80 protein-coding genes, 1 tRNA gene and 3 pseudogenes (1 of these 84 running past the window's edge) are annotated in these 115,343 nt (G+C 59.4%); 44 read left to right on the top strand and 40 right to left on the bottom strand.

Features of this window, described 5'->3' with window-relative positions:
* Positions 1 to 111, bottom strand: the 5' portion of a protein-coding gene (locus AC0Z4S_RS16950) for an NIPSNAP family protein (RefSeq protein ID WP_485623836.1). It extends 195 nt beyond the left edge of the window; 111 of the gene's 306 nt are visible here — the first part of the coding sequence; the start codon lies at positions 109 to 111; its stop codon lies off the left edge, out of view.
* Between the two features lie 14 nt (positions 112 to 125).
* Positions 126 to 611 carry a serine protease inhibitor ecotin gene (gene eco, locus AC0Z4S_RS16945; protein ID WP_485623835.1) on the bottom strand — a complete coding sequence of 162 codons (486 nt, stop codon included), beginning with the start codon at positions 609 to 611 and terminating at the stop codon, positions 126 to 128.
* A gap of 368 nt (positions 612 to 979) precedes the next feature.
* Between eco and AC0Z4S_RS16940 the strand changes: the two genes are divergently transcribed.
* Positions 980 to 1,249 (top strand): DUF1652 domain-containing protein, encoded by a 270-nt coding sequence (locus AC0Z4S_RS16940; protein WP_485623834.1) that lies wholly within the window; start codon positions 980 to 982, stop codon positions 1,247 to 1,249.
* Here the strand turns inward: AC0Z4S_RS16940 and AC0Z4S_RS16935 are convergent.
* A pseudogene (locus tag AC0Z4S_RS16935) lies at positions 1,246 to 1,643 on the bottom strand (hypothetical protein). The gene AC0Z4S_RS16940 and the pseudogene AC0Z4S_RS16935 sit on opposite strands and share 4 nt — an antisense overlap.
* Before the next feature lie 89 nt (positions 1,644 to 1,732).
* Positions 1,733 to 2,002: a DUF2790 domain-containing protein gene (locus AC0Z4S_RS16930; protein ID WP_485623833.1), complete on the bottom strand. Its 270-nt coding sequence runs from the start codon at positions 2,000 to 2,002 to the stop codon at positions 1,733 to 1,735.
* Between the two features lie 480 nt (positions 2,003 to 2,482).
* Here AC0Z4S_RS16930 and AC0Z4S_RS16925 point away from each other — a divergent pair.
* Positions 2,483 to 2,783, top strand: a pseudogene (locus tag AC0Z4S_RS16925) (hypothetical protein).
* Positions 2,784 to 2,835: 52 nt separating this feature from the next.
* On the opposite strand, the gene AC0Z4S_RS16920 reads toward AC0Z4S_RS16925, so the two are convergent.
* The 19 genes from AC0Z4S_RS16920 to AC0Z4S_RS16830 all read right to left on the bottom strand — a co-directional run bounded on the left by AC0Z4S_RS16920 (position 2,836) and on the right by AC0Z4S_RS16830 (position 26,853).
* Entirely contained in the window at positions 2,836 to 3,276 is a 441-nt protein-coding gene (locus tag AC0Z4S_RS16920) for a DUF3304 domain-containing protein (protein ID WP_485623832.1), read from the bottom strand.
* Positions 3,277 to 3,280: 4 nt separating this feature from the next.
* On the bottom strand, positions 3,281 to 3,778 hold the full coding sequence (locus AC0Z4S_RS16915; protein ID WP_485623831.1) for a DUF3304 domain-containing protein: 498 nt from the start codon (positions 3,776 to 3,778) through the stop codon (positions 3,281 to 3,283).
* Positions 3,779 to 3,837: 59 nt separating this feature from the next.
* Positions 3,838 to 5,664, bottom strand: coding sequence for a hypothetical protein (locus AC0Z4S_RS16910; RefSeq protein ID WP_485623830.1), 1,827 nt, complete (start codon positions 5,662 to 5,664; stop codon positions 3,838 to 3,840).
* Positions 5,661 to 6,152 carry a DUF3304 domain-containing protein gene (locus AC0Z4S_RS16905; protein ID WP_189691490.1) on the bottom strand — a complete coding sequence of 164 codons (492 nt, stop codon included), beginning with the start codon at positions 6,150 to 6,152 and terminating at the stop codon, positions 5,661 to 5,663. The genes AC0Z4S_RS16910 and AC0Z4S_RS16905 overlap by 4 nt, the downstream gene beginning before the upstream one ends.
* Before the next feature lie 91 nt (positions 6,153 to 6,243).
* Complete coding sequence (locus tag AC0Z4S_RS16900) at positions 6,244 to 7,083, bottom strand: DUF4123 domain-containing protein (RefSeq protein ID WP_485623829.1); 840 nt, start codon at positions 7,081 to 7,083, stop codon at positions 6,244 to 6,246.
* Complete coding sequence (locus tag AC0Z4S_RS16895) at positions 7,083 to 9,176, bottom strand: type VI secretion system Vgr family protein (protein WP_485623828.1); 2,094 nt, start codon at positions 9,174 to 9,176, stop codon at positions 7,083 to 7,085. The genes AC0Z4S_RS16900 and AC0Z4S_RS16895 overlap by 1 nt, the downstream gene beginning before the upstream one ends.
* Before the next feature lie 373 nt (positions 9,177 to 9,549).
* Positions 9,550 to 10,143 (bottom strand): transglycosylase SLT domain-containing protein, encoded by a 594-nt coding sequence (locus AC0Z4S_RS16890; protein ID WP_172667863.1) that lies wholly within the window; start codon positions 10,141 to 10,143, stop codon positions 9,550 to 9,552.
* Between the two features lie 71 nt (positions 10,144 to 10,214).
* On the bottom strand, positions 10,215 to 11,153 hold the full coding sequence (locus AC0Z4S_RS16885) for a carbohydrate kinase family protein (protein ID WP_485623827.1): 939 nt from the start codon (positions 11,151 to 11,153) through the stop codon (positions 10,215 to 10,217).
* Between the two features lie 13 nt (positions 11,154 to 11,166).
* Positions 11,167 to 12,663, bottom strand: coding sequence for a xylulokinase (xylB, locus tag AC0Z4S_RS16880; protein ID WP_485623826.1), 1,497 nt, complete (start codon positions 12,661 to 12,663; stop codon positions 11,167 to 11,169).
* 138 nt (positions 12,664 to 12,801) lie between these two features.
* Positions 12,802 to 14,274: a mannitol dehydrogenase family protein gene (locus AC0Z4S_RS16875; RefSeq protein ID WP_485623825.1), complete on the bottom strand. Its 1,473-nt coding sequence runs from the start codon at positions 14,272 to 14,274 to the stop codon at positions 12,802 to 12,804.
* Positions 14,275 to 14,289: 15 nt separating this feature from the next.
* Positions 14,290 to 15,393, bottom strand: a complete 1,104-nt coding sequence (locus tag AC0Z4S_RS16870) for an ABC transporter ATP-binding protein (RefSeq protein ID WP_485623824.1) — start codon at positions 15,391 to 15,393, stop codon at positions 14,290 to 14,292.
* 164 nt (positions 15,394 to 15,557) lie between these two features.
* Positions 15,558 to 16,388: a carbohydrate ABC transporter permease gene (locus tag AC0Z4S_RS16865; protein ID WP_016774872.1), complete on the bottom strand. Its 831-nt coding sequence runs from the start codon at positions 16,386 to 16,388 to the stop codon at positions 15,558 to 15,560.
* 8 nt (positions 16,389 to 16,396) lie between these two features.
* Entirely contained in the window at positions 16,397 to 17,323 is a 927-nt protein-coding gene (locus tag AC0Z4S_RS16860; protein ID WP_471878551.1) for a carbohydrate ABC transporter permease, read from the bottom strand.
* 155 nt (positions 17,324 to 17,478) lie between these two features.
* A complete protein-coding gene (locus AC0Z4S_RS16855; protein ID WP_485623823.1) occupies positions 17,479 to 18,789 on the bottom strand; it encodes an ABC transporter substrate-binding protein in 1,311 nt (436 codons plus the stop codon).
* Between the two features lie 340 nt (positions 18,790 to 19,129).
* Positions 19,130 to 20,035, bottom strand: a complete 906-nt coding sequence (locus AC0Z4S_RS16850) for a helix-turn-helix domain-containing protein (protein WP_485623822.1) — start codon at positions 20,033 to 20,035, stop codon at positions 19,130 to 19,132.
* A 74-nt stretch (positions 20,036 to 20,109) separates the two neighbouring features.
* Positions 20,110 to 20,967: a phosphatidylinositol-specific phospholipase C domain-containing protein gene (locus AC0Z4S_RS16845; protein ID WP_485623821.1), complete on the bottom strand. Its 858-nt coding sequence runs from the start codon at positions 20,965 to 20,967 to the stop codon at positions 20,110 to 20,112.
* Positions 20,968 to 21,100: 133 nt separating this feature from the next.
* The gene (locus tag AC0Z4S_RS16840) at positions 21,101 to 22,396 is read right to left on the bottom strand and encodes a glycosyltransferase (protein WP_485623820.1); all 1,296 of its coding nucleotides are present in this window, start codon (positions 22,394 to 22,396) and stop codon (positions 21,101 to 21,103) included.
* Between the two features lie 101 nt (positions 22,397 to 22,497).
* Positions 22,498 to 26,334, bottom strand: a complete 3,837-nt coding sequence (locus tag AC0Z4S_RS16835; RefSeq protein WP_485623819.1) for a M35 family metalloendopeptidase — start codon at positions 26,332 to 26,334, stop codon at positions 22,498 to 22,500.
* Positions 26,335 to 26,469: 135 nt separating this feature from the next.
* Positions 26,470 to 26,853 carry a response regulator gene (locus AC0Z4S_RS16830; protein WP_485623818.1) on the bottom strand — a complete coding sequence of 128 codons (384 nt, stop codon included), beginning with the start codon at positions 26,851 to 26,853 and terminating at the stop codon, positions 26,470 to 26,472.
* 264 nt (positions 26,854 to 27,117) lie between these two features.
* Here AC0Z4S_RS16830 and AC0Z4S_RS16825 point away from each other — a divergent pair, with 264 nt between their 5' ends.
* From AC0Z4S_RS16825 to AC0Z4S_RS16795, 7 genes are all read left to right on the top strand, one after another.
* Entirely contained in the window at positions 27,118 to 30,591 is a 3,474-nt protein-coding gene (locus AC0Z4S_RS16825; protein ID WP_485623817.1) for a response regulator, read from the top strand.
* Positions 30,591 to 31,424, top strand: a complete 834-nt coding sequence (locus AC0Z4S_RS16820; protein ID WP_253502168.1) for a CheR family methyltransferase — start codon at positions 30,591 to 30,593, stop codon at positions 31,422 to 31,424. The genes AC0Z4S_RS16825 and AC0Z4S_RS16820 overlap by 1 nt, the downstream gene beginning before the upstream one ends.
* The gene (locus AC0Z4S_RS16815; protein ID WP_485623816.1) at positions 31,421 to 32,014 is read left to right on the top strand and encodes a chemotaxis protein CheB; all 594 of its coding nucleotides are present in this window, start codon (positions 31,421 to 31,423) and stop codon (positions 32,012 to 32,014) included. Before AC0Z4S_RS16820 ends, AC0Z4S_RS16815 begins: the two co-directional genes overlap by 4 nt.
* Complete coding sequence (locus AC0Z4S_RS16810) at positions 32,008 to 33,222, top strand: hybrid sensor histidine kinase/response regulator (protein WP_253502163.1); 1,215 nt, start codon at positions 32,008 to 32,010, stop codon at positions 33,220 to 33,222. Before AC0Z4S_RS16815 ends, AC0Z4S_RS16810 begins: the two co-directional genes overlap by 7 nt.
* Positions 33,223 to 33,266: 44 nt before the next feature.
* Positions 33,267 to 33,644, top strand: a complete 378-nt coding sequence (locus tag AC0Z4S_RS16805) for a response regulator (protein ID WP_471877742.1) — start codon at positions 33,267 to 33,269, stop codon at positions 33,642 to 33,644.
* Between the two features lie 100 nt (positions 33,645 to 33,744).
* Entirely contained in the window at positions 33,745 to 36,636 is a 2,892-nt protein-coding gene (locus AC0Z4S_RS16800) for an RHS repeat-associated core domain-containing protein (RefSeq protein ID WP_485623815.1), read from the top strand.
* A gap of 137 nt (positions 36,637 to 36,773) precedes the next feature.
* A complete protein-coding gene (locus AC0Z4S_RS16795) occupies positions 36,774 to 39,740 on the top strand; it encodes an RHS repeat-associated core domain-containing protein (protein WP_485623814.1) in 2,967 nt (988 codons plus the stop codon).
* Positions 39,741 to 39,769: 29 nt separating this feature from the next.
* Here the strand turns inward: AC0Z4S_RS16795 and AC0Z4S_RS16790 are convergent, their stop codons facing one another.
* The 3 genes from AC0Z4S_RS16790 to AC0Z4S_RS16780 all read right to left on the bottom strand — a co-directional run bounded on the left by AC0Z4S_RS16790 (position 39,770) and on the right by AC0Z4S_RS16780 (position 44,127).
* Complete coding sequence (locus AC0Z4S_RS16790) at positions 39,770 to 41,440, bottom strand: ATP-binding protein (RefSeq protein WP_485623813.1); 1,671 nt, start codon at positions 41,438 to 41,440, stop codon at positions 39,770 to 39,772.
* Positions 41,437 to 42,939, bottom strand: a complete 1,503-nt coding sequence (locus tag AC0Z4S_RS16785) for an ATPase domain-containing protein (protein WP_253502157.1) — start codon at positions 42,937 to 42,939, stop codon at positions 41,437 to 41,439. The genes AC0Z4S_RS16790 and AC0Z4S_RS16785 overlap by 4 nt, the downstream gene beginning before the upstream one ends.
* Positions 42,940 to 43,071: 132 nt before the next feature.
* Positions 43,072 to 44,127 carry a HEAT repeat domain-containing protein gene (locus AC0Z4S_RS16780; RefSeq protein WP_485623812.1) on the bottom strand — a complete coding sequence of 352 codons (1,056 nt, stop codon included), beginning with the start codon at positions 44,125 to 44,127 and terminating at the stop codon, positions 43,072 to 43,074.
* A 170-nt stretch (positions 44,128 to 44,297) separates the two neighbouring features.
* On the opposite strand from AC0Z4S_RS16780, the gene AC0Z4S_RS16775 reads away from it, so the two are divergent.
* From AC0Z4S_RS16775 to AC0Z4S_RS16765, 3 genes are read left to right on the top strand one after another with little or no spacing between them, the layout of a single operon-like run.
* A complete protein-coding gene (locus AC0Z4S_RS16775; RefSeq protein ID WP_485623811.1) occupies positions 44,298 to 46,433 on the top strand; it encodes an FUSC family protein in 2,136 nt (711 codons plus the stop codon).
* A complete protein-coding gene (locus AC0Z4S_RS16770; protein ID WP_016774855.1) occupies positions 46,423 to 46,623 on the top strand; it encodes a DUF1656 domain-containing protein in 201 nt (66 codons plus the stop codon). Before AC0Z4S_RS16775 ends, AC0Z4S_RS16770 begins: the two co-directional genes overlap by 11 nt.
* Positions 46,624 to 46,648: 25 nt before the next feature.
* Complete coding sequence (locus tag AC0Z4S_RS16765) at positions 46,649 to 47,572, top strand: HlyD family secretion protein (RefSeq protein ID WP_485623984.1); 924 nt, start codon at positions 46,649 to 46,651, stop codon at positions 47,570 to 47,572.
* 224 nt (positions 47,573 to 47,796) lie between these two features.
* Here the strand turns inward: AC0Z4S_RS16765 and AC0Z4S_RS16760 are convergent, their stop codons facing one another.
* The 3 genes from AC0Z4S_RS16760 to mexE are packed head-to-tail and all read right to left on the bottom strand — an operon-like array spanning position 47,797 to position 53,675.
* Positions 47,797 to 49,218 (bottom strand): efflux transporter outer membrane subunit, encoded by a 1,422-nt coding sequence (locus AC0Z4S_RS16760; protein WP_485623810.1) that lies wholly within the window; start codon positions 49,216 to 49,218, stop codon positions 47,797 to 47,799.
* Positions 49,215 to 52,406 (bottom strand): efflux RND transporter permease subunit, encoded by a 3,192-nt coding sequence (locus AC0Z4S_RS16755; protein WP_485623809.1) that lies wholly within the window; start codon positions 52,404 to 52,406, stop codon positions 49,215 to 49,217. Before AC0Z4S_RS16755 ends, AC0Z4S_RS16760 begins: the two co-directional genes overlap by 4 nt.
* A 15-nt stretch (positions 52,407 to 52,421) precedes the next feature.
* Complete coding sequence (mexE, locus tag AC0Z4S_RS16750) at positions 52,422 to 53,675, bottom strand: multidrug efflux RND transporter periplasmic adaptor subunit MexE (protein ID WP_039761553.1); 1,254 nt, start codon at positions 53,673 to 53,675, stop codon at positions 52,422 to 52,424.
* A gap of 370 nt (positions 53,676 to 54,045) precedes the next feature.
* Here mexE and gcvA point away from each other — a divergent pair, with 370 nt between their 5' ends.
* From gcvA to AC0Z4S_RS16735, 3 genes are all read left to right on the top strand, one after another.
* The gene (gcvA, locus tag AC0Z4S_RS16745; RefSeq protein WP_485623808.1) at positions 54,046 to 54,951 is read left to right on the top strand and encodes a transcriptional regulator GcvA; all 906 of its coding nucleotides are present in this window, start codon (positions 54,046 to 54,048) and stop codon (positions 54,949 to 54,951) included.
* A 75-nt stretch (positions 54,952 to 55,026) separates the two neighbouring features.
* Positions 55,027 to 55,854 (top strand): EamA family transporter, encoded by an 828-nt coding sequence (locus AC0Z4S_RS16740; RefSeq protein ID WP_485623807.1) that lies wholly within the window; start codon positions 55,027 to 55,029, stop codon positions 55,852 to 55,854.
* Between the two features lie 29 nt (positions 55,855 to 55,883).
* Positions 55,884 to 56,645 carry an SDR family oxidoreductase gene (locus AC0Z4S_RS16735; RefSeq protein WP_485623806.1) on the top strand — a complete coding sequence of 254 codons (762 nt, stop codon included), beginning with the start codon at positions 55,884 to 55,886 and terminating at the stop codon, positions 56,643 to 56,645.
* 6 nt (positions 56,646 to 56,651) lie between these two features.
* Here AC0Z4S_RS16735 and AC0Z4S_RS16730 read toward each other — a convergent pair whose 3' ends face one another.
* The gene (locus AC0Z4S_RS16730; RefSeq protein ID WP_225926638.1) at positions 56,652 to 57,566 is read right to left on the bottom strand and encodes a LysR family transcriptional regulator; all 915 of its coding nucleotides are present in this window, start codon (positions 57,564 to 57,566) and stop codon (positions 56,652 to 56,654) included.
* Between the two features lie 270 nt (positions 57,567 to 57,836).
* On the opposite strand from AC0Z4S_RS16730, the gene AC0Z4S_RS16725 reads away from it, so the two are divergent.
* From AC0Z4S_RS16725 to pgm, 4 genes are all read left to right on the top strand, one after another.
* A complete protein-coding gene (locus AC0Z4S_RS16725) occupies positions 57,837 to 58,859 on the top strand; it encodes a zinc-dependent alcohol dehydrogenase family protein (protein WP_471877751.1) in 1,023 nt (340 codons plus the stop codon).
* A gap of 549 nt (positions 58,860 to 59,408) precedes the next feature.
* Complete coding sequence (locus tag AC0Z4S_RS16720; protein WP_485623805.1) at positions 59,409 to 60,875, top strand: hypothetical protein; 1,467 nt, start codon at positions 59,409 to 59,411, stop codon at positions 60,873 to 60,875.
* A 49-nt stretch (positions 60,876 to 60,924) separates the two neighbouring features.
* A complete protein-coding gene (locus AC0Z4S_RS16715) occupies positions 60,925 to 62,325 on the top strand; it encodes an aminotransferase-like domain-containing protein (protein WP_485623804.1) in 1,401 nt (466 codons plus the stop codon).
* A 108-nt stretch (positions 62,326 to 62,433) separates the two neighbouring features.
* Positions 62,434 to 64,080 carry a phosphoglucomutase (alpha-D-glucose-1,6-bisphosphate-dependent) gene (pgm, locus tag AC0Z4S_RS16710; RefSeq protein ID WP_485623803.1) on the top strand — a complete coding sequence of 549 codons (1,647 nt, stop codon included), beginning with the start codon at positions 62,434 to 62,436 and terminating at the stop codon, positions 64,078 to 64,080.
* Positions 64,081 to 64,134: 54 nt separating this feature from the next.
* Here the strand turns inward: pgm and AC0Z4S_RS16705 are convergent, their stop codons facing one another.
* Positions 64,135 to 64,830: a pirin family protein gene (locus AC0Z4S_RS16705; protein ID WP_485623802.1), complete on the bottom strand. Its 696-nt coding sequence runs from the start codon at positions 64,828 to 64,830 to the stop codon at positions 64,135 to 64,137.
* A gap of 258 nt (positions 64,831 to 65,088) precedes the next feature.
* Between AC0Z4S_RS16705 and AC0Z4S_RS16700 the strand changes: the two genes are divergently transcribed.
* The gene (locus AC0Z4S_RS16700) at positions 65,089 to 67,563 is read left to right on the top strand and encodes a UvrD-helicase domain-containing protein (RefSeq protein WP_485623801.1); all 2,475 of its coding nucleotides are present in this window, start codon (positions 65,089 to 65,091) and stop codon (positions 67,561 to 67,563) included.
* Positions 67,564 to 67,612: 49 nt separating this feature from the next.
* Here AC0Z4S_RS16700 and AC0Z4S_RS16695 read toward each other — a convergent pair whose 3' ends face one another.
* On the bottom strand, positions 67,613 to 67,885 hold the full coding sequence (locus tag AC0Z4S_RS16695) for a DUF1652 domain-containing protein (RefSeq protein WP_041480416.1): 273 nt from the start codon (positions 67,883 to 67,885) through the stop codon (positions 67,613 to 67,615).
* Between the two features lie 265 nt (positions 67,886 to 68,150).
* On the opposite strand from AC0Z4S_RS16695, the gene AC0Z4S_RS16690 reads away from it, so the two are divergent.
* From AC0Z4S_RS16690 to AC0Z4S_RS16630, 13 genes are all read left to right on the top strand, one after another.
* A complete protein-coding gene (locus AC0Z4S_RS16690) occupies positions 68,151 to 68,963 on the top strand; it encodes a helix-turn-helix domain-containing protein (RefSeq protein WP_485623800.1) in 813 nt (270 codons plus the stop codon).
* Between the two features lie 52 nt (positions 68,964 to 69,015).
* Complete coding sequence (locus AC0Z4S_RS16685) at positions 69,016 to 70,422, top strand: NAD(P)/FAD-dependent oxidoreductase (RefSeq protein WP_485623799.1); 1,407 nt, start codon at positions 69,016 to 69,018, stop codon at positions 70,420 to 70,422.
* Positions 70,423 to 70,453: 31 nt separating this feature from the next.
* Positions 70,454 to 70,798, top strand: coding sequence for a cupin domain-containing protein (locus tag AC0Z4S_RS16680; protein ID WP_485623798.1), 345 nt, complete (start codon positions 70,454 to 70,456; stop codon positions 70,796 to 70,798).
* A 55-nt stretch (positions 70,799 to 70,853) separates the two neighbouring features.
* A complete protein-coding gene (locus AC0Z4S_RS16675) occupies positions 70,854 to 71,939 on the top strand; it encodes a polyamine ABC transporter substrate-binding protein (RefSeq protein WP_485623797.1) in 1,086 nt (361 codons plus the stop codon).
* A 456-nt stretch (positions 71,940 to 72,395) separates the two neighbouring features.
* Complete coding sequence (locus tag AC0Z4S_RS16670; protein WP_485623796.1) at positions 72,396 to 73,841, top strand: serralysin family metalloprotease; 1,446 nt, start codon at positions 72,396 to 72,398, stop codon at positions 73,839 to 73,841.
* A 91-nt stretch (positions 73,842 to 73,932) separates the two neighbouring features.
* The gene (locus tag AC0Z4S_RS16665; protein WP_485623795.1) at positions 73,933 to 74,361 is read left to right on the top strand and encodes an AprI/Inh family metalloprotease inhibitor; all 429 of its coding nucleotides are present in this window, start codon (positions 73,933 to 73,935) and stop codon (positions 74,359 to 74,361) included.
* 203 nt (positions 74,362 to 74,564) lie between these two features.
* Positions 74,565 to 76,340, top strand: coding sequence for a type I secretion system permease/ATPase (locus tag AC0Z4S_RS16660; RefSeq protein WP_485623794.1), 1,776 nt, complete (start codon positions 74,565 to 74,567; stop codon positions 76,338 to 76,340).
* Positions 76,337 to 77,686 (top strand): HlyD family type I secretion periplasmic adaptor subunit, encoded by a 1,350-nt coding sequence (locus tag AC0Z4S_RS16655; RefSeq protein WP_485623793.1) that lies wholly within the window; start codon positions 76,337 to 76,339, stop codon positions 77,684 to 77,686. The genes AC0Z4S_RS16660 and AC0Z4S_RS16655 overlap by 4 nt, the downstream gene beginning before the upstream one ends.
* 2 nt (positions 77,687 to 77,688) lie before the next feature.
* The gene (locus AC0Z4S_RS16650; RefSeq protein ID WP_485623792.1) at positions 77,689 to 79,059 is read left to right on the top strand and encodes a TolC family outer membrane protein; all 1,371 of its coding nucleotides are present in this window, start codon (positions 77,689 to 77,691) and stop codon (positions 79,057 to 79,059) included.
* Between the two features lie 222 nt (positions 79,060 to 79,281).
* Entirely contained in the window at positions 79,282 to 82,233 is a 2,952-nt protein-coding gene (eprS, locus tag AC0Z4S_RS16645; protein WP_485623791.1) for an autotransporter serine peptidase EprS, read from the top strand.
* Positions 82,234 to 82,306: 73 nt separating this feature from the next.
* Positions 82,307 to 85,384 (top strand): autotransporter domain-containing protein, encoded by a 3,078-nt coding sequence (locus tag AC0Z4S_RS16640; RefSeq protein WP_485623790.1) that lies wholly within the window; start codon positions 82,307 to 82,309, stop codon positions 85,382 to 85,384.
* A 58-nt stretch (positions 85,385 to 85,442) separates the two neighbouring features.
* The gene (locus tag AC0Z4S_RS16635) at positions 85,443 to 87,128 is read left to right on the top strand and encodes a polyurethane esterase (protein ID WP_485623789.1); all 1,686 of its coding nucleotides are present in this window, start codon (positions 85,443 to 85,445) and stop codon (positions 87,126 to 87,128) included.
* Positions 87,129 to 87,359: 231 nt separating this feature from the next.
* A complete protein-coding gene (locus AC0Z4S_RS16630; RefSeq protein ID WP_485623982.1) occupies positions 87,360 to 89,213 on the top strand; it encodes a polyurethane esterase in 1,854 nt (617 codons plus the stop codon).
* Between the two features lie 174 nt (positions 89,214 to 89,387).
* On the opposite strand, the gene AC0Z4S_RS16625 is transcribed toward AC0Z4S_RS16630, so the two are convergent.
* The gene (locus tag AC0Z4S_RS16625; RefSeq protein ID WP_042610041.1) at positions 89,388 to 89,612 is read right to left on the bottom strand and encodes a YgdI/YgdR family lipoprotein; all 225 of its coding nucleotides are present in this window, start codon (positions 89,610 to 89,612) and stop codon (positions 89,388 to 89,390) included.
* Positions 89,613 to 89,807: 195 nt separating this feature from the next.
* Between AC0Z4S_RS16625 and AC0Z4S_RS16620 the strand changes: the two genes are divergently transcribed.
* The 4 genes from AC0Z4S_RS16620 to AC0Z4S_RS16605 all read left to right on the top strand — a co-directional run bounded on the left by AC0Z4S_RS16620 (position 89,808) and on the right by AC0Z4S_RS16605 (position 96,313).
* Positions 89,808 to 91,460 carry a VRR-NUC domain-containing protein gene (locus AC0Z4S_RS16620; protein ID WP_485623788.1) on the top strand — a complete coding sequence of 551 codons (1,653 nt, stop codon included), beginning with the start codon at positions 89,808 to 89,810 and terminating at the stop codon, positions 91,458 to 91,460.
* Positions 91,457 to 93,787: an ATP-dependent DNA helicase gene (locus AC0Z4S_RS16615; protein WP_485623787.1), complete on the top strand. Its 2,331-nt coding sequence runs from the start codon at positions 91,457 to 91,459 to the stop codon at positions 93,785 to 93,787. Before AC0Z4S_RS16620 ends, AC0Z4S_RS16615 begins: the two co-directional genes overlap by 4 nt.
* Positions 93,780 to 95,699: a hybrid sensor histidine kinase/response regulator gene (locus AC0Z4S_RS16610; protein WP_485623786.1), complete on the top strand. Its 1,920-nt coding sequence runs from the start codon at positions 93,780 to 93,782 to the stop codon at positions 95,697 to 95,699. Before AC0Z4S_RS16615 ends, AC0Z4S_RS16610 begins: the two co-directional genes overlap by 8 nt.
* A gap of 80 nt (positions 95,700 to 95,779) precedes the next feature.
* Positions 95,780 to 96,313 carry a hypothetical protein gene (locus AC0Z4S_RS16605; RefSeq protein ID WP_485623785.1) on the top strand — a complete coding sequence of 178 codons (534 nt, stop codon included), beginning with the start codon at positions 95,780 to 95,782 and terminating at the stop codon, positions 96,311 to 96,313.
* Positions 96,314 to 96,587: 274 nt separating this feature from the next.
* On the opposite strand, the gene AC0Z4S_RS16600 is transcribed toward AC0Z4S_RS16605, so the two are convergent.
* From AC0Z4S_RS16600 to AC0Z4S_RS16580, 5 genes are all read right to left on the bottom strand, one after another.
* The gene (locus tag AC0Z4S_RS16600; RefSeq protein ID WP_485623784.1) at positions 96,588 to 96,881 is read right to left on the bottom strand and encodes a hypothetical protein; all 294 of its coding nucleotides are present in this window, start codon (positions 96,879 to 96,881) and stop codon (positions 96,588 to 96,590) included.
* 184 nt (positions 96,882 to 97,065) lie between these two features.
* Positions 97,066 to 98,409 (bottom strand): cation:proton antiporter, encoded by a 1,344-nt coding sequence (locus tag AC0Z4S_RS16595; protein ID WP_485623783.1) that lies wholly within the window; start codon positions 98,407 to 98,409, stop codon positions 97,066 to 97,068.
* A 42-nt stretch (positions 98,410 to 98,451) separates the two neighbouring features.
* On the bottom strand, positions 98,452 to 99,063 hold the full coding sequence (locus AC0Z4S_RS16590) for a Yip1 family protein (RefSeq protein WP_485623782.1): 612 nt from the start codon (positions 99,061 to 99,063) through the stop codon (positions 98,452 to 98,454).
* Between the two features lie 87 nt (positions 99,064 to 99,150).
* Positions 99,151 to 100,008 carry a glucose 1-dehydrogenase gene (locus AC0Z4S_RS16585; RefSeq protein ID WP_016774822.1) on the bottom strand — a complete coding sequence of 286 codons (858 nt, stop codon included), beginning with the start codon at positions 100,006 to 100,008 and terminating at the stop codon, positions 99,151 to 99,153.
* A 229-nt stretch (positions 100,009 to 100,237) separates the two neighbouring features.
* Complete coding sequence (locus AC0Z4S_RS16580; RefSeq protein WP_485623781.1) at positions 100,238 to 101,392, bottom strand: MalY/PatB family protein; 1,155 nt, start codon at positions 101,390 to 101,392, stop codon at positions 100,238 to 100,240.
* 317 nt (positions 101,393 to 101,709) lie between these two features.
* Here AC0Z4S_RS16580 and fdnG point away from each other — a divergent pair, with 317 nt between their 5' ends.
* From fdnG to AC0Z4S_RS16545, 7 genes are all read left to right on the top strand, one after another.
* A complete protein-coding gene (gene fdnG, locus AC0Z4S_RS16575) occupies positions 101,710 to 104,775 on the top strand; it encodes a formate dehydrogenase-N subunit alpha (protein WP_485623780.1) in 3,066 nt (1,021 codons plus the stop codon).
* On the top strand, positions 104,775 to 105,710 hold the full coding sequence (gene fdxH, locus AC0Z4S_RS16570; RefSeq protein WP_485623779.1) for a formate dehydrogenase subunit beta: 936 nt from the start codon (positions 104,775 to 104,777) through the stop codon (positions 105,708 to 105,710). The genes fdnG and fdxH overlap by 1 nt, the downstream gene beginning before the upstream one ends.
* Positions 105,707 to 106,372: a formate dehydrogenase subunit gamma gene (locus AC0Z4S_RS16565; protein WP_485623778.1), complete on the top strand. Its 666-nt coding sequence runs from the start codon at positions 105,707 to 105,709 to the stop codon at positions 106,370 to 106,372. The genes fdxH and AC0Z4S_RS16565 overlap by 4 nt, the downstream gene beginning before the upstream one ends.
* Positions 106,373 to 106,375: 3 nt before the next feature.
* Positions 106,376 to 107,302, top strand: coding sequence for a formate dehydrogenase accessory protein FdhE (fdhE, locus tag AC0Z4S_RS16560; RefSeq protein WP_485623777.1), 927 nt, complete (start codon positions 106,376 to 106,378; stop codon positions 107,300 to 107,302).
* Between the two features lie 378 nt (positions 107,303 to 107,680).
* Positions 107,681 to 109,093 carry an L-seryl-tRNA(Sec) selenium transferase gene (gene selA / locus AC0Z4S_RS16555; protein WP_485623776.1) on the top strand — a complete coding sequence of 471 codons (1,413 nt, stop codon included), beginning with the start codon at positions 107,681 to 107,683 and terminating at the stop codon, positions 109,091 to 109,093.
* Positions 109,090 to 111,006, top strand: coding sequence for a selenocysteine-specific translation elongation factor (gene selB, locus AC0Z4S_RS16550; RefSeq protein WP_485623980.1), 1,917 nt, complete (start codon positions 109,090 to 109,092; stop codon positions 111,004 to 111,006). Before selA ends, selB begins: the two co-directional genes overlap by 4 nt.
* A 5-nt stretch (positions 111,007 to 111,011) precedes the next feature.
* A tRNA-Sec gene (locus AC0Z4S_RS16545) sits at positions 111,012 to 111,107 on the top strand.
* Between the two features lie 198 nt (positions 111,108 to 111,305).
* Here the strand turns inward: AC0Z4S_RS16545 and AC0Z4S_RS16540 are convergent.
* Together AC0Z4S_RS16540 and AC0Z4S_RS16535 are read right to left on the bottom strand one after the other, a co-directional pair.
* Positions 111,306 to 111,398, bottom strand: a pseudogene (locus AC0Z4S_RS16540) (DUF6124 family protein); the annotation flags it as partial.
* A gap of 9 nt (positions 111,399 to 111,407) precedes the next feature.
* On the bottom strand, positions 111,408 to 115,328 hold the full coding sequence (locus AC0Z4S_RS16535; RefSeq protein ID WP_485623775.1) for a hypothetical protein: 3,921 nt from the start codon (positions 115,326 to 115,328) through the stop codon (positions 111,408 to 111,410).
* Between the last annotated feature and the right edge of the window lie 15 nt (positions 115,329 to 115,343).

The raw sequence follows: 115,343 nt of genomic DNA, 5'->3' as shown, positions 1-115,343 counted from the left end.
GTGATGCGTGCCGCCCAAGCGCTCAACGATGCCGAGCCACGCTTTGGCATAGGCTTCGAAAGCGGGTAACTGGTAAGGATCGATCACATATCTGACGTGGCAAGTAATCAAGGGCTGGGCTCCGGTCATTCCTGCAGGGCTGTTCCGACTTTGTCCGACGCCGACCAGATGCGATAACGCACCTCAACGTCCGAAGGCGCGTACACCACAACCGGCAACTTGCTGTTGTAGCGCAACATGAAGCCATCCCCGACGACCGGAACGAAAGCACGCTTTTTCTGGCTGCCGGGCGGGCAGGCCATCATTGTGCTCATCGGGCCGATCACTTTTTCAAGGCGATAGAACGGATAGCCCCAGCCTTGCAGATTCTTTTCATCGAGCACACCACCCAGACGCTGGCGGTTGCAATCCACTTCCAGAGTTTTGCCGGCGAGGATTTCAACCTGGAAATTCTCTTCGTGCTCTTGCTTGGGCAGATGAATGACCTGGCGGGTGAACCCGGCTTCGGCTTTGGGATACGGCGCGACGTCTTCGAGTTTGGCGGCGTGGGCGAGGGTGGAGAGGCTGGCGATGAGCAGGCCAGCGGTCGCGTAGATGCTTAAGGAATTCATGGAAGCCTCCGTGCGGGTTGAATTGCGATAGGAGGCATTCTTGCCGTCATACGGCTCGAAAGCAAATGTCCGGGGGATTGCATATTGCAGGGGACGGGTGGTTGATTCATGCATTTTGCAAATAGCAAAATACTGGCGATGCTTCCAAGTGCTTGATTTTTCAGGAGCCGAATCAACCCGACCAAAGGCACGTTTTATGCGTTATGTAAGTGCGGCGCACAGGATTTGGGCGCCTACACTCCAATGAGCATTTCGCAGTACCACCACTTGCCGCACCAGGGAAACAGCGGGGGCACACCCGTGAAGGCGCAGCAAAGGGTCAGCGTGAATACTTGATTGGCAATCGCACAGAAAGGAGAGGGTTCGCCATGTTTTTATCTGCCTTGGAATTACGCAATATCATTGAAAGCAGCTTCCTGCCGAAACGCTGCCAGTGCACGCTCACACCAGACTTGTCGATGTCCGTTAAAGTGTTTGGCGATCATCGAACAGACCAGGCCGAGCTTTACGTCAGTGGCATCGATGCCAGCGGCCTGAATAGCTGCCGTGAAATCAACAACCTGGTCGCGGGCCTGCGTTCCGATCTCGCGCAACAAACCACGACCCATCAAACCAGCGCTCGTTCTCGAGCCGTTTAACCCACCGTTTCACCCAGTTCGACCGTCACGCGCCGGGCCTGCACAAACCAAGGCCCAGCGCGAACTCGACCAGCACCGCGAGCAAAATCCCGGGGCCGGCATGGCCGTTGAGCCATTCGCCAAAACCCAACGCCGCCAGACCGAAACAGCCGACGATGAAACCATTGCTGAGCGCACTGCGTGCTACTGATGGCGGAGCATTGCGCAGCAAATAGAACATCACCCCCAGCGCCACAAACAGCACCGCGCTGCGCCTTGCGACTACGCCAGTGCCTTCCGAATAGCCAATACTCCAGATCGCCAGCAACACCTCCGGAAAAAATCCCCAGACCAGCGCCAGCAGAAAACACAGGATGGAAGTGAAGCTCGACAGCGTGCGAAACGACAACTGCATGGCCAGTCCTTGCGGCAGTAGGGAAGGCCCCGAGCATACCCGCCGACATCGCCCACGCCTATGGCCAACCGGAAAATCAGAAGCGTCTGTCAGTTCTGTTGACTGCACGCGTCAGATAATTTCCTGGAGTTGATCTCTGCTGGCTTGCCGGCGTTGTCGATGTACTTCATATCGGCCGTAACCAATTTGCACAGTTGCGTTGGTGGCTCGGTCAACGACACCACTTTGGGCACATGCAGCGGCATGCCGTACTGATACGGCATGGCTTTGGATGTGCCAGAGGTGTCATTGGCCTGGGCCAGCCCGGCAAATGCGGTGCAGGCGAGGGCGGCGCTGAGCAATAAAGGGCGAATGTTCATGAGGACTCCCTTGTGGCGGTTCTAGTATTCGGCGTGATTCACTCGAACCTGCGGCACTGGGCGACAGCCAGAATGGCTGAGGGCGTGCGGTTCAGTGGAGTTTTTGAACACGGTGTTAAGGGATGGTTAACCGAGCTGAACGCCGGCTGTTAGGGAGTGCGGCGGTTTTCTTTAGAAGGTTTGGCGAATTCCTACAAAAGCTACTCTGCTTTCGGCAGGTGGAGGGGAAGGTTGTTGTCCGGTACCGCTGCAAAATCAGTGCTTCGGGTTGGGTCACCTGAGAAAAGTTCGTTGCATATGTGCCATCATTTGCCCTGCGCGAATTTTCTGGTCCGCGAAGTGCACTGCTGTCGCGGCTGTCTGCAGGACGCCTTCGGGCGAGCTGAGTTTTGAACTGTTCTCGGTTGACCAAGCCTGTACCCGGCCGCCTCCCAACGTTTGGTCACGGCTATGGCGGTTACCTTCTAATACAGTTGAGTAATCAAAACGCCAATAATTAAGCCGCTACAAAGCCGCTATCTCCCCCCAGCACCAACGTCACCGAAACCCCGACGCTGCTCTCGACACCCAAGCGAACCCGAAAGACATCCTCGAAGCTGCCGTTCAACGCATCCGCGCCTCTGCCGATCTGCTCGAAACCTTGCATTGCCTATGCTTCAAGCACGCCGACGTGCAGGACATTCCACACCTCACCCATGCACTTTACCTGCTGACGCAGGATGGCAATGATTTGGTGCAGGTGGCGCAGCAGCAGATGTTGAGCTGGAAGGCGCCGGTTTGATGAGAAAATGATTGGAAGTGGCCACGGGAGGGAGTGAGAAACGACCCGTGTTTCAGCGTGGCAAGATTTCCGTTTCGTGACGAAGCGGATCCAGCACCGTCGATGCCCACATCAACTCGATACGATTGTTCGGAAGAAAATAGACATGCAACGTGTCATCGCCGCGGTTGCGTGAAGGTAAGTGCATTTGCACTTCGTGTCTTTCGATCTTCATCCCCTGGTCCTCTTGAGCTTTAGACATGCTCAGAATCCACGCAACTTTAGCGGTGTTGCCATCAATGCTCCAACAGCAGGTCACGCCTCCGTTACCGCCCCAGTGATCATTTACCCAATAGCTGCCGATGGGACGATCGGTGTAGTTGTGGGGTGTAAGGGCAGCACCGGGCGTACGAACACGGTCAAGAATTAGAGAAATTACAAAAGCGGCCAGCACCACTGTCACGCAGATCACTATCTTCGTGCGACTGGATATGGGCGCTTGGCTGAATCGCATATTTTTACTGCGCCTCACTGCTTTCCGACACCGTCTTGGTTGGTAGGGGTTCAAATGGGCTAAACAAGTCAGGACTCCATCCGAGCCGTACTTTATTACCCGGATCAAAGCGCACATGCAGGTACTGATCGTGCGGGCCGCGCTGGGGAAGCGAAAGCTGAATTTCATGGCGCTCTTCTACCGAGCCCTGTATTTGCTGCTGTTGGGTCATGTCCAATATCCAGGTGACTTTAGCTGTGTCTCCCTCAAATTTGGAGCAGCACATTATTCCACCGCCGCCCATTGCGAACAGATTGCCGCCCCAAAAGTCATTTATCCAAAAGCTGAATATTGGCCGATCTGTGTAATTTTCTGATGTCAGCATGGCGCCGGGCGTACGAAATAGATCAATGATTTTTGGGGTGGCGTAGCTAAGCAGCAAAACCAGTACAGCCAGGGCTATTCGCCTTCTTCGCCATGTTCGTTTTCGACGTGCGTCCGCAGCAATATCTATCAAACGCATGAAATCCAAACTAGAAAAGCAATATTCAGTCTTTGAGACTGAAATGAATCTTCCTGACTTTAGGTTGATGCACCGGGAACCTCTGCTGAAGGTTTCCGCATCATCTGTTCCAGATAGTCGGGGGCCATCCCTTTGGTTTTATTCAGGCTCGGCATATCGAACTCTCGAACGCGAAAGTATTTAGGTATCGGAATACCTGTGCCCCGAGGTATCTGTTGGATCATGTATTGATCGTTTACGTAAAATTCGAGTAGATCTTCAACGTCGAAATTAAGGCCTTTGGGAACTGGAGCAAACCACTCGTCCAACAGCGCTTTTACGGGGGCAGAGGGAAAGCTGGTTTTCAACCTCCAGGCTTCGCGGTCTACGTCCTCAAGCCAACTTAGCTCGGCGCGGAGGGCAGCCTTGCCTTGCTGAGTTTGCTTGAGAGCCTGATCGCGTTTTGCTGCTTGAGCGGCGCTTTCGCTGCTCATCCCTAGCGCTCGTGCGATTGAGCCTTGTTTGCTAAAAATAGGACGTTGCAGGCGCTCTTCTTGGTCGTCATATGCTTGATGCTGCCCACGATACAACTCCCATAAACCACGCAAACGTTGGATATACAATCGACGATGGGCTAGGAAGCTTTCAGCAGATACTTTTTTATTACCCGCTTTACTCATGTAATCTTTGCTCGCGCCGATCGCGCTTGCGCCGTTGATATGATCGTTCAGTATGAAATACTCGGCGATATCTGGCTGGCTCTCATGCAATTCGTCAAGTGTAGGAAAGGGAACTCCTGCCTTTCGGGCAGCTTGATACATTTCATGCAAACTTGCTAGTTGAAGCTCAGTGCTATGAGCGACGTCGGTTTTTTTCAAACCGCCTCCCACGTCGTAGCTCGTCCCTGGTACTAATCGTTCCTCCCATTTAGGAGTGGACGGACCAGTGCCGATCAGCCTGGAGCGGCGAGAATCCTGGCACTCATGGGCGGCAACAAGATGAAGCGCAGATTTAACGGGCCCAGCGAGGCACTCGCCGTCATCCACAATGTTCACAAACGGGATGAAATATTCCAGTAAAATAGAGCTGTCGCCGCTTCGATCCACCGCGTCAAACAATCCGGCGAAATTCACTTCGAGTTGGGCGCCTTTAAAAACATTTGTTGCGGGATCACACTCTTCGAACAGTTTATGGGTGAATGCTCGAGCAAGACTCGCCCCGAAGTCATATCCAAAGACAGAGATGGAAATACGCTTTACAGGCGCGCCACTTTTTTCTTTTGCATCAGCGAGTGTCTTTTCTACGACTTTAAATGCTGCCTCAAGTCGCGTATCAACGCCTGTTTTGAAAAAAGTAGCGGTATACTCGTTGTCTCGAGTTATTCCGAAAAGATCTAGCCCCGCCGGCGCTGCGGCTTTAATAGCTCCGGAGATGACATTGCCAACCTTCAGGTTGTTTAACAAAGATTCCCACCATTTTTTACCCGTGAGAATATCTTTTGCTGCATCAAGTGGGCTCTTACTGAAAGTGTCTTCGGGGGATTTCAAAGCACTGTCTTTGGCTCGGCTCAACGCGCCATCAATGCCAGCCCCGCTGGTAGCAGCGCCGCCGCCGAGTGACGCATCGAAGTCAGACCCTAGACCGGATATGTAGAATCTGCGGCGATCCACATTTGTTTGAATTCTGTCTTGGCCAGTGTCATCCGGATGTGCGAAAAACAGGCGGGCCACATTGCTTAGGTTACCTTCCTGAATATCGTTGACCGAATTTCGACCGAACCCATCAAAAAAAAATGAGATGTGTAGCGTGGACTCGCAGGGCAAAACTGATTTTTTCTGCCCGTCAGTAACTGCGCAAGCTTTTGTACTGACCGTCTGAGCACGATCTAGATTAGAGTTTCCGCTCATTTCAGGCTTCCTTGCTCCGGACTGGTTGAAGATCTATGGAATTTTTCGAATGGGCTAACGAGGTCAGGACTCCATTTCAGTTCTACGATATTTCCAGGAAGGAATCGTACGTGAAGAAATTCATCTGTCCTCTGACGTTCAGGTAAGGGAAGAATTCTTTCATGAGTTTCTTTTTTTACCCCTTGACGGAGTTGCTCTCCAGTTCGGCTAAGAATCCAAGTTACTTTTACAGTAGGCCCTTGAATTTTTTTGCAGCACATAGTGCCGCCGCCTCCCATTGCGGCGAGATTTCCGCCCCAGAAATCGTTTATCCAAAAGCTTAGAATAGGCCGATCCATATAGTTCGCAGATGTCAACATCGCACCCGGCGTACGAAACTGGTTATAAAGATACGATCCAATGAAAGGCAGCAGTAAAACGAATACCCCGATGACAAGATTGCGGCGACGCCAGATTTTTTGCCGCTTAGTATTCATGGCCACGGTCATTTACGTGAATTCCTTATCCAGCAATGCATCTTGAATATCCAGAAAACTTGAGACAGACAGAAAGTGCTGATCAACATGCTCCTCTCGACACTCACTCCGACAACTCTCGCATCACCACACCAAGCGGCAACTTCTCTCCAATTGCCCGTTCTTTCGCCTTTTCCCACATCGGCCAGTTCGCCGGAAATTCGCGGTCCATCAATTGCAGGCTGGCAAAGAGAGTGACGTCTTCCGCGTCTGTTAAACCTTCACTGCGGCCAGCGTCCAGCGCTTCTTTCACTTGCTTCAACCGTGCACCGTGGCAGGTGCTGGCAAACACTTCAGGCGCTTCTTTTTCCAGTTCAGTGGTGAGGCTGTAGGGTAGAGGATCGATCTCCATGTCCGTCCACAGCTTTCCGTCAAGAAAGATAGGCTCGTATCTTCCGGGCTTTTCGAGGTTGAACCCCTTCAGACACTGCCATTGATCTTCCTCTGCTGGCACCCACCATTCCTGCAGTGGGCCAAACAGCCACGCATGCCAAGACAGATCATCGCGTGCGTACAGCATCGGCACCACTTCTGGTGCGTAGCTACGAATCATCAGGACTTCGCCAGCTTCATTTTTTGCCAGCAACGCATCACTAAGGTGAGCGGCGAGCTTGTCGGCTGGGCAGTCAGTACGAATCCAACTAGCCATTGCGGTGCAGCCGGTGAATCGTTCGTGAGCGAGAAAGGCCTCAAATTCCATGTGGCTAACGTCGACCAGCCAAGGACCGTAGTTGCGCAGTTCGGAGAATTCCGGTTGCACCATCAACGGCCGTCGAGACGGATCAGCGCTGACGAACTGCAATCGAGCGGGTTCCGGCAACAGACCGGTCTCAACGATCGCGAATATCGACTGAGCGTTCTTTTGTGCTTCGCTCCAGGCTTTCGCTGCGTCACTCTTCGTCATCAATTGGCCCCCGTTTGCAGGGCGAGTTTTTCACGCATGGCTTTTTTCAGGCATTCGACGCAGATGCCGGTAGGTGCTTTGAGTTTTGGCGTCACGGCGAGGGACTCCGCCTGCATCATCTGGTTGGCGCGGGTTTGCATCAGGCGTCCGGCGTTATCAATGGCTGCGAGGCCCGGAATGAATGGTGCAAGTATCTGAATACCTGTACCTGATCCAGGCGCACCACCGGTATTAACCTTCACCTCAGCCCCGCTGATGGTCACACCACCAGCATCAACCTTCACAAAACTCCCACCAGCCTTGGCCGTGAGCTCCATGCCACCCTCAATCACTACCTTCTCACCAGCGTGATAGTGAATCTCCGTCCCGGCCTCCACAAACTGCCCAGTCCCAACCTTCACATGCTGCGTCACACCCACCGTCAGGTGATCATCCGCGCGCATCTCACTGATGCGATCCAGATGGGTAATCCGGTGTTCTTCAACCTTGAATTCACTCAACACATTGGCTTCAACGGTGTCGTGGCGTTCGTTGCCGACGCGGATTTTCTGGTCGTGTTCGATGTTTTCGTCCCAGTCGCGCTGGGCGTGGATGTAGATCTGTTCGGCGCCTTTTTTGTCTTCGATGCGGAATTCGTTGTAGCCCTTGCCGCCCGGGGAGCTGAGGGTTTTGAAGGTGCTGCGGGTCTTGTTGGCCGGCAGGTCGTAGGGGACGACGTTTTCCTTGTGGTACAGGCAGCCAGTAACGAGGGGCTGGTCGGGGTCGCCTTCGAGGAAGGTGACGAGCACCTCCATGCCGATGCGCGGGATGGCGATGCCGCCGTAGGCGGCGCCGGCCCAGCCGCTGGCGACGCGCATCCAGCAGGTGGTTTTGTCGTCGGACTGGCCGTCGCGGTCCCAGTGGAATTGGACTTTGATGCGGCCGTATTGGTCGCAGTAGATTTCTTCACCGGCAGGGCCGGTGACGACGGCGGTCTGGCTGCCGAGGACTTTCGGTTTCGGGTGTTCGAGGGCAGGGCGGTAGTGCGCGTCCCACGGGGTGGCGAGGAAGCTGTTGCGGTAGCCCTGGTGGAAATCGCTTTTGTTGTCGGTGACGTCGCTGGTGACGTTTTCGCCGAGCACCTGCGGTTGTTTGCCTTCGTGGAAGACTTCCAGCAGCAGCCACAGGTCGTTCCACTCGGCGCGCGGGTGTTCGGCGAGGGTGAGGAAATGGCCGCTGGTGAGGGTCGGTTCGTCACCTTTGCCTTCGGCGAGTTTGTAGTCGCTGCGATGGCGTTCGAGGGCGCGGGTCGAGAGGAACTTGCCGCGCTCGCGAGTCGTGAAGCGGCCGGGGTAATCGTAGTCTTCCAGATCCGGGGCGAATTCGGATTTGACCGCGCCTTCGGGCAGCAACTTGGGTTTTTCGAAATCGTAATCGCGACGGCTGACGCGGGTGGTGCGGGTTTCCAGGCGCAGGTTGAAGCGCTTGATTACCGGTTTCTCGGCGGCCATGCCGGAGTCTTGCTGATAGCTGACCGGTTTCAGTTTGCGGAACACCGTCTGGTCGTCACCGAACACCAGTTTGTGGCCGCTGCTGCTGTGCTGGAAGTGGAAGTGAATGCCTTCCTCTTCGCACAGACGCTGGATGAAATGCAGGTCGGACTCGTCGTATTGCACGCAATACTCGCGTTCCGGGTACTCGGCGCCGAGCTGGAAGCTGTAGGCGTCAGAGAGAATGCCGCGATCTTCCAGCACCTGGGCGATGATTTTCGGCACCGTCAGTTGCTGGAATATCTGCTGATCATGGTTGTGCTGCAGATAGGCCAGTTGTGGCATCAGGCTGATGCTGTAGCGGGTCAGGGTCTTGCCGGAGTCGCCCTGCTCGATGCGATAGACCTGGCCGTGAATCCTGCCTTCGCCGGTAGCGCCGAACGTCAGGCAGGCGCGCTTGTGCAGCAGCTCTTCGAGCTTCAGGTCGGGGCGGGCGCTGACCAGTTCGAGGTCGAAACGGAACGGTTCGTTGAGGGCTTCGCGACCGGTGAAGCTGAGGACTTGCAGGTCGGCGTTGGCGTCTTCGATCGAGAGGGTGATGTGGGTTGCGTTGGCGTCCAGCATGCCTTGAATTCCGTCCGTTGAATAAGCAGGTGATGGATGTTGCAGGATTAGACGGCCTCATTCAAGGCGCAAATGGCGTAGGCGTGGGACTGCGATGCCATAGGGAAAACCCTTAGGAGGGCGGTTTTGGCCAGTAAAACCGGGCATCTTGTTGGCTTTGATGGAAGTGGAACGCAGATATCGATGCGCTAGTATGGTCGGCAATGAGCGACCAGTTTCAGGTTTGGGGGAGGCGTGGCTGGTTTTGCACCATGGCTTTTTGGTGTTTCAAGGCGTGGTCCTGCTGCATCTGATCGGGCGCTTTCGCGAGCAGGCTCGCTCCCACATGGGATCTGTGGTTGTCTGTGAGAGCGAGCCCGCTCGCGAAGGGCTTCTACAACCAATGCCAGAACCGGCTCCAGAACCCGCGATTGAGGTCTTCCTTGCACCCGGCATATTGCTGCGCATACAGATCCGAACGGTTTTGCACCTTGCGTGCGGTCGGCAGTAGCCAGGCTTTGCTCGCGTAGGTCTTGTTGCGGAAGCCGCCCCAGCCTTCGTGGTAGTTCAGGTACTGGTTGTAGGCGTCGTATTTGTACACGCCGTTGATCGAGGTGGTCTTGTCCATGTACCAGCCGACGAAGTCGATCGCGTCGTCGAAGTCTTCGCGATCGGCCCAGTTGCGGCCGGTGCTTTTCTGGTAGTCGGCCCAGACCTCGTCCTTGGCTTGCGCGTAGCCGGAAGCGGTGGAGACGCGGCCCCACGGAATCACCCAGAGCAGGTATTTGCGCGGCGTCTTGGCGTCGTAGCGATAGCCCGATTCCTGATACATGATCGCGAACGGCACCTGGATCGGCACGCCCCAACGTTTCTGGGTGACTTGCGCGGCGTCGTACCAGTCGCTTTTCTCGCGGAAGATTGCGCAGATGTCTTCCGGCGAGCGGGGCGGCGAGGTGCCACAACCGCTCAGCAGAGTGGCCAGGGTCATGAGGGCGAGGATATGCCTGTGGTTCAAAAGCTGATTTCCGTCGTGCGCAAAAAGGCCGACAGTCTACGCGCTCAGCTCAATTGATGACGATAGGGCAGATCCGGACCGGTTTTGCTGCAGGTCAGCGCGGCGGCTTGCACGGCGAACCCGAGCATGGCGTCAATTTGCTCGCGACTGAGCTGCTGCACGCCTGCGACGGAGTCCAGCGAGTGCTCGGTCAGCCAAGTGATCAGCGCTGCCTGGAAGGTATCACCGGCGCCGACGGTATCGGCAATCGTTACCGGGTTCGCCGGCACCGACCATGAGCCGTGGGCGCGACTGAACACCGTCGCGCCGTCGCCACCGCGCGTCAGGAAGGCGATCTGGCAGCGATGCTCGAGCCAGCCTTCAATCACCTGCTGCGGATCCTGCTCGGGATAGAGCAGGCTCAGGTCTTCGTCGCTGACTTTGATCAGATCGGCCAGCCGCACCAGCGTGGCGATGCGCTCGCGCCATAGATCGATGTTCGGCTCGGGGTTGAGGCGCACATTGGGATCGAGGCTGATCAGGCGTTTGCCGCTTTCGCGCTGGACCAGTTTCAGCAGCGTGTCGCCAATCGGCTGCACCACCAGCGAAAACGAGCCGATGTGCAGGCCGCGAACCTCGTCGCTGAGTGTCGGCAAATGCGCCTCGCTCAACTGCCGGTCGGCACAACCCTCGCCGCGAAAGCTGTAATGCGGCGAGCCATTGGCGCCCACGGCAACCATCGCCAGGGTGGTCGGCGCGGCGAAATCCACCAGATAGTCCGGGCGCACGCCTTCGTCCTGCAGCACTTGCTGCAAGCGGCGGCCGAGGTAGTCGGTGGACAGCCCCCCAAAAAGCGCCGAGTCCACGCCCAGACGGCGCAGCCCGACGGCGACATTGAACGGCGAGCCGCCGGCAATCGCCTTGAAATTGACTTTGGAGGCCAGACCGCTGGCATCGTTTTCGCTGAAGAAATCAAACAGGGCTTCGCCACACACCAGGTACATAGTTGTTTGCTCGTTATAGGGTTGCGACATGCTGTTGATAGCGTTCGTAGGCCTGCTGGAACGCCGCGACATTGGCGGCAATCGGCAGGGTTTCACTGCGCGCGTCGAGTTTCACGCAGCGTTCGCACAGATCGGTCAGGGAAACATCGGCACCGTTCAAACGCAACGCGCACCACGCTGCCTGAATCGCTGCGCCCAATGCGGCAGCTTCACTTTGTTCGGTGCAGATCACCGGAGCGTTCATGATGTCGGCGACGATCTGCCGCCACACCGCGCTCTTCGAGCCGCCGCCGATCAGGCAGATGCGCAGGCTTTGTAAACCATTCTGACGGAGCAAATCCAGCCCGTAGCGCAAACCGAAGGTGGTGCCTTCGACGGCGGCGCGGCACAGATTGGCCTGGGTCAGATTGTCCATGGTCAGGCCGTGCAGGCTGCCGGTCGCGTGGGGCAGGGCGGGGACGCGTTCGCCGTTGAGAAACGGCAGCATGCTCACGCCTTCGGCGCCGATCGGTGACTGCGCGACCAGTTCGTTGAAGGTCGGCAGATCAAGCTTGAACAGCTCGCGAATCGCGCCGGTGGCGTTGGTCAGGTTCATGGTGCAGATCAGCGGCAGCCAACCGCCGCTGGAGGAGCAGAAGGTGGCGACCGAGGCATCGGCGCTGACCTTCGGCGCGTCCGAAAAGGCGTAGACCGTACCGGAGGAACCGAGACTCATGGTGATCGCGCCGGGCTGGATATTGCCGGTGCCGATGGCGCCCATCATGTTGTCGCCGCCGCCGCTGGAGACCACGGCGTTGGGGTTGATGCCAAGTTGTTCGGCAATCGCTGGCAGGAGGGTGCCGACTGCGGCGTGTGCGTCGATCAGCTCCGGCAGCGCGGTTTGCAAACGGCCGCTGGCGTCTATGTCGCGCAGGATCTGCAAATCCCACTGCCGCGTGCGCACGTTGAAATAACCGGTGCCGGACGCGTCGCCGTATTCGCTGCAGGCGCGGCCGGTGAGCCAGTAGTTGAGATAGTCGTGGGGCAACAGAATGCGCGCGATACGTGAGAAGACTTCCGGATGCTGCTCTTTGGTCCAGAGCAGTTTCGACACCGTGTAACCCGGTGCAATGACCACGCCGAGGCGTTCCAGCGAACCTTCCTCGCCGCCCAGTTGCGCGAGCAAGCGGTCGTTTTCCGGTGTGGTTTCGGTGTCGCACCAGAGCTTGGCCGGGCGCAGCACTGCGCCTCGCTCATCGAGCAGCACCAGGCCGTGTTGCTGGCCGGAGACGCCGACGCCGAGAATCGCCTGGCCGTCGACATTGGCCGCTTGCAAGGCCTGGCGGGTGGCGCTGACGAAAGCGTCGAGCCACTGCTGGACGTCCTGTTCGCGGCGGCCATTGGCGCCGCTGATCATCGTGTGTGGCGCGGCGCCCAGACCGAGCACCTCACCGCTGTCGGCATCGAGGATGATCGCTTTGGTGCCTTGGGTGCCGCAGTCGATACCCAGGAAGAGTTGTTGGCTGGTCACAATGAGGTCCTCAGGATGTCAGGGTGTTTCCGAGTATGGCGGCTATTCGCGAGCAGGCTCGCTCCCACAGGTCAGTGTTCCAACATCACTTGTGGGAGCGAGCCTGCTCGCGAAGACGTCAGTCGCATCGCCGCAGGATCAGGCTAGAACTCGTTCCAGAGTCCGCGAAACTCCAACCTCGCGCAAACTCTGGCAGCACCATTCGAACGCCGCAACAAACTCTGCCGACTTCGGTATCGCCGTGCCGAAAATCTCTTCCACGCCCAGCAGCCGTTCGCTGATCAACGCATCGTCCGCCACCAGTCCCTGAACGAAAGCCGCCCGCGGATCCGGAATCGAATACGTATCGCCATTCTCATCCACGCCCTTCAAATACAACGCCCACGCCGCCACGACCAGTGCCGCGCGTTTGGTCTCTTTGCCATCGGCAATCAGCCGATTGATCGTCGGCACGGTGAACTTGGGAAACTTCGACGAGCCATCCGAACACACCCGCTCAAGCTGATCGGCAATCGCCTGATTGGAAAACCGCGCTACCAGCGTGTCCTTGTATTCGCTCAGATCAATGCCCGGCACCGGCGCCAGTTGCGGGGTGACGTCGAGGTCCATATAAGTGCGCATGTAACGCACGAACAGCGGGTCGTTCATGGTTTCGTGGACGAAGCGATAACCCTTGAGAAAACCCAGATACGTCAGCGCCAAATGACTGCCGTTAAGCAGTTTGATTTTCATCTCTTCGTACGGCGATACGTCGTCGGTGAACTGCACGCCGACCTTTTCCCACGCCGGGCGGCCGCTGACGAATTTGTCTTCCAGCACCCACTGCACAAACGGTTCACAGACCACCGGCCAGGCATCGTCGACGCCGTGTTTGTCGGCCAGTTGCAGGCGATGCGCGGTGCTGGTCATCGGCGTGATGCGGTCGACCATGGCGTTGGGGAAACTGACGTTCTGCTCGATCCAGTCGCGCAGATCCAGATCACGCAGCGCGGCGAACGCCAGCAGTGCCTTGCGGGCGACCGCGCCGTTGTGCGGCAGGTTATCGCAGGACATCACAGTGAACGCCGGAACGCCCGCCGCACGACGTTTGGCCAACGCGGCGCAGAGGAAACCGAACACGGTGCCCGGCGCTTCGGGATGGGCCAGGTCGTGTTGAATCTGCGGCAGATGCGCCATGAACTCGCCGTTGCTGTCGTCGATGCAGTAACCGCCCTCGGTGATGGTCAGCGAGACGATGCGGATCTGCGGTTCGGCGAGTTTGTCGATCAGCGCCTGTGCGCCATCTTCGGCGAGCAGCATGTCGCGGATGGCGCCGATGACGCGCACTTCGGTGTCGTCGCTGTCGCCCAGTTCAAACAGGGTGAACAGGTAGTCCTGCTCGCGCAGATCATCGCGGGCGCGGCGATCCTCCGGGCGCAGGCCGACGCCACAGATCGCCCAGTCCAACGCTTCGCCAGTGTTCATCAAAGCATCGGTGTAATAGGCCTGATGCGCGCGGTGGAAGCCACCGACGCCGATGTGGGCGATGCCCTGGCGTGTGTCGCCGAGGTCGTAGCCCGGCAGTTGCACTTCGGCGGCGAGGCGATTGAGGTTCTGTTGGTTGAGTTTCATCGGATAGTCTCGAAATCAGGCGGCAGCGCGCAGTGGGCGGGTAAGCGCCACACCTTCGGTGTCGAACAGATGGCAGTGAGTCGGGTCCAGGCGCAGGCTCAATTGCTCGCCGTAACGGCTGGCCAGATCGCCGCGCACGCGCATGGTCAGGGCTTCACCGACGCTTGTGGTGACATGGCAGAAGGTGTCGCTGCCAAGCCGTTCGCTAACGTCGGCAGTCACTTGCAAAGTGCAGTCGCCGGGTTGCGCCAGCTCCAGGTGTTCGGGGCGAATACCCAGTGTCACCGCGCTGCCGACGCTGAGGTTGGCGGCGTTGAACGGCAGGGTGATGTGCGTGCCGGCGTCCAGCGCAACTTCGCAGCTCGAGCCATCGATGCGGGCGATCTTGCCTTTGAGGAAACCCATTTTCGGCGTGCCGAGGAAGCCTGCGACAAACAGGTTGGCCGGGTTGTGATACAGGTCCAGCGGCGAGCCGACCTGCTCGATCCTGCCGCCATTGAGCACCACGACTTTGTCGGCCATGGTCATCGCCTCGACCTGATCGTGGGTCACGTAAATCATCGTCGCTTGCAGGTCTTTGTGCAGGCGCAGCAGTTCCAGACGCATCTGCACGCGCAACGCGGCGTCGAGGTTGGACAGCGGCTCATCGAAGAGAAAAATCTTCGGATTGCGCACTATGGCACGGCCGATCGCCACGCGCTGGCGCTGGCCGCCGGACAGCTGTTTCGGTTTGCGCTCGAGCATCGGCCCGAGTTCGAGAATGCGCGCCGCTTCGCCGACCTTGCGCTCGACCTCGGCTTTCGGCACGCCGGCCAGATCGAGGGCGAAAGACATGTTCTTCTTCACGGTCATGTGCGGGTATAGCGCGTAGGTCTGGAACACCATCGCCAGATCACGCTTGGCCGGGCTGACTTCGGTGATGTCACGGCCATCCAGTTCGATGGTGCCGTCGCTGACTTCTTCCAGGCCCGCGATCAGGCGCAGCAGGGTGGATTTACCGCAGCCCGACGGGCCGACGAAGACCACGAATTCCTTGTCGTTCACTTCCAGGTCGATGCCCTTGATGATGGAAAAGCCTTCGAAGCCTTTTTGCAGATTCTTGATTTTCAGGTTGGCCATGAGATGGGCCTCCGCAATTTATTATTCAGATGAACCGGATCGGCTTTTCTGTGGGAGCGAGCTTGCTCGCGAAGGGGGCGTGTCAGTCACCATCATTGTTGGATGACACTCCGCTTTCGCGAGCAAGCTCGCTCCCACAGGGGATAGGGTTGGGTCCGGGGTATTCATTTCACGGCTCCGAACGACAGCCCGCGTACCAGTTGCTTCTGGCTGATCCAGCCAAATATCAGAATCGGCGCACAGGCGAGAGTCGAGACCGCCGACAACTTGGCCCAGAACAACCCTTCGGGGCTGGAGTACGAGGCAATCAGCGCGGTCAGCGGTGCGGCATTCGATGAGGTCAGGTTCAGCGACCAGAACGCCTCGTTCCAGCACAGGATCAGCGACAGCAGCACGGTCGAGGCGAGGCCGCCCTTGGCGATCGGCAGCAGCACGCGCACCATTTCCTGCCACAGCGTCGCGCCATCGAGGCGGGCGGCTTCGAGGATGTCTTTGGGGATGTCCTTGAAGTAGGTGTAAACCATCCAGACCACGATCGGCAGGTTGATCAGCGTGTAGATCACGATCAGCGCGATGCGCGTGTCGAGCAGGCCGAAACTCTTGGCCAGCAGGTAGATCGGCATCAGCACGCCCACCGGCGGCAGCATTTTGGTCGAGAGCATCCACAACAGCGTGCCTTTGGTGCGCTGGGTTTCGTAGAACGCCATCGAGTAGGCCGCCGGCACCGCGATCAACAGGCACAGGGCGGTAGCGCTGAAGGAGATCACCACCGAATTCCAGGCAAAACTGAAATAGTCGCTGCGCTCGTTGATGTGCAGGTAGTTCTCCAGCGTCGGTGTGAAGATGAACTGCGGCGGCGTGGCGAAAGCGTCGATTTCGCTCTTGAAACTGGTCATCACCATCCAGAAGATCGGGAAGAAAATCACGATCGCGATGGCCCAGGCCAGCGTACCGAGCAGCAGGCTTTGCAGGCGGCGGGATTGTTGGAGCGTCATGGCAGGCCTCACGCTTTGTCAGTCAGGTTTTTGCCGATCATCCGCACCAGAATGATCGCGGCGATGTTGGCGATGACCACGGCAATCAAACCGCCCGCCGAAGCCATGCCGACGTCGAACTGCACCAGCGCCTGGTTGTAGATCAGGTAGGCGAGGTTGGTCGAGGCGTAGCCGGGGCCGCCGTTGGTGGTGGTGAAGATTTCAGCGAACACCGAGAGCAGGAAGATGGTTTCGATCATCACCACCACGGCAATCGGCCGCGCCAGGTGCGGCAGGGTCAGGTGCCAGAAGATCGCAATCGGGCCGGCACCGTCCAGGCGTGCGGCTTCCTTTTGTTCCTGATCCAGCGATTGCATGGCGGTCATCAGAATCAGGATCGCGAAGGGCAGCCATTGCCACGAAACAATGATGATGATCGACAGCAGCGGGTAGTGCGCCAGCCAGTCCACGGGTTGCGCGCCGAACAGCTTCCAGATGTAGGCGAGAATTCCCGAGACCGGGTGGAAAATCAGGTTCTTCCAGATCAGCGCACCCACCGTAGGCATGATGAAAAACGGCGAAATCAGCATGACCCGCACGATGCCGCGACCGAGGAACTCGCTGGCCTCCAGCAATGCGCTGATCAACACGCCGAAGACCACGCTGATCAGCAACACGCTGCCGACCAGCAACAACGTATTGGTCGCGCCGGGCATGAAGCCCGAATCGGTAAGAAAATAGGTGAAGTTCTCAAGCCCTACGAATTCGTTTTCGCCGGGGTAGAGCAGGTTGTAGCGGATCATCGAAAAATAAATGGTCATGCCCAGCGGCACGATCATCCACAGCAGCAACAGCGCCACCGAGGGGCTGACCAGAAACCAGCCGGGATTGCGCACGCGCAGCTTGCGCTGGGGTTGTGCAAGGTCGATGTGGGCTTTGGCAGTTGAAGTATTCATGGCATTCACAACCGAGTCATACAGACCTATGAAGATCCCCATGTGGGAGCGAGCCTGCTCGCGAAAGCGCTGGATCAGTGTCATGTGTGTTGGCTGACACGACGCCTTCGCGAGCAGGCTCGCTCCCACAGAGGCAGGAGCAAGTCGTTCGGCGGTTACTTCGGATAACCCGCGCGCTTCATCTCACGTTCCGTGGTCTGCTGCGCCGCTGCCAGCGCCTGATCCACCGTGGTCTGGCCGATCAGCGCGGCCGAGAACAGCTTGCCGACCTGGGTGCCCACGGCCTGGAATTCAGGAATGGTCACCAGTTGAATGCCAATGTACGGCACCGGTTTGAGCGTCGGTTTGCTCGGGTCGGCGGCCTTCAGCGATTCCAGCGTCACCTTGGCAAACGGCGCGGCGCTCATGTACGCGTCGCTGTAGGTCGAAGCGCGGGTGCCCGGTGGCACGTTGGCGATGCCGTCGGTCTTGGCAACCAGTTCGCCGTATTCTTTAGAAGTGGCCCAGGCGCTGAAGGTTTTTGCTGCGTCTTTGGCCTTGGAGCTGGTCGGAATCGCCAGCGCCCACGAATACAGCCACGCCGAGCCTTTGTCGGTGACCTGATGCGGTGCGAAGGTGAAGCCGACGTGCTCGGCGACCTTGCTCTGGGTCTTGTCGGTGACGAACGAACCGGCGACGCTGGCATCGACCCAGATCGCGCACTTGCCGCTGTTGAACAATGCGAGGTTTTCGTTGAAGCCGTTGCTCGACGCCCCTGGCGGGCCGGATTTCTTCATGGTGTTGACGTAGAAATTCAGCGCGTTTTTCCATTCCGGTCCGCTGAATTCCGGTTTCCACTGCTCATCGAACCAGCGCGCGCCGTAGGCGTTGGCGACCGTGGTGACCAGCGCCATGTTCTCGCCCCAACCGGCCTTGCCGCGCAGGCAGATGCCGTATTGCTCTTTGTCTTTGTCGGTGAGTTTTTCAGCGAAACCGGCGATCTCTTCCCAGGTCGGACGCTCCGGCATGGTCAGCCCGGCTTGTTTGAACAAATCGGTGCGGTAATAGGTAATCGAACTCTCCGCGTAGAACGGCAGGGCGTACAGCGAACCCTTTATCGACAGGCCTTCGCGCACCGATGGGAACACATCGTCGAGGGCATAATTGGCCGGCAGGTCTTTCATTGGCTCCAGCCAACCCTTGCCGCCCCAGAGTGCCGCTTCGTACATGCCGATGGTCAACACGTCGAACTGTCCGCCCTGGGTGGCGATGTCGGTGGTCAGGCGCTGACGCAGGACGTTTTCTTCCAGCACCACCCAATTGAGCTTGATGTCCGGGTGCTCGGTCTCGAAAGTCTTCGAGAGTTTTTGCATGCGGATCATGTCGCTGTTGTTGACGGTGGCGATGGTCAGGGTCTGGGCGCCAAGGCTGACGCTGCTGAGGGTCATGCAGGTGAGAGCGAGCAGAGCTTTTGCAGTGGGTTGCATCGTGCACTCCTTTTCTGGCACCCGTCGGGGCAGAAGGACAGTTATTGTTTTTGTGTCTTCCGAATGCAGGAAGAATCTGCGCTGATTACAGCCTTCAATCGAAGGGCTGACAAATCATCCCTAGCACTTTTGTTGATACTTTTTTGCACTGAGGTTTGATTGGTTGAGCGCAGGGAAGGGGCACGCAGCGGACATGTTCTGTCGGATGCGTACAGGTTTTGATTTGAAATGAGCACTTGTGGGAGCGAGCTTGCTCGCGAATCGGTGTGTCAGCGTTATCTGAGTGGGCTGACACTACGCCATTCGCGAGCAAGCTCGCTCCCACAAGGGAATGATGGTGTCAGGAATGGTTTTGTTCAGTCAGACGCTGCACCGCGAGCCGCCGATAGTGCGACGGCGTCATGCCCTTGAGTTGCTGAAAGCGTCGATTGAAGTTGGAAATATTGTTGAAGCCCGACTCGAAACACACCTCGGTGACCGGTTTATCGCCATCGGCCAACAACTCACAGGATTTGCTGATGCGCAGACGATTGACGAACTCGATGAAGTTGCGCCCGGTGGCCTGTTTGAACACCCGACTGAAATAGGTCGGCGTCATTCCCAGATGCTCTGCCACTTCCTCCAGCGAAATGTCGCGAGCGTAGTGGGCGAAGATGTAATCGACAGCGCGGTTGGTGCGATCGATATTGTGCTCGTCGGCCAGCTGTGGAGTGGTGGCGCCGGACAACAATTGGAAATCATCGCTGGCGGCCAGTAACTCCATCAGAATGAAAAAGTGCCCCAGGCGCGTGATGCCCTTGCTGTCGGCGATGCGCTGCATCAGCGTCATCGCCTGACGGATTGTACGTTTGCAGCGGAACTCGATGCCGTACTGCGCGCGCTCAAGCAGTGGCGCCAGGGATTTGAGTTCAGCGAAAACCTGGTGCCCGCTCTCGAACAATTCGTCGGTGAAGTTGACCAGCATGTCGCGTTTTTCGACCACTTCATCTTCGGCCACCTGGCTGATCCAGTTGTGCGGCAGGTTCGGCCCGGTCAGAAACAGGGTTTCCGGATAGAAGTTGCCAATGTAGTCGCCGATGAATACTTTGCCGGAACTGGCCACGATCAGGTGCAGTTCGTATTCCTTATGGAAATGCCAACGTACCAGCGGGCAGGGGAAGCCGTGCTGCCGGTAGATGATGGATAACCCGTTATGGTCATCCATCAATTCGTATGAAGGGTCGGTCACGCGGGCGGTTCGGGTCATGACTGGGCGCTTTTCCTGTTCGCTGCACAAGATCATGCCCCGTTTGCCGTGTTCTGCGCCAGCACGCCTTTGGATCAGGCAGAGCGCTGGCGCGCCTTGTTCAAATTGGCCGTGTGGCAAAAATCAACAATTCGCGATTCTTCAATGAAATCCACATTAATGATGTTGCACCGCTGCGCCCAATCACTTGTGTTTGGGTCGAACCACTTATCAAGTTCGGTGTGAATATCTTTAGGTCCTATCAATGCGGTGTAACTGGTTGCAGACAATGACCATAGTCCCCACTTGGACGGTGGATTTTCCATTACCTCTCCGATGAATTGGCCCAACTCCGTAGTGTCGATGAAGGTTTGGCCACTCCATTTGTGCACGACCCGGTCAATGAACACGTTGCCGTCAAGGGCCCTGTCGGACTCTGCCGCAACCAGTATCCTCTGTTTCGGGCTGATGTTTTTCAATTGCGCCAGAGTCATGTACCGGTTCTGGCGGGGAATAATGCGCTCACCCAGAAAGTGACTGATCATTTGATTAAAGTAGGCATAATCGAAGTCGTTCCCGTCGAGCGAGTGAAAGTCGAGCACAATGAACTCATCAGGATTTTTAATGAGGAAGTCAGTCACGTCCGTCACCAGATGGGCAAGTGTTCGAGAATTACGAGAGCCGCCATGGTGCACTCGGAACTTGCCCAGCCCCTCCGCCTCTGGCTCGTAAATGAAGCGAATGTCCAGCGCTCTGGCGCCATGGTGGAGCTGGTGATAAAACGAATCGTGTTGGCATGCGATCCAATGACGCGGCGCACCGAATAGAGGATAAGAGGCTTTCCAGTCGCTCCCGGCATTATGCGTGCCCGGCAGGGACAGTTCCATCAGAGACAAAACATCAATGCCTGGCGTCGCCGTCATCCATTGAGATGTACTAAATTGAGTGTTCATGAAAGTAACCTGCGTTAATTAAGTTGGTGTACGCCAATATATATTGGCGCTGCAGGTTGTTTATAGAGTGAAGTTTTCGGGTTGCCAATATCAAGAGTAATGCAAGTTGTTAGTGGTCGTTATAACGGGGTTGTTATTTGGTGCGGTTTTTCTCTTCAATCCACTGTGCCATGTATTGTGTGCTTTTTAGTGTGTGATGGCGCAACATGCTGCCGGTAAAGTTATTTCTTCTAAGTTGTGGCAATTGTTGTCGACAAGCGTTGATTCGCTCGATGAGAGCGGCAGCGTGATCAGCACGCTTATAGCGCTGCCCGAGCAATTCGCAACCCAAGTATTGTGCTTGTTGCCACCGCGCCTGATCGTTGTACAGGTCGACCGCATGCGAGGCGAAATCATGAGCGGTATTGACCACCGCCCCCGGCCACGGATGGTCGCCCTGCATCCCTTCGGCGCCGACAGGCGTGGTCACGCTGGGCGTGCCGGACAGCATGGCGTCGACCAGTTTTCCTTTGATGCCGGCACCGAAACGCAGAGGGGCGAGACAGACGCGAGCCGCTGACATCACCTGCAACGCGTCTTCAGCCCGGTTCATGATATGAAAGCCTTGCGCTGCGTTATGCAATGCCGTGGCTTTGGGTGGGGTGTAAGCGCCATAGAGGTGTAATTGAGCCGTTGGCAGTTGCGCCCTGATCAACGGCCATATCGTTGTTTTCAGCCATAACACAGCGTCCCAGTTGGGCGCATGACGGAAGTTGCCAATGCTGAGAAAGTGCGCCCGCTCGGCGTAGCCGGGCGGCGCGGCGGTTGGCTGATCAACCATCAGCGGGCACCAGTGCAGTAACGCATCCGGCAGGCCAAACTGCTCGACCAGCAAATCGATTTCCTCGTCGGAGATGATCAGGTTGAGATCGCAGCGGTAGAGCGCCGCGATTTCCCGTTTGGCCAGGTCGGTGTCCGCCATTCTCTCGAATTCTTCGCGCAAGGCCGACGTGGTAAACAGATCACTGAAATCGTTCTGATCTTCATTGACCTTAAGGCGGTCCTTGAGCCGTTGATGACGGGCATGGCGCAGGCTCTGCAGATCGGAGGTTTCCAGCATGCGCAGTGCGTTTGGGCAGTGTTTTTCCACACGCCAGCCAAACTGCTCTTCCATCATGAACTGGTCAAACAGCACGATATCCGGCGCCAGTGCGCGGATGAAGGTGTCAAAACTGCTGTTGTTGAGTTCAATCGGGACCTGGCGAATGCCCAGTGCGCTGAGATCTGCCATGTGTTCGCCCGGGCTCGCCGGGCTGCTGAAGGTGATGTCCCAGCCTTGCGTCAGGAACGCGTCGAGGATCTGCATGACATGCCCGCTCGCCGCCGAGGAGCGCGGCTCGGGCCAGACGTAACCGATGACCAGGACTTTGGTGGCTGGAGACTGAGTCATGAACGGCGATCCTGAGCAGTGAGCGGGCACAAAAAAGGGCGCAATTAAACCACAGTGATGGTTGTCTGCGCCCCTCTCGTCAACAGTGCAGCCTCAAACCTTCATCCAAAAGCCGGTTTAGCCAGACTGAGCAGAAGCGGGCCTGCAAGAAACTCACCGGCAGCGGTGTTCTTGATCGAGTTGTCGATAACCGAAAGGTTGAATTTAAAAGTGACCGGGCTGGTCTGGTATTGATCAATCAAGGCAACCGCCAATGTATAAGAGTCGGCATTTAACAGTGCCGGGTGTTCTTGCACTATTTTTTGATGGCTCGCAAATGTTGACTCAAACTCCTCGAAGTATTTCAGGATGGCTTGTTGGTGGTGTGGATTTGCCAGATTCTTGGGATGTGCCTTGCGTGGATTTCTGGCGAACTCCAGCAATCCGACAGCGTTGTATTCCGCCGGAGCGGCTTTTTTGAATGTTTCACCGTAGTAGAAGTCAAGTGTGTCGGGTGCACCATGAGATATTTCATGCACGATAACATCGCCCATCCGCGCATCGTCATACTTTACTACCTCGTAGTATTCATCCAGGTTGTCAGGGTACATAACCAGGAAAGTTCTGTTGTTGACGTCCAGTTTTGTATTTGATCGCACAGCTGTTTGCCAGCGTTTATAGGCTTCAGGCTGTAAAGCGGCGAGGGCATCGGTACCCGGTGGCCGAAAGATCATGTTATCCAGTGTGACCGAGTCGAGATCTTTGCGCATGCTCCGCAAATTTTTGGTGATGTGCTCGATCGCCTCATTCGAATTGCTACCGAATACATGTTTGATGACGGATCTGACGTCGTCGTTCTGAGCCTCCGAAATGAGCTGGATGGTGTTGTCGATTTTTCTTTTGGCGTGCGGAATCGCTTTTTTCAGATATCCCCGGGTATAACTGAACGGCTTTGCTCGCTTGAGAGGATTGCGAAGAAAGTTGACCAGTTTCAGGTTTTTCAACCGGGGTCCCCACGGTTCACCCAACCGATTCACCGCGTACCACTCATCAGTGCGGCGTATGCCCCATACCTGGAACAGGTCGGTGGCGTTTTGCGCATATTGCCGGGAGCCCAAGCGGATGGGGTCTGTATCGATCGCCGCGGAGAGTACGTGGTAGGACGGTTTTGCAGTCCATTTGCGGGCATCGTGAAGGGCGCCTTCAAGTGCAGCCACACCGCTGTGCCAGCCTTTACGCGCAAATTTCGCACCTTTGATCAGCACATCGGTTGCCCCGTCCAGGGGGTTGACCAGGCTGCTGACCAGTCCAATGCCTGTCGAAGCGATTTTGCCGGCCTTCGTGGCAGCACTCATGCTCGAGGCAACCACGCTGGCAACTTTCGCAATCGCACCGACCACTAACAGAACGGTCATTGCCGCTTCCAGGGTGCATGCCGCACCCCCCTGAATTTGTCGTTCTACATCATCGGAAGTCAGATCTTCGATGCAGGATTTGAACGGCACGACAACGTTGAGGAAGGTGTCCAGATCCTGGTCCCGTTTGATCCGCAGGGCTTCAAGCCGGGTCTGGCCCCAGCACTCTTTGACCAACTCATCGTAAGTCGCTACAGGCCGGTGCTTGAGTACGAAGTTCACCAGGCGATCGAACTCCGTCGAGTAGAAACTTTGATAATACCCATTGACCTGCGCCGGCGGGGCAGCGGACAACTCACCGATTTTGTCGATTACACCCTCACTGACATTGGAGAGGCCGGGCGTTACACCATGGGTGTAGCATTCGATATCGGTAGGTAATTGATGTACTGGAGCGGGCGCAGAGTAGTTCATCCCAGCCGGACGAACCACGGTCTCGGATAGCTTGTTATGCTGGATAAGCGCTGCCAGTTCAGTGTTTTCACGACAAACGCCCTGCAAAGTGAATAACTCGTAACACGAACCCCGGCCTTCGAACTCGCAATAGATCACCACTCCGTAGCGGCCCTTGGCGTGGTCTATTTCTTTGTGACTTTCGGTGGGTTTGCGCCCATTCGTCTTGACGATCGAGTCAATTACCGAGGCGATGGGATTCGCGGGCAAGTTCGTGATCGTTTGAAGTTTCGCGACCGAAGGTCTCACGGTGAACATCGTCACCTTGCCTTTGAGCAAACGAGAGCGATCAGGCAGTGGCAGGAAAGAGAAGGCCTGTTTCAGATGCGTATGCATGGCCTGCATGTGCACGACATAGGCCTGATTGAATTGACGATGAAATTCACCGTCTGGAGAAACCAGCTTACGCAGCAGGCCGGGAAAGGCTTGATAAATACTTTCTGCTTTTTTCAGGTCCCAGTCGCCGGTCGCAAGATCGTTGGACATGTGCAGTTCAACGGGTGACAGACGCAGCGAACCATAAGCATCCTCCAGCGGAGTATTGCGTACTTGTTGCAGGACGTCTTTTTCAAGATAAGTGCAGCCCTTCGCCACCTGCTTGAGAATTTCCAGTGCAACGCTTTTGCGCGTCGGCAATGGACGCGTCAACGTTTCAGCGTTGGCGGCAAGGGTTCTGGCATGCTGCACATAGGCTTGGGTGGCGACTTTCAGTGCCTCAGGGACTGATTTCTCGACATCTGCAGGCGAGACGATTTTATTCAGCACTGCCCAATCGATTACAGGATCTACTGCTGCCAGAGCGTCGAGTTTCTTGCGCGATTCAGTTGCCGGTTGCAGTGTCGAAAGTTGTTGCAGTTGCGCATAAGTCATCGAGCGGGTCGAACCTGGCGCGATGATTTCATACACCGTCACAACTCTGCAGTGTTCGACGCACTGCGGCGTGCCCAGTAACAGCGTGGCAGGCAGATCTTTGACCAGAAACTCTGGCGCGGGCTCTGCCAGTAACAGGTGAGCGGCCAGTGCGACATTGCGTTGGCTCACACGATGATGGGCGATGAGGTGACTTTCGAACCTGGTTTGAACCTCTGCGAAGGATTTTTCCAGATGCTCGGCCGCATATAAATCGAAGCCGGCCACGTGATTGCGTGGCTCGTGCTCACCGACTTGCGAATGAAGATCGAGCAGCATGGAGGTCAGGATTATCTGTTTGCGTGCCGTTGCCGACAGGGGCTGATCCGGCTGCGCGCCATACCATCCCAGATCTCGAACGAAAGCGTCCGCCCAATGAGCGGCGATCGGGCTGGAGACCAGTTGGTCAATGACGCTCTCGGCTTCGGAGCGTGTGAACGGTACTGACCCTTCGCCCTTGATACGTTCCGACAAATGTTCCAGTAAGGACTGACCTTTCAGGTAGCTGACAATCAGTTTGCGAAGCTCGCCGCGTTGAGCGGCGGACAGCGTGGCTGTGTTGCCTTCGCCGGCCTTTATCATTTCCCGGTAGTTACCAAACACCGGACCCGGATCGGGCGTGGCAGCCATGAATGCCACCAGGCGGGAAGTTTCTGCGGCGTTGCGCGGAATCAAATAGCCATGGAATTTCAGCCATTGCGCTAAATCAATCTGATCGGTGTTGGAAATCTTGCCACCGGTCAACTCTGCCATTTCAATCAGTGTCTGCAGGTCTTCTTTCAAATCCGGCGCAAGAACGAAAGCGTTTGCCAGGCCAATGCTGTTGTTCCAGCTTACTGCATTCATTTCCCCTTCAGCCGTTACCTCGAAGACAGAGCGTTCGGACAATTGTAATGCGCCCAGCATCTTTCTGAAGGAGGCCTGTTCGGACATCTTTTGCAGTAGTTGCATACCTGGGAGCAGGGCATCTTCCAAGGACGATCCCGGCTCCAGAGAAAGTTTCGCACCGACCAAAGTAATGGTTTGCGAAGGGGCGTAATCCTTTGCGAGCTGTCTGAGTTTATAAATGGCTTCTTCTCGCTCACGATTATCACTCGGGGTGTGATCGTGTTGGAGGCCGAGGGCATATGGGAGTTTGGATAAGTTGCGGTGGGTCGAAGAGTTTGAGCGTTCGATGTTCATGTGTTCACTTGCTGTTGGTTTGTAAGTTAGGCTTATCCTCTTTTCTAAATGGGCGGTTATCAACAGGGTATGTGTGAGTGAGTTTTTCAGTTGCTCGAAAGTTATTGTTTTTGTATCGAGGCTGGAAGAGGGTCTTTAACTTTTTATGGGTGATGGGTTGTTAGTAATTATGGCTTTTACTTTGTCGCGAAGTTGATCGATAGAAAATGGCTTGCCGATGACATCCATGTCGGCGGGCACGTCAATATTCTCGGCGTAACCGCTGGCAAAAAGGATGGGCAACGAAGGGCGTAGCTCACGGGCCCGTTTAGCGAGTTCGCGACCATCCATGCCAGGCAGGCCGTGGTCGGTCATCATCAAATCGATCGGCTGATCAGGGGCTGCGAGAATCTCGAGGGCCTTGTCGCCGTCTTCAGCCTCCAACACAGCGTATTCCAGCTCCTCCAGCACATCCACAATAAGCATGCGCACGATGGCGTCATCTTCTACGACAAGGATAGTGGAGGCATTGGCAGACATGGCGGGACTCTCAAAAAATGAAATCGGGGGGATACCGGACGATAGAAATTACCGGACTCTTGCATGAGTAAGTGGCGCACAGCCACAAGTTCCCGGCCTGACACAAAAAAGAACAGGCCGGTGCGGTGCGCAAGGATAACCGTTGGCGTCGTCCGATGCGCAGGCGTGCGTAGGAAAATGCCATCATTTGTGTGAGAAAAATGGATCCATGCCAGGGTTTTGGGGCAAACTCTCGGGTTTTCAACAGTTCGACAAGGCTGCCCCATGTCCTCTCCGTCCTCGGTTGATGAACAACGGTTTCGTAAACTCCTGAGTCGCAACGTCAGTCTGCCGCTGGGCGTCGGCGTCCTCAGCGCCGTGTTCTTCGTCTCGCTGATCACTTATTTGCTGTCGGTCATCCAATGGGTCGAGCACACCGACCGGGTGATCAATAACGCCAATGAGGCGGTGAAACTCACCGTCGACCTGGAAACCGGCATGCGCGGCTATCTGCTCAGCGGTGACGAGCACTTCCTCGATCCGTATGAAACCGCCAAGCCGCGCATCGCTGTGGCATTGAATACATTGCTGGAGCTGACCGCCGACAATCCGGTGCAGACCGATCGCCTGCGTCGTTTGCAGGCGTTGCAGGTGGAGTGGGCCAACTACGCGCAGTCGATGATCGATCTGCAGCGCAGCAGCGGCGATTATCGCGGCGCGGTCAAGGCCGGGCGGGGCAAGCGCCTGACCGATGAAATCCGCAAGCAGTTCGAAGACGTCATCGAGACCGAGCAAGTGCTGCGCGCCACGCGCAACGAAGACGTACGCCGCACCACGATCTGGAGCATCACGCTGTACCTGATCTTCATCGTTGGTATCAGCGGTTTGCTGGCGTATATCGGGCGGCGTGACCTGCTCAATCTGTCAACCAATTACAGCGCCAATCTGGCCGCGCAACAGGCCAGCGCCGAGCGTCTGGAGAAGCAGGCCTGGCTGCGTAACGGTCAGACACAACTGGCCGAGCAGGTTCTGGGGCAACTGACGCTAAACCTGCTCGGGCGCAATATCCTGCAATTCTGCGCGCAATACCTGGGCACTGCCGTCGCTGCGCTTTATGTGCGCGAGGAACATGGTGGTCTCAAGCGCGTGGCGACTTATGGCTTCTCACGCGAGCAGGAAGAGCTCAATCAAACGATTTACAGCGGCGAAGGCATCGTCGGCCAAGTGGCAGAGCAGGCGCGGCTGATTCGTCTCGATTCGGTTCCGGCCGATTACTTCAAAGTCAGCTCTGGTCTCGGTGCAGGCCTGCCGCACAGTGTGCTGGTGGTGCCGACCAGCGATGACGACCGGGTCAACGGCGTGATTGAACTGGGTTTCCTGCGGCCCCTGTCCGAGCGCGACATCGAGTTGTTGGAGTTGATCGCCGGCAACATTGGCACGTCCATCGAAGCGGCGCGCTACCGTCAGCGCTTGCAGGAAGTGCTCGCCGAAACCCAGCAGCTCAATGAAGAGCTGCAAGTGCAGCAGGAAGAGCTGAAGACCGCCAACGAAGAGCTGGAAGAGCAGTCGCGGATTCTCAAGGAATCCCAGGCGCATCTGGAAACCCAGCAAGTGGAGCTGGAGCAGACCAACGAGCAGCTGGCCGAACAGCGCGATGCGATGGACAAGAAAAATACCGAGCTGAATCAGGCGCAGATTCAGCTCGAAGAGCGCGCAGAGGAATTGCAGCGCTCGAGCAAGTACAAGTCCGAATTCCTTGCCAACATGTCCCATGAGCTGCGCACGCCGCTGAACAGTTCACTGATTCTGGCCAAATTGCTGGCGGAAAACCCGCAGCAGAATCTGTCGACGGAACAGGTCAAATTCGCCGAGTCGATCTACTCGGCGGGTAACGATCTGTTGAATCTCATCAACGATATTCTCGACATTTCCAAGGTCGAAGCCGGCAAGCTCGAAGTGATCGCAGAAAACACCCGCGTCGAGCGGCTGATCGACGGGTTGCGTTCAATGTTCGAACCGCTGGCGGCGGACAAGCATCTGGCGTTCAGCGTTGAGGTGCAGCCGGACGCCCCCGGCGTGCTCTTCACCGATCGCCAGCGTCTTGAGCAGGTCATCAAAAACCTGCTTTCCAACGCGATCAAGTTTACCGAGCACGGCGCCGTCAGCCTGACCATCACCGCGCAGCCGGACGATCACATTGCCTTCATCGTCAAGGATTCCGGGATCGGCATCGCCGCCGACCAGCAGGAAAGTATTTTCGAGGCGTTTCGCCAAGCGGATGGCACCACCAACCGCAAATACGGCGGCACCGGCCTTGGCCTGTCGATCTCGCGAGATCTGGCGACGTTGCTGGGCGGATCGATCAGTGTCGACAGCGTACCGGGGCAGGGCAGTACGTTCACGTTGGTGTTGCCGCGCCAGTATCACGAGTTCGGTGATACGCCTGCTGCGCCACTGACCTTTCACCCGGCACCTTCCGCGCCTGCGCCAGTCGCCGTTGCGGCACCGGTGGCATCAGCGATTCCAGCGGTCATCCCGCGCTTTGCCGATGACCGCGATAAAGCGCCATTCGCTACTCGCTGCATTCTGGTAGTGGAGGACGAGCCGAACTTCGCCCGTATCCTGTATGACCTGGCCCATGAGTTGGGTTACATGTGTCTGGTTGCCCACGGCGCCGACGAAGGTTATGACCTTGCCCGTGAGTTCCTGCCGGATGCGATCCTGCTCGACATGCGCCTGCCGGACCACTCCGGTCTGACCGTGCTGCAGCGCCTCAAAGAGCGTGCCGAAACCCGGCACATCCCGGTGCATGTGATTTCCGTCGAGGACCGTGTCGAAGCGGCCATGCACATGGGCGCCATCGGCTACGCAGTGAAACCGACCACCCGCGAAGAGCTCAAGGACGTGTTCGCCCGTCTGGAAGCCAAGCTGACACAAAAGGTCAAACGCGTGCTGCTGGTCGAGGACGACGATCTGCAACGCGAAAGCATCGCGCGGCTGATCGGCGACGAGGACATCGAAATCACCGCCGTTGGTCTGGCGCAGGACGCACTGGAACTGTTGCGTACAACGATCTACGACTGCATGGTCATCGACCTCAAGCTGCCAGACATGCTCGGCAACGATCTGCTCAAGCGCATGTCCACCGAGGACATCTGCTCGTTCCCGCCGGTCATCGTCTATACCGGCCGCAACCTGACTCGCGACGAAGAGGCCGAGCTGCGCAAGTATTCGCGCTCGATCATCATCAAGGGCGCGCGCTCGCCGGAGCGACTGCTGGACGAGGTCACACTCTTTCTGCACAAAGTCGAATCGCAGCTGTCCCATGAACGGCAGAAGATGCTCAAGACCGCGCGCAGCCGCGACAAGGTCTTCGAGGGTCGCAAAGTGCTGCTGGTGGACGACGATGTACGCAATATCTTCGCCCTGACCAGCGCGCTGGAACACAAAGGCGCAGTCGTGGTGATCGGCCGTAATGGCCGCGAAGCGATTGAGAAACTGCACGAAGTGGAAGACATCGATCTGGTGTTGATGGACGTGATGATGCCGGAAATGGATGGCTTCGAAGCCACCATGGAAATCCGCAAGGATCCGCGCTGGCGCAAGCTGCCGATCATCGCGGTGACGGCCAAGGCCATGAAGGACGATCAGGAACGCTGCCTGCAGGCAGGCGCCAACGATTACCTGGCCAAGCCCATCGACCTGGATCGTCTGTTCTCGCTGATACGTGTGTGGTTACCGAAAATGGAACGCATCTAGTGGAACGCAGCAGTCCGGCCGAACGTAACAGCGAAATCGAATTACGCTTGTTGATCGAGGCGATTTACCTGAAATACAGCTATGACTTTCGCGACTACTCCGGCGCTTCGATCAAGCGTCGGGTGCAGCACGCGCTGAGTCAGTTCGAATGCGCGACCATCTCGGCCCTGCAGGAAAAAGTCCTGCACGACCCGACGGCGTTCATGCAACTGCTGCAACTGCTGACGATCCCGGTCAGCGAGATGTTCCGCGATCCGTCGCACTTTCTGGCGATCCGCAACGAAGTGGTGCCGCTGCTGCGCACCTATCCGTCGCTGAAAATCTGGATTGCCGGCTGCAGCACGGGCGAGGAGGTCTATTCGATGGCGATCCTGCTGCGTGAAGAAGGCCTGCTCGACCGCACGATCATCTACGCCACCGATATCAATCCCCGTTCGCTGGAGAAGGCCAAGCAAGGGATTTTCTCCATGGAAAATGTCCGCGCCTACACCGCCAACTACCAGCAGGCGGGCGGCCAGCGTTCGTTTGCCGACTACTACACGGCGGCCTATGGCTACGCTATTTTCGACAAGAGCCTGTGCGAGAACGTGACGTTCGCCGACCACAGCCTGGCCACCGACAGCGTGTTCTCCGAGACCCAGTTGATCTCCTGCCGCAATGTGCTGATCTACTTCAACAAGAAGCTCCAGGACCGGGCGTTCGGGCTGTTCCATGAGTCCCTTTCCCATCGCGGCTTTCTGGTGCTGGGCAGCAAGGAAACCCTGGATTTTTCCAACTACTCGAGCCAGTTCGAGCCGTTGGTCAAACAAGAACGGATCTACCGCAAATCATGAACGACACTCCGAGCCTGCCTCGCATCGAGGCTGTCGTGATCGGCGCCTCTGCAGGCGGCGTCGAGGCGTTGCTGACCCTGCTCGGGCCGTTGCGCAAAGGCTATGTGTTGCCGATTATCATCGTCCTGCATCTGCCGGAAGAGCGCCGCAGTCATCTGGCTGAAGTGTTTTCCCGGCGCCTGGCGACGCCGGTCAGAGAAGCCGAAGACAAGCAGGATATCGACGCCGGAACTGTGTACTTCGCCACGCCGGGTTATCACTTGTCGATCGAAGCGGATCGCAGCCTGTCGCTGAGTCTCGAGGACCGCGTGCACCATTCGCGTCCCTCAATCGATTACCTGTTCGAGTCCGCCGCCGACGTTTACGGCCCGACACTCGCCGCCATACTGCTGACTGGCGCCAATCAGGATGGCGCGCGCGGGTTGGCCTGCGTCAAGCGCTGCGGCGGCCTGACCATTGTTCAAGATCCCGAGGATGCACAAGTCGCCACCATGCCCCAGGCTGCACTGAACGTTCTGCAGCCGGATCATGTCCTACCCATTCACGGCATCGGCCGTCTGCTAGTCGAGCTGGAACGAATCGCATGCTGAGTAATATCCAAGCCAAACTGTTGATCGTCGACGATCTGCCAGAAAACCTGCTGGCGCTGGAAGCGCTGATCAAGCGCGAGGATCGCACGGTCTACAAGGCTTTGTCGGCGGACGAAGCACTGTCGCTGCTGCTGCAACATGAATTCGCCATGGCGATTCTCGATGTGCAGATGCCCGGCATGAACGGTTTCGAGCTGGCCGAGTTGATGCGTGGCACCGAGAAGACCAAGAACATCCCGATCATCTTCGTCAGCGCCGCCGGCCGTGAGTTGAACTACGCGTTCAAAGGCTACGAAAGCGGTGCGGTGGATTTCCTGCACAAGCCGCTGGATATCCACGCGGTGAAGAGCAAGGTCAACGTTTTCGTCGATCTGTATCGCCAGAGCAAGGCCATGAAGCAGCAGGTCGAGGCGCTGGAGCAGGCCCGACGCGAGCAGGAAGCGCTGTTGCAACAGCTGCAAAGCACTCAGCTTGAGCTCGAGCAAGCGGTGCGCATGCGCGATGACTTCATGTCCATCGTTGCCCACGAAGTACGCACGCCGCTCAATGGCCTGATTCTCGAAACCCAGCTGCGCAAGATGCACCTGGCCCGGGACAACGCCTCGGCGTTCACCCTCGACAAGATGCAGGCGATGGTCGATCGCGATGAGCGTCAGATCAAAAGCCTGATTCGCCTGATCGAGGACATGCTCGACGTGTCGCGGATCCGCACCGGCAAACTCTCGATCCGCCCGAGTCGTTTCGATCTGGTGCAACTGGTGAGCAATCTGCTGCACAACTTTGCCCCGCAAATGGAAGCGGCGGAAACCAGTGTTTCCTTTGAGGCGGCCGCGCCGGTCGAAGGTTGCTGGGACGAGTTCCGCATCGAGCAAGTGGTGTCCAATCTGTTGACCAACGCCTTGCGTTACGGTGGTCGCAGCCCGATCCAGGTGCGCGTCTATCGCGAAGGGGACGAGGCTCGCGTCGAGGTCCAGGACCATGGCATTGGTATCAGTGCCGAGAACCAGAAGCGTATTTTTCAGCAGTTCGAACGGGTGTCCGCCAAGACGGTGGTGGCCGGGCTCGGGCTGGGTCTGTTCATTTCCGAGCAGATCGTCGCCGCCCATGGCGGCTCCATCGTCGTCGAGAGTGAAATCAACGAGGGCGCCCTGTTTCGCGTTTGTCTGCCGATCCAGGAAAACGGCATATCCGACGCAACCTCTGAGTGACCACACGGTCGTATCAGCAGCTATTGACCGAACAAAGGCTTCCCATGAGCGTAGATGCACAAGATGTAGTACTCGTCGTCGAGGACGAACCGGTTATCTTGATGGTTCTGACGGATTATCTGTCAGGGCAGGGCTATCGCGTGTTGCAAGCGGAAAATGGCGAGCAGGCTTTCGAGATTCTCGCCAGCAAACCACACCTGGATATGCTGATTACCGACTTCCGCCTGCCGGGCGGAATCTCCGGAGTACAGATCGCCGAGCCGGCAGTGAAGTTGCGACCAGACCTCAAAGTGATCTTCATCAGCGGGTACCCGCAGGAAATTCGTGAGACCGGCAGTCCGATCACCAGCAAAGCACCGATCCTCGAAAAACCTTTCGATCTGGACGTGTTGCAGGAAAAGATTCGGGAGTTGCTGGCCTGATAACGCACTACTTTCAGGCCCCGCCTGTAATTTCTGACAGTTGACGCCAATAACGTCAGCGCTGATAAAGACCTCGTAAACCACCCCGAGGTCGCTGCTCATGCATCGTCACACGCCAACGCTTGCCGTCATTGAACCTCGCGGTGCCGCGGTACGCACGGTCGCGTACTTTCGACGATCGGCACCGGACGATCTTCAGGCATGCGTCTGGCAAACGATTCATGACCTTCAGCGCCGTGCCAGCCACGCGCGTGATCCGCGTCTGTTTGCGCACTTTCAGAGCGACGACACCAGCCCCGCCAACCAGACTACCGTCTCCAGTCTGTCCGGAGCATCCTTGCTGTCGGTGAACGTGGATGCCGGTTGGCGTCTGAGTTTGACGGGAGCGTCTGGCCAGGCTCTTGAAAGCTGGGATCAAAAGCTCAATCACCGCCGCGTGCAATACGATGCCTGGCTGCGCCCGACGTTCGTGTTCGACCGCTCCGTCGGTGAGCCCGAGCAGCGTAGCGAATGCCTGTCTTACGCCGACGCCAGCACCGAGTCTGCCCGGCATAATCGCTGCGGGCAGTTGGTTCGTCATGACGATACGGCAGGTTCGGCGTATTTCACTGAGTTCGGTCTTAACGGTGCGCCTGTCGAGCAATCGCGGCGATTCCTCAAGGAACTGAACGATCCGGACTGGCCTGAAGAGCCAAGTGAGCGCGATGCCTTGCTGGAAGACCAGGGTGCCGTTACTCGTATGGGCTATAACGCTTCAGGTGAACTGATCCGACACGTTGATGCGCAGGGCAATCAACAATTGTTGCGACAGACTGTGGCCGGGGAGTTGGCCCAAACGTGTCTGAAACTGCTCGACGCCAACGAATACATCGCGTTAGTCGGCGACATTCGCTACAACGCGTCTGGCCACATAGAGCAGCAAACTGCCGGTAACGGGGTCGTCACACGCAGCGTTTTCGACCCGGAAAATGGACGGCTGAGCACCCTGACTGCGCAAGCGGCCAGCGAGCCGGTGCTGCAGGATCTCGCGTATGCCTACGACCCGGTGGGCAACTTGCTCAGCATCACCGACGGCGCTCAGCCGATTCACTACTTCCGCAATCAACGGGTCGCGCCCCTGACCGGCTATCAATACGACACGCTTGGCCAGTTGATCAAAGCCTCTGGCCGGCAACGGATCCGCGCGCTGAGCGGACCACAGCTGCCGGAGTTCATCTCACTGGCTGATCCGCTTCAACTGGAAAATTATCAGCAGACGTTCGACTACGATGGCGCCGGTAACCTGTGTACCCTGCAACACACCGCCGACAGTGGTTCGCGCTGCGAACGCACGGCCGTCGCACTGACAAGCAATCGCAGTTTGCCGTACACCGTCGCAGGTGAGCGACCGGATGAGGGCGAAATCGCCAGGCGTTACGACGCCAACGGCAATCTCAACCTGCTGCAAGCGGGCCAGAATCTGCTTTGGGACAAGCGCAACCAGTTGCGCCAGGTCGATCAGGTGATCCGTGAAGACGAGCCCAACGACAGCGAACGCTATGTTTATGACAGCACGGGACAACGTCTGCGCAAAATCCGCACGGCCCATGGCCCTCAACTGACCCGCACTCATGAAACCCGCTATTTGCCGGGGCTGGAAATCCGTACCTCGCCGGAAGAAACCCTGCACATCATCACGGTTCAGGCTGGCCGCTGCACTGTGCAGATCCTGCACTGGGCAAAGACGCGGCCCTCGCGTATCGCCGACAATCAACATCGCTACATCCTGACCGATCACCTGGGTTCCAGCAGTCTGGAACTGGATGCCGATGCCCGGCTGATCAGTCAGGAAAGCTATTACGCCTATGGCGCCACAGCCTGGTGGGCCGGGCGTGACAAGGTCGAGGCCAGTCACCGGACGGTGCGCTACTCGGGGCAGGAGCGCGACGCCACGGGTCTTTACTATTACGGATTTCGTTACTACATGCCGTGGCGACAGCGCTGGCTGAGTGCCGACCCGGGAGGTACCCACGATGGACTGAATCTGTACGCCATGGTCGGCGGCAACCCCGTGGGGTATGTCGATTTGCAAGGCTTGTCTCGATGGGAGACGGCCAAGGCGATGTTATGGAGCGGTGGGTTTGACTTTGCAGCGAAAGTGCCTGCGGCCGCTATCGGCTATATGATAAAGGCCTCGAATCCAGCGAGTTGGGTATTGGCAGCTGCAGGAGGGGCTTCGGCAGCCATCAATGGTGCTATCACGGGAGCAGCATGGGTCGCTAATAATCAGAGTGAAGATATCGGTGTTTTTCGGCGATATGCAGAACGTTCGGCGGGAGCCTTGGGAGGCGCAGTGTTAACGGCTGCTCCTGTGGCGGTTGAACACTTTTTCACGCCGGGATTGAATCTCACGGCACTCGATCAGATCACGTCACTGGGCGATAACTTCGGGTTTGAATTTTTTTCTCAATTCGAATCGAACCGGCCTAACAATGATTGGGCAGGTACGCCCCCAAGAGCCGGTATCAACGCTGAAATCGGCGCTACGATGTTGACTAAAGGGGTTTCGAAAATAATTGATTACAACTTCTTTGGTCCTGCGCAATCCCTCCCGGTGAGTCTTGCCCAAGAGATTTTGTACCCCGCGGCGACCAAAGGGGCGGTTGCCATGAGTATGAGTTTGACCCGCAGTTTTTTCCCGGAGGAGGCGCCATACCAGGCAACTCGAGATCTCTCACAGTTCTCGGCTGTGAAGCAGCTCAGCAATGTGGCCGGCCGGGATTCTTTCAGTGCGGTGCCTCGACTGGTGGCGCAAGGGCTGCAGCTTGAGACCGTGACCGCCGTGATGGGCGATGGGGTGCGAGAAACGGTGAATTTTGCCGTGAACTCCGGATTTCAGACAATGCGAAATGCTTATAAACGCGACATAAAGTCCGGTCTGCAGAAAATGGTGACGACGAATCGTCCACCGCTTGCTGGTACAACAACGGTTCGAAATTATGGGGCCATTTGAGGCTATCTGGCGCCTTTTTCGATCCTTGCCTGACAGTTCTGACAGTTGACGCCTGTGGTCAGACAGCGAATAAGGATTGCTTGATTCTCCGTACTCGCCGCTATGTGCGAATACGCCAATGCAGGGGACTGAAAGCCATGCATCGTCATACTCCAACGCTTGCTGTGATCGACCCGCGCGGTGTAGCCGTGCGCGCAGTCGCGTATTGTCGGCGGCAGGAGGACGACGAACTCCAGGTACGCATCTCGCAAACGGTTCATGAGCTTGAGGGGCGCGTCAGCCACGCGCGTGATCCGCGCCTGTTTGCGCTGTCAAAGGATGAGCCTGTATCTCTCGCCAACCAGACCACGGTCGTCAGCCTCTCCGGAGCATCGCTGCTGTCGGTGAATGTTGATGCCGGTTGGCGTCTGAGTTTGTCCGGGGCGGCGGGGCAACCGCTGGAAAGCTGGGATCAAAAGCTCAATCACCGCCGCGTGCAATACGATGCATGGCTGCGCCCGACGTTCGTGTTCGACCGCTCCGTCGGTGAGCCCGAGCAGCGTAGCGAGTGCCTGTCTTACGCCGACGCGAGCACCGAGTCTGCGCGGCATAATCGCTGCGGGCAGTTGGTTCGTCATGACGATACGGCAGGTTCGGCGTATTTCACTGAGTTCGGTCTTAACGGTGCGCCTGTCGAGCAATCGCGGCGATTCCTCAAAGAACTGAACGATCCGGACTGGCCTGAAGAGCCAAGTGAGCGCGATGCCTTGCTGGAAGACCAGGGTGCCGTTACTCGTATGGGCTATAACGCTTCAGGTGAACTGATCCGGCACGTTGATGCGCAGGGCAATCAACAATTGTTGCGACAGACTGTGGCCGGGGAGTTGGCCCAAACGTGTCTGAAACTGCTCGACGCCAACGAATACATCGCGTTAGTCGGCGACATTCACTACAACGCGTCTGGCCACATAGAGCAGCAAACTGCCGGTAACGGAGTCGTCACACGCAGCGTTTTCGACCCGGAAAATGGACGGCTGAGCACCCTGACTGCGCAAGCGGCCAGCGAGCCGGTGCTGCAGGATCTCGCGTATGCCTACGACCCGGTGGGCAACTTGCTCAGCATCACCGACAGCGCTCAGCCGATTCACTACTTCCGCAATCAACGGGTCGCACCCCTGACCGGCTATCAGTACGACACGCTTGGCCAGTTGATCAAAGCCTCTGGCCGGCAACGGATCCGCGCGCTGAGCGGACCACAGCTGCCGGAGTTCATCTCACTGGCCGATCCGCTTCAACTGGAAAATTATCAGCAGACGTTCGACTACGATGGCGCCGGTAACCTGTGTACCCTGCAACACACCGCCGACAGCGGTTCGCGCTGCGAACGCACGGCCGTCGCGCTGACAAGCAATCGCAGTTTGCCGTACACCGTCGCAGGCGAGCGCCCGGATGAGGGCGAAATCGCCAGGCGTTACGACGCCAACGGCAATCTCAACCTGCTGCAAGCGGGCCAGAATCTGCTTTGGGACAAGCGCAACCAGTTGCGCCAGGTCGATCAGGTGATACGTGAAGACGAGCCCAACGACAGCGAACGCTATGTTTATGACAGCACGGGACAACGTCTGCGCAAAATCCGCACGGCCCATGCCCCTGAACTGACCCACACCCATGAAACCCGCTATTTGCCGGGGCTGGAAATCCGTACCTCGCCGGAAGAAACCCTGCACATCATTACGGTTCAGGCTGGCCGCTGCACTGTGCAGATCCTGCACTGGACAAAGGCCCGGCCCTCGCGTATCGCCGACAATCAACATCGCTACATCCTGACCGATCACCTGGGTTCCAGCAGCCTGGAACTGGATGCCGATGCCCGCCTGATCAGTCAGGAAAGTTATTACGCCTATGGCGCCACAGCCTGGTGGGCCGGTCGTGACAAGGTCGAGGCCAGTTACCGGACGGTGCGCTACTCGGGGCAGGAGCGCGACGCCACGGGTCTTTACTATTACGGATTTCGTTACTACATGCCGTGGCGACAGCGCTGGCTGAGTGCCGACCCGGGAGGTACCCACGATGGACTGAATCTGTACGCCATGGTCGGCGGCAACCCGGTGGGGTATGTCGATTTGCAAGGTCTGGCCAAAACCACGGTTACCCGCCCGGAACGCTTCAAAGCGACGATGTCAGGGGTGGTGCGCGGCGCCATAAAGGGAGCGGTGGGTAATCGCGCCAAATACGTGGCGAAGTTGGGGCTCAAAGCTGCTTTTGGCCAGGCCGCGAAGTACCCCTTGGCTCTTATGACCGGTGGCGCAACGGCTTACGCAGCAGGGGCTGCCACGGCGCACATATTGGATAGGCGTGGTACGAGCGGACTCGGTAAACAGGTGACGGTAGGCGTCATGGCTTCATTGGGTTTTGCCACGGGCTTTGCAGGGGGTTATGTCAATCCCGATCCGATCGATGTCTTGAGTGATGTCGCCAAGGATCTGGCCGGCGTCACGACCGGCCGAGTCGTTTCTCGTTTCGGACCTTCCATTACCTATGATGCAAATGCCACTTTGGGCTCCCAGGCTGTGAATATGCTGGCCAACCTCGGTGTGAATTTTGCCGAGGGCATGTGGCTGGGGCCCGTCTCGAAAAGTGTTACGCCGATTTTGCGATCTGCCGCCAATGGCGCAATCAAAAGCGTTGTGGGCGACAATATCCGCGCCTCGGAGTTCGTGCCAGCCAGCTATAACGAGAGCAAGCACGCCAACGCCTGGAGTTTACCAACGGTCAGCGACGTAAAAACGTTCGTTAAAACATTCACCCACGATACGGCGATGTCGTCCGTCTATGGCCTGGCAAATACCGGTGTGAATAATGGCGTGACACTGGCTCTGGGTGAAAGTACCGGTGAATCTTCCCTGCGGGCTGGTCTGGATAATCTGCAGATTGCCAATGGAATGGACGCTGTGGTGGGCGAAATGGTGCTGTCGGGTGCTACGTTCGATGAGGTAAACGCAGTCCCCAGCGAAACGACCCCCAAAGCAGCTACGCAAGCCAACGTGCAGGCGGCGCAGGACAGGCGAGTGACGCGGAGTCAGCGCAAAAATGCTCAAAATGCACTGTTGGCACAAATGGCATGACCTGCTGTTGATCAAAGCTGATCACCCGATCATCCCCGGATCATCTCCCGCACCTTGGCGGTCAGCAGGTCAAACGTGAACGGTTTGGTGATCATCTGCATCCCGGAGTCGAGGAATCCGCCGCGAACTGCGGCATGTTCTGCATATCCGGTGATGAACAGTACCTTGAGTCCGGGTCGATACTGCCGGCCAATCTCCGCCAGTTGCCGGCCGTTCATCCCCGGCAAACCGACGTCACTGATCAGCAGATCGATGCGCTGCGGCGAGTTGAGAATCGGTACGGCGCCGTCGGCATCGGCGGCCTCGACAAACGCATAACCCAATTCACTGAGTACCGCGCTCACCAGTATCCGGACAGCCGGATCGTCTTCGACGATCAGCACGGTTTCGCCATCGATGGCGTGCGGCGCTTGTACGGTATCTGACTCGGCATGCTCAAGCTCTTCACCGTGGAAACGCGGCAGGTAAAGCCTGACGGTGGTGCCCTGATCGATTTCACTGTCGATCGAGACATGGCCGCGTGACTGTTTACTGAAGCCGTAAATCATCGACAGGCCAAGCCCGGTGCCCTGGCCAATGGGTTTGGTGGTGAAGAAGGGATCGAACGCACGGCTGACCACGCTCTGCGGCATGCCGCTGCCATTGTCGGTCACGCTGAGCATCACGTAATCACCGGGCTCCAGGTTGCTGTAGGCCTCGGTGAAATCGCGGTGCAGCACTTGATTGCTGGTTTCCACGACCAACTTGCCGCCATCGGGCATGGCATCGCGGGCGTTGATCACCAGGTTGAGCAGGGCGCTCTCCAGTTGATTCGGATCGGCTTCGGCCACCCAGAGGTTGTCGTCCAGGCGCATCTCCAGATGAATGCTTTCATTGAGGCTGCGTTGCAGCAACTCGCCCATCGACAGCACCAGCGTATTCATTTGCACGGCTTTCGGGTCGAGTGACTGACGGCGCGAAAATGCGAGCAAGCGATGGGTCAGCCCGGCGGCGCGGTTGGCGGACGTCACGCCCAGATCGATCAGGCTGTCGAGATCTTCAGTGCGGCCTCTGGCCAAACGCCGGCGCAGCAGTTCGAGGCTGCCGATGATCCCGGTGAGCATATTGTTGAAGTCGTGAGCGATGCCGCCGGTGAGCTGGCCGACGGCTTCCATTTTCTGCGATTGACGCAGGGCTTCTTCGTTATGGCGCAATTGCGTTGTCCGCTCTTCGACCTGTTGCTCAAGTGTCTCGAGAGTCGATTGCAAACGCCGTTCGCTGTCACTCAGGTCGATCAGGCGATCGCGGGCTTCGTATTGTCGTCGCCGCCCACGCAGGGCGGCAGAGACCAGACTGACCAATGTCGCGGGATGGAAAGGGCGCTCGAGAAAAGTCACGTTGCCTAACAGTGTACTGAGGCGCGACGGCGGCCCCTGCTCCTCGCCGCCGTGATGAGTGAGCAGGACAATTGGCATGTCCGACCACGCGGGCTGCTGATCAAGATAGCCGATAAGCGCTTCCAGTTCCGGTCCGCGCAACGCCTCAGCAGCAATCAGCAGCAGCCCGGCACCGACCTCCAGCTCGGTGCACAGAGCGCCGAGATTTGGCGTCACCATGCCGCCATAACCGGCTTCGTTGAGAATCATCAGCGCGACCTGACCATCGCGACCCATGGGCGCCAGAATCAGCACCCGTTCGGCCAACGGCGTATTCACCGTCACAAGCTTTCATCCTCGAGCAATGGATTGCTCGCTCCCATATAAGTCGGCACGCCACGCAGCACGCCCTGGAACGATTCCAGCGGTTGGCCGATGGTTATGCCGCGCGAGGAGATCCGATATTCACGAATGGTCGATTCGTGATTGCCGGTGCGTTTCTTGATAATCGAAATTGCCCGACGGACCTTGCCCAGGGCTTCGAAGTAACGCAACAGAATCACCGTGTCGGCCAGGTAAGTGATATCGACCGGCGCCTGCATGTCACCGACCAGACCGTGCTGGGCAACAGTCATGAAGGTCGCCGCGCCTTTACGGTTGAGGTACAGCAGCAGCTCGTGCATGTGCAGCACCAGCGCGTTTTCTTCCGGCATCGCCGCTTGATAGCCGTTGATACTGTCGATGACGACGGTCTTGATGTCGCGCTCATCAACGCAACGGCGCACGCGGTGGGACAACTCGCCGGGAGACAGCTCAGCGGCGTCGACCTGCTCGATCAGCAGATTGCCAGTCGCCTGCAATGCCTTCAGATCGATACCGATGTGGCGCATACGCTCGAACAGCAAGCCCAGCTCTTCATCGAAAATGAACAGCGCGGCTTTCTCGCCTCGGGCCACCGCAGCGGCGGCGAAGATCATCGAAATCAACGACTTGCCGGTACCGGCCGGGCCGAGAATCAGCGTGCTGGAGCCGGTCTCGATACCGCCGCCGAGCAGGGCGTCCATTTGCGCGATACCGCTGGACAACTGCAATCGTGCATAGTCGCCGCGATGTTCGGCCGCTACCAAACGTGGGAACACGTGGACGCCGTCTCCCATGATGGTGAAATCATGAAAACCGCCACGGTATTTCTGTCCGCGATACTTGACCACCCGAACGCGGCGACGCTCGGCACCGTAGCTCGGTGTCAGCTCTTCAAGGCGGATCACGCCGTGGGCGACGCTGTGTACGGTTTTGTCGAGGGACTCGGTGGTCAGGTCATCCAGCAGCAGGACCGTGGCGTCGTAGCGCACGAAATAGTGCTTGATTGCCAGAATCTGCCGACGGTAACGCAGCGAGCTTTGCGCCAGCAGGCGGATTTCCGAAAGGCTGTCGAGCACTACGCGGGTCGGTTTGAAGCGTTCGACCACTTCGAAAATCTGCTTGGTCGCCTCACCCAGCTCAAGGTCCGAGGAATAGAGCAGGCTTTGCTGATGCTCGGCATTAAGCAGGCTTTCCGGCGGCGTCAGTTCGAAGATCTGGATGTTCTCGTTCAGCTCCCAGCCATGGGAGAGTGCACCTTGACGCAGTTCTTTCTCGGTTTCCGAGAGAGTGATGTACAGGCAGCGTTCGCCGGCCAGCGCACCGGCGCGGAGGAAATGCAGTGCCACCGTGGTTTTGCCGGTTCCGGGTTCACCCTCAAGCAAAAACACATGGCCGCGAGAGAGGCCACCGGCGAGAATGTCATCCAGACCTGCGATGCCAACGGCAGCTTTCGCACTGATCAACTCGTTTGATGTAGTCAAAAAATGCCCTCTTATGACTAGGGTAACCGGCGGCTGGCTTAAGTGAGCCGCCTGAATGACTTGACCTCAGGGCGTGTTCACGGTTCCGCTTTTTCTTTCGACAGCCGGCGAGTTTCACCTGCTGTACTTGGATTAAAGACCTTGTTGCAGGGCCGGATCATCCGGATTCAGTTGTTCGAGTTGCGCCAGCAGAATCTGCACATTCTGCAACTGGCCGCTTTCCTTCCAATAGTTGATCAGTAATACCCGCGCCTTGCGGTCGGCCGGGTGGCGCTGGACGATTTCCTGCAGCTGTTTCTGCGCCGCTTCCAGTTCTTCTGCGCTGTGCAGGGTGGTCGCGAGGTCGTAGCGATAATCCTTGTTGTCCGGTTCCAGCTCGACGGCTTTGGACAGGCCGAGCAGGGCATACTCGCGCTGGCCGTGGTGCAACAGCCACAGGCCGAGGGCATGTTGCAGATAGGCCGAATCAGGCTGCGCCTTGAGTTGGCGGGCGAGCAACTGGCGAGCGGCATCGCTCTGGCCCTGGCGGTCGAGCACATCGATTTGCATCACCAGCGCCGGCAAGTTGCCGGGCTCCATACGCAAGGTATTATCCAGCGCTTGCCGCGCCTGTTTGTATTCAGCGTTGTGAATATAGAGGCGCGCCAGTTGGGCGTAGTTGGCGGCGCTTTCCGGCTGGCTTTCGAGGGTCTGCTGCCAGCCATCGATGGCCTGCTGCAGTGGCGCGAAATACAGGCCCAGCTCGTCAGGCGTCAGGCCGAGCAAGGCATTGATCGCGGCGAAACGGACAGCCTGCTCCTCGTCTTCGAGCAACGGTCCGAGCAACAGGCTGCGCTGCCCGCCGGGCACCAGACCGACGATGCTTTTGATCGCCGCGACGCGCACTTGTGGCGCATCGTGATGCAGGTCGATGTCAGCCAGTTTAAGCGCTTGGGGGCTTGGGTAATTGGGCAGCTCGCCATGCAGCCAGACCCGGCGCTTGACCGATATGTCCGGACGGCCCAATTGCTGGTACAACTGGCGCGCCGCTCCGGGTTCACCGGTGCGCGCGGCGTTCAGCGCTTCGCTGTAGCCGTGTTTGATAGCATCGGGGATGGTCGGTGTGCTGCTGCGCAAAGACAGCCAGACGATGCCGAGGATCAGTACGAGGCCAAGGCCGATCAGCAGGTTGCGGCGGGACTGAGTCATGCGGGTTTCCGAAAGCTTCGAACTTGAGCAGAGCGGCAAGCTTCGGTCAGCTTGGCGCGTGAGTCAAACCCTTGCCAGCGAATCGTCCTACGACACGTGTCGACTGTGAAATCCGTCAGGCTTTTGTGGCAGTGTCTACGCTTGCAGAAGTCGTTTTAAAGAGTGTGCCCATGTCTGCGCTGTTCACCTATTTCAAGGCTTTGATCCATCCCGGTCAGGCTGTTTTGCTGTTTGCCCTGCGGACCATCGCCGCTGGGCTGTTGACCCTTTATCTGGCGTTCATCTTCGATCTCGAACAGCCGAAATGGTCGATCATGGCCGTGGTGATTGTCAGCCAGCCGTTGGCGGGGATGGCGCTGGCGCGCAGTTTTGGCCAGGTCATCGGTACCACCGTGGGTGCAGCGGTGGCAGTGCTGATCATGGCGATCTTTCCTCAGGCGCCGCTGCCGTTCATTACTGCATTGGCTTTGTGGCTGGCGCTGTGCACCGCCGGTGGCACGTTGTTGCGTTACACCAGCTCTCAGGCGTTCGTGCTCAGTGGTTACACCGCTGTGGTCGTGGCGTTGCTGGCGATTCCGGATCAGGACGGTACGTTCTTGCTCGCTGTCACCCGTGTCACCGAAACCCTGCTGGCGGTCGCCTGCGTCTGCGTGGTCAGTTTGCTGACGGCCCGGCCTGAAGCGGTCGCCAAGGGCTATTTCGCCAAAATCGATCAGGTGATCAAACTGGCGGCCAGCCACGCCGCCGAGGTGCTTCGCACGGAAGAAAGCGAAGCGGATTTCCAGCGGCGGCAGATGCAACTGCTCGGCGAAATCAGCGCACTGGAGGGGTTGCGGCGCCATTTGTATTTCGATGCCCCACGTTTGCGCGATGCCGACAATCTGGTGTTGCTGCTCGGCAATCAACTGATGCTGCTGACGTCGCGACTGACCGCGCTGCGTCATCAACGTGAATTGCTCATCGAACGCTGGGAGGGCGATCTGCCGCTGGAGGTGCAGCAGCTGCGGGCCGAGGAACTGGTATTGCTGGAGCAGTTGGCGCAACAGGGTCGCGCGCTGTCTGGAGCGGATCGGCAGCGCTTCGTCACTTTGCAGCAACAGTTCGAAGCCTTGGCCTACAAGGCCGAGCAACAGACCGAGAACATGAGCGCGACCCTGCGCTCACTGGCCTGGGCGTTGCGTTGGGAGCAGGCGCGACTGCTGCAGCAACTGGATCAGATTCTCGAGCTGAGCGACGCCATCCAGGAAGGGCGCCCGGCCAGTTGTCTGTATCGCGGGCAGAGCAGTCCGTTGCATCTGGATTTCACTTTGGCCTCGATGAATGCGATTCGCGCCTTTACCGCGCTGCTGGTATCCGGCCTGATCTGGATCGAGACGGCGTGGGATGGCGCCCGCGGCGGGATGATTCTGGTGGGGATTCTCTGCTCGCTGATGGCGACCTTCCCGCGTCCGTTGATGGCCGCGCAAAGCTACGCCCGTGGCTTGGGCCTGGCGCTGGTGGTGTCGGCGTTCTATCAATTCATGCTGGTGCCGGCGATCAGTGATTTCGAGTTATTGGCCTTGCTGCTCGCGCCGCTGCTGTATGCCATTGCGGTGGGCATTTCCAGTCCGGCCACCGCCGGGATCGGCATGGGTCTTGGCCTGTCGAGTTTTCTCATGCTCGGACCGCAAAATACCGGCACTGGGCAGAACACAGCGATTCAATGGTTCGAATTTGCCGGCGCTTATGTCAGTGCAGCGATGCTGGCGTTGATCGTCTATGCGCTGATCTTTCCGTTCCGCCCGGACTTGCGCATTCGCCGTTTGTACGGCGAAGCGCGGGAGCAGGTGTACCAACTCAGCAAAATGCCGGCAAACGATGAACAACAATTCGCCTTCGAGAGTCGGATGACCGATCGCCTGACCAGCATGCTCGGCCTGCTGCCAGCGGCGAACGATCGTGCCATGCAGCGCTTGTATGAAATCAGCCTGGCTTGCGTGGCTTTAGGCGTCGCTATGCATCAGCTGCGGCAGCAGGCGCAGAACAACGCGCTACTCACCGACGCGTTCAGCCAGCGCCTGGCGTCGGCGTTACGCAAAACCGGTCGGTTGGTTGCCGGACGCGATGATGTGCAACTTGCCGCACTGCTTGCCACGCTGCACCAACTCGGAGATGAGCTGGACGAACTGCACGCCGCCAGTCACGAACATCTATGGTCGGTGTTCCGTATGCGTGTGGCGCTGCTGATTGTCGTTTCGTTCCTCGAGCGCCACGGCGCGCATCTGCAACCTCAAGTTATGCAAGGAGAACCGCAACTTGCCCATTGATTTCGAGATTGGCGGCGTCTATCTGCCGCCCATTGCTCAGGCGCTATTGCTGGCAATCCCGATTTTCATGTTGCTGGACTGGTGCCTGCGACGCCTGGGTGTACTCCGCCTGGTCTGGCATGAAGCGCTGTTCGAAGGCGCTCTTTACGCCTGTGTCTGTGCCACGCTGATTCTATTGATGGGAGCCTGATGTCTTGAAAGCGCTAGTAGCACGAATGATGACCGTGGCAGTGGTGATCCTGGCGATAGTCCTCGGCTGGTTCGCCTGGGAGTATTACACCCGCGCGCCCTGGACGCGGGACGCCCGGGTAAGGGCGGATGTGGTGACGCTGTCGGCGGATGTTTCGGGGCGTATCGTCAAACTGGCGGTTCAGGACAACCAGCATGTCGACAAGGGCCAATTGCTGTTGGAGATCGATCCGGCGCGCTATCAATTGGCAGTCGAACATGCCCGGCGTTCGGTGGAAGTGTCCAAGGCGTCGCTGGGGCAATCGCAGGCGGCAATTGTTGCCAGTGAAGCGTTGCTCAAACAGCGCCAGAGCGAGGAGCGCCGGCGCCGCACGCTGAAGCAGGGCTTTGCCATCTCCGGTGAGGAATGGGAGAAGGCCAGTACCGACGTGGCGGTTGCCCAGGCGGATCTGTTGCGCAATCAGGCCAACCTCGGCTTGGCCGAGGCCAATGTGCAACTGGCAATTGCCGCGCTGACCCAGGCTGAACTGGATTTGCAGCGCACCCGCGTCGAATCGCCGGTCAGCGGTTATGTAACCAACCTGCTGACCCGCCAAGGTGATTACGCACAGGCGGGCGGGGCACTGCTGGCGTTGGTCGACAGTGATTCGTTTTACGTCAGCGGCTATTTCGAAGAAACCAAGCTGCCGCGAATCGAGAAGGGCGACCGGGTGCGCATTCAATTGATGAGCGGTGAGCGTTTCGGCGGCACGGTGGAAAGCATCGCCTTCGCCATCGCCGACCGCGAGAACGCGCCGGGCAGTCGGCTGCTGGCGAACATCAACCCTAGTTACACCTGGGTCAAACTGGCGCAGCGGGTGCCGGTGCGCATCGGCATTGATGGTGATTTTGCCGGCAAGAATCGCCTTCGCGCCGGCACCACAGCCACCGTCACCGTCCTGGAACCCTGATCCCCCTGTAGGAGCTGTCGAGTGCAACGAGGCTGCGATCTTTTGATCTTGGGACGCAGAGCGTCCCCGGCTACATTCCCATCAAGAATCACAGCCTCGTTGCACTCGACAGCTCCTACACGGGATTGGTGATTCAGTGGCATAAAAAAACCCCGCGACCGAATGATACGCGGGGCAAAAAAATTGGTTGGTTGCGGCCAACCAAAGGAGCTCTTTAACAACCTTTACTTGCTGGCGACCGTCTCCGGTTGCCACCCACCGCCGAGGGCCTTGTAAATGGCGACGATGCCGCGATACAGGTCGACTTCGGCCTGGGCCTGCGTGTCCTCGGCGTTCAGGCGTTCACGCTGGGCATCGAGCAGGACGAGGAAGTCGGTGGTGCCTTCGCGGTAGCGGATTTCTGCCAGATCGGCAGCCTTGCGGCTCGATTCACTCTGACGGATCAGCGAGATCAGGCGTTGCTGACGTTTGCCGTAATCGCTGAAGGCATTTTCCGATTCTTCCAAAGCCAGCAGCACTTGCTGCTCGTAGTTGGCCAGTGCGCCTTCGGCATCGGCGTCGGCGCCACGCAAACGGGCGCGGACGCTGCCGAGGTCAAACGCAGCCCAGGTGATGCTCGGGCCGAGTGCCCAGGCATTGGCCGCCGAGGAACCGATCTGTGAACCACGTCCCGCGGTCCAGCCGAGGAAACCGCTGAGGCTGACCCGTGGGAACAGGTCGGCTTTGGCCACGCCGATTCGCGCAGTGGCCGAAGCCAGTTGCCGCTCGGCGCTAAGGATGTCGGGACGACGTTGCAGCAGTTCGCCCGGATCACCGATCGGCAGCGCCTTGGCGATGGCCGGCAGGTCTTTCGGGCTGAGGTCGACGGTCAGTTTGTCCGGGCGCTCACCAAGCAGGGTGGCGATACGGTTTTTCTGCCGCACCTGTTCCGCCTGCAACTGCGGCACGCTGGCTTCGACGTTGGCCAGACGCGCATCGGCGCGCTCGACATCGAGCTGATCACCGACACCGGCGTCACGCAGGCTGATGGTGATCTTGCGCGACTCCTCCTGGTTGTTGAGGTTGGCCACGGCGATTTTTTCCCGCAGCTGGGCGCCGCGCAGTTGACCGTAGGCGTCGACCAGTTCGGCAATCATGGTGACTTGCAGTTGATACAGATCGGCTTCGGCAGCCTGCTGGTCGGCGTCGCTGGCTTCCAGATTGCGCTGGATGCGCCCGAACAGGTCGAGCTCCCAGGCCATGTCCAGACCGAGGTCATAGCGTTCGCTATTGACCCGGTCGGTGGTCTGGCCGGGAATCTGGCCTTTGCCCAGGTCACTGCTGGCGCGGCTGGTGATGGTCGGCATCGCATCGTTGCTGGCGTCGTCGCGGATCGCCCGGGCGGCTTTCCAGCGGGCGAACGCCACGCGCAGTTCACGGTTGCCTTGCAGCGATTGCGTCACCAACTGGTTGAGGGTCGGATCATCGAATTGCTGCCACCAGATGCCTTCGAATTTCGAACGGTCGAAGTTCTTTTGCCCGGCGGCGCCGTCGGTGGCGGTCGTGATGTTGGCCGCCTCCGTAGCTGGGGTCTTGTAGTCGGGGCCGACGGCGCAGGCGCTGAGGGCCAGCACCAGCAGACTCGGCAGGAAGACTTTCAGACTCATTGTTGCGCCTCCAGTGGCTTTTGAAGAGTGTGAGCCTTGGCCGCTTTGCGCTGCTCACTGCGTTCAACGAAGTTACGGATCAGCACGTAGAACACTGGCGTCAGCAACAGACCGAAGAAGGTCACCCCGAGCATCCCGGAGAACACCGCCACACCCATGGCGTGACGCATCTCGGCACCGGCACCGCTGGAGAACACCAGTGGCACCACACCCATGATGAACGCGAAGGAGGTCATCAGGATCGGCCGCAGACGCAAGCGGCAGGCTTCCAGTACCGCGGCGAGCGGGTCGAGGCCTTCTTCCTGTTTGTCCTTGGCGAACTCGACGATCAGAATCGCGTTCTTGCAGGCAAGTCCCACCAGTACGATCAAGCCGATCTGGGTGAAGATGTTGTTGTCACCGCCGGAGATGATCACACCGGTGATGGCCGACAGCAGGGTCATCGGTACGATCAGGATCACTGCCAGTGGCAGGCTCCAGCTTTCGTATTGCGCGGCGAGTACCAGGAACGCCAGCAGTACGCAGAGCGGGAATACGAACAGCGCGGTATTGCCGGACAGAATCTGCTGGTACGTCAGGTCGGTCCATTCGTAGGTCATGCCGTTCGGAAGTTCTTCCTTGAGCAGTTTCTCGATGGCTTTTTCCGCCTGGCCCGAGCTGTAGCCGGGGGCTGCGGCACCGTTGATTTCAGCAGTGATGAAGCCGTTGTAGTGCATCACGCGATCCGGGCCGGAGGTGTCGCTGACCTTGATGAAGGTCGCCAGCGGGATCATTTCGCCTTTGTTGTTGCGTACTTTCAGCTGACCGATCTGATCGGATTCAAGGCGGAACTGCTGTTCGGCCTGAACGTTGACCTGATAGGTGCGCCCGAAGCGGTTGAAGTCGTTGGCATACAGCGAACCCAGATAGATCTGCAGGGTGTCGAAGATGTCGCTGACGGCCACGCCGTGGGTCTTGGCTTTTTCCCGGTCGATAGCGGCATCGACCTGCGGCACGTTCACCGTGTAGCTGGTGAACAGACCGGCCAGTTCCGGCACGTTGTGGCTCTTGTTGATGATGTTCATGGTTTCTTTGTACAGCTCGTCGTAGCCCAGGTTGCCCCGGTCTTCGATCTGCAGGCGGAAACCACCAATGGTGCCCAGGCCCTGTACCGGCGGTGGCGGGAAGATCGCCATGTACGCTTCCTGAATGTTCGCGTACTGGCCGTTCAAGGCACCGGCAATCGCGCCGGCGGACATACTCGGGTCTTTACGTTCGTCGAACGGTTTCAGGGTGACGAAGACGATGCCGGCGTTCGGACTGTTGGTGAAGCCGTTGATCGACAGGCCCGGGAACGCTACGGCGCTTTCCACACCTGGCTGTTTCAGCGCGAGTTCGGACATACGCTTGATCACGTCTTCGGTGCGATCCAGGCTCGCGGCGTCCGGCAATTGCGCGAAGGCCACCAGGTATTGCTTGTCCTGGCCCGGTACGAAACCGGTCGGCGTGCTGGAGAAACCGAAGAAGGTCAGCACCATCAGGCCTGCGTACAGCAGCAGAGCGATGCCGCTGCCACGGATGACCCGGCGCACAGTGCCGACGTAGCCATGGCTGGCGCGGTCGAAGAAGCGGTTGAACGGACGGAACAGCCAGCCACCGAAGATCTTGTCGAGCACTTTCGAAAAGCGGTCTTTTGGTGCGTCGTGGCTTTTCAGCAACACGGCGGCCAGTGCTGGCGACAGGGTCAGCGAATTGAACGCCGAGATCACGGTCGAGATGGCGATGGTCAGTGCGAACTGTTTATAGAACTGCCCGGTGAGGCCGGAAATGAACGCCGCAGGAACAAACACTGCACACAACACCAGTGCCGTTGCGATGATCGGCCCGGTCACTTCGCGCATGGCACGTTTGGTGGCCTCGACCGGCGGCAGTCCGAGTTCGATGTTCCGTTCGACGTTCTCCACCACCACGATGGCGTCGTCGACCACGATACCGATGGCCAGTACCAGACCGAACAGCGACAGGGCATTGAGTGAGAAACCGAACAGGTGCATGACCGCAAACGTACCGATCAACGATACCGGCACCGCCACCAACGGAATGATCGAGGCGCGCCAGGTCTGCAGGAACAGAATCACCACCAGCACCACGAGGATCAGCGCTTCGAACAGGGTGTGAACCACTGCTTCGATCGAACCGCGGACGAAGATCGTCGGGTCATAAACGATGCTGTAGTCCATGCCCTGCGGGAAGCCTTTCTTCAGCTCTTCCATTTTGCCGCGCACTTCGTTGGAAATGTCGATGGCGTTGGAACCAGGGCGCTGGAAGATCGGGATCGCCACCGCTGGCTGGTTGTTCAGCAACGATCGCAAGGCGTATTGGCTGGAGCCGAGTTCGACGCGAGCGATGTCTTTGAGACGGGTGATCTCCCCGTCGTCGCCAGAGCGAATGACGATGTTCTCGAACTCTTCCTCGGAGACCAGGCGGCCCTGAGTGTTGACCGACAGCTGGAAGCTTTGCGCGGTCGGCGCAGGGGGCGCGCCCAGTTGACCGGCGGCGACCTGACGGTTTTGCTCGCGAATCGCCGTGACCACATCGGTCGCGGTCAGATTGCGCGACGCGGTCTTGTTCGGGTCAAGCCAGACCCGCAGCGAGTAGTCGCCCATACCGAACAGCTGCACGTCACCGACACCACCGAGGCGAGCGAGCTCGTCCTTGATGTTGAGGATCGCGTAGTTGGACAGATAGAGCATGTCGTAGCGCTTGTCCGGCGAGGTCAAGTGCACAACCATGGTCAGGTCGGGCGAAGCCTTGTCGACGGTGATACCGATGCGCGTCACTTCCTCGGGAAGCTTCGGCTCGGTTCGGGTCACCCGGTTCTGCACCTGCACCTGCGCGTTGTCCAGATCAGTGCCCAGGGCGAAGGTGATGGTCAGGGTGATCTTGCCGTCAGCGGTCGATTGCGAGGACATGTACAGCATGTTCTCGACGCCGGTGATCGCCTGCTCCAGCGGAGCGGCCACGGTTTCACCGATGACTTTGGGGTTGGCGCCCGGGAAGTTGGCGCGCACGACCACGGTCGGCGGCACGACTTCCGGGTATTCGCTGATCGGCAACTGGAACAGCGAGATCGCACCGGCGATCAGGATCAACAGCGACAGCACCGCTGCGAAGATCGGCCGGGAAATGAAGAATTGGGAAAAATTCATCGGAGTTGTCGTCCCTTAACCGCGTGGGGTCGTAGCAGCCAGCTTCGCAGCCGAACCCGATGCGCCCTTGGCAGGGGCAACTTTGGGCAGGTTGCTGGCTTCCAGCGCTTGACGTTGTTGAGCAAGGGCGGCGAGGGTCTGCTCGCTGGCCATCGGAATCACTTCAGGGGTAACCGGAGAGCCGGGACGCACCCGCTGCAGGCCCTTGACGATGATCGTGTCGTCCTTGTTCAGACCGTTGCGAACGATGCGCAGGCCTTCGATCTTCGGACCGAGTTCGACGGCTCGGTAGGCGGTCTTGTTGTCGCCATCCATCACCAGCACGAACTTCTTGCCCAGGTCAGTGCCAACGGCTTCGTCGTTGATCAACATGGCGTTGTAGGTGCCGCTGCCGACCAGTTTCAGTCGTGCATACAGGCCCGGGGTGTAGGTGCCGTCAGCGTTGTCGAACACGGCGCGACCACGGATGGTGCCGGTTTTCGGATTGACCTGGTTGTCGACGAAATTCATCTGGCCGAGGTGCGGGTTGCCGTCTTCGTTGGACAGGCCCATGTACACCGGCGTGGTTGCGCCGCGCTGACCGTTGCGGGCCAGTTGGGTGTATTTGAGGAACACGCGCTCGTCGGCATCGAAGTAGGCGTAGACCTTGTCGGTGGAGACGACGCTGGTCAGCGCGGTGGTGTCGGCGGTCACCAGGTTGCCGGCGGTGATCTCGGCGCGGCTGACGCGGCCACTGATCGGTGCGGTAACGCGGGTGAAGCTCAGGTTCAGTTTGGCCAGATCCAGTTGCGCCTGCAGTGCACCGACGGCGGCGCGGGCCTCTTGGGCAGCGCTGGTGCGCGAGTCGGCCAGTTCAGCGGAAATGGCATTGCTGGTGCGCAGACGTTCGCCGCGAGCCGCTTCATTTTCACTACGGGTTGCGGTGGCGCGGGCCTGGGCGACCAAGGCTTCGAGGCGGCGGACCTCGGCCTGGAACGGACGCGGGTCGATCTGGAACAGCAGGTCACCTTTCTTGACCAGCGCGCCCTCGGTGAAGGCAACCTGATCGATCTGGCCCGAAACCCGTGGCCGGATTTCAACGGTCTCCGGCGCTTCGAGGCGCCCGGTGAATTCGTCCCACTCATTGACCGGTTGTTCCAGCACCTTGGCCACGCTGACTTTGGCAGCGGGCGGGGCGCCGGCAGTCTCCGGAGTTTTGCCGCAGGCGCTCATCACCAGTACGGCCAGCATGGCCAACGGGAAGCGCAAATGTTTGAGTGACTGTTCCATGGATGCAATCCGCCAAAGTATTGAAGATGGGCGGATGATGCTCGGCAGGGGTGTGATGGCACGAATCGAATGAAGCGAAGGTAACTATCATTCGGAATGATATAAGAGCCAAAGCAGCCCTCTAGCATGCACCTTTCGTTAGGTGGCTATCAATTGGTCTGAAGGCAATTCTGTGTTGCGCGATCTGCAATGATTGCGAGCGGGCTGTCTATCGCTGCAACTGAGCAAGCAACTGAGCCGGATTCGACAGAAGACCCGCGGCGTTGACCCTGAATCCGGTTATACGGAAGAAAGCAACCCGATAGGTTTCGCACTAACATGACGTCCTATTCATACCTTGGCGTTTTTGCCCATCTCCGGACCCCTATTCATGAGAGATCTGCCGCCGACCGCAACCTTGCGTGCCTTCGAAGTATCCACCCGGCACTCGACTTTCACCGCTGCCGCACAGGAACTGCATGTGACCCAGAGCGCGGTCAGCCATCAACTCCGGCACCTGGAAGATCTTTGGGGCTTGCAGCTGTTTGAGCGCGGCAAGTCGTTACGACTTACGCCGGCAGGCGCTACGCTGGCACCGATTGTGCGTGAATTCTTTATGAGTCTGGAGGCGACGCTGGCTGATCTGCGCGAGCAAAAGGGCAGGGTCAGGCTGAGCGTCAGCACCACCTATTCCTTTGCATTGAAATGGCTGCTGCCACGCTTGCCGAGCCTGTCACGCCAGCACCCGGAGCTGCTGGTGTCGCTGGACACCACGGACAACATTATCCATTTCGCCAGGGACGAAGCCGATGTCGCGATCCGCTTGGGCAAGGGCAATTATCCCGGTCTGTATTCGGAGTTCCTATTCGGCGAGCAGGTCTTTCCTGTGGCCAGTCCCGAATTGCTGCAGCGCGTCGGGATGCCGAGCAGCCCCGCCGAATTGTTACAGTTGCCATTGCTGGCTCGCGACGGCGCTGAACTGGCGCCGAAATGGGAAGTGTGGTTCCAGGCCGTGGGGCTGGCGTTTACGCCGCTGCGCGAAAGCGTCAGGTTTGGCGATACCAACATGACGGTCGAGGCGGCCTTGCTCGGCCAAGGGGTGGCGCTGGTACGCAGCGGGCATGTCGAGAAGGAAATCGGCGATGGCCGTCTAGTGCGGCTGTTCGATGTACCGTTCCAGTCACCGCTTGCCTACTACTTCGTTTGCCCCAAGGGTATTGAGGCGCAGCCCCACATCGTCAGCTTTCGTGAATGGTTGCTGAGCGAGGCGCTTAAAGTGCGCAGCGGACACGCTTGATGTATGAGCAATCGCTCATGGTGCGATGAGGAAACTTCTCTGTAATCCGATCGCTCGGGCTGCCTAAAATCGGCAATGCCTACTCATCTCGTACTCCTCGTTCTATTCGCCGCGCTGCTGCATGCCAGCTGGAACGCGCTGCTGCGTGGCGGCGCCGACCGGTTGTGGTCGATGACAGTGATGTGCGTTGCCATCGCCCTGGTCTGCGCAATCGCCGCCATGTTCATGGCGCCGCCCGCACCGCAGAGCTGGGGTTATGCGCTGCTGTCGGCGCTGCTGCATGTCGGCTATAACCTGTTTCTGGTGCGTAGCTATCGGGTCGGCGATCTTGGGCAGATTTATCCGATTTCGCGCGGCTCATCGCCCGCGCTGATCGCTCTGGGCGCCGCGCTGTTTGCCGGCGAAGCCCTCACCGCCGCCGAGCTGCTTGGCATTGCGCTGGTGTCTGGCGGGATTATTTCCCTGGCTTTCCGGGGGCGCAGCCTGTCCGTGCCAAGCCTTCCTTATGCGCTAGGAACGGGCTGTTTCATCGCAGCCTACAGCGTCGTCGATGGCATTGGCGCCAGGCTTTCCGGTGCGCCGCTCGCTTACACGGTGTGGATGAGTGCGCTTTGGGGTGTGTTGATGCCAGTGGTCTATATCAGCCTGCGCGACGCCCGCAGTCTGCTTGCCGTCCGGCCTGGAATGCTGGCCGCTGTGGTCGGCGGACTGGTTTCTCTGCTCGCTTACGCAATCGTTATCTACGCAATGAATGAAGCGCCACTGGGGGCGGTATCGGCACTGCGTGAAACCAGCGTGCTGTTCGCGGCGCTGCTCGGCTATTTGTTCCTCGGCGAAACACTTACCGCTCGCCGGATGCTGGCATGCGTGGTCATCGCCAGCGGCGCCATCATCATCGGCTGACACAGCTCAACTGCTCAGGAGAATGTCTCATGGACAACGTTTCGCCAGCACCGCTGATTCTGATTACCGGTGGCAGTCGCGGAGTGGGCGCCGCCACCGCCAGGCTCGCCGCAGCACAAGGCTACGACGTTGCCATCAGCTACGTCGCCAATGAGGCCGCGGCGCTGGCGGTGGTGGCCGATGTTGAGGCATTGGGGCGCAAGGCGCTGGCGATACGCGCCGACAGCGCCGACCCCGAGCAGGTTGCTGAACTGTTCTCAGCCATCGATCGTACGTTCGGGCGTATCGATGTGCTGGTCAACAATGCTGGTGTGCTGGCGAAACAGTCACGTCTGGAAGACCTCGGTTTCGAGCGCATGCAGCGCATCTTCGCAGTCAATTCCCTGGGGCCGATACTGTGTGCCCAGCAGGCAGTAAAGCGCATGTCGCTGCGCCACGGCGGTGCGGGCGGCGTGGTGATCAATGTTTCGTCTGCCTCGGCGCGTTTGGGCAGTCCGAATGAATACGTCGACTACGCCGCATCCAAAGGCGCGCTGGAAACGTTCACCATCGGCTTTGCAAAGGAAGTGGCGCGGGAAGGAATTCGGGTCAACTGCATTCGCCCGGGGCACATTTATACCGACATGCACGCCAGCGGCGGCGAACCGGGACGGGTTGATCGCGTGAAGGACTCGATCCCCATGGGGCGGGGCGGGCAGCCGGAAGAGGTGGCGCGGGCCATCTTGTGGCTGGCCAGCGCGGAGGCCTCGTTTGTCACCGGGACTTTTCTGGATGTGACTGGCGGCAAGTAGGTCCTGCTACAGGCTATCCGGGTCGCCAAAAAACATCTGAATCCGCGACCGTAACCACCGCTCTCCCGGGTCGTTATCCTGCGACCCTCGCCACGCCATATGCAGTTCGAAGGTACGCGTCGGCAGCGGTGGATCCTCGGCGCGCAGACCACCGGCCGCTGTCAGTGCGTCCGCCGTGTAATCCGGTACGGTCGCGACAATATCGGTGCCCGCCAGCAGCGTCCCCAATCCGTTGAACTGCGGCACCGCCAGCACCACGTGCCGTTTGCGCCCGAGTTTTTCCAGTTCTTCGTCGACAAAGCCGCTCAAGTCACCAGCAAACGACACCAGCGCGTGCGGTCGCGCGCAGTAGTCGTCCAGGCTCAACGGCCCCGGCACGGTGTCAGCACGCAGCAGCTTCGGTGCGCTGCGGCGCAGGACCTTACGCTTGGCATTGGCCGGCAAATCGGTGGTGTAGCTGACGCCGATCGAAATCTCGCCGGAGGCCAGCAGGCCCGGCATCAATATGTAATTGACCCGCCGCACCACGAGGACGATGCCCGGTGCTTCGGCGCGCAGGCGTTTGAGCAGCATCGGCAGCAGGGCGAATTCGACGTCGTCCGACAAACCAATGCGAAATACCGACGTGCTGGTTGCCGGATCGAAATCGGCGGCACGACTGACCGCGGTCGAGATCGAATCGAGGGCAGGCGAGAGCAGGGCGAAGATTTCCACGGCGCGCGCGGACGGTTCCATGCTGCGGCCGGTGCGGACAAACAGTGGATCGTCAAACAGGCTGCGCAGGCGCGACAGCGCCGCACTGATGGCCGGTTGGCCGAGGAAAAGCTTTTCCGCGGCCCGAGTCACACTGCGTTCGTGCATCAATGTTTCGAACACGATCAGCAGGTTCAGGTCGACACGACGCAGGTCATTACGATTCATCTGGAGTCCTGGCAGAGTCATCAAACTTGACGAGGGCGACCATATGAGAACAATGGCCGGCATGAATCTTACGGGGAAAGGCTGGTACTCTGCACCGGAAAATTAAGCTTTACTGCGACGGTGGCAGGCCTTTTTTCATGGATTTTGCCAATGCCGCCGGTGATGCGGAATCAATGACAGGCATGTCGACTATTAATAGCCACTGATGGTCTTGGGTCAAAAGCCCAGATAGAGTTCATGGCATTAGAGGTTACTTTGACGAGGTTTGCGATGTCCCGCACGATCCGTTTTCACAAGTTTGGTCCGGCCGAGGTGCTCAAATGCGAAGAGCATGCGGCTGCTCAGCCAGGTCCTGGCGAAGTGCAGGTGCGTGTCGAGGCGATCGGCATCAGTTGGTACGACACCCTGTGGCGTCAGAATCTGGCGTCGTCGCAGGCACGTCTGCCATCGGGCCTGGGTCATGAAATGGCTGGCGTGGTCACTGCGGTGGGCGCCGATGTCGATGACCTGTCCGTCGGCGACAAGGTAGCCAGTTTTCCGGCTGAAAGTCCGAACGATTATCCGGTGTACGGCGAGTCGATCGTTCTGCCGCGCACCGCGCTGACCCGCTACCCGGATGTGCTCAGCCCGATCGAAGCGAGCGTGCATTACACGCCGCTGCTGATTGCCTACTTCGCTTACGCCGATCTGGCCCGGGTCAAGCCCGGGCAATTTGCCCTGGTAACCGATGCCAGTCACTGCGCCGGTCCGTCGTTTGTTCAATTGGGCAAAGCATTAGGTGTGCGAGTGATCGCGGCGACCAAATCGGCCGAGGAACGTGAGTATCTGTTGTCTCTGGGGGCTGAGAAAGTAATCGTCACCGAAGAGGAAGATCTGTTGATGCGAATCAACAAGATCACCGACAACCGCGGCGTCGATGTGGTATTCGATGGTCTTGGCGGCCCGCAGATGTCATTGCTCGGCGATGTGCTGGCGCCACGCGGCAGTCTGGTGCTGTATGGCCTGCAGGGTGGCAATCAGACACCGTTTCCGGCTTGCGCGGCGTTCCAGAAGAACATCCAGTTCTTTGTCCACTGCATCGGCAACTTCACCGGCAAGCCCGAGCTGGGAATCGTCCAGGATCACGTCGCTTTACAGCGTGCCTTGCGTGACATCAACCAGTTGACCGCTGACCGTGTGCTGCTGCCGCTCAAGACCCGTGTATTTCAGTTCAACGAGTTTGTCGAAGCGCACCGCTACATGGACGAATGCCCATGCCGCGAGCGGGTGGCACTGCAAGTCGAGCCGGCGTAAACCCGGTCATCAGAGTCCGTGGCCCCACGGACTCTTTTTGTTTATATCCTGCGGCGCCAACATACCTTCCTTGATAGCGCAGCAGTGGCCATTTCAGCAACTGAACTGGTTTTTCCCCTCTATCTGTATCTTCTAATCGCACTATAAGCCCTGATAATTGAATGATTATTTTCATCTCAAGGAATGAGCTATGGCTGTGCATTCAATTTGTCCTGGGCTATATCAAACAGCTGGTTCTGCCGGCTTCGTCAATTTCTGTTTAATTGCTGTAGGGCAATTCGGAAGTTGCTTCTCTTTTTCCTGTAATGAATTGTCGTGGGACGTTGTGGGAAGTTTCCTCAGATTATTTTCTACTGAGGAAATCTCAATGAATACGGGCGGTTGAGCGCTCGGCTCGGCCTGTGGAGAGCTTTTTTCAGGTCAAGTGTTTCAAATAACTACAACTTTGTAAGTGTTAGCATTTCAGCGTCTATTACTTATTGATCCAATTGTCACGCGCTCACTGTCCTGATTGCGTGGCATGAAACTTTTGATACCGGGTAAATACCGATGAGCACGATCCATGATCAGGCAATGAACTATGTCTATCAGCAAGTATTGCAGCGTTTGCTGAGTTTCTTTTCCCGAGCCGAGCGCACGGCATTGCAGCTGTTGATCCAGCGCCTGGTGGTGGCTGCCGGCGGCATGGAAAACATAGGTCATTTCAAGGTGCTGGTCCCTCAGTCCGGCTTGCGTGACAGCTGCTACACACTGGCCCTGCTCAGGGCCGCGCAATTGACCATTGCCGGCCGCGCCCCGGCGACGTTCCAGTTGCGGGTAGCCACGCTGCGCTGGAATGGCGACAGCCCGGTCGTCCTGCAGAACCTGCATCGCAGCTACAGCGCACTGTTTCTTTACGACGATCCGCGGGTCGAAGTGCTGATGGTGGATAACCGCGAGGTGATGCCATTCGACCATCGCACGCCTGTCAGCGATGAGGGGCGTGAGGCCAGCCGGGTCAATCTGCTTCTTGTCGGACACTGTCGCGCATGGCTCGAGACGCCTGAATTATGGGACGACGCCTATCTGGCCACGGCCGAGTACTACAGCCAGATCGCCCGCTGGAACAATGGTGTCGATGCCATGATCAGCGCGGAAACCAAGGGCAGTCAGCGACATTTCCTCGAAGGTCTGAACCGTGCGATGCAAAGAGTGGCGATAGCCGGCCCCGGGGTTGTACACGCCGGATTCGAAGCGCTCTTTCCGCTGCTTGACGGGCTCGGTGACGATTTCTATCGCGAGCTGCGCCCCGATGATGAGCGGACGGCCTGGCGCCCGGAGGGCGAATTCGAAGCCTGTCGGCGCACCAGTTTTATCGACATCAACGACATGATGGTCGGCAAACCCGAGGATCGCTGGCCGCTACTTGGCGAATTTCTCGGTCATGTGAGTGACGATCTGGCGTTGTATCAAGGCGAAGCGGTTTTTGCCGATCCTCTGATCTCGGCGCACGTAAGGGGTTTGTACGCACGGTTCATCGAGGGTCGCGCCTATGAGGCGGGTATAGACGATTACGTGCAGCACACACTTGCCGACATGCGCCGAAAACAGGTTGCGGAGCCAATCTGCGCGCATTTGCTGTCCAGCTACGAGAATGTCGGCGGGCCAGAGCAACTGCGGATAATGGCAGAGGATTATCTTCTGGAAGGTTTCGGTCTGAACGAAACGCAATTGGCGTGCCTTTTGTTCGCACCGTTCATCGACAGTGGCAAAGGCCTCGAACGCTTCCTGCGCAACTGTCACCCAGGCATGCTGGTCGCGATGCCTGACCTGCACCGCGCCATGCAGGGATTGCACGCGCCGGAGCAGGTGTTGAAATGGATAACGGAAGTCAGCGGTCTGCCGGTCAGGCTGGTGAACCGTCTCTATGCAATGGGACCTGTCCAGATTTGCGCCCCCGCAGAATACGCCTCTGAGCATGCAGGTTCGGGTGAGGCCGATGCGGCCTCGCAGTTCGAGCGATCGACGGAAGGCTGATTGTGAGCGAAAGCCTGGATTGTGAACCAATGTCTACGGAAATGAGGGTGTGAAGGGCGCGCGGGACAATGACTTTGTTTACCAGGCAGTTTATCGGTATCTGACCACGCTGATTGACGATGCGGGCGGCAGCGCAGCAGTACGCATGCCCTCGTTGCGACAACTGTCCGAACGACTGAACGTATCCATTTCAACGGTGCAATACGCTTATTCACTGCTGGAAAAAGAAGGTCGGGTCTATTCCAAAGCCAAGTCAGGTTATTACGCGCAAGCGCTTTTCAGCATGGACGCCCCCGGCAGCGGCAGTGATCTGCTCGAAACCGTTTACGTCAACGCGCGACGTCCCGGAATGTGTGTATTGAGCGCCGACGAACCGGCTTCACTACAACCGTTGGACAGTCCGTTGTTGACGTTGGAGCGCGAACTTTTGCGCCAATACCCCCGCCAGCTTCGAACGCTGGTGCAGCCGTGTGGTGAGCTGGAATTACGGGTTGCCCTGGCTGCCCGGTACACCTGTTCGACGGCGAATTACTGGCATGCTGATGACGTCTATATCGGTGCTGATCTGCGCGGGGTGCTGGAAATCCTGATTTCGGTTCTTGAGTTGCGTCAGGCCGCCGTCGTTGTCGAGTCGCCCTGTGACTGGGTGATATTGCGCCTGCTCGAATCGTCCGGTGTGCGTGTGATCGAATGGCCGTTACTGGCTGAAGGCGCGCTCAACCTTCCAGCACTGCAGTCACTGCTCGAAAACGAGCCGGTGCGCTTGATCCTCCTGTCTTCGGTGTTGAGCATGCCTCAGGGGAGCAGTTTGACCCAGGATCAACAGCAGGCAATCGCGAAGATGCTCGATCGATACGGTGTCTGGGTATTGGAAAACGACTGTTACAGCGAGTTTGATGAGCGCGCTGATTCACAACGTCTGCGTAACTGGCTCGACCCTGATCGTCTGCTGGTGTTTTCCACCTTCGAGAAATTCATCGGTGCAGAGGCGCCATACGGCTTTGTTCTGTCGCGACATTGGCGGCAGGAATTGCAGCGCCATTTCCTGTTACGCGCGTTTCGCTTGTCGCCAATCCGCCAGAAAGCGATCGCCAGACTGCTCAGCGGTGGGCGGCTTGACCAGCATCTATCCTTGCTGCGGCGAATGCTCAATGAGCGCCGTACCCAGTTAATCCAGGTATTGCGCGAGCGTTTGGGCGATGCGCTGCAGATTGTCGAGCCGCAGAGCGGGGCGACGGTCTGGGTGCGTTCGATACGACCGGTCGACATGGCCAATGTGTTCCATCGGCTGCTCAAGCAACAAATCATCGTGGCACCGGGTGAGTTGTTCAGTCTGCAAGGCCTGCATGCGGACCATCTGCGTTTAAGCGCGCTGAACCATGGTGAGCGAGATTTGACATGTGTTATCGGGCTTCTCGGTGATGCCTTGCGTTTATCCCCGGGCCGATAATGTTAAAAAACATCGGGCGTGTTTCGGATACATCCCGTCGCACAGTGGTCAAACTGCCAGTAAACTGCGCAGCATTTCCTGAACCACTCCGATTTCAGAGGTTTTTGCATGACACTCAGTCCTTTTGCGGGCAAACCGGCACCGGCAGAACTGTTGGTCGACATCCCGCGACTGGTTACGGCCTATTACACCGGCCAGCCTGATGCATCGATTTCTACTCAGCGAGTGGCGTTCGGCACCTCCGGCCACCGCGGCAGCTCCTTCGATTTGAGTTTCAACGAATGGCACGTTCTGGCCATCAGCCAGGCGATCTGCCTGTACCGCGAAGCCCAGGGCATCACCGGCCCGTTGTTTGTCGGCATCGACACCCATGCACTGTCGACCCCGGCCGGCGCCAGCGCATTGGAAGTGCTCGCCGCCAACGGTGTCACGGTGATGATCGCCGAAGGCGATGAGTACACGCCGACGCCGGCAATTTCCCATGCCATTCTCTGCTACAACCGTGGCCGTACCTCCGGTCTGGCTGACGGTGTCGTTATCACCCCGTCGCACAACCCGCCACAAAGCGGTGGCTACAAATACAACCCAACCAACGGTGGCCCGGCCGATACTCACATCACCAAGTGGATCGAAGCCAAGGCCAACGAACTGCTGGCGAACAAACTGGCCGGGGTCAAGCGCGTCAGCTACGAGCAAGCGCTCAAGGCCAGCACGACCCATCGCCACGATTACCTCAACACCTATGTCGCCGACCTGATCAACGTCATCGATTTCGACGCCATCCGCGACGCCAAGCTGCATCTGGGTGTCGATCCGCTGGGCGGAGCAGGGGTGCGCTACTGGTCGGCCATCGCCGAACACTACCGTCTTGACCTGGAAGTGGTGAATAAACAGGTCGACTCCACATTCCGTTTCATGACCGTCGACTGGGATGGCCAGATCCGCATGGACCCATCGTCCAGCCACGCCATGCAGGGCCTGATCGGGCTGAAGGAACGCTTCGACGTGGCGTTTGCCTGTGACCCTGATCACGACCGCCACGGCATCGTCACGCCATCCGGCGGTTTGCTCGCACCGAACAATTATCTGGCGGTGGCGATCGATTACCTGTTTCAGAACCGTCCGCAATGGCGCGCCGATGCGGCCGTGGGCAAAACCGTGGTCAGCAGTGGCCTCATCGACCGCGTGGCCAAGCGCCTGGGTCGTCGCCTGTACGAAGTGCCAGTGGGCTTCAAGTGGTTCGCCGACGGCCTGTTCGACGGTTCGTTGGGTTTCGGCGGTGAAGAGAGCGCCGGCGCCTCGTTCCTGCGTAAGGATGGCGGCGTTTGGAGCACCGACAAGGACGGTTTGATTCCTGCCTTGCTCGCCGCCGAAATGACCGCGCGCACCGGGCGCGATCCAAGCCAGGCCTACCGCGCGTTGACCGATGAGCTGGGCGAACCGTTCTCGGTGCGCGTCGACGCCAAGGCCAATCCTGAGCAGAAGGCACTGCTGAGCAAGCTGTCGCCGGAACAGGTCACGTCGACCGAGTTGGCGGGAGAGAAGATTCAGAGCATTCTCAGCCATGCGCCGGGCAACGATCAGGCCATCGGCGGCCTGAAAGTCATGACCGACAACGGCTGGTTCGCAGCACGTCCGTCCGGCACCGAAGACATCTACAAGATCTACGCCGAAAGCTTTATCGGCGACGACCACCTCAAGCAACTGGTGGCCGAAGCGCAAACCCTGGTGGATGGCGCTATTTCCAGCAAATGATGCGCATGTGAAAAAGGGCAACCGGAATGGTTGCCCTTTTTTATTGCCTGCAGATCAAGCCAGGTCGACCAGTACGATCTCGCTGTCTTCGATCGCGGTGACCGTCAGCACTTGCTCGTGAGCCACTGCCACACCGTCACGCGCCTGAGCACGCAAACCGTTGACCTCGATCACTCCGGTGGCTGGCACCAGATAGGCGCGACGTCCCTCGTCCAAACGGTATTCAGCGGTTTCACCAGCCTTGATGTTCGCTGCAACCAGACGTGCATTGGCGCGAATGCGCAGGCTCTCATCGTCACCGGCCTTACCGCTGGCCAGTGTGACAAAACCTTCGCGCTCACCTTTGGGAAACGGCTTGGCTCCCCAGGATGGCGGTGCACCGGTCTCGGTCGGCAGAATCCAGATCTGGAAGATTTTGGTTTCCTTGTCTTCCAGGTTGTATTCGCTATGGGCGATGCCGGTACCGGCGCTCATCACTTGTACGTCGCCGGCTTCGGTACGGCCCTTGTTGCCCAGGTTGTCCTGGTGAGTGATCGCGCCTTCACGTACGTAGGTGATGATTTCCATATCGCGGTGCGGATGCTGCGGGAAACCGGTGCCTGCGGCGATGATGTCATCGTTCCATACACGCAGATTGCCCCAGTTCATCCGCTGCGGGTCGTAGTATTCGGCAAAGGAAAAGTGGTGATGCGCGTCCAGCCAGCCATGATGGGCGCCGCCCAGCGAGCTGAAGGGTCTGAGTTCAAGCATGATCGTCTCCTTGATTAGGTTCGTCAGGGGGCGGGCCCCGTGGTTGATGACGACGATCATCTATCAGGCAATCATCGATAAAAAGCGCAAAAACTGCCGCATCATGATCAGGTTATTAGATGGGATTGCGCGTCGAAATCATTTCATCCAACTTTCAATTCGTCGCCTAAACCGATGACCTGTAAGCATTTCGCTAGAACTGAGCGGCAAATCCAGACACCATAGCCGCCACAGCCTCACACCCTGGAGTCCGTCAGCGTGGCGCAACACACCCCCGATCTTCCTCCTGAACTTCGACCACTGGCTGAGATGCCTTGGTTCAAGCGCCTCGCCGCGCGTTTCTTCGGTCACGGCCTGACCAAATTGCGTGCCCAGCACCGCGCCTCCTGGCTGCACGGTCAGGCTGACGGCTTTCGCAGCGGGCACACCGCTGGCGTCGAATACGGCTTCAGGGAAGGCAAGCTCGAGGGGTTGGAAGAAGGCCGCCAGGTCCTGTTGATTCGCGACAGTCGCAACACCGAGCATCGCCCGCCCAGCATCGATAACAACCTGTTTGATGACTGGCGCTTGCCGCTTACGGCTGAGCTGAAAAAACGCATCAAGACGGATGTCGCCCGTTTGCTCCCGGCGCACGCCCAGCCCAGCGCCGCGCAATGGAAGATGATCTTCAGCGATACACCGTCAACTTCGGTGGTGGCCGGTGCCGGTGCAGGCAAATCGACCACGTTGGTGCTGCGCATTCTCTTGCTCAGCCACTATTTGGGTTTCGAGCTGGACTCGATGACGGTGGTGACCTTCACCCGTGAGTCGCGCAAGGACTTCATCAACAAACTCATCGAAATCTTTACGCTGTGGGGCCAGCCGCTGAATCTCAAGCAGGCCCGCGAACTGGTGCGAACGTTCCACTCGCGCATTCTGCCGATGATCCGTAGCCTGCCGGGTTTCGAGCGTTTGCAGGCCTTCGAAAATCTCAGCGATCGCCCGCAAAGCAGCGCAGAGGAGATCGACAGCAACCCGTTTGACCTGCGCATCAATGACGCGCAGCGACAGCAACTTAATGCCTGCTATCACCGCTTGTTCAATGAAGATGAGCGTTTCCGCCAGTTGATCCAGCCGCTGTCCCGCGCCGGACTGCAATTGAAGGAGCTGGAACGCGATCATCCCGATGTGCAGAAACGCATGGCGGTCACCGAGCTTGCGGCCAAGCGCGATGAAGAACTGTGCGATGTCATTGAGGATCTGTGGTTTCGCGCGGGGGCGTGGCCCATAAAGGGGATTGAACCCAGTCGGCAAACGTTCGAGATCAACGGCTCGACGTTCCACTGTCACGGCTACATCCCGAGCCTCGATGCCTGGGTGGTGCTCGGCTTTGATTCCAGGGAAAACGCCCAGCTAAGTCGGCCAAACGCCAAACTGAGTGTCCGTGCAGAATGGGCAGTCAAGCGCACCCTGTTTCAAGCTTTCTGCCGTAAGCCATTGATATGGCTGGATAGTTACGAAGCTTCGAAGCGTGTTCTGGCGACCTTGGCTGGCGATGCCAGCGCCGGCCCTGGCTTCGACTACAAGGTTAAGGGCGAGTTGGCATCGGCGCCGCTGCTCGATTGTTTTGTCGGCGCGGCAGGTTTTATCGAAAACCTTGGCCTGGATGTACCGGACGCGGTCAGTCGCATGAGCTTTGCCAAGGACGATCCCGATCGGTTTTTCTTCGAAGCCTTGAGCCTGTTCTGGCGCGCGTTCGAAGATCACTTGCTGGACCAGAAACCGCCCGTGATGACCTACAATCGCATGTTCGCCCTGTTCAGCGAGCACTCACCGGAAAACCTCAAGTTGCTCAGCGATGAGCTGCTGCGACCGATGTCGCACTTGATGATCGACGAGTTTCAGGACGTTTCGCCGCAGATCGTTTCGTGGATTCGCGCCAGCCTCAACGAAATCCGCAGCCGTGGCCCGGCCATGCACGTCGGGCGCGGTGCGCAGCGTTCGTCGCTGTTGTGCGTCGGCGATGACTGGCAGTCCATTTACGGCTGGCGCGGCAGTTCGCCGAGCTACTTCATGGAGTTCAACAAGGAGTTTCCGTCGCCGAGCACCACGCGGGTGATGCTCAGTGACAACTACCGCAGTCATCAACACATTATCGATGCCGCCGAGCACATTGTCCGCGCAGCGCCGGCCATCCCAGGCAAGAAGGCCAGGGCCAGTGGTGAGCCCAAACCATTGCAGCCGGTCAACGTGCTCGAGCGGAATGACGAGGCGTTGGGTCAAAGATTGGCCGAACATTACCGCCGGGGCGATTCGATCTTGATGCTCTATCGAAAAAGCAGCGATAAGTTATTGATAGAGCAGCATATTCAGCCGGTAGTTAATGTAGATTCGAGCTTGCCTTACGAAGCGCGACGGCTGAAACAACTGACCTATCACAGTGCCAAGGGCTTGCAGGCTGATGCAGTGTTCCTGCTTGGCGATTGCCAGCACTTGACCAGTTCGCCCTACAAGAATCAGGTCTACCGCATGGCCGGACTGGGCAAAACCGGCGACAGCGAGCCGTACGACAGTGCGCAAAAAGATGAAATCCTGCGTCTGGCCTACGTGGGCATCACCAGGGCGGTCAGCCATTGCTACTGGTACGTCGAACCGCAAGAACCCCAAGCTGTGAACATGCCGAGAGCCTCGGACCGCGTCGCCAAGGGCAGGCCATTCTTTATCGATCATCGAAGCGAAAAGGCCAGCGCCTGATCAATAAAAAGCCCGCATCACTGCGGGCTTTTTGTTTTAAATCAGCTGGTTATGCGTAATTCTTGAGAGATTCCGGAGGAGTGAAGGCTTCCAGCTCATCCTCAATGGCTTCGATGATGCGCTCGACATCCGCCGCGTTCATCACTGTCGCACACGGAATGCCGGCGATGGCGATCATGGTTTCGCCGCTGGCGCGATCGAACAGACGGGCGATCAGGCTGCCCGGCGCATCCATCGTCGCCTCGAATCCCATGGGATGAAAATGCCAGCGCATCAGCTGGCAGGCGTTGGGAAAGGTGACTTTGCTGAATCCTTTGTTCATGGTGTTGCCCGCCTGCTTCATCGAGCGCTTCCTTTTGCTCATGTTAGGTGGGAAGAGCCGTCATTGGCTCAACCGGTGCTTGAGCTTTAAAAGTAGCATCCGTGTGTGAAAAAACTGTGAGTTTTTTCAGTCCGTTTAGCGATTGATTCGCATTTTTTGATGTAAGTCACTGGCTCGTCGATTATCGCCAAAACGCCACCATGGATTTTTCATTGAAGCGGCAGAGGAACTTGGGCAAGCTCGGTTCTTTTTCGCCGAGCCGCTTATGCACGCCGATGACGACGGCCCAGAACAGACCCAGGCCACGGCCGCCACGGTCATGCGCTATCACCTGAGCTGGAAACACCGGGATCTGGACAGCGTCATGGCGCTTTATCACGCCGATATCCAGTACAACGATTTCTTTCAGAATCGCGTGCTTGCTCTGGACGAGTTGCGCGAATACGTGCGTGTGAGCATGCCGCGAGAATCCGACGAACTGCTCGAACATTGCGACCGCATCCGGGTGGACGGCAACACCGCGTTCATTCAGTACGAGGTGACTTTGCGCGGTGGCGATGGCCTGGTGTCGTTCCGTTCCAGCGAAGCGATCACGGTCAAGGACGGTTTGATCTGGCGCGTCAACGAGTACGCCTCGCTGGTGCGTACCCAAACCGACGGCAGCTCAGCGCCGAGCCGTCCTGCGGTCAGTCGTCTCGGTCTGTCACCGCGGCAACTGAGTTTCATGGCTGAAGACTTGCAGCAGTATTTCGAAAAGCAGCAACCCTACCTGGATCCTGAGCTTGACCTGCAGCGGGTGGCGAAGGAGTGCGGGTACAGCCGCAACCAGATTTCCTATCTGCTCAACCAAGTGCTGGGGCAGAGCTTCTATCGCTACGTCAATCAGGCGCGCCTGCAACATCTGATGCGCGCACTGGACAGCGCCACGCCACCGTTGCGCGTCGACGAGCTGGCCTATGCCGCTGGCTTCAACTCGTTGTCGGCATTCTATAAATGCTTCCGCGAACACACCGGCCAGTCACCCAAGGCCTACGCCAGGCAAATTTCTCTGCGGGCACGCGCGCAAGACAGCCACTGAAGGCAACCACTAGGATCGACGCCATCGAAAGTTTTCAGTGGCGGAGTCTGGCATGTCGGCGTGGCGCACGATCAGTTTGTGGATGGACCAGCTTGAAGAGCCGCTGCTGGCGCGGCCTGCGCTGGAGCGGGATCTGGACGTCGACGTGGCAATCATCGGCGCCGGTTACACCGGACTGTGGACGGCGTACTACCTGAAGAAACACGCGCCCGGCCTGGATATCGCCATCATCGAGGCGCAAACCGCCGGATTCGGTGCGTCCGGCCGTAATGGCGGCTGGCTGATGGGCAACCTGCTCGGCGAGGATCGCTTGCTGGCAGGATTGTCGCCAGAACAACGCCGGGCTTCATACGATCTGCTGCACAGCATCCCTGATGAGGTAGAAATCGTCCTCGAACGCGAAGGCATCGACTGCGATTACCGCAAGGGCGGGGTGCTTTACTGTGCTGCGCGCTATCCAGAACAGGAGACCGTTCTGCGCGATTACCTGAGCAAGCTGCACGCTCAAGGCCTGACGGACGACGATTACCGCTGGCTCAGCCCCGAGCAACTGGCTCAGCAGATTCGTGTGGCAAAACCCTATGGCGGCATTTTCGCGCCACACGTTGCGACCATTCACCCGGCGAAACTGGTGCGAGGTCTGGCGCGGACCGTGCAGAACATGGGGGTGAAAATCTACGAAAACAGTCCGGTGACCCACTGGCAGTCCGGCAGTTTGCGCACCGCCAGGGCCAGCGTGCGCGGCCGCTGGATCGTCCCGGCCGTGGAAGGTTATTCGGTGACGTTGCCGCCGCTGGGCCGCTATCAGTTGCCGGTGCAAAGTCTGATCGTCGCCACCGAACCGCTGTCCGCTGCGACCTGGGACGAAATCGGCCTCAATCGCGGGCAGGCCTTCAGTGAATTCAGCCGGCAGGTCACTTACGGCCAGCGCAGTGCCGACAACCGCCTGATTTTCGGCGCCCGTGGCGGTTATCAATTCGCCGGTAAGCTGCGCCATGATTTCAACCTGACCCGCGACGAGGTCGAGCTGCGCCGCTACCTGCTCGGCGAACTGTTTCCGCAACTGAAAAGCGTACAGATCACCCACGCCTGGGGCGGCAACCTCGGCATGTCGCGGCACTTCAAGCCGCACATGCTCTGCGACCGTGCCAATGGCATCGCGCTGTCGGGCGGTTACGGCGGGGAGGGCGTCGGTGCCAGCAACCTCGGCGGACGTACCCTGGCCGATCTGATTCTCGAGCGCGACAGCGAACTGACCCGGCAACCGTGGGTCCTGCCCGATGGCGGCATTCATGCGCTGCGCGCCTGGGAGCCGGAGCCGTGCCGCTGGCTGGGCTACAACGCGATCATCAAAAGTTTCGTGCATGAAGACCAGACCCTGGCCAACCCGGCCACCGCACCCTGGCGACGAAAGTTGGCCAGCCGGGTCGCCGGCTTCATGGAAGGTTTCATGCACTAAACGCCGTTTCCCTCGACAAACAGGTCACGCCATGAGCATCACCCAATTCAAGAACACCGCCACGCTGGCGCTCGAAGAATCCAGCCCGGTCGCCGTGCCCCTAGGCGAGCCCGTTGCAATCGCCTCGACCACCAGTGTCGAGCGCGACGACGGCGTTGAAACCGGCGTCTGGGAATGCACCCCGGGCCGCTGGCGGCGGCAGATCACCGCGCAGGAGTTCTGCCATTTCATCTCCGGGCGTTGCACCTTCACCCCCGACGGTGGCGGCGAAACCCTGCATATACAAGGCGGCGACGCACTGATGTTGCCAGCCAACACGCTCGGGGTCTGGGATATCCAGGAAACCGTGCGCAAGAGCTACGTGCTGATTTTCTGATTGTTCGATCGTTTGATTGCCTGCCAACAAAAAAAGCCCATACAGGAATCGCCCCATGATCCAGAAAACCCTCGCATTGGCGCCGTTGCTGCTGGCCGCTTCCGTCAGCCACGCGGCCGAGACGGTCAAGGTCTACAACTGGTCCGACTACATCGCCCCGGACACGACGAAGAACTTCCAGAAAGACACGGGCATCGGCGTTACCTACGACGTCTACGACAGCAACGAAACCCTCGACGGCAAGTTGATGACCGGCAAATCCGGTTACGACGTGGTTTTTCCGTCAAACCACTTCATGGCACGGCAAATTCAGGGTGGGGCGCTGAAGAAACTCGACAAGAGTCAGTTGCCGAACTGGAAGAACCTCAATCCAGCGCTGCTCAAGGCCCTGCAGACCAACGACCCGAATAACGAGCACGGCTTTCCATACCTGTGGGGCAGCACCGGCATCGGCTACAACATCGCCAAGATCAAAGCGGTGCTCGGCGACAACGCGCCGGTGGATTCCTGGGACCTGATTTTCAAGCCCGAGTACATGGAAAAACTGCAGAAGTGCGGCGTGGCGATCCTCGACAACGGCCCGGAATTGCTCCCGGCGGCGCTCAACTACCTCGGGCTGCCGCACCACAGCAAGAACCCCGAGGACTACAAGAAAGCCGAAGCGCTGCTGATGAAAGTCCGGCCCTACGTCAGCTACTTCCATTCCTCGAAATACACCAGCGACCTGGCCAACGGTGATATCTGCGTAGCGGTCGGGTTCTCCGGCGACATCCTCCAGGCCGAAAACCGCGCCAAGGAAGCGAAAAATGGCGTGGAAATCGGTTATGCGATTCCCAAGGAAGGCGCGGCGATCTGGTTCGACATGGTCGCCATGCCCGCCGACGCACCGGACGAGAAGGCCGGCTACGCCTTCATGAACTATCTGCTGCGCCCGGACGTGATGGCCGGCATCAGCAACTACGTGCACTACGCCAATGGCAATGAACAGGCGGACAGCCTGATCGACCCGGTCATCAAGAACGACACCAAGGTTTATCCGAGCCCGGAGATGATGGGCAAGCTGTTTGCGCTGGAGGCGATGCCGCTGAATATCGACCGAATTCGCACGCGGGTATGGAACAAAATCCGCACTGGTAGCTGAACCGCCGTCCCCTGTAGGAGCTGACGAGTGCAACGAGGCTGCGATCTCTTGATCTTGATCTTCAAAAGGTCAAAGTCAAAAGATCGCAGCCTCGTTGCACTCGTCAGCTCCTACAGTCCGAATAACGTCGTAGAGTTGATATCAAAGCACTGGCACCGCTGTCTGAAAGTGTGACTTGCCCAACAAATCCAAACTTACCGATATTTAATATTTAAATAGAAAATCGTCAGACAATTTCCGCCCTCGCGGCAACTAAAAACAATCTTTCTTCCCCGCACGCTTTGTTTACGGCAGTTTCCTGTTATCGAGAAATTGGATCGCAAAAAAACTCTTTACGACAGATTTCAAATTGTGTCAGGTTCGTTACGCCTTCATTGGGCGAGTGATAGGACGATCTCGCCAAAGATCGTCCTGTCGGACAAAAACTGTTCCATTGCTAAACAAGGAAGTGTGTTTATGTCGAAAGTTAAAACCAATGCTGTTGATTCCGCCGAACAGGCTTTCCAACTGGCTGCCTTCAGCTCGGCGTATAACCAGATCAATAGCTTCAGCCATCAGTACGATCGTGGCGGCAACCTCACGGTCAATGGCAAACCCTCGTACACCGTCGATCAGGCGGCTACACAATTGCTGCGTGATGGCGCTGCCTACCAGGACAAGGACGGCAGCGGCAAGATCGAACTCACCTATACGTTCCTGACATCGGTATCGAACAGCACGATGAACAAGCACGGGATCAGCGGGTTCAGTCAGTTCAGCGCGCAACAGCAGGCTCAGGCCAAGCTCGCCATGCAGTCCTGGGCCGATGTGGCCAATGTCACCTTCACCGAGAGAGCCTCGGGCGGCGACGGCCACATGACCTTCGGTAACTACAGCGGTGGCCAGGACGGCGCGGCGGCGTTCGCCTACCTGCCGGGGACCGGCACCGGTTATGACGGTACGTCCTGGTACTTGATCAACAGCGGTTACACGCAGAACAAGAACCCGGACCTGAACAACTACGGTCGTCAGACCCTGACCCACGAAATCGGCCACACTCTGGGCCTTGCGCATCCGGGCGACTACAACGCCGGCAATGGCAACCCGACCTACAACGACGCGACCTACGGCCAGGACACCCGTGGCTACAGCGTCATGAGTTACTGGAGCGAGAGCAACACCAACCAGAACTTCAGCAAGGGCGGCGTCGAAGCCTATTCGTCCGGCCCGCTGATGGATGACATCGCTGCGATCCAGAAGCTCTACGGCGCCAATACCAGCACCCGCACCGGTGACACCACCTACGGCTTCAATTCCAACGCCGGCCGCGATTTCCTCAGCGCTTCGTCGTCGAGTGACAAAGTGGTGTTCTCGGTTTGGGACGCCGGCGGCAAGGACACCCTGGATTTCTCTGGCTTCACTCAGAACCAGAAGATCAACCTCAATGACGCTTCGTTCTCCGACGTGGGCGGCCTGGTCGGCAACGTGTCGATTGCCAAGGGCGCGATCATCGAGAACGCCATCGGCGGTTCGGGCAGTGATCTGCTGATCGGTAACGGCGTGGCCAACGAGCTGAAGGGCGGTGCCGGTAACGACCTCCTCTACGGCGCTGGCGGTGCCGACAAGCTGTGGGGCGGTTCTGGTTCGGACACTTTCGTGTTCGCTGCCAGTTCGGATTCCAAGCCGGGTGCGATCGATCAGATTCTCGATTTTGTCAGCGGTCTGGACAAAATCGACCTGACCGGCATCACCAACGGCGCGGGCCTGCACTTCGTCAACAGCTTCACCGGCTCCGCTGGCGATGCGGTGTTGACCTCGTCGGGCGGTAACAGTCTGTTGTCGGTGGATTTCTCCGGGCATGGCGTGGCGGACTTCATCGTCAGCACCGTTGGCCAGGCAGCGACCAGCGACATCGTGGCGTGATGTGAAGGGAAAGCGGCGCCCCAAGCGTCGCTTTCTTTACTTGCATCGGTAGGCGCTGTAGGCAACGCTAAGGGCTGGAGCGAATTTTCCCATGATCAACAGAGCTTTTACCTACAAGGCATCGGCGTGGCTTTCAGTGGCGCTCGTTACGATTTCAGGAGCAACAGCGATGGCAAGCAGCCTCAGACTCGAAGAACCCTCCGTGTTTGCCGGACAGTGGCAGGCAACACTGTCGGCAGCGGGCGATGAACGACAAGCGCAAAAGCTGCAGGACAAGCCTTCGAATACTTGTAGCGTCGAACTGCTCGCCAACAAGATCGTTGGCCAGGGAGCAGACTGTCTGGGTGCGTGGCTCGAGCAGGCTCCGATCGGCTGGTTTCCCGATCCTGATGGGTTGTCGATCACCGGCAAGGAAGGCTCAAGAATCCAGTTTTTCAGCCGACAACGTGATGGGCTGTATCTGGCAACTTTGAAGTCCGGGCTGATTGTCACGCTGGAACGTACGGCGCCCGATAACTGATCGGCCTTTTACAAACCCATTTGGGTATAGCGATTCGTCGCACGGTTATAAGCAAGGTCAATAAAAGCAACTGCACCGCATTAATCGGCGTTAGTTGTTATGAAAGTGTAAGTGGTCGCCACTCAAGTGTATTAGTGGGTGGCTCGCTTAATTAATTGAAGTGTCGCCTCGCAGGGGCGATGAATACTGTTCAGGAAGAATCAATGAAGATGGCGAAGGCCCCAGCCACCGCTCCGTTAATCAAGGCACTGGGTGACTACAAGAGCATCTTGATCAGCGTCGGTTGTTTCACCGCGCTGATCAACGTGCTGATGCTGGTGCCGTCCATCTATATGCTGCAAGTCTATGACCGAGTGTTGTCATCGCAGAACGAGACCACGCTGGCGATGCTGTCGCTGATGGTCGTCGGTTTCTTCGTCTTTATCGGCCTGCTGGAAGTGATCCGCAGCTTTATTGTGATCCGCATCGGCAGCCAGTTGGAGCGCCGCTTCAACCTGCGCGTCTATCAAGCAGCGTTCGAGCGCAACCTGTTCAAGGGCGAAGGCAATGCCGGGCAGTCCCTGGGCGACCTGACCCACATACGCCAATTTGTCACCGGCCCGGCGCTGTTCGCCTTCTTCGATGCGCCGTGGTTCCCGGTCTATCTGTTTGTCATCTACCTGTTCAACGTCTGGCTTGGTGTATTGGCCACGGCGGGCGCGTTGCTGTTGATCGCACTGGCCTGCCTCAACGAATACATGACCAAGAAGCCGCTGGGCGAGGCCGCTGGTTTCTCCCAGCAGTCCAGCCAGTTGGCCACCAGCCACTTGCATAACGCCGAAACCATTCAGGCCATGGGCATGCTCGGTTCGCTGCGCAAACGCTGGTTTGGCGTGCACTCGCGGTTTCTCGGCTTGCAGAATCAGGCCAGCGACACCGGCGCTGTGATCAGTTCGTTGAGCAAGACTCTGCGTCTATGCCTGCAATCCTTGGTGCTCGGCCTGGGCGCGTTGCTGGTGATCAAAGGCGACATGACTGCCGGCATGATGATCGCCGGTTCGATCCTGATGGGCCGGGTATTGAGCCCGATCGATCAGTTGATCGCCGTATGGAAGCAGTGGAGCGGGGCGAAGCTGGCTTACCGGCGTCTGGATGCGCTGTTGCAGGCCTTTCCGCCAAGCGACGAGTCCATGGCACTCCCAGCGCCGAAAGGCCAGATCTCCTTCGAGCAAGTCAGCGCCGGCCCACCCGGGCAGCGCACCGCGACATTGCACATGGTCAATTTCAACCTTGGTGCCGGGGAAGTACTCGGGGTGCTCGGCGCGTCCGGCTCCGGCAAATCGACGCTGGCCCGGGTGCTGGTCGGCGTGTGGCCGGTGCTGGGCGGTACGGTGCGTCTGGATGGTGCGGATATTCATCGTTGGAACCGCGATCAGCTCGGCCCTTACATCGGTTATCTGCCACAAGACATCGAGCTGTTCAGCGGCTCCATCGCCGAAAACATTGCGCGATTCAGCGAAGCCGATCCGCAAAAAGTCGTCACCGCTGCGCAACAAGCCGGCGTGCACGAGATGATCCTGCGCCTGCCGCAGGGCTACGACACGCAACTGGGCGAGGACGGCAGCGGCTTGTCCGGTGGCCAGAAGCAACGCGTGGCACTGGCCCGTGCGCTGTACGGCACGCCAAGTCTGGTGGTGCTCGACGAGCCCAATTCCAACCTCGACACCGTTGGCGAAGCCGCACTGGCCAGCGCTATCGCGCAACTCAAGGCCCAGGGCACCACTGTGATTCTGGTTACGCACCGCTCCTCGGTACTGGCTCAGGCTGACAAGCTGTTAGTGCTCAACGACGGTCGTTTGCAGGCGTTCGGCCCGAGTCAGGATGTGCTCAAGGCACTGTCCGGCCAGCAGGAACAGCAACGAGAAAAAGCTGCACAAGCACCGGGCGGGCTCAGCATGAGCCGGCAGTATCAGCCCACGACAAGGAATTCGGGTGTATGAGCAGCGCCAGCATGAACACTGAAAACGAAGCGAACATGGAACACGCCTACATCACCGAGCGCCCGGAACGCGATGCGAAATTCTTCGCGCGCATGGGCTGGATTCTGGCCATCGTCGGCGCTGGCAGTTTCTTTACCTGGGCGGCACTGGCGCCGCTGGATCAGGGCATTCCGGTGCAGGGCACGGTGGTGGTCTCGGGCAAACGCAAGGCTGTGCAGTCGATGAGCAGCGGCGTGGTCAGCCGGATTCTGGTGCGCGAAGGCGAGATCGTTAAGCAGGGCCAGCCGCTGTTCCGCCTCGATCAAACGCAAGTGGCGGCCGACGTGCAATCGCTGCAGGCGCAATACCGCATGGCCTGGGCCAGCCTTGCGCGCTGGCAGGCCGAGCGCGACAACCTCAAGCAAGTGACCTTTCCGCCTGAATTGAGCAACGACCCGGATCCGCGCCTGGCGCTGGTGCTGGAAGGCCAGCGGCAACTGTTCAGCAGCCGCCGCGAAGCGTTCTCCCGGGAGCAAGCGGCATTGCGCGCCAATATCGAAGGCGCCACTGCGCAACTGGCCGGGATGCGCCGCGCGCGCAGCGACCTCAATGCCCAGGCCAGCTCCTTGCAGCAACAGTTGAGCAACCTGCAACCGCTGGCCGACAACGGCTACATTCCGCGCAACCGCTTGATGGACTACCAGCGGCAACTGTCGCAAGTGCAGCAACAGCTGGCGGAAAACACCGGCGAAAGCGGTCGCGTCGAGCAGGGCATTCTTGAGTCGCGCCTGAAATTGCAACAGCACGGTGAGGAATACCAGAAGGAAGTGCGCACGCAACTGGCCGACGCGCAGCTGAAAAGCGTGACCCTGTCCGAGCAATTGACCTCCGCCGGTTTCGATTTGCAGCACAGCGAGATCCTGGCGACTGCCGATGGCGTAGCGGTCAATCTCGGCGTGCACACCGAAGGCGCCGTGGTGCGTCAGGGCGAAACCCTGCTGGAGATCGTTCCGCAAGGCACCACACTGGAAGTGGAAGGGCATTTGCCAATCAACCTGATCGACAAGGTCGGCACGCATCTGCCGGTGGACATTCTGTTTACCGCCTTCAACCAGAGCAAAACTCCGCGCGTGCCCGGCGAGGTCAGCCTGATCTCCGCCGACCAGATGGTCGATGATAAAACCGGCGTGCCGTACTACGTGTTGCGCAGCAGCGTCAGCGATCAGGCGATGGAAAAACTCAACGGCCTGGTGATCAAACCCGGCATGCCGGCAGAAATGTTCGTGCGTACCGGTGAGCGTTCACTCCTCAACTACCTGTTCAAACCGCTGCTCGATCGCGCCGGTTCCGCGTTGACCGAGGAATAAGGATGTTCGGCTGTATGAATAAGCTTTCCATGCTGGGCGCCGCAATGATGCTGCTGGCCAGTCACTCGGCAGTTGCGGCCATGGGGCCGTTCGAGATTTACGAACAGGCGTTGCGCAATGATCCGGTATTCCTCGGTGCGATCAAGGAGCGCGATGCGGGCCTGGAAAACCGTGCCATCGGTCGCGCCGGGCTGCTGCCGCGGATCGGCTACACCTATAACAAGGGGCGCAACTCTTCCAAGGCTACGTCCCTTGATGATCGTGCGCGCAACCGCACCGACGAGCGTAATTACAGCAGTTACGGTTCGGCACTGACAGTGCAGCAACCGCTGCTTGATTACGAGGCTTACGCGGCATATCGCAAGGGTGTTGCACAGTCGCTGTTCGCCGACGAAGCCTTTCGCGGCAAGAGTCAGGAGCTGTTGGTCCGGGTGCTGGACAACTACACCAAAGCCTTGTTTGCCCAGGATCAGATCGACATCGCCCAGGCGAAGAAGAAGGCCTACGAGCAACAGTTCCAGCAGAACGAGCACATGTTCAAGCAGGGTGAGGGCACGCGCACCGATATTCTCGAAGCCGAGTCGCGTTATGAATTGGCGACTGCCGAGGAGATCGAAGCGCGCAACGAGCAGGATGCTGCCTTGCGCGAACTGGGGGCGCTGGTTGGCGTGCCAGCGGTGGACATCGCCGACCTGGCTCCGCTCGGTCAGCAGTTTCAGACCTTCACTCTGCAGCCGGCCAACTTCGACACCTGGCATGAACTGGCGATCAGCAACAACCCGAATCTGGCTTCGCAGCGTCAGGCCGTGGAAGTGGCGCGCTATGAAGTCGAGCGCAATCGCGCCGGGCATCTGCCGAAAGTCAGCGCATACGCTTCGATGCGCGACAACGAATCGGAGAGCGGCAATACCTATAACCAGCGCTATGAAACCAACACGATCGGCCTGGAAGTCAGCGTGCCGCTGTACGCTGGTGGCGGGGTATCGGCTTCAACCCGTCAAGCCAGCCGCACCATGGAACAGGCCGAATACGAACTGGATGGCAAGACCCGCGAGACCTTGATCGAACTGCGTCGACAGTTCAGCGCCTGCCTCTCGGGCGTGAACAAATTGCGTGCGTATCAGAAGGCCTTGAAGTCGGCGGAAGCGCTGGTGGTGTCGACCAGACAAAGCATTCTGGGTGGCGAACGGACCAATCTCGACGCGTTGAACGCCGAGCAGCAACTGTTCACCACCCGCCGGGATCTGGCCCAGGCGCGTTATGACTACCTGATGGCCTGGACCAAATTGCATTACTACGCCGGGACTTTGAACGAGCAGGATCTGGCGCGGGTGGACGAGGCTTTTGTGGTTGCGCAACAGCCCTCACCCTAACCCTCTCCCAGAGGGAGAGGGGACCGATCCGGGGAAACTGGCGGGATTCACCGACTTGAACGAGCGCTGCTGAATCCGTAATCGACTGGTTTTTCCAGGTCGATGATGACTGAAGACAACACAAATCGGCTCCCTCTCCCTGGGGAGAGGGCTGGGGTGAGGGGAAACAGGCGACACCGCAGTCAGCCTTGTACAAAACAACAAAAAACGAGAGTGATGAACATGGACGTACGCATCAAGCCGATCTCGGTCGGCACCCTGTTGCTTGTGATTTCTGCAAACCAGGTTCAGGCGCAATACCTGGAGCCCGGCCAGCCCGGCAATCCGGCCAGTTGGCGCAGCGCCGAGTTCCTGCGTGACTGGGGCCTGGAACGCATGCAGGCCGATCAAGCCTACGCTGCCGGCATCACCGGCAACGGCGTGAAAATCGGCGCGCTCGATTCCGGTTTCGATGCCGCCCACCCGGAATTCTCCGCCGATCGTTATCACCCGGTACCCGCCAGCGGCAGCTACGTCGACGGCTCAGCGTTCAACGTCGACGGCACCCTCAACCCAAACAACGATTCCCACGGCACCCACGTGGTCGGCACCATGGGCGCCGCCCGTGATGGCAGCGGCATGCACGGCGTGGCGTACAACGCGCAAATCTACGTCGGCAACACCAACAAGAACGACAGTTTCCTCTTCGGCCCCGGCCCTGATCCGCGTTACTTTAAAGCGGTCTACGACAGCCTGGCCGATGCCGGGGTGCGGGCGATCAATAACAGTTGGGGCAGTCAGCCGCCGGATGTCAGCTATCGCACTCTGGCGGATCTGCACGCCGCCTACGCGCAACACTGGAACAAGGGCACCTGGCTCGACGCCGCTGCCGATGTCTCCCGGCGCGGTGTGATCAATGTCTTCAGCGCCGGCAACAGCGGTTACCCGAACGCCAGCGTACGTTCAGCGCTACCGTATTTTCAGCCGGATCTGGAAGGCCACTGGCTGGCGGTGTCCGGGCTCGATCAAAGCAATCAGCAGAAATACAACCAGTGCGGCACCGCCAAATACTGGTGCATCACCACGCCGGGAGCGAAGATCGACAGCACCATTCCCGGTGGTGGCTATGCGATCAAGTCCGGTACCTCGATGGCCGCACCGCACGCCACCGGCGCCCTGGCGCTGGTGATGGAACGTTATCCCTACATGAACAACCAGCAGGCGCTCGAGGTGCTGCTGACCACCGCCACTCAGCTCGACGGCTCGGTCACCGATGCACCGACGACGCGGGTCGGCTGGGGCGTCGCCAACCTCAACCGGGCGATGCGCGGGCCGGGGCAATTGCTCGGCGCGTTCGATGCCAATCTGGGGGCAGGGCAGCGCGATATCTGGAGCAATGACATCTCCGACAAGGCGCTGATTCAGCGTCAGGGCGAAGACCTCGCCGAGCACAGCGCCTGGCAGCAAACCCTGCAGGACAAAGGCTGGCAGAACGGGCTCCCCACCGGCGCCAGTCAGCAGGACCAGAGCGATTACGCCGTCGGCATGCTCCGTGATGCAGCAGCGGCGAGCCGGGTGTATCAGGGTAGCCTGATCAAGTCCGGCGCCGGCCAGTTGCTGCTCAGCGGCGAAAACACCTGGCGCGGTCCGACCACTGTCAACGGCGGTCTGCTGACCGTCAACGGTTCGCTGACCTCAGCCGTCACCGTCAACAACAGCGGCACCCTCGGTGGCTCCGGACGCGTCGCCGCGTTGACCGTCAACAGCGGCGGCCGGGTCGCGCCGGGCAATTCCATTGGCACCTTGAACGTCGCTGGTGATGTGACATTCGCCCCCGGCTCGACTTACGCCGTTGAGCTGTCGCCCATCAGCAGTGACCGCATCGTCGCCGGCGGCACGGCAACCGTCAGCGGCGCCAGTGTCAGCCTTTCGCTGGAAAACAGCCCGACCTTGCTCAGCAGCGCCGAAGCGCAAAGCCTGCTCGGCCGCCAGTACAACATCCTGCAAGCGGCCGGCGGCGTGCAGGGGCAGTTCGCTGCGGTGGTGCCGAACTACCTGTTCATCGGCGGCGCCCTCGACTACGCCGCGACCGGTATTCAACTGAATATCGAACGCAACGCGACCCGCTTCGCCAGCGTCGGGCAAACACGGAACCAGCGCTCGGTCGCAGCGGCCATCGAAGCGCTGGGCGCCGGCAATTCGGTTTACGAAAGTGTGCTTCGGGCGCCCACCACAACTTCGGCCCAGCAAGCCTTTCAGCAATTGAGCGGCGAGATTTATCCGGCGCTCGGTACGATGCTGATCAACGACAGCCGCCAGTTGCGTGATGCGGTCGGCGAGCGGCTGCACGATGAATCCACGACGCGCAGCAACGGCTGGATCAAAGCGCTCGGGGCCTGGGGCAGCACCGATTCGGGCCACGACACCGCTGGCTACAACACCTCGATCGGCGGCCTGCTGGCCGGTGTCGACGGCGCGCTCGACGAGCAGACCCGAATCGGTGTGGTCACCGGTTACAGCGACAGTTCGCTGAGCATGGGCTCGGGCACCCATTCTTCGGCGAAAGTCGACAGCTACCACCTCGGCGCTTACGCCGGCCACGACCTCGGCCCGTGGCGCTTGAGCACCGGCGCGGCGTACAGCTGGCATCGCGGCGATGTGAAGCGCGATCTGCAATACGACGACGTCAGCGCCAAGCAGAAAGCCAAGCTTGATGCGACCACCACACAGGTCTTCGGCGAGGCGGCGTATCGGTTGCAGTTGCAAGCGCTGGCGCTGGAACCGTTCGCCAACCTGACCTACCTGCATCTGGACACCGAAGGTTTCACCGAAAAGGGTGATGCTGCTGCGTTGAAAAGCGCTGGGGATCAGCGCGACGTGGTGTTGAGCACTCTAGGCATGCGGGCGAGCAAAACCTTCAATCTTTCCAGTCAGCAAGCGCTGGACCTCAGCGCTCGTCTCGGCTGGCAGCACAGCCTCAGCGATATCGAATCCGAGCAACATTTGCGCTTTGCCAGCGGCGGCGCGCCGTATTCCGTGGAGAGCTCGGCGCTGGTGCGCGATGCCGCGCTGGTCGGTGTGCAGGCCAGTCTGGCGCTGAGCAAGGACGTGCGGGTCAACCTTGACTACAACGGCCAACTCGCCAGCCGCGAGAAGCTGCATGGCGTTGGCTTGAGTCTGAACTGGCAGTTCTGACCGGGCGCAAAACGCCTGACTGCCGACCCACAATGAACAGGATTTTTCGCAACATCACTAAGGAAGGTCGTGGATGGATAACAACAATACCCCCGCGCAATCGGGTGGCCGCTTTGCCCTGAAAACCCTGACAGTCGCCATGCTCTGTGCCAGCGCGATGGCGCAGGCAGCGCCGTACGTGGAAAACGGCCGCAACGGCGATCCCTCAAGTTGGCGCAGCAGTGAATTCAAGGCTGACTGGGGCCTGAGCGCGATCGGCGCGGATTACGCTTACGCCGCCGGTTACACCGGCAAGGGCGTGAAACTCGGCATCTTCGATCAGCCGGTCTACGCCGCGCATCCAGAGTTTTCCGGCAGCAACAAGGTCATCACCCTGGTCACCAGCGGCATTCGCGAATACACCGACCCGTACATCCCGGTCAAAGCTGGCGATGCGTTCCGCTATGACGGTTCGCCCTCGGTGGGCTCCGACGGCAAACTCGGCGCCCACGGCACCCACGTCGGCGGCATCGCCGCAGGCAGTCGAGATGGTGGGCCGATGCACGGCGTGGCCTTCGGTGCGCAGATCATCAGCGCCGACAACGGTGACCCGGGACCGGAAGACGGCATTGTCCGTGGTAACGACGGCGCGGTGTACAAGGCCGGTTGGGATGCACTGATCGCCAGTGGTGCGCGGATCATCAACAACAGCTGGGGCATCGGCATTACCGATCGCTTCGACCTTGGTGGTCGTAACCCGGCGTATCCGCACTTCACCGTCAACGACGCGCAGTTGCAGTTCAACGAGATCCGCACACTGCTCGGCACCAGGCCCGGCGGTGCCTACGAGGGCGCGATTGCCGCCGCGCGCAGTGGCATCGTGACGATCTTCGCCGCCGGCAACGACTACAACCTGAACAATCCGGACGCCATTGCCGGGCTCGGCTACTTTGTCCCGGAGATCGCGCCGAACTGGATCACCGTCGCCGCGTTGCAGCAGAACCCGGACCTGGCCAGCGCCAACCCGTACATCATGAGTACGTTCTCTTCGCGCTGCGGCTACACCGCGAGTTTCTGCGTCTCGGCACCGGGCACGAAGATCTTCAGCTCGATCATCGAAGGCACCAACGCCGACAACTTGACCACCGGCTACAAAAATTACAACGGCACCTCGATGGCCGCGCCACACGTGGCCGGTTCCATCGCGGTGCTGATGGAGCGCTTCCCGTACATGAGCGGCGATCAGGTCGCCAGCGTATTGCGCACTACGGCCACCGACCTCGGCGCACCAGGGATCGACGCCTTGTACGGCTGGGGCATGATCAACCTGCGCAAGGCCATCGACGGCCCGGCGATGTTCGTGACCGAGCAGGACATTCCCGAGGAATTCCGGGTGCAGGGCGCTTACGGCTCCGGCCAGTTTGTCGCCGATCTGCCGGGCATCGGCGCGATCATCGATCAGGGCAAACCCACCGAGCGGGTATGCACCGACATCACGTGCGGCCTCGACACCTGGCGCAACGACATCGGCGGTCACGGTGGCCTGACCAAGCAAGGTATCGGCACCCTGGTGCTGACCGGCAACAGCACTTACAGCGGCCCGACCCTGGTCAATCAGGGCCGACTGGCAATCAACGGTTCGCTGCAATCGGCGGTCACCGTCAACAATGGCGGCATCCTCGGCGGCAATGGCCGCATCGGCGCGCTGGCGGTGAACAGCGGCGGTACGGTGGCGCCGGGCAATTCCATCGGCACCCTGAACGTCGCCGGTGACGTGACGTTCGCGCCGGGTTCGACCTACGCCGTAGAGCTGTCGCCAACCAGCAGCGATCAAATCGTTGCCACTGGCAAAGCGGTCGTCGAAGGCGCCACGGTGAGCCTGTCACTGGAAAACAGCCCGACCTTGCTCAGCACCGGCGAAGTGCAAAGCCTGCTCGGCACCCGTTACAACATTCTGCAAGCAGCGGGTGGCATTGAAGGGCGCTTCGGTCAGGTCTTGCCGAATTACGCCTTCCTCGGCGGCACCCTCGATTACTCGGCGGGCGGTATTCAGCTGGCGGTCGGGCGTAATGAGGCATCGTTTGCCAGCGTCGGCCTGACGCCGAACCAGCGCGCCGTCGGTGCCGCCGCCGAGCGTCTGGGCGCAGGCAATGCGCTGTTCGAAACCCTGTTGCTGTCGCCAAACGCGGCGTCGGCGCAGCAGGCCTTTCAACAGTTGTCCGGCGAGATCCACCCGGCCATCGGCACGCTGCTGATCAACGACAGCCGCTACCTGCGCGAAGCGGTGGGCGAACGTCTGCGCGAGCGTGATCTGTTCAATGCCGATGCGCCGACGGACGAGCGCAGCAACGTCTGGGTCAAGGTCCTCGGCTCGTGGGGCGAAAGCGACGGCGGGCATGAAAACGCCGATTCCAACAGCTCCATCGGTGGGCTGCTGGCCGGTGTCGACGGTCTTGTTGCTGAAGATACCCGTCTCGGTTTCGTTACCGGTTACAGCGACAGTTCGTTGAGCATGGGCAGCGGCACGCATTCCTCGGCGTCTATCGACAGCTACCACTTGGGTGCGTATCTGGGTCATGAGATCGACGCGTTGCGCCTGACCGTCGGCGGCGCCTACAGCTGGCATCGTATCGACGTGAAGCGTGATCTGCAGTTCGGCGACGTCAGCGGCAAACAGAAAACCAAGCGTGACGCGACCACGGCGCAACTGTTCACCGAGGCCGCGTACGACCTGGGCCTGCAACCGATGAACCTTGAGCCATTCGCCAATCTGTCCTACGTGCACCTCAACACCGACAGCTTCACCGAGAAGGGTGATGCCGCCGCGCTCAAAGGTGGCGAAGACAACCGCGACGTGGTGCTGTCGACCCTCGGCGTGCGTGCCAAGCGCAGTTTTGCCCTGTCGGACCAGCATCAACTGGAGCTCGGCGCGAGCCTCGGCTGGCAGCACAACCTGAGCAGCGTCGATGCCGACAGCCACTTGGCCTTCGCCAACGGCAACAGCGCGTTCACCGTGCAGAGCGTGTCGATGGATCGTGACGCTGCCGTGGTCGGCGTGCGCGCCGGGCTGGCGCTTAATCGCGACGTGCGGGTCAACCTCGATTACAACGGCCTGATCGGCTCGAACGAGAAGGATCACGGCGTTGGTCTGACCCTCGACTGGCAGTTCTGAGGCGTAACCGGCAGCGCTTGACGGGCTGCCGGTTTTTCAAGAAAAGGGAGCGCTGCACATGGGACTGTTCGATTACAAAAATGCCGACGGCAAAGCGCTGTACAGCGATGCCATCGCGCTGACGCTGTATGCCTACACGCCGACCGGAGAACCGCTGCCGGCCACGGCGTGGGCGCCGGTCACCGCGACGGCGCTGGGCTATCAGGGCAAAGTCGGCGCGCAGGGTACATTTTTCGGTGAGCAGGACGGCTTCACCAGCGCCGAAGCCGAAGTGCTCGGCAAATACGACGCGGCGGGCAAACTGATCGGCCTCGGCATTGCCTTTCGTGGTACTGGCGGGCTGGGTTACAGCGACACGTTTGGTGATTTGAAAAACAATCTGCTGGCGGCAGTCGGGCCATCGGATTACGCGAGTCACTACGCGAAAAACGCTTTCGACAATCTGCTCAAGGCTGTTGCCGCTTTCGCGATCGCCAACGGCATTGCCGCGAGGGATGTGCTGATCAGCGGCCACAGCCTCGGGGGGCTTGGGGTCAACAGCGTCGCCGAGTTGAGTGCGGACCACTGGGGCGGCTTCTACAAAGACGCCAATTACATTGCGTTCGCCTCGCCGACCCAGAGCACCGGCAACCAAGTGCTCAATATCGGTTTCGAAAACGATCCGGTGTTCCGCGTGCTCGATGGCACCACGTTCAGCACGGCGTCGATGGGCAAGCACGACAAACCGCACGAATCGACCACCGACAACCTCGTCAACTTCACCGACAACTACGCCTCCACGGCGCAGAATCTGGTGCCGTTCAGCATCGTCAACACGCTGAACTGGTCGGCCCACAGTTCGTTGGGCTATGCCGATGGCTTGAATCGAGTGTTCGATTCGGCGTTCTACCACCTGACCGAGCGAGACTCGACGATCATCGTTTCCAATCTCGAAGAAGCGTCGCGGGGCAAGACCTGGGTCGAGGATCTGGGCCGCAGCGGCGAGCCGCACACCGGCAGCATTTTCATCATTGGCACGCAGAGCGGCGACTGGCTCAAGGGCGGGGCGGGCAACGATTTCCTTGAGGGGCTGGGCGGCGATGACCGTTTCCGCGATGACGGCGGCTACAACGTGATTTTGGGCGGGCAGGGCCACAACACTTTCGAGCTGCAGAAACCGTTGCAGAACTTCAGCTTCGCCAACGATGGTGACGGCACGCTGTACGTGCGCGATGCCTATGGCGGCATCAGCCTGACCCGCGACATCGGCGCGCTGGTCAGCAAGGAGGCCGGTTCATGGTGGGGCAGCAAGGAGATCACCTGGGGCGTCACCGCCAAGGGACTGAGCAACGGCAACGAACTGACCCAGTACAACCATTCGCTCAGCGGTGATGGCTACGGAAATGCGCTGCATGCCACCGCGGACGGCGACTGGCTGTTCGGCCTCGGTGGCGATGACCAACTGATCAGCGACAAGGCGCAGGTGACCTTTGTTGGCGGCGCCGGCAACGACGTGATGACGGCGGTGGGTGGCAACAACACGTTCCTGTTCAGCGGCGCGTTCGGTTTTGATGCGATCAATGGTTATCAGGGCAGCGACAAATTGCTGTTCATGGGCGTCGAGGGCATGGGGCAGGGTTATGACTACAAGCAGCATGCTGCGCAGTCCGGCGCCGATACTGTGCTGAAGATTGGCGATTTTGCCGTGACGCTGATTGGCGTGGGCGTGGCTAATCTGTCTGATTCGAGCTTCGTCTTCGCCTGATTCCGAATGTGCAGGAAACCTCATTGTGGGAGCGAGCTTGCTCGCGAAAGCGGTGGGTCAGTCAAGAAGATGCCGTCTCTCACTCCGCCTTCGCGAGCAAGCTCGCTCCCACAGGTCCGGTGTACGCATGACATTTGAGGGACCATCAAACGACACATGAAATGCTCCGGAGCCCCGCGCTCTGGCTGTGAGCTATCTCTGACAATTCCAACAACAAGAGAGGCAATGGCAATGGGTGTATACGACTACAAGAACTTCGGTACGGCCGATTCCAAGGCGCTGTTCAGCGATGCCATGGCGATCACGCTGTATTCCTATCACAATCTCGATAACGGTTTCGCCGCCGGTTACCAGCACAACGGCTTTGGGCTCGGCTTGCCGGCGACGCTGGTCACCGCACTGATTGGCGGCACCGATTCGCAAGGGGTGATCCCCGGCATCCCGTGGAATCCCGACTCGGAAAAGCTCGCCCTCGAGGCCGTGCAGAAAGCCGGCTGGACGCCAATCACTGCCGCGCAATTGGGCTACGACGGCAAGACCGAGGCACGTGGGACATTCTTCGGCGAGAAGCCCGGCTATACCAGTGCGCAAGTGGAAATCCTCGGCAAGTACGACGCCCAGGGTCACCTGACCGAATTGGGCATCGCCTTTCGCGGCACCAGCGGCCCACGCGAGATCCTTATCGGCGATTCGATTGGCGACGTGATCAGCGATCTGCTGGCGGCTTTTGGCCCGGCGGATTACGCGAAAAACTACGTCGGTGAAGCCTTCGGCAATCTGCTCAACGATGTCGTCGCATTCGCCCAGGCCAATGGCCTTAGCGGCAAGGACGTGCTAGTCAGCGGCCACAGCCTCGGCGGTCTGGCAGTGAACAGCATGGCTGACTTGAGCGGCGGCAAATGGGGCGGGTTCTTCGCCGACTCCAACTACATCGCCTACGCTTCGCCGACCCAGAGCAGTACCGACAAGGTGCTCAATATCGGCTACGAAAACGACCCGGTGTTTCGCGCCCTCGACGGTTCGACTTTCAGCAGCGCTTCGGTGGGTGTGCACGACACGCCGCACGTCTCGACCACCGACAATATTGTCAGCTTCAATGACCACTACGCCTCGAGCGCGTGGAACGTGCTGCCGTATTCGATTTTGAACATTCCGACGTGGATCTCGCACCTGCCCACGGGTTACGGCGATGGCATGACCCGCGTGCTGGAATCGAAGTTCTATGATCTGACCAGTCGTGACTCGACGATCATTGTCGCCAACCTGTCCGACCCGGCCCGGGCCAATACCTGGGTGCAGGATCTGAACCGCAACGCCGAAACCCACAAGGGCAGCACATTCATCATCGGCAGTGACGGCAGCGACCTGATCCAGGGCGGCAACGGCGATGACTACCTCGAAGGCCGCGCCGGCGATGACAGCTTCCGCGACAGCGGCGGCTACAACATCATTCTGGGCGGGCAGGGCAGCAACACGCTCGACTTGCAGCAGACGGTGAAGAACTTTGATTTCGCCAATGACGGCGCCGGCAACCTGTACATCCGCGATGCCAACGGTGGAATCAGCATCACCCGCGACATCGGCAGCATTGTCAGCAAAGAACCGGGTTTTCTCTGGGGCGTGTTCAAGGACGACGTGGTGCACAGTGTTACTGCCACGGGTTTGAAAGTCGGCAGCAACCTCACCGCTTATGAATCGAGCGTAAAAGGCAGCGCAGGCGCTGACACGCTAAAGGCGCACGCTGGCGGTGACTGGCTGTTCGGGCTGGAGGGCAATGATCATTTGCTCGGCGGCGCGGGTAATGACGTGTTTGTCGGTGGCGCTGGCAATGATCTACTGGAATCGGGCGGCGGGGCGGATACGTTTCTGTTCCACGGCGCGTTCGGCCAGGATCGTGTGCTTGGCTATACGGCCAATGACAAACTGGTGTTTCTCGGCGTGCAGGGTGTTTTGCCGGGGGATGATTTGCGCGCGCATGCCTCAGCGGTCGGGCAGGACACTGTGCTGACTTTTGGCGGGGATTCGGTGACGTTGGTCGGGGTGGCGCTGGGGAGTTTGAGTGCCGATGGGGTTGTTATCGCCTGATGTTGGTGCGGGGCCTTCGCCGGCCCCTTCGCGAGCAAGCTCGCTCCCACAGGGGATCTGCGTCGTTCCCACATCCTCCGGTAGGAGCTGCCGAAGGCTGCGATCTTTTGATTTTGCTCTTCAAGATCAAAAGATCGCAGCCTTCGGCAGCTCCTACAGGAGAACGGCGGTGGATCAGTCTTCCTTGCGAACGGTCGCTACTTCATCAGCGCGAACCTTGACCTTGGCGCCGGAAATGTCCTCGAATTCATAGAAGCCATCTTCGGTCTTGGTCTTCGGCATGTCCTCGGTCAGGTATTGGGTGCCGTTCTGCAGCGTCACCACGGTCTGGGTCGAACAGCCGCCCAGCGCCAACAGGGCTGCGACCGCTACAGGAATGCCCAGCATCTTGATTTTCATACCCACTTCTGACTCCTTGCGTGAATGTGATTGCGGGCATTGTCGGCCCTCTAACGCGGTTGGTGCCAGCATCGGCGGAAAAGTTCGATCTCGGCGCGAAAAAATGCCATTGATCTTTTTCCGTTTGCGCCGGACAGGGCTGAGCTGTTATCTGTACGCATAACCAGTGTTCGCTTGCCGTGGCTTTGAATTCCCGTGACCTCCAACCCTCTCGACGACCCGTTCTATTACCTCAACAACTTCCGGCAAGTGCTTGATTGGCTTGGGCTTCGTTATGCCGATGTGATGAGCGAGAGCGAACACGGCTTTATCCGCGAGTTCTACACGCTGCCGCCAGCCTCGCAGGGATTGCTGGTGCGCATGGTCATGCGCAAGGGCATTCATTTTCGCGCGAGCAAACTCAATTATGTGGAGATCGGCGATATCGCCGCGGCCGCGCAACCGTTGCTCGATCACGGCTGGCTCGACGAATCCGCTGCGCTGACGCTGGCAGAACTGTTCGATGTCTTGCTCAAGGCCGAGATCCTGCAAGCCTTTGGCGCCTTCATCGAGCAACCGAAAGGCCGCAAGGACGAATGGCTGCCGCTGCTGGCTGAACAGTTCGCCGAGGCGCAAACCCTGCGCGCCTGGGCGCCGCAACTGCCTGACCGGCTGTTCAGCCTGACCCTGATGGATTTGTGCGATCGCCTGCGCCTGATGTTCTTCGGCAATCTGTATCAGGACTGGTCGGAATTCGTGCTCGCCGACCTGGGCATCTTCACTTATGAAAAAGTCGAGTTCTGCGCTGATTCCCGAGGCCTGCGCAGTCGCGAAGACGTCGACGCCTGCCTGTTCCTGCATCAGTGCCAACTGCGTTTCGAGGCGGGTGAGCCGCTGGAGGAGATCGTCGAACAGATCAACGCCGTGCAGTTCGACAACCCATGGCTGCGCCGCCGACAAGCCAAGGCGTTATTCCAGATCGGCCAGTATGGCGAGCGCATCGGCGATTTCGCCCTGGCCCTGAGCGTTTACCGCGACTGCGCCTATCCGGGCGCACGGCTGCGGATGATCCGTGTGCTCGAGCGTTGCGGCGAATACGCACTGGCGCTGGAGCTCGGCACGCTGGCCGAACAGGCACCGCAAAGTGCGGCTGAGCAACAAGGTTTGCAACGCATCGTCCCGCGTCTGCGCCGTAAACTCGGGGGGCCGCCGCTCAAGCGTGCCAAGGCCAGAGAGGTAGAGCGCCTGGACTTGCACTTGCCACGCGTCGATCCGACGCGGTCGGTGGAATTCCATGTGCAAGCCCACTTGCACGCCGATGACGGCCCGGTGCATTACGTCGAGAACAGCCTGATCAACTCACTATTCGGCCTGTTGTGCTGGCCGGCGATTTTCGCGCCGGTGCCGGGCGCGTTCTTTCACCCGTTCCAGCGCGGCCCGGTCGATCTGCTCAGCGAAGATTTCCTCGAGCGTCGCGCCGAATTGTTTCAGGCGTGTCTGGGCGAGCTCGACGACGGCCGCTACGCCGAGACGATCCGCCAGCGCTTCGTCGACAAATGGGGCATTCAGTCGCCGTTCGTGTTCTGGGGCGCGCTCAATCAAGCGCTGCTTGAACAGGCGCTGGCCTGCCTTCCCGCCGAACACCTCAAGCACTGGTTCAAGCGCCTGCTGCTCGACATCAAGGCCAACCGCGCCGGCATGCCGGACCTGATCCAGTTCTGGCCGCAGCACAAGACCTACCGGATGATCGAAGTCAAAGGCCCCGGCGACCGCTTGCAGGATAATCAACTGCGCTGGCTGGAATTCTGCCACGAGCACCAGATGCCGGTGGCCGTGTGTTACGTGCAATGGGCGGAGCAGAGCGCTTGAGTTACAGCGTCGCCGTCCGCGCACTGTGCGAATTCACCGCCAAGACCGGCGACCTCGACCTGCGTTTCACTCCGTCACCGACTGCGCTGGAAGGCATCGTCGGCCATCGCACCGTGGCCTCGCGGCGCAGCGAGCAGTACCAGAGCGAAGTGGCGCTGCAGGGCGAGTTCGGCCAGTTGCGGGTCAAGGGCAGGGCGGATGGCTTCGACCCGGCGCAAAATTGCCTGGAAGAGGTCAAGACCTATCGCGGCGACCTCAGCAAGCAGCCGGCCAATCATCGCCAGTTGCACTGGGCGCAGGCGAAGATCTACGGTTGGTTGATGTGCCAGAAACTGCAACTGGAGCAGATCAATCTGGCGCTGGTGTATTTCGACATCGTCAGCGAGAAGGAAACCTGTCTGCTCGAATCGCACACCGCTGAGTCACTCCAGGCGTTTTTCGCACAACAGTGCGGCTTGTTCCTGCAATGGGCCGAGCAGGAAATGGCCCACCGCGAAGCGCGCAATCTGGCCGCGCAGCAACTGGCGTTCCCGCACGCGGATTTTCGTCCCGGCCAACGGCATCTGGCCGAGTCGGTGTTCAAAGCCGTCAGCACCGGGCGCTGCCTGATGGCCCAGGCGCCGACGGGCATTGGCAAAACCCTCGGCACGCTGTTTCCGATGCTCAAGGCGCTGGCGCCGCAGCAGCTGGACAAGGTGTTCTTCCTGACCGCCAAGACCCCGGGGCGAAAACTGGCACTGGATGCCTCTCAGGTGTTGTTCAGACAAACACCTGATTTGCCGTTGCGGGTGATGGAAATGGTCGCCCGCGACAAGGCCTGCGAACATCCGGACAAGGCCTGTCATGGCGAATCCTGTCCGTTGGCCCAAGGTTTTTATGATCGCTTGCCGGCCGCCCGCGAAGCCGCCAGCCAGATCAACCTGCTGGATCAGGCGGCGATGCGTGAAGTTGCCGCGCAGCATAGCGTGTGCCCGTACTACCTCAGTCAGGAAATGGCCCGCTGGGTGGACGTGGTGGTTGCCGACTACAACTATTACTTCGACTTCAGCGCGCTGCTGTTCGGTCTGGCCCAGCTCAATCAGTGGAAAGTCGCGGTGCTGGCCGACGAGGCGCACAACCTCGTCGAGCGCGGTCGGCAGATGTACAGCGCCAGTCTCGACCAGTTCACCCTCGCCAGTGTGCGCAAAACCGCGCCGGCAGCGCTGAAGAATTCACTGCAGCGGGTCAACCGTGAATGGAATGCGCTGCATGCGCCGCAATTGGCGGCTTATCAGGCCTATGACAAAGCCCCGGACAAACTCCTGCAAGCCATTTCCCTTTGCTGCGCGGCCATCGGCGATTACCTCAACGAGCATCCGCAAGGCCTCGACAGCGGTTTGCAGAACTTCTATTTCGATCTGCTGCAATTTGCCCGGGTCGCCGAGCTGTACGACGAGCATTACCTGTTCGATATCAGCAAACGCGACCTCGACCGCAAGCGTCCGCTGTCGCAACTGTGCCTGCGCAACGTGGTGCCGGCAGCGTTCATCGGCCCGCGCCTGACCGCGGCGCGCAGCAGCGTGCTGTTCTCGGCCACGCTGAGCCCGCGCAACTATTACGCCGACCTGCTCGGCACGCCGGCCGACACGGTGTGCATCGACGTCGAATCGCCGTTCAGCGCCGAGCAGTTGCAGGTGCACATCGTCAGTCAGATCTCCACCCGCTTCAACCATCGCCATGCCTCGCTGGAGCCGATAGTCGAGCTGATCGCGCGCCAGTTCAGCGAGCGCCCGGGCAACTACCTGGCGTTTTTCAGCAGTTTCGATTACCTGCAACAAGTCGCGAAGTTATTAGCCGAGCGCCATCCGCACATCACCCAGTGGTTGCAATCGCGAGGCATGGCCGAGGGCGCGCGGCAGGCGTTTCTCGACCAGTTCAGCGCCGACAGCCAGGGTGTCGGGTTTGCGGTGTTGGGCGGGGCGTTCGGCGAGGGCATCGATCTGCCTGGCGCGCGGCTGATCGGTGCGTTCATCGCCACGCTGGGGCTGGCCCAGCTCAACCCGGTCAACGAGCAGATGAAGCGGCGCATGGCCGCCATTTTCGGCGCCGGCTACGACTACACGTATCTGTACCCGGGCATGCAAAAAGTCGTACAAGCCGCCGGGCGGGTGATCCGCACCCGCGAGGATCGCGGCACGGTCATGCTCATTGACGATCGCTTTGCCGAAAGCCGCATCAAGCAACTGCTTCCGAGCTGGTGGGCGATCAAAAGCGAACCGGCACTTTTCAAATCGGCGGATTCACGCATACTTCAGGCCATGACAGTGGCTGGTGAGTGTGATGAGTGAAAACAACAGAACCGCAGCGATTGAAGACAGCCGCTTCCGGCTGCTGATCGACGCGGTTGTCGACTATGCGATCTACATGATCGACCCCGACGGTACCATCACCAGTTGGAACTCCGGCGCCAAGCGTTTCAAGGGTTACGAAGAAGCGGAAATCATCGGCGAGCACTTTTCACGCTTCTACACCCCTGAAGACCGCGCCAATGGCATGCCGCAACGGGCGCTGGACACAGCGATCCGTGAAGGCCGCTTCGAAGGCGAAGGCTGGCGCGTGCGCAAGGACGGCACGCATTTCTGGTCGCATGTAGTGATCGACCCGATCATCGATCCCAGCGGCAAGCTACTCGGTTTCGCCAAGATCACCCGCGACCTCACCGACCGCAAAATGGCCGAGGAAACTCTCAAGCAAAGCGAACAGCAGTTTCGCCTGCTGGTACAGGGCGTCACCGACTACGCGATCTACATGCTCAGCCCCGAAGGTTGCGTGAGCAACTGGAACCAGGGCGCGCAGCGGATCAAGGGGTATCTGCCGGAAGAAATCATCGGCCAGCATTTTTCGATTTTCTACACCCCGGAAGACCGTGAACTGGGCGAGCCTCAGCGTTCCCTGGAGATTGCCACCCGCGAAGGCCGTTTCGAGAACCGCAGCTGGCGGATGCGCAAGGACGGCACGCGCTTTCTCGCCCATGTGGTGGTCGATGCGATTCGCGGCGACACGGGCGCGCTGCTCGGCTTTGCCAAGATCACCCGCGATGTAACCGAGGCACACGAGGCGCAACTGGCGCTGGAGAAAACCCGTGAAGCGTTGTTCCAGGCGCAGAAGATGCAGGCGATCGGGCAGCTCAGTGGCGGCATTGCCCATGACTTCAACAACCTGCTGACAGTCATTCTCGGCAATCTCGAAATTGTGCAAAAGCGCATTGGCGACGCGCCGAAAATCGCTCGACTGCTGGAGAACGCCACCCAAGGCGCCTTGCGCGGAGTCTCGCTGACGCAACGCATGCTGGCCTTCGCCCGCCGCCAAGAACTGAAAACCGAATCGGTGGATATCGCGCAATTGGTGCAAGGCATTACCGGGCTGCTGCGCAGCTCGCTGGGGCCGGGGATTCGCATCGAAACGCGCTTCCCCGAAGATCTGCAGCCGGTGCTGGCCGACAGCAATCAACTGGAACTGGCTATCCTCAACCTCGCCACCAACGCGCGAGATGCCATGCCTGAGGGCGGCAAGGTGCTCATTCAGGCACAGGCCGAAGTGGTGCTGGAACATAGTCATTCGACTTTGGCGGCGGGCCGTTATGTCTGCCTGAGCCTGATCGACACCGGCGAAGGCATGGATGAGGCGACGCTGGCCTGCGCCCGCGACCCGTTTTTCACCACTAAAGGTCTGGGCAAAGGCACCGGGCTGGGCTTGTCGATGGTGCACGGCTTCATCGAGCAATTGGGCGGGCGCTTTATTCTCAAGAGCGAGAAGGGTCATGGCACGGCGGCCGAGTTGTGGATTCCGGTGGCGCTTGAGCAAGCGGTCAGTCGCCCGAGCTACAGCAACGCAGCGCCGATTGCAGTGCCGAGACTCAGTGTGTTGGTGGTCGATGATGATTCGCTGGTACTGACCAGCACCAGTCTGTTGCTCGAGGACCTCGGCCACCGCGTCATCGGCGCGACATCCGGCGCCAAGGCGCTGGAATTGTTCGATCAGGGCGAGGTGATCGATCTGGTCATCACCGACATGGCCATGCCGCACATGAGCGGCGCGCAACTGGCCCACGCTGTACGCATGCTCAAACCGGATCTGCCGATCATTCTCGCCACCGGTTACGCCGAACGCCTTGAAGGTTTTGCCGCCGAACTGCCGCGCCTGCCGAAACCATTCACTCAGTTGAACCTGGTGCAGATCATCGCCCAATCGATGAAGTGACGCGCTGGTCGATCCGGCTGAACTAGTCAGGACGCGTGCCTTTCCAAAAAGTCTTGTTCACTTTTTGGAGGGCACGTCTCTTGCCTCGCATATTGACCCAGCCAAGCGCTGTTGAAGAAGCCTTGGCCGAACATGATGCCAAGATGTTTGGCTCACCCAAGGAACGGCTGGATTTCTACCGGCGGGAAATCCAGTACGAAACCAGCATCCTCGCCAACCGCACCGACGCCTATCTGGCGGCGCAGTCGTTTCTGGTGATCGCCTTCGCCTCGTGCATGGCCAACCTCAATCCGGAGTGGGGCAAGATGTTCACCCTCGTCGTGCCGCCGTTTCTGGCGATGCTCGGGGTGCTCAGTTCACTGAATGCCTGGCCCGGGATTCGTGCGGCGTACGACATCATCGATCACTGGCATTTCAAGCAGAGCCAGTTGTTGCACAGCGAGCCGGTGATGGGCGCGGCCTACGACGAATCGCCGCTGTTCAGTGAGATGGAATCGAGCCACAAGGGCTATCGCAAGTCGCTGCTGTTCTCCGTGCGCACGCCTTGGATATTTGCGACGTTCTGGGTGATGTTGGGGGTGTATGCGGTGTTTATTCAGGTGACCAATCCTTGAGGCGGGTTGGTCGGGGGCAGGGGACAGGTGCTGGATTTGTGGTGTCTGTGGGATCTTACCCCCTCACCCCAGCCCTCTCCCCCAAGGGGGCGAGGGGGAAAGGGAGCCAATCTCGGGTGGATTCGAGGATTGGTTCGGCGCGATATCACGTCTGGCAAATTGATAAAGGCCTGAGTTCGGCGCGGTATTTCAGGTCGGTGTAATACGCAAGAACACCCCGGTCAGTCCCCTCTCCCTCCGGGAGAGGGCTAGGGTGAGGGGCTTTTGACTTTTATTACGCAGTTTCAAGCTCACGCCGCGTACTGACCACATTCTGCACCGCCGTCGGAATCGGCGGGAAATCCTCGTTCAACACGCACAGATGATCAATCGCATCTTCAAATTTCGCATCGGCTTTCTTGCGCAGTGCCCGGTATTGCTCAAAGCGTTCGAAGTCAGTCGGAGTCTGCTCCAGCAGCGCATTGGCCGCTCGGTTCAGTTCGTGGGCTTCTTCGAACAGTTGACGATTGCGTTCCAGAGCCAGTGCTCTGCAAGCCTTGATTTGCGCAGGAGTCGAGCATTCGTTCATGACTGTAACCTTAATCTTGTCGGGGTTCCGTTGACCAGGCTGTTCACCGCAGGGGAACCGAACCTGCCGGGCCGCGCTGGATGATTGGCGCGGTTAAAGTTGTGACCCTTGGGGCGCGCTCGACGATCCATTTTTTTGCAGAAAAATCTTCGATGATTTCCGGCAAAACGCAGGGCTGGAAGAATCAGCTTTTTCGTTGCTTCAAGCTTTCATACCGCGCCAGCATCGGTTGGGTACTGATGCCATGCAGCAAAATGCTCAGGGCCACCACCGACAGGGTGAGGTCGGTGCAGACCTTGGCCACGTCAGAATCCAGGCCATGGTTCAGGGCGAAGAACAGATAAAACAGGCTGCCGATCCCACGTATGCCGAACCAGCCGATCAGCAAACGCTGCGGCCCGCTGAGCAGCTTGCCCCATGGCATCAGCGCCACGCTCAACGGACGGATGAGGCAGAACAGCACGGCGCCGATCCACAGCGCACGCCAGTCCCAGTGCGCAATCAGCACGACGCCAAGCAAGGTCACCAGGAATACTTCCATCGCTCGCTCGACCAGACCGCCGAAGGCGAGCATGTCGCCCATCATGATCCCCGCCGCGACCTGGCTGTCTTCCAGCTGTTCGGTGTCGCCATGCACGGCGTTCTCCGGTTCGACGTTCTGATGGCCGACCACCGGCTGCACCAGATGCTCGGCCGGTACTTCGGTAATGCCGGTGGATTTCACTTCTTCCTGACGCAGACCGAGGCCTGCAGCGAAGACCGCGAGAAAGCCGTAGCCGCCAATGGCGTCGGCGACCACGTAGGACAGCGCGATCAGCGCGAGGGTCAGGTAATCGTTGGGGCCGAGGGTGCTGTCCTCGTTGTGAATACGCAGCGACAGGGCGATGCGGCCGATGCCGCGACCCATCCAGTAACCGGTGAGCAGACCCGCCGGGACCGCCCACAACAGACTGCGGATCACCCAGTGCTGCCACTCGCCGGCGCTGCCGTCACCGTGCAGCAACAGCAGCCCGAGAATCACGAAAGGGAAGGCCACGCCATCGTTGAGACCCGCCTCACCGGAGAGACCGAAGCGCACGCTGTCGACGTCCTGCGCATCGTTGACCTGCACCAGCGCGGCGAGCACCGGGTCGGTCGGCGCCAGCATCGCGCCGATCAGCAGCGAAGGCCCCCACGCCAATTGCAGGCCCCAGTGCAGCAAAAGACATACACCGATGATGGTCAGGATCATCACCGGCCCCGCCAGGCCGAACGCAATGCGCCAGGTTTTGTTGGTCAGTGGCAAACGCAGCTTCAGCCCGCAGACGAACAAGGAAAACAACACCGCGACTTCCGTCAGGTGCTCCATCCACAAGGACGATTCTTCCAGCGACAGTTTCAGCAGGTCGAGACCGCTGGGGCCGATGGCGATGCCCAGCAGCAGGCACACCGCTGAAGTGGTGACCGGCATCCAGCGCAACCACGATGACGTCAGCGCCAGCATCAGCAGGACGGCGCCGAGCACCGCAACCCATACGCCGAAACTCATGACGGCTCACTTCGGTGAATTCTCAAGGACAGGCGCACCGGGTCAGCTCACGGTCGTGCGCAGGTACTCGGGGATGAGCACGTTGAACCACAGCAGGATCATCGACACCAGCATGGTCACCAGTACCAGCAGGCCGACGCCCCACACGCACGCCGAATACAGCAGACCTTGTTCCTTGCGTTCATGCATGAACGTCGGCAGGCCGACAAACAGCAGGAACGTCGAATAGATCGACGCCGCGCCGAGTACCAGAATCGCCAGCCAGCGGCTCGGATACAGCCCGGCAATCCCGGCGATGAAAAACGGCGTCACCGTGTAGGCGGCAAAACCGATGCATTGATTCAGCGTCGGGCGCGCATCGAATGAACGCGACATCCAGCGAATGAAGCCGCCGATGATCGCCACGCCGGCCACAATCGTCACGTAGAGCAACACGCTCAATTGCAGCGCGCTGGCCGTGCTCAGGCGCACGTTTTCACCCACGGCGAGGCTCCAGCCGACATAGGTGGTGCCGATGAACAGGCATACGGCGGGAATCAACGCGAGCAGCAGCAGATGGGCAAGGTAGTGGCGGGGATGGGTTTCTTCTTCGCGACGGATATCGGTCCAGGCGAAGTTGGGTTGGGTGAAGAGTCTGACGAGGGGGGCGGACATGACAACCTCCTGTTCCTGATGGCCCGTAGGCGCTTACAGGTATGGAGGGATGTCATGCCGCTGGGGTTCAGTTTTTCTGCTGCACGGTTACAGCATCGGTTTGCCGCCGGTGACGCCGTAGCGCTGGCCGGTGATGTAGCTGGCTTCGTCGGAGGCCAGCAGCACGTAAATCGGTGCGACTTCCACCGGTTGGCCCGGACGGCCGAGCGGGGTGCTGCCGCCGAAGTTCTGCACTTCTTCGTCAGGCATGGTCGAGACGATCAGCGGCGTCCAGATCGGGCCGGGCGCGACGCTGTTGACGCGAATTTCCTTCGGCCCGAGCATCTGCGCCAGGCCACCGGTGAAGTTGGCGATAGCGCCTTTGGTGGTGGCATAGGCCAGCAGGGTTGGCTTGGGCATGTCCGAGTTGACCGAGCTGGTGTTGATGATCGACGAACCGGGGCGCATGTGTTTGATCGCCGCCTGGCAGATCCTGAACATGGCGGTGATGTTGACGTCGAAGGTCATCACCCATTCGTCATCGGGGATTTCTTCGAAGTTCTCGTGGGTCATCTGGAACGCGGCGTTGTTGACCAGTATGTCGATGCGGCCGAAGCGCTCGACGGTCTTGTCGACCAGCGCCTGGCACTGGGCTTTCTCGGCAATATCGCCCGGCAGCAAGATGCACTGACGCCCGGCCTGTTCGACCCAGCGTGCGGTTTCCTTGGCGTCTTCGTGTTCATTCAGATAAGCCACGGCGACATCGGCGCCCTCACGGGCGAAGGCGATCGCCACCGCGCGACCAATGCCGCTGTCGGCACCAGTGATCAGCGCGATCTTGCCGGCGAGGCGGCCGGAACCAACGTAGCTTTGCTCACCGCAGTCTGGATACGGTTCCATCTTGCGTTGCGAGCCGGGTACCGGTTGGGCTTGTTTCGGGAAGGGTGGTTTTGGATAGTCAGTCATCGCAGGGTCTCCTGATTTCAAGGCCAGTGTTCCGGGTTGACCCGGCGGGTTTGCCTTGAGTTCGATCGGATTTGCGCTGGATTTTGATTGGCTATGCAAAATCAATGTGGGAGCGAGCCTGCTCGCGAAAGCGGTGTGTCAGACGATAAATGTGTCGGCTGACACACCGCTTTCGCGAGCAGGCTCGCTCCCACAGGGGATCATTTATATAGGGAAATCTCGGCCCGAATCAGATATTGCGGTTGATCAAAGCCTGCTCCATCCGCGCAATCCCTTCTTCCAGCAACGCTCGTGGGCAGCCGAAGTTCAGGCGCACGAATTGCTGATGCTGATCACCAAAATCCAGTCCGGCACTCAGCCCGACCTTGCCCTGTTCAAGGAAGAACCGCTGCGGGTCGGGCAGGTCCAGCGCCGTGCAATCGAGCCACGCCAGATAGGTGCCCTGTGGCACATTGATGCTCACGCCCGGCAGGCGCGTGCGCACGGCGTCCACCAGCCAGTCGCGGTTGCCCTGCAGATAGGTTTTCAATTCGGCGAGCCACGGCCCGGCTTCGCTGTAGGCGACGCGGGTGGCTTCCATGCCCAGCGGGTTGACGCTGTCGACCATGCCGCAGCGCGCGTGGTTGACGCGTTCGCGCAGGGCGGCGTCCTGAATGATCATGAACGAGGTTTTGAGGCCGGCGATGTTGTAGGCCTTGCTCGCCGACATCAGGGTGATCGTGCGTTTGGAAATCTCCGGGCTCAGCGAGGCGGTGGGAATGTGCACGCGGCCGTCGAAACACAGCTCGGCGTGGATTTCGTCGGAGATGATCCACGCGTCCTGCGCTGCGCAGATGTCTGCGATGGCCTGCAATTCCTCGCGGTCGAAGACCTTGCCGATCGGGTTGTGCGGGTTGCTCAACAGCAGGGCACCGCCGCCGATCAGCGATTCACGTAGTACGTCCAGCGGCGTGGCGTAAGTGCCATCGGCCTGGGCGTTGAATTCCAGCTCGATTTTGTTCAGACCCCAATGCCCCGGCGCATGGCGGAGCGGCGGGTAGTTCGGCACTTGCACGACGACATTCTGTTGCGCCTGCACCAAGGCCTTGAGCGCCATGTTGAAGCCGGATTCCACGCCCGGCAGGAAGATCAGCTCCTGCGGTTTGACCCGCCATGCGTACTTGTTCCACAAGTCAGCGACGATGGCTTCACGCAGGTTGTCCTGCGCGACGCTGTAACCGAGCAATGGATGCAGCAGCCGTTGTTGCAAGGCTTCGATGATGACCGGCGGCGCGGCAAAATCCATGTCAGCAACCCACATCGGCAACACATCGGCCGGGTAGCGGCTCCACTTGGTGCTGCCGGTGTGGTGGCGGTCGAACAGCTGGTCAAAATCGAAAGTCATGCGCGGTCTCGTCAAGGCGGGATTGGTCCTGGTGGACATTCTATGCGCAACGCCATCTGTGTGGGAGCGAGCCTGCTCGCGAATACGTCGGGTCAGGCAGCAACGAGTTGAATGACCCACCGCTTTCGCGAGCAGGCTCGCTCCCACAGGGGGGGTGTACTGGCTGGAAATCCGGGCCAGATACCCGACGGTCGGTTTTCACACAATCGGCAAGGTCTTTGTCTACAGTCAAAAGGTCAGCGCCGTCGCGCTGCAACCGTGATTGTCCAGATAAAGCCCGGCGCAATTACCGGGTTCCACCTGATCAGGAGTGCACGATGGATCTCAGCCGTCGTCAGTTCTTCAAGGTCGCCGGTATCGGCCTTGCAGGCTCAAGCCTGGGCGCGTTGGGCATGGCCCCGACGGCGGCCTTCGCCGAGCAGGTGCGTCACTTCAAGCTCGCCCACACCCGTGAAACCCGCAACACCTGCCCGTATTGCTCGGTCGGTTGCGGCTTGATCATGTACAGCCAGGGCGATGCCGGCAAGAACGTGGCGCAAAACATCATTCACATCGAAGGCGACGCCGACCACCCGGTCAATCGCGGCACCCTGTGCCCGAAAGGCGCGGGCCTGCTCGATTTCATTCACAGCCCCGGCCGCTTGCAGTACCCGCAGGTGCGCAAGCCCGGCAGCAATGAATGGACGCGCATCGGCTGGGACGAAGCCCTCGATCGCATCGCCGACCTGATGAAGGCCGACCGCGACGCCAACTTCATCGAGAAAAATGACAACGGGCAAACGGTGAATCGCTGGCTGACCACCGGGTTCCTCGCGGCGTCGGCGGCCTCCAATGAAGCGGGCTACATCACCCAGAAGGTGATTCGCAGCCTCGGCCTGCTGGGGTTCGATAACCAGGCGCGTGTCTGACACGGCCCGACGGTGGCAAGTCTTGCCCCGACGTACGGCCGTGGTGCCATGACCAACACCTGGACCGATATCGCCAACGCGAATCTGATCCTGGTGATGGGCGGCAACGCAGCAGAAGCGCATCCGTGCGGCTTCAAATGGGTGACCGAGGCCAAAGCGCATAACGCCGCGCGGCTGATCGTGGTTGACCCGCGTTTTACCCGGACCGCTTCGGTGGCCGACTATTACGCGCCGATTCGCACCGGTACCGACATCGCCTTCATGGGTGGGTTGATCAATTACCTGCTGACCGAGGACAAGATCCAGCACGAATACGTGCGCAATTACACCGACGTGTCGTTCATCGTCAAAGCCGGCTATGGCTTCGAAGACGGCCTGTTCAGCGGTTATGACGCGGAAAAACGCAGCTATACCGACAAGTCCGGCTGGGGCTACGAGTTCGCCGAGGACGGTTTCGTCCGCGTCGACCCGACCCTGCAAGACCCGCGCTGCGTCTATCAGCTGATGAAGCAGCATTACAGCCGCTACAACATCGACCTGGCCAGCCAGATCTGCGGCATGCCGGTCGACGCCATGCAGAAAATCTGGGAAGAGATCGCCACTTGCTCGACACCGGGCAAGACCATGACGATTCTCTATGCGCTCGGCTGGACGCAGCACTCGATCGGCGCGCAGATCATCCGCAGCGCGGCGATGGTGCAACTGTTGCTGGGCAACGTCGGCATGCCCGGCGGCGGAGTCAATGCCTTGCGCGGGCATTCGAACATTCAGGGCCTGACCGACCTCGGCCTGCTATCCAACGCCTTGCCCGGCTATCTCACACTGGCCAGCGACAGCGAGCAGGACTACGGCCAGTTCATCTTCAAACGCACGCAGGTTCCGCTCAGACCGGGGCAGCTCTCGTACTGGCAGAACTACAGCAAATTCCACGTCAGCCTGATGAAATCCTGGTACGGCGCCAACGCCACCGCCGAGAACAACTGGCTGTTCGACCATTTGCCCAAGCTCGACATCCCCAATTACGACGTGCTGAAAATGTTCGACCTGATGAGCCAGGGCAAGGTCAACGGCTACTTCTGTCAGGGGTTCAATCCGATCGCTGCCTTACCGGACAAGAACCGGGTGATGGGCGCACTGGCCAAGCTCAAATGGCTGGTGGTGATGGACCCGCTGGCCACGGAGACTTCGGAGTTCTGGCAAAACGTCGGACCGTACAACGACGTCAAAACCGAGGAAATCCAGACCGAAGTGATTCGCCTGCCGACCACTTGTTTTGCCGAAGAGGACGGCTCGCTGGTCAACAGCAGTCGCTGGCTGCAATGGCACTGGAAAGGCGCCGACGGTCCGGGCGAAGCGCAGACCGACATCCGCATCATGAGCGAATTGTTCCTGCGCCTGCGCCAGCGCTATCAGACCGAGGGCGGCAAGTTTCCCGATCCGCTGTTGAAGCTGTCGTGGCCATACAAGATCCCCGACGAGCCTTCGCCGGAAGAGCTGGCGCGGGAAATCAACGGCACCGCGGTCAGCGATTTCACCGATGCCAGCGGCGTCACGGTCAAGGCCGGCACGCAACTGGCCGGCTTCGGTTTGCTCAAGGACGACGGCAGCACCGCGTCCGGTTGCTGGATCTTCGCTGGCAGCTGGACCGAGGCCGGTAACCAGATGGCCCGGCGCGACAACGCCGATCCGTTCGGCATGCACCAACATCAGGGCTGGGCCTGGGCGTGGCCGGCCAATCGGCGGATTCTCTACAACCGCGCTTCTTCGGACCCGGCCGGCAAACCGTGGGACCCGAAAAAGCGTCTGGTGTGGTGGAACGGCAAGACCTGGACCGGCACCGACGTGCCGGACTACAAGGCCGACGTGCCGCCGGAAGCCGGGATGAACCCGTTCATCATGAACCCCGAAGGCGTGGCGCGATTCTTCGCCGTCGACAAGATGAACGAAGGTCCATTCCCCGAGCACTACGAGCCGTTCGAAACGCCGATCGGCATCAATCCGCTGCACCCGCAGAACAAGAAGGCCACCAGCAACCCGGCGGCGCGGATCTTCGATTCGGTCTGGGAAACCCTCGGCGAAGCCAAGGACTTCCCGTATGCCGGCACCAGCTACCGGCTCACCGAGCATTTCCACTTCTGGAGCAAGCATTGCAAGTTGAACGCGATTGCCCAGCCCGAGCAGTTCGTCGAAATCGGCGAAGTGCTGGCGAACGAGAAGGGCATCGCTGCCGGTGATCGCGTGCGGGTCAGCTGCAAGCGCGGCTTTATCGAAGCGGTCGCGGTGGTGACCAAACGCATCCGGCCGCTGCAGGTCAACGGCCAGGTCGTGCATCAGATCGGCATCCCGCTGCACTGGGGATTCACCGGCCTGACGCGCCACGGTTACCTGACCAACACCCTGGTGCCGTTCCTCGGCGATGGCAACACTCAGACCCCGGAATCCAAGTCATTCCTGGTCAACGTGGAGAAACTGTAATGGCCAGCCAAGACATCATTGCCCGCTCGGCCACCACCACCGTGCCGCCGTCGGTGAGGACTCAGCAGGGCGTGGCCAAGCTGATCGACACCACCAAATGCATCGGCTGCAAGGCCTGCCAGGTTGCCTGCTCGGAATGGAACGAGCTGCGCGACGAGGTCGGTCACAACCATGGCACCTATGACAATCCGCAGGACCTGACGGCGGACTCATGGACGCTGATGCGCTTCACCGAGCACGAAACCGACGCCGGCAACCTCGAATGGCTGATCCGCAAGGACGGCTGCATGCACTGCGCCGAACCCGGTTGTCTGGCCGCGTGCCCGAGCCCGGGCGCGATCATTCAGCATGCCAACGGCATCGTCGACTTTGATCAGGACCACTGCATCGGTTGCGGCTATTGCATCACCGGTTGTCCGTTCAACATCCCGCGCATTTCGCAAAAGGATCACAAGGCCTACAAATGCACGCTGTGTTCTGATCGGGTGGCGGTGGGGCTGGAGCCGGCCTGCGTGAAAACCTGCCCGACCGGCGCCATCGTTTTCGGCACCAAGGAGGACATGAAAGAGCACGCCGCCGAACGCATCGTCGATCTGAAAAGCCGTGGTTTTGAAAACGCCGGTCTGTACGACCCGGCCGGGGTCGGCGGCACCCACGTCATGTACGTGCTGCATCATGCCGACACGCCAAAAATCTACGCCGGGCTGCCGGATCACCCGGCGATCAGTCCGCTGGTGGATTTGTGGAAAGGCATCAGCAAACCCCTCGGCCTGCTGGCGATGGGTGCGGCGGTGCTGGCCGGGTTCTTCCACTATGTGCGCATCGGCCCGAACCGTGTTGAAGAGGATGAACACCCGACGCCTGCCGATACCTCGGTGCACGTGGTCGACCCGGCGGTGCACACCTTCGATCCACGCGGGGAGGAGCGGCCATGAGCAACAAGACGATCCTGCGTTACAGCGCCAACCAGCGCAGCAATCACTGGCTGGTGGCGATCCTGTTCTTCATGGCCGGGCTGTCCGGGCTGGCGCTGTTTCATCCTTCACTGTTCTGGCTGAGTAATCTGTTTGGCGGCGGCACTTGGACACGGATCCTGCACCCGTACATGGGCATCGCCATGTTCGTGCTGTTTCTCGGCCTGGTGTTCAGCTTCTGGCGCACCAACTTCTTTATCGCCAATGACCGCCAGTGGCTGCGGCGGATCAACCGGGTGATGGTCAACGACGAAGAAAGCGTGCCGCCGGTGGGCAAATACAACGCCGGGCAGAAGCTGCTGTTCTGGACTTTACTGCTGTGCATGCTCGCGTTGCTGTTCACCGGGCTGGTGATCTGGCGCGCGTGGTTCAGCGCGTACTTCGGCATTACCACCATCCGCTGGGCGATGCTGCTGCATGCGCTGGCCGGGTTCGTGCTGGTGCTGAGCATTATCGTGCACATCTACGCCGGCTTGTGGATCAAGGGATCGGTCGACGCCATGTTGCATGGCTGGGTCAGCCGGCCGTGGGCGAGAAAACACCATGAACTGTGGTACCGCGAGGTGACCCGCGACGAACAGCCTCGGGACCTGCCCGAGCGACCGCTGACGAAAAAGGGCTGACTTTTGCCAAGCATTCTTGAACCTGGGGAAATCGAGGCGGCGGCCAGTTCGCCGCCATTTCTGTACTTGCCACCGCGTAACCTGTTTGCCCTGCGCGCCGAGCGTCTCGAGCGTCTGGCCGAGGGCAATGGGTTGGCGGATTATCTGCGGCTGATGGCCGGATTGTGCCGGACGCAGCAACAGGTGTTCGACGATCCGCCGCTCACCGCGCCGTTTGATGCGCAGCGTTTCGAAGCCTGTCAGCAACACGGTCTGCCACCATTCGCGGCAGATACCTTGGTGCGCGAAGATGCCTGGCAGCCGTGGCTCGACGCCTTGCTGCAACGCTATGCGCCCGGCGATCAGCCTGCGGTCATCGACGCGCTGGACACGCTGCGCACCGCCAGTCCCGGCCAATTGCGCGCATGGGCGGTGGCGTTGGTCAGCGGTCAGTATTCGCTGGTACCGGCGGCGCTGGTGCCGTTTCTCGGCGCCGCGCTGCAAACCGCATGGAGCCACTGGCTGCTCAGCGTGCCGCAACTGCAACTCAAACCCGGCGACAGCCTCAGCCAATGCCCGGCCTGCGGTTCGCCGGCCATGGCCGGGGTGATTCGCCATCGCGGCAAGCACAACGGTTTGCGTTATCTGGTGTGCTCGCTGTGCGCCTGCGAATGGCATGTGGTGCGGGTCAAGTGCGTGTATTGCGAACAGAGCAAGGGCCTCGAGTACCTGAGCCAGGAAGACGACCGGCACAGCGCCGAGCAGGCGCCACTGCGCGCTGAAGTCTGCCCGAGCTGCAACAGTTACCTGAAATTGCTCTACCTGGAGAACGACGCCGAGGCCGAGGCATTGTCAGCGGATCTCGGCAGTTTGCTGCTGGACATGCGTCTGGCCCAGGACGGCTATCAGCGTCTGGCACCCAATCTCCTGTTGGCGCCGGGAGACGAATGACGAGAGTAAAACTGTGGGAGTTCCAAGCTCCCACAGATGTTGTGCCAGACCACAAAGCCCGGTCAGCCACAAATCCCCTGTAGGAGTGAGCCTGCTCGCGATGGCGGTGGGTCAGTCACGAAGGAGTTGGCTGACAAGACGCCATCGCGAGCAGGCTCACTCCTACACTGTTTTGTGGTGACCACCAATCTTCATTCCACGCCGAATCCCTGTGGGAGCGAGCTTGCTCGCGAAGGCGGCGTTTCAGTCACATCATCTTTGACTGACTTACCGCATTCGCCAGCAAGCTCGCTCCCACTGTGCGTCTACACTTCTGAAACCCTTGTGGGAGGGAGCTTGTTCCCGAAGGGGCTGTTTCAGTCGAATCAGGAGTGGCTGATGTCTTCCAGTGTTGCCCTGCGGTTGCCGTCCATTGACGGGTTGTTGCGTCACCCGGCGTGCGCGCCGTTGGCCGAGCGTTACGGCCGGGATTCGTTGCTGACTGGCCTGCGTCAGTTGCTCGATGAGCTGCGTCCCGGCGTGTTGAGCGGGCAATTGTCTGCCATTGAAATCGGCGCCGAAGTCCTCGCCGGCCGCGTCGGCGAACGCTTGGCGCAACAGCAGCGCAGTCAGGTTCGCCGGGTGTTCAATCTCACCGGCACGGTGCTGCACACCAATCTCGGCCGCGCCTTGCTGCCCGAAGAAGCCATCGAAGCGGTGCAGATGGCCGCACGTTATCCGCTCAATCTGGAGTTCGATCTGGCCAGCGGCAAGCGCGGTGATCGCGATGACCTGGTCGAAGGCCTGATCCGCGAATTGACCGGCGCCGAAGCCGTGACAGTGGTCAACAACAACGCCGCTGCCGTACTGCTCACCCTCAACAGCCTCGGCGCGCGCAAGGAAGGCATCATCTCCCGCGGTGAACTGATCGAGATCGGCGGCGCCTTCCGCATCCCCGATATCATGGCCCGCGCCGGCGTGCGCCTGCATGAAGTCGGCACCACCAACCGCACCCACGCCCGTGACTACGAAGCGGCCATTGGCCCGCGCAGCGGTTTGATCATGCGCGTGCACGCCAGCAATTACAGCATCGAAGGTTTCACTGCACGGGTGCCAACCGCAGAGCTGGCCGAGCTGGCGCACGCCCATGGCTTGCCGTTGCTCGAGGATCTGGGCAGCGGCAGCCTGCTCGAATTGACCCGCTGGAGTTTGCCGGCAGAACCGACGGTGCGGCAGGCGTTGCTGGATGGTGCGGACATCGTCACTTTTAGCGGCGACAAATTGCTCGGCGGCCCGCAGGCCGGGTTGATTGTCGGGCGCAAAGAGCTGATCGCGAAGATCAAGAAGAATCCATTGAAGCGCGCGCTGCGGGTCGACAAGCTGACCTTGGCGGCGCTGGAAGCGGTGCTCGGGTTGTATCGCGATCCTGATCGCCTCGCTGAACGTCTGCCGAGTCTGCAGCTGTTGACCCGTCCGCAAGCCGACATCTTCGCTCAGGCTTTACGCTTGCAGCCCTTGCTGGCTGAAATCCTGGGATCGGTCTGGCAGGTCAATGCGATCGAGGCCTTGGGCATGATCGGCAGCGGCAGCCAACCCGTGGCGCGTCTGCCGAGCGCGGCGCTGTGTTGTCGCCCGCAGGTGTCCAAGCGCTGGCGCGGGCGTTATCTGCTCAATCTCGAAGCGGCGTTGCGCGGTTTGCCGATCCCGGTGCTCGGGCGTATCGACGACGACTCGCTGTGGCTGGATCTGCGTCAGCTCGACGATGAACCGGCGTGGCTGGCGCAGTTGCCGCAATTGCAGGTCGACCAGTGATCGTCGGCACGGCGGGGCACATCGACCACGGCAAGACCTCGCTGTTGCAGGCGTTGACCGGGCAAACCGGCGACCGCCGCCCGCAGGAGCGCGAACGCGGCATGACCATCGACCTCGGTTATCTCTACGCCGAGCTCGAGGCGGACACTGGGTTGACCGGCTTCATCGACGTGCCGGGGCACGAAAAATTCACCCACAACATGCTTGCCGGCGCGCAGGGCATCGATCTGGTGTTGCTGGTGGTCGCGGCCGACGACGGCGTGATGCCGCAGACCCGCGAGCATCTGGCGATCGTCGAGCTGCTCGGCATTCCCCGCGCGTTGGTGGCGATCACCAAGTGCGACCGCGCCGGACCGGGCAGGGTGGAAGAGGTGCAGCGCCAGGTACTCGATCTGCTCGCGCCCGGGCCGTTTGCCGAGGCGCCGATGTTCACCGTGTCGAGTGTGAGTGGGCAGGGTGTCGACGAACTGCGGGCGGCGTTGTTGCAGGCGCAAAAAGAAGTGCAGGCGCGCGGTTGCGAGGGCGGCTTTCGCTTGGCGATTGATCGTGCATTTAGCGTAGCTGGTGCGGGGATTGTGGTCACGGGCACCGCGCTGTCGGGCACGGTGGCGGTGGGCGACAAACTGCTTCTGGCACCTGCCGGCAAATCGGTACGCATCCGTGGACTGCACGCGCAAAACCAGGCCGCTGAACGGGCATTCGCCGGCCAACGCGTGGCGCTGAACCTCAGCGGCGAGCGTCTGGAACTGGCGCAGATCCACCGTGGCCAATGGCTGCTGGCGGACTGGCTGCACGCCCCGACCCAGCGCATCGACATTGACTTTCAGCTGTTGCCCGGCGAGCGCACCTTCGAACACTTTCACCCGGTGCATCTGCACCTCGGCACCCAGGACGTCATCGCCCGCGTCGCCTTGTTGCAAGGCCCACGCCTGAGCCCGGGCGAACGGATGTTCGCGCAACTGCTGATCAACGCACCGGTGCACGCGGTGAAGGCCGATCGCCTGATCCTGCGCGACGCCAGCGCCCAGCGCACCCTTGGCGGCGGCGTGGCCCTTGACCCGTTCGCCCCCGCCCGCCAGCGCCGCAGCCCCGAACGTCTGGCGCAACTGCAAACCCTGGCCCTCAGCGTCAGCCTCGAACAGGCCCTGCCAGCACTGCTCAACCACAGCCCCGGCGGCCTCGACCCACAACGCCTCGAACGTCAGTTCAATCGCCCGCGCGCGCAGTGGTCGCTGGCAGAGAACATCCGCCTGATCGACACCCGCCAAGGCCCGCTGCTGTTCAACGTACAGCGCTGGGGGCAGTTGAAATTCACCTTGCTCGAGCAACTGGCCCGATTCCACGAACAGGAACCCGACCAGATGGGGCCTGACCGCGATCGCCTGCGACGCTTCAGCGCGCTGGCACTGGAACGCTCGACCTTCATCAGCCTGCTCGACGAACTGCTCCACGCCGGCTCGATCCTCGCCAGCGGTCCCTGGCTGCACCTACCCGATCATCAAGTGCGCCTGAATGCCGACGACGAAATCCTCTGGCACGGATTACAACCGCTGTTCGAACAGGCCGGTTTCGATCCACCCTGGGTGCGCGACGCCGCAAAAATGCTCGGCGAAGAAGACGCCAGCGTCCGCCTGCTGCTGCGCAAACTCGCACGGCTGGGCCTGATGCACCAGGTGGTGCGCGACCTGTTCATCAGCGACATCGCCCTGCGGCAAATGGCGGCGCTGCTGCTGAAAATCGCCGAAGAAAATCCCGCGATCCAGGTGACAACCTTCCGCGATGCGCTAGGCTTGGGACGCAAACGCTGTATTCAGTATCTGGAATATTTTGATCGCGTCGGCCTGACCCGACGCCTCGGCGAATCCCGCCAGATCCGCCCCGACAACGCGCTGGCTAACGCCTGCGCGCCATGAGTTCAGGAAGACAATCGCGCCCGGTGGCGCGGCCGGGCTTCAAACCCGGTTGGGGACGGCATCCGTTCCCGGGCAGGTTCGACTCCGGCTGTCTTCCGCCAGATTTTCCTCCGGATCTCCCTGGTCCAGTGTGGGAGCGAGCCTGCTCGCGAAAGCGGTGTACCAGTCGACATCCCAGCGACTGGCCTAGCGCCTTCGCGAGCAGGCTCGCTCCCACATTTGGAATGCGGTCAAACTGTGGGAGCGAGCCTGCTCGCGAAGGGGCCGGTATAAACAGCCAATCACTCAGCCTTGCTTCATTACTGCGGCAACTCCAGATTATCCAGCACCCGACTCCCCGCCAGTTCCCCGAGCGTGATCAACTGCGCGATGCCCATCAGCGGGCGCCGCTTTTTACGGTTTTAGTAATCCATTTTTATATCGTCAATCCGAATGTCGTATTGCAAATCTATGCTTATTACAAATCGTTTTATATCCGTACCGTAAAAGACCACATTGTGTAGGGGTGTTTTGCCCAAGTAGGCCCCTTTGGAGTCGTAAAAATCGACCTGTCCGGTCCCACCCGATTTGCTCAGTAGAATCATTGAGCAAGGTCTGTGGTTTTTGAGTACCACTTGGACTTTAATCTGTCTTAGCACGCCCCCATTTGATTTCAACGCCAGGAGTGTAGTCGCACCAGTATTAAGAATACTCGTCACTATTTGATCGTTTGGCAGAGGCCAAGTCAGCGTAATGAGTGGTGTTGAGTACGGAGTGTTTTGAGGAAGAACGCCGGGTTCACAGTTTTCAAAGTCTTCAATATCAAAATTAACTACTTCGATTGTGTATAGTTCCGAGGCCTTACCGGAACCATACAATGCCTTGGCGGTAAAGCTGTGATATTCCTCAGCCAGGTTATCGGCGGTCAGCGTCCAGCTACCGCTTGTAGCATCTGCGGTTGCCTGACCTTTAGACGTCGCGCCGTCGAATATCTCTACTTTCTGGCCTTTGGCGGCAACCCCGTAGAGAATTACAGCCGTCTCTCCCGTCCGCCCTCCGTGGGGGATATGCCTTCCGGTCAGCAAGCCCTTCACCAAGATAATCTCCGGTTTCACATCCTCCACAGCCTTGATCGTGTATCGCCTGATCGGAAAAGTCACCGCTTTGCTTTCATCCTTACTGCCATCGAAACCGACCTTGAACTCGATCCGCAACCTGGCGCCGTTGGCCAATGCCTTTAGCTCGGTCACCGGAGTGTTCGGGTACATGCCACCGGACACTCCTTCGGGCGGTACTTGGTCACCGCTGTAGGTCACGCTGATCGGCGTTGGGTTGCCTTCCATAAAATAACGCAACCAGATCGTTGCCTTCACACTGATAAACAGCCAGGCGGCAATGCGTGTCTTGGCATTGGCCGGCAGGGTGATGACGTCCAGTTCGGTCGTGGTATTGGCATTGATGATTGGATTAGGTAGCAGCTCATGTTCATTCGGTATTGTCTGCACATTCAAGGCAAACTCTTCAGACTTGGTCGGTGTGCCGTTGCGGGTCACGGTGTAGAACACAGTCACCGGCTTGCCCAGGTTGAAGGCCACCACTTTGTTGGGGATGGGGATCTCCTTGGGGCCCACTGTTCCGACGTCCACCGCTGTCGAGGTGTGTGAACCCTCGGCCGGGGTGCCGGCCGCGCCGGTCCAGGTGACGCTGAACTTGTCGGTGGTGGCCATGCCGGTATAGTGCGGCACCAACACGGTCAGGCGGTCTTTGGCCGCAAACGGGTTCAGGCTGTTGCCGGCGGCTTCCTTGATCGAAGGTTTGATTGGAATTGTGGTGAAAGTCCGTATTCCCGATTCTTGTTTATCACCATATAACGCCTTCATTTTGAAACTGTGGGCGCCCAAGTTCAGATTTATAACCCGCAGTTCCCATTTGCCTGTTGCGGTATCGGCAGTCGCTTTACCTTTTGAGATTGCACCGTCGAATGCTTCGATTTGCTGACCCTTGGCAGCGATCCCGGACAGCGTTACGGCGGTCTCTACTGTGTTGCCGCTCTGCGGAATCTCATTGCCGCTTGGCGAACCCTTCACTGAGGTCAGCGTAGGTGCGTTGGCTGCGGCCACGGTCAACGTCCTGACCGCCGACACCGGCTCCGTGCCATACAACGCCTTGGCCGTGAAGTTGTGGACTGTCAGGCTCAGGCCTTTCACTGCCAGTTCCCACTTGCCAGTGGAGCCACTCACCTGCGCTGTGCCTTTCGACGTCGCCCCATCAAAAATCTCGACATGCAGCCGTGACGTCGCGGTGCCGGTAAGCTTGATGTTGGGGTCGACGGTAACGGTGTTATTGGGTATTTCCACTCCTGTGGAGTCCTGCACTGAGGTAATGACAGGGGTCAGTACGCTTGAATACGTGAATGTTCTGCCGACTGATTCCTGGCCGGTGCCATAATCCGCTTTGGCCTTGAATGTGCGAGTTCCAATGGCTTCCAGCGTGACGGTATGTTTCCAGGTGCCGGTGCTGTCGACGGGGTGTTTGCCCTTTGACGCGGCGCCTTCGAATATCTCGACCTGCTGATTGCGCGCGGCGGAACCGGTCAAGGTCACGACGGGATCGACCGTACCACCGCTGTGCACAATTTCTGCGCCTTTGGAGTCTTTCACCGAGGTGATGACCGGTTTCACATCTTCCACAGCCTTGATCGTATAAACCTTCACCGGCCCGACAATCGCGTCCGCTTCGACCTGACTCGGTGTCAGGGCCATTTTGTAATGCAGTTCCAGATCCGAACCGTGCCGCAGGTCCTTCAGATAACTGTAGGGAATGATCTGCTCATATGTTCCCTTGTCGATCCAGATCGGATTGACCGCGGCGCCCGGCACTTTCCACAGCACATGATTGTGCTCGCCCCCTTGAGCATTCTTGCCCTTGAACACCAGCCAGACGGGGTGACCAGCCTCTATAAACGCCCACACCCCGGCGCGGAGTGTGCCGCCCGCCGTGACCTTGTCCAGATCCAGTTCATTGCCATCCGCCTCGACGATGCTGAGCTTGTCCAGCTCCGCAGCGGGCAGCGGTGTGACCGTTACCGTGAGCGGTAGCGACGGGATTTTGCTCGTTCCCTGCGTCACTTCGTACTGGAGCGTGAAGGTCTTCGCCGCATTGCCGATGTTGGCGGCAATCGCTGTGGCAGGAAGCAGGAACTCGACACTGCCGCCCGCCACCCCTGGCTTGGGCGCGATGGCCGGAGAGCCCAAGCCAGGCGTACCGGTCATGGTCAGTTGAATGCTGTGTGTGTCGTTCATGCCGGTGTAGGCCACGATGACCCGGCCACCGGTTTGCGCATTGAGCGGTGCCAAAGTCACCGTGGCGCCACTGCCTTGCGCTTGCGGCATCTGCGGCAATGGCAAAGGATTTTCCAGTGCGGCACCAATACGCAACGGCAACGTATGCGAACGCCCCAACGTCACGCCGCCGCGCTGGATATCGTAGTCGACCTGTACCGAGCCCTTGTCGTTGGCGGTTACATACTGTTTGGCAATGGTGATCCGCACAGGTTTGCCGGCGGTGGTTGGGATCAGATCGACATGACCACTGAGGCTGCCGCCCGTTGCCGAACCGCGCCATTGGTACTTGAGCCGGTCTTTGTCCCGAGTGCCGAGGTGCGTTAACACGAGGGTTGCGCCGGCTGGCGGTACGTTGTCGGGAATGAGCACGTCATCGACGGCTTCTTCGACTTCCGGACGTTCGAAGGTCGGTAGTGCGACACCGACCTGCATGATGAAAGGCAGTGATTTGCGTACGCTCATCAACCCTGTTTCGGTGTTGGTGACCACGTAATACACCTGGACGCTCAGGCCATTGAACCGCTGGATCTGGACATTGCTCACGCTGCGCACGATGGGTTGGTGTTCGGGGACGTCGCCGGCCGTGCGCGGGTCGTCGTAATAAACGGTAGTCCCGTCAGGTGCCTGAGCAGTCCAGACCAGATCCACCAGATTGCTGGAATTGCGGCCGGGGTACCATGGAATCAGCACGTTGGCCCACTCCGTGTCAGGGGGCAAGGTGCCGCCGGGCGCTTCATTGACGGTTGGCGCGCGCAACTGACTGATTTCGCCGAGGACGTTGACGCTGACATTTTTCGACGGGCGATCTTCCTCATTCTCGCGAATGCGTACATAGCCGCACGTGGCGCTACCTTTAGCGATGGCGGCGACCGAGGCATTGGGAATCTTGAAATCAAAATGAAAGGGCAGCTCTGTCACTGTCTCGGTCAGCGGCCCGACGATGATTTGCGGTCCCTGTGCAGGCGTGCCGAACCAGGTCAGCCTGATTTTATCGCCCACGGCGAAATCGTCTTT

The sequence above is a fragment of the Pseudomonas sp. 1L-B-1-E-C1 genome (genome assembly GCF_057291835.1).
This window is presented reverse-complemented; position numbering and strand designations above follow the sequence as displayed.

What these genes read in the sequence shown, in the direction of transcription:
- eco (WP_485623835.1), bottom strand. Translation starts at nt 611, where the DNA reads ATGAATTCCTTAAGCATCTACGCGACCGCTGGCCTGCTCATCGCCAGC.
- AC0Z4S_RS16940 (WP_485623834.1), top strand. Translation starts at nt 980, where the DNA reads ATGTTTTTATCTGCCTTGGAATTACGCAATATCATTGAAAGCAGCTTC.
- AC0Z4S_RS16930 (WP_485623833.1), bottom strand. Translation starts at nt 2,002, where the DNA reads ATGAACATTCGCCCTTTATTGCTCAGCGCCGCCCTCGCCTGCACCGCA.
- AC0Z4S_RS16920 (WP_485623832.1), bottom strand. Translation starts at nt 3,276, where the DNA reads ATGCGATTCAGCCAAGCGCCCATATCCAGTCGCACGAAGATAGTGATC.
- AC0Z4S_RS16915 (WP_485623831.1), bottom strand. Translation starts at nt 3,778, where the DNA reads ATGCGTTTGATAGATATTGCTGCGGACGCACGTCGAAAACGAACATGG.
- AC0Z4S_RS16910 (WP_485623830.1), bottom strand. Translation starts at nt 5,664, where the DNA reads ATGAGCGGAAACTCTAATCTAGATCGTGCTCAGACGGTCAGTACAAAA.
- AC0Z4S_RS16905 (WP_189691490.1), bottom strand. Translation starts at nt 6,152, where the DNA reads ATGACCGTGGCCATGAATACTAAGCGGCAAAAAATCTGGCGTCGCCGC.
- AC0Z4S_RS16900 (WP_485623829.1), bottom strand. Translation starts at nt 7,083, where the DNA reads ATGACGAAGAGTGACGCAGCGAAAGCCTGGAGCGAAGCACAAAAGAAC.
- AC0Z4S_RS16895 (WP_485623828.1), bottom strand. Translation starts at nt 9,176, where the DNA reads ATGCTGGACGCCAACGCAACCCACATCACCCTCTCGATCGAAGACGCC.
- AC0Z4S_RS16890 (WP_172667863.1), bottom strand. Translation starts at nt 10,143, where the DNA reads ATGACCCTGGCCACTCTGCTGAGCGGTTGTGGCACCTCGCCGCCCCGC.
- AC0Z4S_RS16885 (WP_485623827.1), bottom strand. Translation starts at nt 11,153, where the DNA reads ATGTACCTGGTGTGTGGCGAAGCCCTGTTTGATTTCTTCAGCGAAAAC.
- AC0Z4S_RS16875 (WP_485623825.1), bottom strand. Translation starts at nt 14,274, where the DNA reads ATGAAACTCAACCAACAGAACCTCAATCGCCTCGCCGCCGAAGTGCAA.
- AC0Z4S_RS16870 (WP_485623824.1), bottom strand. Translation starts at nt 15,393, where the DNA reads ATGGCCAACCTGAAAATCAAGAATCTGCAAAAAGGCTTCGAAGGCTTT.
- AC0Z4S_RS16865 (WP_016774872.1), bottom strand. Translation starts at nt 16,388, where the DNA reads ATGACGCTCCAACAATCCCGCCGCCTGCAAAGCCTGCTGCTCGGTACG.
- AC0Z4S_RS16860 (WP_471878551.1), bottom strand. Translation starts at nt 17,323, where the DNA reads ATGAATACTTCAACTGCCAAAGCCCACATCGACCTTGCACAACCCCAG.
- AC0Z4S_RS16855 (WP_485623823.1), bottom strand. Translation starts at nt 18,789, where the DNA reads ATGCAACCCACTGCAAAAGCTCTGCTCGCTCTCACCTGCATGACCCTC.
- AC0Z4S_RS16850 (WP_485623822.1), bottom strand. Translation starts at nt 20,035, where the DNA reads ATGACCCGAACCGCCCGCGTGACCGACCCTTCATACGAATTGATGGAT.
- AC0Z4S_RS16845 (WP_485623821.1), bottom strand. Translation starts at nt 20,967, where the DNA reads ATGAACACTCAATTTAGTACATCTCAATGGATGACGGCGACGCCAGGC.
- AC0Z4S_RS16840 (WP_485623820.1), bottom strand. Translation starts at nt 22,396, where the DNA reads ATGACTCAGTCTCCAGCCACCAAAGTCCTGGTCATCGGTTACGTCTGG.
- AC0Z4S_RS16835 (WP_485623819.1), bottom strand. Translation starts at nt 26,334, where the DNA reads ATGAACATCGAACGCTCAAACTCTTCGACCCACCGCAACTTATCCAAA.
- AC0Z4S_RS16830 (WP_485623818.1), bottom strand. Translation starts at nt 26,853, where the DNA reads ATGTCTGCCAATGCCTCCACTATCCTTGTCGTAGAAGATGACGCCATC.
- AC0Z4S_RS16825 (WP_485623817.1), top strand. Translation starts at nt 27,118, where the DNA reads ATGTCCTCTCCGTCCTCGGTTGATGAACAACGGTTTCGTAAACTCCTG.
- AC0Z4S_RS16815 (WP_485623816.1), top strand. Translation starts at nt 31,421, where the DNA reads ATGAACGACACTCCGAGCCTGCCTCGCATCGAGGCTGTCGTGATCGGC.
- AC0Z4S_RS16810 (WP_253502163.1), top strand. Translation starts at nt 32,008, where the DNA reads ATGCTGAGTAATATCCAAGCCAAACTGTTGATCGTCGACGATCTGCCA.
- AC0Z4S_RS16805 (WP_471877742.1), top strand. Translation starts at nt 33,267, where the DNA reads ATGAGCGTAGATGCACAAGATGTAGTACTCGTCGTCGAGGACGAACCG.
- AC0Z4S_RS16800 (WP_485623815.1), top strand. Translation starts at nt 33,745, where the DNA reads ATGCATCGTCACACGCCAACGCTTGCCGTCATTGAACCTCGCGGTGCC.
- AC0Z4S_RS16795 (WP_485623814.1), top strand. Translation starts at nt 36,774, where the DNA reads ATGCATCGTCATACTCCAACGCTTGCTGTGATCGACCCGCGCGGTGTA.
- AC0Z4S_RS16780 (WP_485623812.1), bottom strand. Translation starts at nt 44,127, where the DNA reads ATGACTCAGTCCCGCCGCAACCTGCTGATCGGCCTTGGCCTCGTACTG.
- AC0Z4S_RS16775 (WP_485623811.1), top strand. Translation starts at nt 44,298, where the DNA reads ATGTCTGCGCTGTTCACCTATTTCAAGGCTTTGATCCATCCCGGTCAG.
- AC0Z4S_RS16765 (WP_485623984.1), top strand. Translation starts at nt 46,649, where the DNA reads ATGATGACCGTGGCAGTGGTGATCCTGGCGATAGTCCTCGGCTGGTTC.
- AC0Z4S_RS16760 (WP_485623810.1), bottom strand. Translation starts at nt 49,218, where the DNA reads ATGAGTCTGAAAGTCTTCCTGCCGAGTCTGCTGGTGCTGGCCCTCAGC.
- AC0Z4S_RS16755 (WP_485623809.1), bottom strand. Translation starts at nt 52,406, where the DNA reads ATGAATTTTTCCCAATTCTTCATTTCCCGGCCGATCTTCGCAGCGGTG.
- mexE (WP_039761553.1), bottom strand. Translation starts at nt 53,675, where the DNA reads ATGGAACAGTCACTCAAACATTTGCGCTTCCCGTTGGCCATGCTGGCC.
- gcvA (WP_485623808.1), top strand. Translation starts at nt 54,046, where the DNA reads ATGAGAGATCTGCCGCCGACCGCAACCTTGCGTGCCTTCGAAGTATCC.
- AC0Z4S_RS16740 (WP_485623807.1), top strand. Translation starts at nt 55,027, where the DNA reads ATGCCTACTCATCTCGTACTCCTCGTTCTATTCGCCGCGCTGCTGCAT.
- AC0Z4S_RS16735 (WP_485623806.1), top strand. Translation starts at nt 55,884, where the DNA reads ATGGACAACGTTTCGCCAGCACCGCTGATTCTGATTACCGGTGGCAGT.
- AC0Z4S_RS16730 (WP_225926638.1), bottom strand. Translation starts at nt 57,566, where the DNA reads ATGAATCGTAATGACCTGCGTCGTGTCGACCTGAACCTGCTGATCGTG.
- AC0Z4S_RS16725 (WP_471877751.1), top strand. Translation starts at nt 57,837, where the DNA reads ATGTCCCGCACGATCCGTTTTCACAAGTTTGGTCCGGCCGAGGTGCTC.
- AC0Z4S_RS16720 (WP_485623805.1), top strand. Translation starts at nt 59,409, where the DNA reads ATGAGCACGATCCATGATCAGGCAATGAACTATGTCTATCAGCAAGTA.
- pgm (WP_485623803.1), top strand. Translation starts at nt 62,434, where the DNA reads ATGACACTCAGTCCTTTTGCGGGCAAACCGGCACCGGCAGAACTGTTG.
- AC0Z4S_RS16705 (WP_485623802.1), bottom strand. Translation starts at nt 64,830, where the DNA reads ATGCTTGAACTCAGACCCTTCAGCTCGCTGGGCGGCGCCCATCATGGC.
- AC0Z4S_RS16695 (WP_041480416.1), bottom strand. Translation starts at nt 67,885, where the DNA reads ATGAACAAAGGATTCAGCAAAGTCACCTTTCCCAACGCCTGCCAGCTG.
- AC0Z4S_RS16690 (WP_485623800.1), top strand. Translation starts at nt 68,151, where the DNA reads ATGCACGCCGATGACGACGGCCCAGAACAGACCCAGGCCACGGCCGCC.
- AC0Z4S_RS16685 (WP_485623799.1), top strand. Translation starts at nt 69,016, where the DNA reads ATGTCGGCGTGGCGCACGATCAGTTTGTGGATGGACCAGCTTGAAGAG.
- AC0Z4S_RS16680 (WP_485623798.1), top strand. Translation starts at nt 70,454, where the DNA reads ATGAGCATCACCCAATTCAAGAACACCGCCACGCTGGCGCTCGAAGAA.
- AC0Z4S_RS16675 (WP_485623797.1), top strand. Translation starts at nt 70,854, where the DNA reads ATGATCCAGAAAACCCTCGCATTGGCGCCGTTGCTGCTGGCCGCTTCC.
- AC0Z4S_RS16670 (WP_485623796.1), top strand. Translation starts at nt 72,396, where the DNA reads ATGTCGAAAGTTAAAACCAATGCTGTTGATTCCGCCGAACAGGCTTTC.
- AC0Z4S_RS16665 (WP_485623795.1), top strand. Translation starts at nt 73,933, where the DNA reads ATGATCAACAGAGCTTTTACCTACAAGGCATCGGCGTGGCTTTCAGTG.
- AC0Z4S_RS16660 (WP_485623794.1), top strand. Translation starts at nt 74,565, where the DNA reads ATGAAGATGGCGAAGGCCCCAGCCACCGCTCCGTTAATCAAGGCACTG.
- AC0Z4S_RS16655 (WP_485623793.1), top strand. Translation starts at nt 76,337, where the DNA reads ATGAGCAGCGCCAGCATGAACACTGAAAACGAAGCGAACATGGAACAC.
- AC0Z4S_RS16650 (WP_485623792.1), top strand. Translation starts at nt 77,689, where the DNA reads ATGTTCGGCTGTATGAATAAGCTTTCCATGCTGGGCGCCGCAATGATG.
- eprS (WP_485623791.1), top strand. Translation starts at nt 79,282, where the DNA reads ATGGACGTACGCATCAAGCCGATCTCGGTCGGCACCCTGTTGCTTGTG.
- AC0Z4S_RS16640 (WP_485623790.1), top strand. Translation starts at nt 82,307, where the DNA reads ATGGATAACAACAATACCCCCGCGCAATCGGGTGGCCGCTTTGCCCTG.
- AC0Z4S_RS16635 (WP_485623789.1), top strand. Translation starts at nt 85,443, where the DNA reads ATGGGACTGTTCGATTACAAAAATGCCGACGGCAAAGCGCTGTACAGC.
- AC0Z4S_RS16630 (WP_485623982.1), top strand. Translation starts at nt 87,360, where the DNA reads ATGGGTGTATACGACTACAAGAACTTCGGTACGGCCGATTCCAAGGCG.
- AC0Z4S_RS16625 (WP_042610041.1), bottom strand. Translation starts at nt 89,612, where the DNA reads ATGAAAATCAAGATGCTGGGCATTCCTGTAGCGGTCGCAGCCCTGTTG.
- AC0Z4S_RS16610 (WP_485623786.1), top strand. Translation starts at nt 93,780, where the DNA reads ATGAGTGAAAACAACAGAACCGCAGCGATTGAAGACAGCCGCTTCCGG.
- AC0Z4S_RS16600 (WP_485623784.1), bottom strand. Translation starts at nt 96,881, where the DNA reads ATGAACGAATGCTCGACTCCTGCGCAAATCAAGGCTTGCAGAGCACTG.
- AC0Z4S_RS16595 (WP_485623783.1), bottom strand. Translation starts at nt 98,409, where the DNA reads ATGAGTTTCGGCGTATGGGTTGCGGTGCTCGGCGCCGTCCTGCTGATG.
- AC0Z4S_RS16590 (WP_485623782.1), bottom strand. Translation starts at nt 99,063, where the DNA reads ATGTCCGCCCCCCTCGTCAGACTCTTCACCCAACCCAACTTCGCCTGG.
- AC0Z4S_RS16585 (WP_016774822.1), bottom strand. Translation starts at nt 100,008, where the DNA reads ATGACTGACTATCCAAAACCACCCTTCCCGAAACAAGCCCAACCGGTA.
- AC0Z4S_RS16580 (WP_485623781.1), bottom strand. Translation starts at nt 101,392, where the DNA reads ATGACTTTCGATTTTGACCAGCTGTTCGACCGCCACCACACCGGCAGC.
- fdxH (WP_485623779.1), top strand. Translation starts at nt 104,775, where the DNA reads ATGGCCAGCCAAGACATCATTGCCCGCTCGGCCACCACCACCGTGCCG.
- AC0Z4S_RS16565 (WP_485623778.1), top strand. Translation starts at nt 105,707, where the DNA reads ATGAGCAACAAGACGATCCTGCGTTACAGCGCCAACCAGCGCAGCAAT.
- selA (WP_485623776.1), top strand. Translation starts at nt 107,681, where the DNA reads ATGTCTTCCAGTGTTGCCCTGCGGTTGCCGTCCATTGACGGGTTGTTG.